This is a genomic window from Pseudomonas sp. FG13 (assembly GCF_057809755.1).
Window position 1 is genome coordinate 1 of sequence record NZ_JBMDKO010000004.1, and the last position, 115,343, is coordinate 115,343.

Sequence of the window (115,343 nt, forward strand, 5' to 3'; positions counted from 1 at the left end):
ACGGCAGCAGTCCAGATGCGCCGGCCTTGACCCAAAGCGGCACCTTCACCGTGACCGCGCTGGATGGCGTGCAGACCTTGAGCGTCGGCGGCATCACTGTCGTCAGCGGCGGGGTGGCGGCAGGTTTTCCACAGTCCATCACCACGGCGCTGGGCAACACCCTGACCATCACCGGCTTCAACGCGGCCACCGGAGTGGTCAGCTACAGCTACACCCTGCTGGACAACGAAGCCCACCCGAACGCCAACGGCGCCAACAGCCTCAGCGAGCAATTCACCGTCGTCGCCACGGATGACAACGGCACTACGGCAACCGGTAATCTCGATGTGAACATCGTCGACGACCTGCCCACCGCCCACGCCGATTCCGCCTCGGTGAATGAAGGCGGGACGGTCAGCGGCAATGTCCTGGACAACGACGTGGGCGGTGCCGATGGGCCTGCTGCCAGTGGCGCGGTGATCGGCGTACGCGCCGGTGATGACACCTCGACCCCGGCGATTGGCGGCCTCAACACACAGATCAACGGTACCTACGGTTACCTGACCCTGGATGCCAATGGCAATGCGGTCTACCACAGCAATCCGGACACCGTCAGCGCACCCGGCGCCACGGACGTGTTCACCTATACCGTGCGTGATTCCGATGGCGATGAAAGTACGACCACCATCACCATCGACGTGCACGACGTCTGCCTGGTCGCCACACCTGATCAGGACATCAGCGTCCACGAAAAAGCCCTCGACCTGAATCAGGACGGCCAGGACCTGGCCCCTGGCACCGTCACTGGCAGTGACCCGAGCGCCACCGGCGAAACCGCCACTGGCAGTCTCGTGGGGGCGGTGATCGGTGCCGTAGGCGCAGTGACCTTCGCTCTGGTAAGCGACGCCACTGGTGCCCACGGGCAGTTGTTGCTCAACCCGGACGGTTCCTACACCTACACGCTGACTTCGCCCGCCACGACAGCGCCCAATGCCAACGACGGTCCGAACGTGACGAGTGAAAGTTTCACCTATCAGGCCACGGACTCCCTGGGCAACACTGTCACCAGCACCATCGTCATCAACATCGTCGACGATGTGCCCAAGGCTTATTGCGACACCGCCGCAGTAGTGGAGGGCGGGACGGTCAGCGGCAACGTGCTGGACAATGACGTGCTCGGCGCCGACGGCGGTACTGTCATCGGTGTACGGGGTGGCAGCGACACATCCACGCCGGCGGTTGGCGGTCTCAACACCCAGATCAACGGCACCTACGGCTACCTGACTCTGGATGCCAATGGCAACGCGGTCTACCACAGCAACCCGGACAGCGTCGGCGCAGCGGGCGCCACGGACGTGTTTACCTACACCGTGCGCGATGGTGATGGTGATGAGAGCACCACCACCATCACCATCGATGTGCACAACAGCTGCCTTGTCGCCGAAACCGACCACGACGTGACCGTCTACGAAAAAGCCCTCGACCTGAACCAGGATGGCCAGGACCTGGCCCCCGGCGCTGTTACCGGCAGCGACCCGAGCGGCACCGGCGAAACGGCCAGCGGCAGCCTTGTCGGTTCGGTGTCGGGTGCCACTGGCGCGGTGACCTTCACCTTGGTGGGCAACGCCACGGGGGCTTATGGTCAACTGCTGCTCCATCCTGACGGCTCCTACACCTACACGCTGACCTCGCCCGCCACGACGACACCCCACGCCAATGACGGCCCGAACATCTTGAGCGAAAGCTTCACCTACCAGGCCACGGACTCTTTGGGCAACACCGTTGCCGGTAGCCTGGTGGTGAGCATCGTCGACGATGTGCCCACCGCTGTTGCATCCGAACGTTCGGTGACGGCGGTGGAGATCGATTCGAACCTGCTGATCGTGCTCGATGTGTCCGGCAGCATGGCCGATGACTCCGGCGTACCGGGGCTGTCGCGGCTGGACCTGGCGAAGCAGGCCATCAGCGCCTTGCTCGATAAATACGATGACCTGGGAGACGTGAAGGTCCAGCTGGTGACCTTCAGTAGCAATGCCACCGACCAGACTTCAGTGTGGGTCGATGTGGCCACCGCCAAGACACTGCTCACCAGCCTGACGGCTGGCGGAGGGACCAACTACGATGCGGCAGTGGCGGCGGCCAAGACCGCGTTCGTCACCTCCGGACAACTGACCGGGGCGCAGAACATCGGTTATTTCTTTTCCGACGGCAAGCCGACGTCGGGGCAGGAAACCGGTGCGGCCGATGAAGCCGCCTGGAAGGCCTTCCTCGACGCCAACGGCATCAAGAACTACGCCATCGGTCTGGGCAGCGGCGTCAGCAATGCCAACCTCGACCCGCTGGCCTACGACGGCAGCACCCATACCAACACCGACGCCGTGGTGGTGACCGATCTCAACCAGCTCAATTCGGTCCTTTCCGGCACTGTGCAAGGTGTGCCGGTCACCGGCAGCCTGTTGGGCGAGGGCGGTACATTCGGTGCCGACGGCGGGTATGTCAAAAGCCTGGTGGTCGACGGCACCACGTACAGCTATGACCCGGCCGCCAACGGTGGCCAGGGTGCATTGACGGCCAGTGGCGGGGCCGACCATGGCACGTTCAACAGCCTGAACAACACCGTGAGCATCGCCACTGCCCACAACGGTACGCTGGTGATCAACCTCGACAGCGGCGAGTACAGCTACACCTCCCAGACCACCACCAGCACGGTGATCAGCGAAAACATCGTCTACACCGTCAGCGACAATGATGGTGACCTGGCAAGCTCCAGCCTGGTGATCAACGTAGTGCCCAACAGTCCACCCGTGGCGATGGACGACAACGTCATCACCAACGTGCTGTCGGGCAATATCGTGGTACCGGGGGAACTGTTGCTGGGCAATGACAGCGACGCCAATGGCGATCCGCTGACCGCGTCACCCACCAGCTTCAACACCGGTTGGGTCGGCAAAGGCGCGGACTTCACCGGCAGCACCGGCACGGTCAGCTTCACCGGCAACAACGTGCAGTCGATCAACCTCGACCGCAGTACCTTTGTCGCCAACGCTGCCGCCATGACCGCGGTGCTGGTGGTCAGCGGTGCACTGGGGATGGTGTCCAACAACAATACCAACGATGAGGACCGCCTCAACATCAGTCTCAAACAGGGCGAAACCCTGACGCTGGACCATAATCTGTCGGCCGGCCATATCGCCATGGAATACTCCCTCAATGGCGGACCGTTCATCGCGATCAACGATGGGGCTTCGTTCACCGCAGCGGCGGACGGCAACTACCAGATCCACGTCACCAATATCCCCAACCCTGGTGGCGGCAACGCCAACGCCGCGGAAAACTACCAACTGACCCTGACCGTCAACTATGCCGGCGCCCAGGACAGCACGCCGGATTACCACGGCAGCTACACCGCCAGCGATAACCACGGCGGCAGCGACAGTGCGGCAGTGAGCATCAGCTACCAGTCCGGCCATACCCTGACCGGCACTACGGGAGACGACGTGTTGTTGGCCGGCAATGGCGACAACCTCCTCAACGGCGGAGACGGCAACGACATCCTCAGTGCCGGCTCGGGTAACAACACCTTGCACGGCGGAGCGGGCAATGACTTGCTCTACAGCGGCGCCGGCAATGACCTGCTCGATGGCGGCACCGGCAACGACACCGCCAGCTACGCCCATGCCGCCGCCGGTGTCACGGTGAACCTGGGCCTGCTCGCCGCGCAAAACACGCTAGGCGCCGGTACCGACACCCTGGGCGGTATCGAAAACCTCGTCGGTTCGAACTTCAACGACACCCTCACCGGCGACGGGGCCAACAACCGCATCGACGGCGGACTGGGTCATGACGTGCTCAATGGCGGTGGCGGCGATGACATCCTGATCGGCGGCTTGGGCAACAACACCCTCACTGGCGGCAGCGGCGCCGATACCTTCCAGTGGATGGCAGGTAATAGCGGCCATGACGTGATCACCGACTTCACCCCCGGCCTCGACAAACTTGACCTGTCACAACTGCTGCTGGGAGAGAACGGCACCAGCGCCTCCCTGGACGACTATCTGCACTTCACCGTCACCGGCAGCGGCGCATCGGTCATCACCAGCATCGACGTCAGCGCCACCGCCGGGGCGACGCCGAACCAGACCATCGACCTGGCCGGCGTCGATCTCGCCAACCACTACGGCGTGACACCGGGCGCAGGGGGGATGATTGCGGGCGGGGCGGACACGGCGACCATCATCAATGGGATGTTGAATGATCATTCGTTGAAGGTGGATATGGTATGAGCTGAGTTGAAACGGCAAACCCCGTCGTTTCCGGGTTTCGATCGTTCCCACGCTCCGCGTGGGAATGCAGCCTGGGACGCTCTGCGTCTCCAAGAGCCGAACGCAGAGCGTCCGTTGATCGTTCCCACGCAGAGCGTGGGAACGATCAAGGGCGGAGTGGCTAGCGATGTTCGACGTTGTCCAGTGCCCGGTTCGCGAGCAATGCGCCCAGTTCAATCAATTGCTGGATACCCAACGCCACATGCCGCCGGGAACCGTTCAGCTCGAAGGCCAGATCACTGACCATGGCATTGGCCGAGGCCAGGGTTTCGCTGAGGTTGGCGAGCAGGACTTCAGTCTCGATACCATTGACGATGGTAAAAAGCTGATCGGGAGGCGGATCGATCTCGGACCCGCTCGGTTTTGGTTTCAGGTAAAAGTCGAGGGCGCGGTCAGCGGCTTTGTCGTAAGAGGATGTGGGGTCGGTATCCGGGGTGTTGGGCATAAGGTTGAGCTCCATGCATGACCACCATTGAACAGATGCCAAGAAAGCCATCGTCAAGGTGATGCTATATGTCATGTGGCATACGGGCTACCAAACCCGATCACTGATTTGTCAGCGATGGACAAACGATAGAGCCTGTCCTCCTGGCACACAAGCCGGCGGATTCTGGCGTAGTTGTGGGCAATGGCGCAAGGCGGTGTAGCCCGCTCCAGCAGCGTCCCACAGCTCAATAAACACAGTTGATTGATCGTTCCCACGCTCTGCGTGGGAATGCAGCCTGGGACGCTCTGCGTCTCCAAGAGCCGAACGCAGAGCGTCCGTTGAGGCATTCCCACGCAGAGCGTGTGAACGATCAAGGGCGGAGTGGCTAGCGCTGTTCGACGTTATCCAGTGCCCGACCCGCTGCCTTCAGGGCTTGCGCAGTGTTTTCTGCCTGAGGATATAAACCGTCACCAACACCGCACTCGTCAACATGAACCCCCGTGCCCACGGCAAGGGCACCAGGTAGCACGACAGCAGAATGCTCGCCCACATCAACCCGATGGCGTAGACCTTGCCCTTGAGCGGGATGCCGTTGCCGCTGAGGTAATCCTTGATCCACGGCCCGAGTCGTGGGTGCTCCACCAGCCATTGGTAGAAACGCGGCGAGCTGCGGGCGAAGCAGGCCGCCGCCAGCAGCAGGAAGGGGGTGGTGGGCAGTACCGGCAGGAAAATTCCGATCACCCCCAATGCAACGCTCAGCCAGCCGATGGCCAGCAGCACGTAGCGCAACATCAGGGGGCGGTTGCCTATGGGGTTGTCCATAGGCCGCGTCTTAGTGGTGACGAGGCTTGAGGATCGCCGGCTTCTCGTCCGGAGCGTTGCACAGCAGGTACAACGCGGTGAGGGCTTCCGGGATCTGTACGATCATGTCGTCCATCAGGTTGGCATCGGCGGCGATGTCGGAGAACTCCGGTTGTTCGTCGAACAGGCCGGAACCGACCATGATCGGCAGCAGCATTTCGCTGACTTCCTCTTCGGCGGTTTCGAACCAGGCCGCTTCGCGCAGGAACACCCCTTCCATGAAACCGATGCACCAGCCGCGCAGTTCCGAGTCGTCCGGGTCATCGCCCAGGTCCAGCTCGCAGGGCAGCTCGAATTCTTCGTCGGAGGCCAGCTGACGGGCAATGTGCGCCTTGAGCCCGACCAGCGTGGCTTCGATTTCGATGCGTTGGGCTTCGTCGGTGTAATGCGGCTCTTCGGCGAAGAGGGCGTCGATCCACTCGCGGTCCGGCACCTGCTCGGAGCAGATCGACAGGGCGGTCAGGTAGCCGTGAGCGGCCACGTAGTCCAGTGCTTCGTCGTGCAGCTCATCGGCGTCGAGGAAGACTTGCAGGCGGGTCAGTTGCTCAGCGAAGGACATTACGGGCTACCTTGGGGGAATAAACAATGCGGGAATTCTAGGCCTTCTTGAGCGCCCAGGCCAGCCGCTTGGCTGATTTGCCTGTGGCGAGGGGATTTATCCCCGCTGGGCTGCGAAGCGGCCCCAGAACATGCAACTCAATCTACCTGACACACCGGAGCGTATGGCTTCAGGGCCGCTTCGCAGCCCAGCGGGGATAAATCCCCTCGCCACAGAGTGCAATGTCAGGCCTTACAGATCTTGAACACCTCCTGTCAGCAACACCCTCTGCACAGAAGGCCTCGGGTATACTGCGGCGCTTTGTGATGCCCTGCGGTGTCCCACCGGTTCGAAATGCGCACTTACGATTTGCCGGTGCAGCATGTTCGGTTCTGAACCAGCCTTGCAGGGATGTTTCGGTGATTTTTGGAGTTTCTATGCTCGAACAGGCTCAACGCGTCCTCAAGGACATCTTCGGCTACGACAGTTTTCGTGGCCGTCAGGGTGCCATTATTGAGCGCGTGGCCAGCGGTGGCGATGCCCTGGTATTGATGCCCACCGGCGGCGGCAAGTCCTTGTGCTTCCAGGTCCCGGCGTTGTTGCGCAACGGTCTGGCGGTGGTGGTTTCGCCGCTGATCGCCTTGATGGACGATCAGGTCGCGACGCTCGAGGAACTGGGCGTCGCCGCGGCTTCGCTGAACTCCACCCTGAGTGCCGAGCAGCAGCGGGACTTGGCGGCGCGGATCCGGCGCGGTGAGCTGAAAATGCTCTACCTCGCCCCGGAGCGCCTGGTACAGCCGCGCATGCTGGCTTTCCTGCAGAGCCTGGAAATCGCCCTGTTTGCCATTGACGAAGCTCACTGTGTGTCCCAGTGGGGTCACGATTTCCGTCGCGAATACCTGCAACTGGGGCAACTGGCGGAGCTGTTCCCCGATGTACCGCGCATCGCCCTGACCGCCACCGCCGACAAACGGACCCGGGAAGAAATCGTCGAGCGCCTGCATTTGCAAGACGCCGAGCGGTTCCTTTCCAGCTTTGACCGCCCCAACATCTTCTACCGCATCGTGCCCAAGGAGCAGCCACGCAAGCAGTTGCTGGCGTTCCTCGCCGAACGGCGCAGCGATGCGGGCATCGTCTATTGCCTGTCACGGAAAAAAGTCGACGAAGTCTCGGCGTTTCTCTGTGAACAGGGGTTTCCGGCGTTGCCCTATCACGCAGGGCTGCCCAACGAACTGCGGGCCTATCACCAGAAGCGCTTTCTCAACGAGGAAGGCTTGATCATGGTGGCCACCGTGGCGTTCGGCATGGGCATCGACAAGCCCAACGTGCGTTTCGTGGCGCACCTGGACCTGCCTAAGTCCCTTGAGGCCTATTACCAGGAAACCGGTCGTGCCGGCCGGGATGGCTTGCCGGCCGACGCCTGGATGGCCTACGGCCTGCAAGACGTGGTGATGCTCAAGCAGATGTTGCAGAACTCCGAAGGTGACGAACGCCACAAGCGCCTGGAGCAGCACAAGCTCGATGCCATGCTCTCGCTGTGCGAAGAAACCCGCTGCCGCCGGCAGACCTTGCTGGCCTATTTCGACGAAGACATGCCCCAGCCGTGCGGGCACTGCGACAACTGTGTCGACGGCGTCGAGACTTGGGACGCCACCGAACCGGCGCGCCAGGCGTTGTCGACCATTTTTCGAACCGGCCAGCGCTATGGCGTGGGGCATCTGGTGGATGTCTTGCTGGGCAAGGACAACGAGAAGGTCCGCAGTTTCGGCCATCAGCACCTATCGGTTTACGGTGTCGGCAAGGCCCGCTCCGAAAGTGAATGGCGTTCCCTGTTCCGGCAGCTCGTGGCCCGTGGCCTGGTGGACATCGACCTGGAGGGCTACGGCGGCCTGCGGCTGAGCGAAACCTGCCGGCCGTTGCTCAAAGGCGAGGTGAGTCTCGAACTGCGCCGTGATCTCAAGCCGGCGACTGCGGTCAAGAGCAGCAAGAGCCAGGCCAGCCAACTGGTCCGTGGCGAAGAGCGCGATCAGTGGGAAGCCTTGCGTGCCTTGCGGCGCAAGCTGGCCGAGGAACATGCCGTACCGCCGTACGTTATCTTTCCCGACTCGACGCTACTGGAAATGCTGCGCAGCCAACCCACCTCCCTGGCGGAGATGGCCCGGGTCAGCGGCGTCGGCGCGCGTAAGCTGGAGCGCTATGGCGAGGCCTTCCTCCAGGTGCTGGGTGGCGAGGCCGAGGCGCCGAAGGCGGTGGCCGATGTACGCCATGAGCTCATCACCCTGGCCCGGGCCGGCATGACACCGTTGCAGATCGCCGCACAGCTCCAGTGCTCGGAAAAAAACGTCTACACGATGCTTGCCGAAGCCATTGGCCAGCAGCAATTGTCGCTGGAACAGGCCTTGGATCTGCCCGAGGACCTGATGGGCGAGGTCCAGGATGCGTTTCTGGATGGCGAAGGCGAGTTGCCAGCGGTGGCGGAAGTGGCAGCGCTGTTCGCCGGTCGGGTGCCGGAAGGTGTCTTGTATTGCGTCAGGGCTGCGTTGCAGTCGGAATTTGAAGTCTGATCAGTAAGTTGCATGCCTTTAACGATTCAGTACGGGGCGGACCTTGCTTGAATCCAAAGTGCATGCTTAGCTGACTAATAATTAGTATTTCTCCTATTTCAGATCTGATGAGTTTTTTATGTCGTTAACCGATCAACACCGTTTTGGCATGCAACTGGCGCAGATGTCCCGGGGCTGGCGTGCCGAACTGGACCGGCGCCTGGCCGGGCTGGGCCTGTCCCAGGCGCGCTGGCTGGTGCTGTTGCACCTGGCCCGCTTCGAACACGCACCGACCCAGCGTGAACTGGCCCAGAGCGTTGCCGTCGAAGGGCCGACCCTGGCCCGTTTACTCGACAGCCTGGAAACCCAGGGGCTGGTGCAGCGCCAAGCCGTGGCCGAGGACCGCAGGGCCAAGAAAATCGTGCTTTGCGCACCGGCCCGGCCGTTGATCGAACAAATTGAAACCATTGCCACGCAGCTGCGCCGGGAGCTGTTCGAAGGCATCGACGAAGAGGACATGCGGGTGTGCATGCGGGTCCACGGCAGGATCCTGGCCAATCTGGAAAAATCCTGAGGTATATGGGCGATACCCCGACTTTTGAGATTCGGCGATTAGCGAACTATAACCAGTACTAGGTGATCGTATTGGAAGCGCTCGAATCGAAAGGGATACCCATGCTTGAAAGTTTGCAGTCCACGTTGCGCAGTTGGGTCAACGTGTCAGTTGTCTTGGGTGCATTGGGGTATCCGGTTTTGGCGTCTGCGCTGGGACTGGGAGAGATCACGCTTCATTCCGCCCTGAACCAGCCGTTGCGCGCCGATATCGCCCTGGTCGATGCGGCCGGGCTCAGCGAGGGTGACCTGTCGGCCAGCCTGGCAAGCCCGGACGACTTCAATCGTGCCGGCGTGGAGCGGGTGTTCTTCCTCACTAACCTGCGCTTTACCCCGGTGATGCGCGGCGAGCGCAGTTTCATTCGGGTCACGTCCAGCAAACCGGTGGAAGAACCCTTTCTCAATTTCCTGGTGCAACTCAATCAGCCCAACGGGCGTCTCTTGCACGAATACACCGTGCTGATCGATCCGCCGGGTACACCGGGTGTCGTGCCCGCTTCCGACGAGCCTGCCGCCGTTTCCCGGTCTTCGATGGCGCCCCCCTCTGCGCCGGCCATCAAGCCACCCCCGGCGACCCAGGGCAAGCGCTACACCGTTGTGCAGGGAGACAACCCCTGGGTTATCGCCAAACGCCTGCACGATGCCGGCAGTGGCGCGTCGATCCATGAGCTCATGCAAGGGATCCAGGCGCTGAACCCAGGCAGTGACCGACTCTCTATCGGCCAGCGCCTGCTGCTGCCCGATTCGGCCGTGTTGCCATCCCCGGCGGAAACCGCCGCCACACCAGCCGCCGTTGCCGGCGACGAGCAACTGGCCGCCAGCGTGCTGCAAAACCAGCAGCAACAGAAAACCATCGACGAGTTGCAGGCCCGGCTTCAGGCCCAGGACGAAGAAATCGCCGGTCAGCGTAAGCAGATCAGTGAATTGCAGGCGCAACTGGCTGAGGTCGCGCCAGCCCCGGTTACGTCGGCGGTGCCGCCATCGCCGCCACCGATGGCTGAGCCACAGCCAGTGACGCCGCCACAACCGGCGGCAGATCAGCCGGAGCCCGAAGGCATCAATTGGCTGTGGGTGGCGGGGCTGGTGGGGCTGTTGGGATTGCTTGCGTTGCTGCTGTTCATCCGTCGTCGGCAGGAGCAGGCCGGCGCACAGCCGATTCCGGAACGCCCTGAACCGATGCCCGAAGACAGCGCTGAAACCTATGTATCGACCACCAATACGGAGCAGCCCGAGGTCGCTTCGTCGTTCAATAACGGTGATGCGCCGTTGGGAGACGTGCTGGAAGGGGTTGGGATCTACCTGACCTATGGCCGCTTCACCGAAGCGGCGGGGTTGTTGCGCGCGGCATTGCTGGCGGAGCCGGAGCGCACCGACCTGGGCCTCAAGTTGCTGGAGGTGCTGGGCAAGCAGGGCGACACCATCGGTTTTCAGGCCCAGGAACATCATTTAGCGGCGCAGGGTATCGACGCCGGGACGCTGGAGGACATCCGCGGGCGCTATCCGAAGATCGCGATGGTGACCGCGCCCGCAGTGGCGCCGCCAGAGCCTCAAGCCCTCGAAGTCCCTGTTCCGGTGCCTGCGCCTGTACAGGTGCCCGGCGACGAATTCGAGCTGGATCTGGATGCCCTGTCCATGGAGAGCAACTGGGACCTGGCCGATGTACAGGACAGTGCCGAGGGGAAAGCCGCCGTTGCGACGCCTGTCGTTGAAGTCTCCGAGGCGTTGTCTCTCTCGGGCTTCGACGAGCCGGAGTTGCAGTGGAGCGCGCCACAGGAAACCGAATCGTTGGACGATGCCTTTCTTGACGGTTTCGCCGATGAAGAGCAGTCGCTGGAACTGGAGGCGCTGCCGCCCCTCGAGCCTGAATCTGGTTCACTGTCCCTGGACGCCATATCCTTTGAGCCCGAAACACCGGAGCACGCCGAAAAACTGGAACAGGCGCAGAACTGCATCGATGATGGCGACTTGAAGACGGCGATCACCCTGCTTGAAGAATTGCTCCAGGAAGGCGACGAACCCCTCAAACAGACCGCCCGAGTGCTACTGGCCGGGATTCGCTGAAGGCACGGCTTCCCGTGTGGGAGCGAGCCTGCTCGCGATGGCGGCAGCACATTCGACACCAATGCCAGCAGACCCACCGCCATCGCGAGCAGGCTCGCTCCCACAGGTATTGAGCATCGTCTATCTCGGAGGCGAAGGGTCAAAGGCGAGTATCATGGCGGCGCCTTCGAAGCCACGAGTCGACCTGCTATGACCGAGCAAAAACCGGAAGTCATCATTACCTATTGCACCCAGTGCCAATGGTTGCTGCGTGCTGCCTGGCTGGCCCAGGAACTGCTCAGTACCTTTGGTGACGATTTGGGCAAGGTGTCCCTGGTGCCGGGCACCGGCGGGGTGTTCCACATCAGTTGCGACGGTGAGCAAATCTGGGAGCGCAAGGCTGACGGCGGTTTCCCCGAGGCCAAGGTGCTCAAGCAACGGGTCCGCGACCGGATCGACCCGGAGCGGGACCTGGGCCACAACGACCGGGTTCAGTGAGAGGGGGCTTCGCTGCCTGTCACCGGTTTCTTCGCGCCGCTTAGCTGGCTCGACACGACGATGGCGGCGATGATCAGCACGCCTCCCAGCAGCATGCGCAGGGTCGGGGTCTCGCCGAACAGCAGCCAGGCCACGCTGATGCCGTAGACCGGCTCCATGGCGAACACCACCGCCGCTGTGCGGGCCTTGATCACGCTCAGGCTGGCGACGAAGAGGCTATGGGCCAGGCCGGTGCAGAACACCCCGAGCAGGCCGATCCACAGCCAGTCGAGCGGGCGTACCGCGCTCAGTTGTGGCGCGGCGATCGGCAACAGGCATGCCCCGACGACCAGGTTCTGACACAGCGCCGCCTGCACGGGGGGTACAGCGCCTGCGCCGGCGCGGTTGGTCAGCGACAGCAGGGAAAACAGCAACCCCGACGCCACAGCCCACAGCAGGCCGGTGGTGGCGCCGCTGGCCAGGTCGAAGTCCGGGGTGACCAGCACCAGGCCAATGCTTACCAACACCACCAGCAGGATTTCATTGGCCCGAATCCGCTCGCGAAACATCAGCCCTTCGAGTAGCACCGTGAAGGCCGGAAAACTGGCAAACCCCAGTGTGGCGATCGCCACTCCGGCGATTTTTACCGCGATGAAAAAGCTCACCCAGTGGCCGGCCAGTAGCAGCCCGCTGAGCAGCAGTCGCCAGCCGTCCCGTATCTGGAGTTTCTGCCATGGGGTGCTGCTGGCGAAGCGGGCGAAGGCCGCCAGGGCCAGCACGGCAAACAGGGCGCGGCCAAATACGATGATCGCCGGCGAGGCGGCGGCGAGTTTGCCGAACACACCGGTCAGGCCAAACATCAGTGCGCCAATGTGCAGGGCGCCCAGGGCGGTACGGGGAGTCATTGCAGTCCTTAGATCAGCCATCACTATTCCCTGTGGGAGCGAGCCTGCTCGCGAAAGCGGCCGATCAGTCAGCATTTCTATCAACTGACACACCGCATTCGCCAGCAGGCTCGCTCCCACAGGGATCAATATTTAAACCCTTTGGATGAGTGGGTGTCTGTCGCGATCCTGGCGTTTTTTAGCGTCAGGCTAGCGCTGGCGTCGCAGTTTGCCTGGCGACGTGCCGAATTCGCGCAGTATCGCCGCGGCGAAGGCGCTCTGGGAGCTGTAGCCGACCCGGTGGGCGATTTCACCGATGGGCAGGTCCGAGTCGCGCAGCAGCGCTACGGCCTTGTGCAAGCGGCGGCTGCGGATGTAATCCATAGGGGTTTGCCCGCATTCGGCGACGAAACGTGCATGCAGGCGAGCACCGGAAAGTCCCGCGATCCGAGCCAGGTCCGCCACTTGCAGCGGGTAGGCGGCGTATTGGTCGATGTGTGCGTCAAGGGCGGCGTAAGGCAAGCGCCGGCGGCCGGTGGTTTCCTGGCGGGCGCCGTTGAGGCTGGCCAGGAGCAGTACCGCACCTTGCTGGGCGATCAGCGGGTCATTCACCGGACTGCCTGCGAGCCAGTTGACCAATTGGCTTTGTCCCGCATCCAGGGGCAGGCGGGCGGTGTTGTCCAGCAAGCGACGGCTGGCGTCGGCGTGATCCCCGAGGCATTGGCCGACCCACTCATCGCCCGGGACGTCCAGCACCAGGCAATGGCTGCCGAGAGGGCTGCCGCAAGCATGATGGGCACCGGCCGGCACCACCACGAAACTCTGTTGCACCACCTGACTGCCACGTCCCTCCACCTCGAAGTCCAGCGTGCCGGACAGTCCGAAGACCAACTGGGCGTGGTTATGGCTGTGGACGATCAGGTCGTGGCTGTAGTGGCGCAGCGTGAGGATCGGTCTCATCGCGGTCTCCCGGGGCAGGCCATCAGCATACACCGAAGGCGTGTCGCGTTGCCTTGTCACGTAATGGACATATGTTTGTCATGGGCCATTAACCGCCGGTGTGCACAGTGGTGAAAACGATCAGAGGGTTGCTTATGACCAGCGCCGAGCTCGCCAGACCCAGCCGCAAGCAGCGTGTCCGCACCCTGTGGATATCCGATGTGCACCTCGGTACCCGGGATTGCCAGGCCGAGCATTTGTCGCAGTTCCTCAAGAGCTATCACGCCGACAAGATTTATCTGGTCGGCGACATCATCGATGGCTGGAAACTGCGCGGTGGCATGTATTGGCCCCAAGCCCACACCAACGTCATCCGCCGTTTGCTGACCATGAGCAAGCGCGGCACCGAGGTGATCTACGTCACCGGCAATCACGACGAATTCCTGCGCCGCTATTCGAAGCTGATCCTGGGCAATATCCAACTGGTGGACGAGGCGGTGCACGTCACCGCCGACGGCCGGCACCTGCTGGTGATTCACGGCGACCAGTTCGATGTCATCACCCGTTACCACCGTTGGCTGGCGTTTCTCGGGGATTCAGCCTACGAGTTCACCCTCACGCTGAACCGCTGGCTCAACCACTGGCGGGCCCGCTATGGCTACGGCTACTGGTCGTTGTCGGCGTACCTCAAGCACAAGGTCAAGACCGCCGTCAGCTTCATCAGCGACTTCGAAGAAGCCATCGCCCATGAATGCGTGAAGCGCGAATTGCATGGTGTGGTGTGTGGCCACATCCACCACGCCGAGATGCGCAAGGTGGGTGAGGTCGAATACCTCAACTGCGGCGACTGGGTCGAATCCTGTACGGCGCTGATCGAACACTGGGACGGCTCGATCGAGTTGTACCGGTTGGCGGATGCCCAGGCGCGCGAAGCCCAGTTGAAGGCCCTCAAACTCGCCGAACCGGCCTGAGCCTGTGGCGAGGGGATGGCTCTTTCCTAAAACGGAACCTTTCCCCGCAGCATGTCGCGGTACATGACGAAATCGCCAAGCAGGCTGTAGAGCGGGTGTTTGAAGGTGGCCGGTCGGTTCTTTTCGAAGAAGAAGTGCCCGACCCAGGCAAAGCCGTAGCCGGCCACCGGCAAGGCAATCAACCACCACCAGGCGGTTGCGACAAGCGCCAGGGTGAGAATCAGAATGACCAGCGAGGTGCCGATGAAGTGCAGTCGTCGGCAGGTGCTATTGCTGTGTTCTCCCAGGTAGTACGGGTAGAAGTCAGCAAAGCTCTTGAATTGTCGGGTGTTTTCCAAGACTGCAGGCTCTTTGGTGATTGTCCTGTCTTCAAGTCTAGAGCGATCATCCGCAACGGCCAGTGACAATGAGCGCCACTTTAGTATCCTTCGCAAATCCGGCCGTACTCTGCGGCTTGTCATGCAAGTGATACCTCATGGGTGAACGAACGACTTCTTCAAGCTGGGCGTTGGGGATTGTCAAGGCGCTGGAAATGGACGGCCTGGATTGTCGTGCGCTGTTCCAGCAATTGGGATTGGATTTTTCGGCACTGGACGATCCGGACGCCCGCTTCCCCCAGGATTCGATGACGCGCCTTTGGCAACTGGCGGTGGAGCTGTCCGGGAACCCGGCCATTGGTCTGAACATGGGCAAGGTGGTGCGCCCGGCGTCGTTCCATGTAGTCGGCTACGCCCTGATGTCCAGCCGGACGTTGATCGAAGGTTTCCAGCGGCTGGTGCGTTACCAGCGGATCATTGCCGAAAGTGCCGATGTGAGCATCCGCCAGCTGGAAGGCAACTACGCCCTGGTTCTGACGGTGCATGGCGATCATCTCCCAACCACCCGGCAAAGTACCGAGGCGTCCCTGGCCTGTGCGCTGAGCCTGTGCAACTGGCTGACCGGACGCACCCTGCATCCGGTCAAAGTGCTATTCCAGGGGGCCGAACCGGTGGATCGTGGACCTTACCAACAGGCATTCTGCGCGCCGCTGGTGTTCGGTGCACCCTATGACGCGCTGGTCTTCAAGCGGGCCGACATGGAGGCTCCGCTGCCCACGGCCAACGAGGCCATGGCACAGCTCCACGACCGGTTTGCCGGTGAGTACCTGGCGCGTTTTTCGGAAAGCCGGGTGACCCACAAGGCGCGCCAGGTGCTGTGTCGGTTGTTGCCCCAGGGCGAACCCAAGCGTGATGTGGTGGCGCAGGCGCTGCATCTGTCCCAGCGCACCTTGCAACGGCGCCTTCAGGAAGAGGGCACCAGTTTCCAGGCCTTGCTCGACGATACCCGTCGCGAGCTGGCCGAGCAGTACCTGGCGCAGCCGGCCACGACCTTGCTGCAGATCGCCTATCTGCTGGGGTTTGCCGACCCGAGCAATTTTTTTCGCGCCTTTCGCCGCTGGTTCGATGTCACGCCCGGCGAATACCGGGCAGCGAGGCTGGCCAAACCGGTCAGTGACGCCAGAACGCCGGGATGCACAACACGAACACCGTGATGATCTCCAATCGGCCCAACAGCATGCCGCCGGACAGAATCCACTTGGCTGCATCCGGCAGCGGCGCGAAGTTGCCGGCCGGGCCAATGGTCTCCCCCAGCCCCGGGCCGACGCCGGACACCGTGCTGGCCGCGCCGGTCAGCGCCGTCATCCATTCCACTCCCAGCAGCGACAGCAACAGGGCGATCACGCAGATGGTGATGGCGAAAAAGAACGAGAACGTCAGGATCGAACGCACGATTTCTTCATCGAGGCGGTGACCGTTGTATTTCTGCTTGATCACCGCCCGCGGGTGAATCAGTTGCATGAGGTTGGCCCGGAGCAGGATGTAGGCGACCTGGAAGCGAAAGATCTTGATCCCACCGGCCGTCGACCCCGAGCAGCCGCCGACGAACCCCAGATAGAAGAACAGCATCAGCGAGAAGTTGCCCCACAGGCTGTAGTCCCCCAAGGCAAAACCGGTGGTGGTGACGATCGAGGTCACGTTCAGGGCCACGTGCCGCAGCGCGTCCAGCCAATGCAGGTCGGTGGTCGCCCAGTACCAGGTACCGAGCACCAGCCAGGTCACCAGCAGCACGCCGATCAGGCCCTGGACCTGCTGGTCCTTGATCAGCGCCCGGCGATTGCCGCGCAGCATCGAGACGTACAAGGCGAACGGCAGGCTGCCGAGAATCATGATGACGATGGCGACCCAGTGCACCGCCGGCTCGGTCCATTTGGCCAGGGACAGGTCCGAGGTGGAGAAGCCGCCGGTGGAGATCGCCGACATCGAATGGTTGACGGCATCGAACGGGCTCATCCCGGCCCACCAGAGCGCCAGGGTGCCGAGAATGGTGATGCCGACGTAGGACGCCACGATCAGTCGCGCAACCATGTGGGAGCGGGGCATGACCTTTTCCGAGCGGTCCGAGGATTCGGTCTGGAACAGGCGCATGCCACCAATGCGCAATAACGGCAGGATCGCCACCGCCATGCCGATGAAGCCAATCCCGCCGAGCCAGTGCAGCAGCGAGCGCCACATCAGGATACCCGGGGACATGGTGTCGAGGCCGCTCAGGACCGTGGCGCCGGTGGCCGTGATTCCCGACATGCTTTCAAAGAACGAGTCGGTGTAGCTGATGTGCTGGGTCAGCAGGAACGGCAACGCGGCAAAGACGCACACCACCAGCCAACTGCTGACCGTCAGCAGGTACATGTCTCGCGGGCGCAGGTGTACGTGCTCGGGGCGCCCGGGAAGCACCAGGGCCAGGCCGGCGACGAAGGTGATCATGCTCGACCAGAGGAACGAAGGCATGTCCCCGGTGCGCTCGAAGATCAGCAGGGTGGCCATGGGCACGACCATGAAGATCGCCAGGGTGATCAGGAAGATGCCGATGATGAAGCCAATGATCCGCAGGGTCGGCAACGCCATGAAGTCCGCTCGGGCTGGAAGGGAAGGGCGCCATTCTACCGACGGCTCGCGGCATGTAAACCGCGCCCGGTGCGACTGGCGTGTGCATCGGCGGCCAATTTGCGCTAACTAACTCGCCGTACAGGACACTAGAATAGCCAGACATTTTTTCAGGGAGGTGGCCCGATGCAGGCTCTCGATGCTTTGCTCAACCGTGTTTCCGTTCCACGCCTGGTGGAACCGGCGCCCACGCCTGAACAACGGGAGGTCATGTTCGCCGCGGCGATGCGCGCTCCTGACCACGGCCAATTGCGGCCATGGCGTTTTCTGACGGTCGAAGGGCAGGCGCGTTATCGCATGGGCGAACTGCTGGCGGACGCGGCGCGATTCAATGATCCACTGGTGTCCGAGGCGGTTGTGGAAAAGGCCCTCAATGGCCCGCTGCGTGCGCCATTGGTCGTGGTGGTGATCGCTCGTTTACAGGACCATTTCAAAGTCCCGAAAGCCGAGCAATTGCTGGCCGCCGGCTGCGCCGCCCACGGGATCCTGCTCGCGGCGTATGCCCAGGGCGTTGGTGGCGTGTGGCGCACGGGTGAACTGGCGTACTCGCCGCACGTGGCCAAGGGGCTGGGTCTTGACGTGGGGGAGGAGGTGATCGGGTTCCTGTACCTGGGCACACCGCAGAAAGAAGCGCGGACGGCACCGAAGGAAGACATTGCTGAATTCGTTCGCGAGTGGACTGGGTTGCAGTGATGGAATGACGAGCTTTTGTGGCGAGGGGATTTATCCCCGCTGGGCTGCACAGCAGCCCCCAAACTGCCTACATCAGAAGTAATCTGACACACCGCAGTGACTGATTTTGAGGCTGCTTCGCAGCCCAACGGGGATAAATCCCCTCGCCACAGATAAAGCCTTCCCCACAGGGTTATGCAGGTACAGCAGTTATTTGCAAACGTCCGCAATCGCCTCGGCCAGCCGGTCCAGGCGTGTCGCATCGATGCCAGCCACGTTGGCCCGCCCCGTGCCGACCATGTATACGCTGTGCCGCTCACGCAATTGCTTGACCTGCTCGGGCGCCAGGCCGGTGTAGGAGAACATGCCGCGTTGCACCCCGATATGGGCGAAGCGCTCCCGCAGGCCGTGGGGTTCGAGGGCGTCCAGCAGGCCACTGCGTAGCTGGGCGATGCGCAGGCGCATGGCTTCCACTTCGTCGGCCCACAGACGCTTGAGTTCCGGAGTGCCCAGGATCGTCGCCACCACCGCTGCGCCATGATCCGGCGGTGTCGACCACAGGTTGCGGGCGATGTTGGCCAGTTGGCTGCGGATGTCCACCAGCTTGTCGGCGTCGCGGGCGCAGACGATCAACGCACCGGTGCGATCGCAGTACAAGCCGAAGTTCTTCGAGCAGGAACTGGTGATCAACACCTCGGGCAATGCCTGGGCGAACAACCGGACTGCCCAGGCATCCTGTTCCAGGCCTTCGCCGAAGCCCTGGTAGGCGAAGTCGATCAGCGGCAACAGCTCACGACTGCGCACCACCTCCAGTACCTGGCGCCATTGATCCTGGGACAGATCGAAACCGGTAGGGTTGTGACAGCACGCGTGCAGCAGGACCACATCACCCTTCGGTGCCTGGTTGAGGGTTGCCAGCATCGCCTCGAAATCCAGGCGATTGTCGCTGCCCACGTAGGGGTAGTGGCTGGCCTTGACGCCCGCGGTGGCGAAAATGGTTTCGTGGATCGGCCAGGTCGGGTTGCTCAGCCATACGCCACGGCCTGGCAGACACTGTGCAATGAAGTCGGCACTCAGGCGCAGGGCGCCGGTGCCGCCCGGGGTCTGGGTGGCACCGGCGCGTTGTTCGGCGATCTGCCGGGCGTCGGCACCCAAGACGAGCGCAGTGATCAACCGCCCGAAAGCGGCGTCGCCATGACCGCCGATGTAGGTCTTGGTGGTCTGATGATCCACCAGCCGTCGCTCGGCCTGTTTCACCGATTCGAGAATCGGCGTCAGGCCCTGGGCGTCTTTATAGACGCCCACGCCCAGGTCGAACTTGTTCGGATTGCTGTCCGCGCCGTAGGCCTCCATCAGGCCGAGGATCGGGTCGCCGGGCACCCGGCCGATGGCGTCGAAATGCATTACTTGCGGCCCTCGGCGGTCTTGGCCACGTCATCGGTGCGGGCGGCCATGATGAAGTCGTTGCGGTGCAGGCCCTTGATGGAGTGGCTCCACCAGGTCACGGTGACTTTGCCCCACTCAGTGAGCAGGCCTGGGTGATGGCCTTCGGCCTCGGAGATTTCAGCGACGGCGTTGGTGAATGCCAGGGCGTGCTTGAAATTCTTGAACAGGAAAACCTTTTCCAACTGCATCACGCCGTCGCGCACTTCGATGTTCCAGTCCGGGATCTGCTTGATCAGTACTGGCAGTTCTTCGTCGCTGACCTGTGGGGCGTCGGCACGGCAGGCTTCGCAATGGGCTTGGTTCAGAGTGTTCATGGTGTGTTCCTGGATCGAATAGGGGTAGAACGTCGATGCACTCACGCTAAAGCAAAGTCGCGCGGTGCAACAGACTCACTTGGGATCAAAAAACGCCATTCAGGCGGCTTTCGGCGGAAATTTCGGTGCGTGCAGGCCCAGTTCCCGACCGCGCTTGACCATGCCCATGATGTCCTCATGGGCCAGGTCGAACAGACGCTTGAGCTCTGGCAGGACGAAATACACCGGTTGCAGGATGTCGATGCGATAAGGCGTGCGCATGGCTTCCAGCGGATCGAAGGCCTGGTGCTCCGGCTCGTCCGACAGGCAGTACACGGTTTCCTTGGGCGAAGACAGGATGCCGCCACCGTAGATGCGTCGGCCCTGCGGTGTTTCCACCAGTCCGAACTCGATGGTCATCCAGTACAGGCGCGCCAGGTAGACACGCTCTTCCTTGGACGCCTGCAGGCCGAGCTTGCCATAGGTGTGGGTGAATTCGGCGAACCAGGGGTTGGTCAGCAGCGGGCAATGGCCGAAGATCTCGTGGAAAATGTCCGGCTCTTGCAAGTAGTCCAGTTCTTCCCGGGTGCGAATGAAGGTCGCCACCGGAAACTGTTTGCTGGCGAGCAATTCGAAGAAGGTCTGGAAGGGGATCAGCGCCGGTACCCGGGCCACTTGCCAGCCCGTGGTCGCGCCCAGCACTTTGTTGATTTCGCCCAACTGCGGGATGCGGTCGTGGGGCAGGCCAAGCTTGTCGATACCGTCCAGGTATTCCTGGCACGCACGGCCTTCAATGACTTTCAGCTGGCGGGTGATCAGCGTGTTCCACACCGCATGTTCTTCGGCGGGGTAGTGGATAAAACCTTGCGCATCGGGCTCGCGAGCCACGTACTGCGTCTGCTTCATGCTGCTCTCCTGCTGATTCCCTCAAGGGGAAGACTGTTTGTTGTTATGTCCAGCGATGCGTTAGAGATAGCGCGAAGCAGGTGAATGTGCAGCGGGGGCAGCGGCGAGATGTTCGAGTTGCATGGGCAGATTTCGTAAAGTTTTCGTTACGTATGGAGCGGCGATCCGGCGCTGGTTGGATTCTAAGCTAGGAAATGGCCTACAACTGTCACATAATCTTGACGGTTATTTGCACTCAGCCTCAGAAAAAACTCCTTACAACGAGCTCCCAGGCCTCCATATGCGCATCAAAGTCCATTGCCAGAACCGCATCGGCATCCTGCGGGACATTCTCAACCTGCTGGTGGAGTACGGCATCAACGTCGCCCGGGGCGAAGTCGGCGGTGAGCATGGCAATGCGATCTACCTGCACTGCCCGAACCTGATCAACATTCAATTCCAGGCGTTGCGTCCGAAATTCGAAGGCATTGCCGGTGTGTTCGGCGTCAAGCGGGTAGGGCTGATGCCCAGCGAGCGTCGACACATGGAGCTCAATGCGTTGCTCGGCGCCCTGGAGTTTCCGGTGTTGTCCATCGACATGGGCGGCTCCATCGTCGCGGCGAACCGGGCGGCGGCGCAGTTGCTCGGGGTGCGGGTGGACGAGGTGCCGGGGATTCCGCTATCTCGCTACGCCGAGGATTTCGACCTGCCGGAGCTGGTGCGTGCCAACCAGTCGCGCATCAATGGGCTGCGGGTCAAGGTCAAGGGCGATGTGTTCCTGGCGGATATTGCCCCGCTGCAATCGGAGCATGACGACAGCGAGGCCATGGCCGGTGCGGTATTGACGCTGCATCGGGCCGACCGGGTTGGTGAGCGTATCTATAACGTGCGCAAGCAGGAACTGCGTGGCTTCGACAGCATCTTCCAGAGCTCGAAAGTGATGGCCGCGGTGGTCCGCGAAGCCCGGCGCATGGCCCCGCTGGACGCGCCGCTATTGATCGAAGGCGAAACCGGCACGGGCAAGGAGTTGCTGGCCCGGGCCTGTCACCTGGCGAGCCCGCGCGGGCAGTCGCCGCTGATGGCGCTCAACTGTGCCGGGCTGCCGGAGTCCATGGCCGAGACGGAACTGTTCGGCTACGGTCCTGGCGCCTTCGAAGGCGCCCGTGCCGAAGGCAAGCTGGGTCTGCTGGAGTTGACGGCTGGCGGCACCTTGTTTCTCGACGGGGTGGGGGAAATGAGCCCGCGCCTGCAGGTGAAACTGCTGCGTTTTTTGCAGGACGGTTGCTTCCGTCGGGTGGGCAGCGATGAAGAGGTGTACCTGGATGTCCGGGTGATCTGCGCGACCCAGGTGGATTTGTCTGAGCTCTGTGCTCGAGGGGAATTTCGCCAGGACCTGTATCACCGCTTGAATGTCCTGTCCCTGCACATCCCGCCGTTGCGTGAATGCCTCGATGGCCTGGCGCCGCTGGTGGAGCACTTTCTCGACCAGGCCAGTCGCCAGATCGGCTGTGCGCTGCCGAAGCTGGCCCCGGCGGCGATGGATCGCCTCAGTCATTACCATTGGCCCGGCAATGTCCGGCAACTGGAAAACGTGCTGTTCCAGGCCGTCTCCCTGTGCGATGGGGGGACGGTGAAGGCCGAGCATATTCGCCTGCCGGACTACGGCGTGCGCCAGCCCCTGGGCGACTTCTCCCTGGATGGCGGGTTGGACGAGATTGTCGGGCGATTCGAGAAGGCGGTACTGGAACGGCTCTACTCCGAACATCCCAGCAGCCGGCAACTGGGCAAACGACTGGGGGTTTCCCATACCACCATTGCCAATAAGTTGCGCGAGTATGAGGTGGGTAAAGAGCCTGGAATGTAATCCGTTACTTGTGGCGAGGGGATTTATCCCCGCTGGGCTGCGCAGCAGCCCTAAATCAGGCGACTCGGTTTACTAGTCTTATCGAGTCGACAGGTCTGGTCTGGGGGCGCTTCGCACCCCAGCGGGGATAAATCCCCTCGCCACAAGGGTTAGTGAGTCTGTCCATCCCGGTAATCCTTTGCCTTTCAGCGGCATGATACCGCCGGTTTTTCGTCTCCGGGACATTCCCTCTTTCCCCACAAACCCCCGCAAGTCCTTTGTTTGCCGGGCCGCGAGCCGCCAGAAAAAAGTTGGTCTGCAAATTGCTTATGGCTGAGCAGTACAGCAGTGGGCGGCAAACGTCCGGCACGCAGAGGAACGAGAGTGGACAAGTACCTTTATGTGGCAATGACCGGCGCCAGCCAGAACGCGCTGGCCCAACGGGCCCATGCCAACAACCTGGCGAACATCTCCACCAATGGTTTTCAGAAAGACCTGGAGCAGGCGCGTTCGATGCCGGTATTCGGCGACAGCTTTCCGGCGCGGGCATTTGCCATGTCCGAGCGGCCAGCCACTGACTTCACCCCGGGTGCGTTGGTTGAAACCGGCCGCGACCTCGATGTGGCGGTGAGCGGGCCGGGCTGGATGGCCGTGCAGAACCCCGATGGCGGTGAAAGCTACGTGCGCACCGGCAGCCTCAACGTCGACGCCCTGGGCGTGCTGCGGGCCGGCAACGGCATGCCGGTGATGGGCAACGGCGGTCCTATCGCCGTGCCACCGGAGCAGAAAATCGAAATCGGCCAGGACGGCACCATCAGTATCCGCGCCATGGGCGAAGGCCCGCGCGTGATGGCGGAAGTGGACCGCATCAAGCTGGTCAACCCGGACCTCAAGAACATGACCAAGGGCCTGGACGGTTCCATCCGTACCAAGGACGGCCAGCCGGCACCGGTCGACGCCAACGTGCAACTGGTGTCGGGGTTCCAGGAAGCGAGCAACGTCAATGCTGTGGACGAGATGACTTCGGTGCTGGCCCTGGCCAAGCAATTCGAGCTTCACGTGAAGATGATGAACACCGCCAAAGAAGGCGACGAGGCCATGGCTCGGGTCTTGCAGATCTAACCATTAATTAAAGCGTCGCGCCGAAAATCAGGCGTACGAGGAGAATCGAATGCTTCCGGCTCTATGGGTTGCCAAAACAGGTCTGTCCGCCCAGGACACCAACCTGACCACCATTTCCAACAACCTGGCGAACGTCTCGACCACGGGCTTCAAACGTGACCGTGCCGAATTCCAGGACCTGCTGTACCAGGTCAAGCGTCAGCCAGGTGCCCAGTCGACCCAGGACAGCGAACTGCCGTCGGGTCTGCAAGTCGGTACCGGTGTGCGCATTGTCGGCACGCAGAAAAACTTCACCGCCGGCAGCCTGCAAACCACCGAGCAGCCGCTGGACATGGCCATCGACGGTCGCGGTTTCTTTCAGATTCTGCAGCCGGACGGCACCACGTCCTACACCCGCGACGGTACGTTCCACCTCGACTCCAATGGCCAGATCGTCAATGCCAGCGGTTTTGCCCTGGAGCCCGCCATTGTCGTGCCGAACAATGCCCAGACCTTCACCGTGGGTCGCGACGGCACCGTGTCCATCACCGTGGCGGGCAACCCGGCCGCGCAAGTGATCGGCAACCTGCAGACCGCCGACTTCATCAACCCGGCCGGCCTGCAAGCGGTAGGCAACAACCTGTTCCTGGAAACCGCTGCCAGTGGTGCGCCGCAAATCGGCACCCCGGGTTTGAATGGTTTCGGTACCACGCTGCAGAACACCCTGGAAACGTCCAACGTGAGCACCGTTGAGGAGATGGTCAACATGATCACCACCCAGCGTGCCTACGAAATGAACTCCAAGGTGATCTCCACCGCCGACCAGATGCTTTCGTTCGTCACGCAGAATCTGTAATCACTTCTATAGGGCGGCCTCAAGGTCGCCTGTAACACCGAGAGGTAGGGTCATGAAACGCTTTGTATCTGTACTGGCACTGAGTGGGATCACCGCGCTCGCGGGGTGTGTCGCGCCAACGCCCAGGCCCAATGACCCGTACTACGCTCCGGTGTTGCCGCGCACGCCGTTGCCGGCCGCTGCCAACAATGGCTCGATCTACCAGGCCGGTTTCGAACAGAACCTGTACAGCGACCGCAAGGCATTCCGGGTGGGTGACATCATCACCATCACCCTGAACGAGCGGACCCAGGCGAGCAAGAACGCCAACTCCCAGGTGGACAAGACCAGCAACACCAGTGTCGGCCTCACCTCGTTGTTCGGCTCCAGCCTGACCACCAACAACCCGATCGGCGGTAACGACCTGAGCCTCAACGCCGGTTACGGCTCCGACCGGGCCACCAAGGGCGACAGCAAGTCCGGCCAGAGCAACAGCCTCACCGGTTCCATCACCGTGACCGTCGCCGATGTGTTGCCCAACGGCATCATCGTCGTGCGCGGCGAGAAGTGGCTGACGCTCAATACGGGTGACGAACTGGTGCGCATCGCCGGCATGGTTCGCGCCGACGACATCGCCACCGATAACACCGTTTCCTCCACCCGTGTGGCGGATGCGCGCATCACGTATTCGGGTACCGGTGCCTTTGCCGATGCGAGTCAGCCGGGCTGGTTCGACCGTTTCTTCCTCAGCCCGAAGTTCCCTTTCTAGGTGGCCCAGTTGAATCTTAAGCGGTTGAACCTCAAACAGCTGTTGATGGGTGCGTTGGTGATGTCGGCAGCCTTCACTGCTCATGCCGAGCGCCTGAAGGACATCGCCAGCATTTCCGGCGTGCGTTCGAACCAGTTGATCGGTTACGGCCTGGTTGTAGGTCTCAATGGTACCGGTGACCAGACCACCCAGACCCCGTTCACCCTGCAGACCTTCAACAACATGTTGTCTCAGTTCGGCATCAAGGTGCCGCCAGGCTCGGGCAACGTCCAGTTGAAAAACGTCGCGGCGGTATCGATCAGTGCCGATCTTCCGGCGTTCGCCAAGCCCGGTCAGCAGGTGGATATCACCGTGTCGTCCATCGGTAACTCCAAGAGCCTGCGAGGCGGCACCTTGCTGCTGACGCCGCTCAAGGGTATCGACGGCAACGTCTACGCCGTCGCTCAGGGCAACCTGGTGGTGGGCGGTTTCGACGCCGAAGGGCGCGATGGCTCGAAGATCACCGTCAACGTTCCGTCGGCCGGTCGCATCCCTGGCGGTGCGTCGGTGGAGCGTGCGGTGCCGAGCGGTTTCAACCAGGGCAACAGCCTGACGCTGAACCTCAATCGGTCCGACTTCACCACCGCCAAACGCATCGTCGACAAGATCAACGACATGCTCGGCCCAGGCGTGGCCCAGGCCATCGACGGCGGCTCGATCCGTGTCACCGCGCCCCTGGATCCGAGCCAGCGGGTCGACTATCTGTCGATCCTGGAAAACCTCGAGGTCGATCCGGGCCAGGCCGTGGCGAAAGTCATCATCAACTCGCGCACCGGCACCATCGTGATTGGCCAGAACGTCAAGGTTTCGCCGGCGGCCGTGACCCATGGCAGCCTGACCGTGACCATCACCGAAGATCCGATCGTGAGCCAGCCGGGCCCGTTGTCCAATGGGCAGACTGCCGTCGTGCCCCGTTCGCGGGTCAATGCCGAACAGGAAGCCAAGCCGATGTTCAAGTTCGGCCCGGGCACTACCCTGGATGAAATCGTCCGGGCGGTGAACCAGGTCGGCGCGGCACCGGGCGACCTGATGGCGATTCTCGAAGCCTTGAAGCAGGCCGGCGCGTTGCAAGCCGACCTGATCGTGATTTGAGGAACGGGCCATGGATATGCGCAAGGGCGCTTTGATCAGTGGAGATTCGGGTTCCTACTCGGACCTGAATCGCTTGAACCAGCTCAAGGTTGGCGACAAGAACAGCGACGGCAACCTGCGCAAAGTGGCCCAGGAATTCGAGTCGCTGTTCCTTGGCGAAATGCTCAAGTCCATGCGCTCTGCCACCGAGGCATTGGGCAAGGACAACCCCATGAATACGCCTGAGGCCAAGCAGTATCAGGAAATGTACGACCAGCAGTTGGCCGTTTCCATGTCTCGCGAGGGTGGCGGTATCGGCCTGGCCGATGTCCTGCTGCGCCAGATGTCCAAGAACAAACCGCTGGCGCCGGGCGAAGCGGCCGCTGCGTCGGCTGCCAAGCAGCAAGAGGCGCTGGACAAGGTCAAGGCAGTGCCCACCCCGGTGGCTGCCGGAACATTGCCCACCAATGGACCTTTGTCGCGCCAGAGCGGCCAGCGTCCGCTCTGGGCTTCGCGGGCCGTCAACGCACCGCAAGGGGCGGGCGAGGGTGGTCATCGTAACGACATGGAACTGCTCAACCAGCGTCGCCTGGCCTTGCCGCCGAAACTGGCCGACCGTCTGCTGGCCGGGCTGGTGCCTTCGGCATCGACCAATGCCAATACCGATGCACCGGCGCAGAATATCCGCTCGGATCGCGCCGTCACCGCCACCAGGTCCGCCTCCGGCGAAATGGCTAATGGCGACTGGCTGGCCGCGCTCAAGGCCTCCGAGTCGAGCGGGGACATGCAGGTCTATGGTCGCGCCGTGGCACAGCCACCGCTGGCGCCGGCCCGCAAAGCGTTCCGCGACGCCGACGAATTCGTCAACGCTATGCTGCCCATGGCCAAGGAAGCGGCGGCCCGCATCGGTGTCGACCCGCGTTACCTGGTGGCCCAGGCCGCCCTGGAAACCGGCTGGGGCAAATCGGTCATGCGCCAACCCGATGGCAGCAGCAGCCACAACCTGTTCGGTATCAAGGCCAGCCAGAACTGGAAGGGCGATTCGGCGCGGGCAATCACCAGTGAGTTCCGCAATGGCGAGATGGTCAAGGAGACGGCCGAGTTCCGTTCCTACGCCTCGTACCGCGACAGTTTCCATGACCTGGTCAATCTGCTGCAAAGCAACAGTCGCTATCAAGCTGTGCTGAAGTCGGCCGATAACCCGGAACAGTTTGTACGCGAGTTGCAAAAGGCCGGTTACGCCACCGACCCGCACTACGCCAGCAAGATTTCGCATATAGCCCGGCAGATGACCAGTTCCCAGAACTACGCATCCGCAGGCGCCACCACGACTTTATAAGGTCTGAACCATGAGTTTGCTCAATATAGGGATGTCGGGTCTGTCAGCCAGCCAGACCGCGTTGGTGACCACGGGTAACAACATTGCCAACGTCGATACCGCCGGATATTCGCGTCAGCAGACCGTGCAGACCACCAAGGCCTCCAATCAATACGGCAACGTGTTCATCGGCTCCGGCACGACCCTGGCCGATGTTCGTCGGGTCTACAACTCCTACCTTGAAGCACAGCTGAAGACCACCACCTCGCTCAACAGCGATGCGGCGGCTTATCAGGGGCAGATCACGCCTCTGGATTCGCTGCTCTCGGACAGCGGCACCGGCCTCAACGGCGCGCTGACCAAGTTTTTCGCGTCGGTGCAGAACGTCAACGCCAAGCCCGGTGACGATGCGTCCCGCCAGTTGCTGCTCAGCGATGCCCAGGCCCTGAGCAATCGGTTCAACTCTATTTCCAGTCAGTTGACGGAGCAGAGTTCGAACATCAATAACAACTTGTCGAACATGGTCAGCCAGGTCAACGACCTGGCTACCACCATTGCCCAACTGAACAAGAAAATCGCCGAAGTCTCCAACACCGGCGGCGCGCCCAATGATCTGCTGGATTCCCGTGGCGAAGCCATTCGCCAGCTGTCGACGTTCACCGGCACCCAAGTCGTGGAGAACGGCAGCAGCCTGGACATCTACCTGGGTTCCGGCCAGCCGCTGGTGATGGGCACTATCGTCAATACCCTGCAAGCGGTGCCGGACAAGAACGATCCGGGGCGCATGGGTATCCAGCTCAACAGCGGTTCCAGCTCCATGGACCTCACCTCGGTGCTCACCGGTGGTGAGATCGGTGGCCTGATGCGCTACCGCAGCACCGTGCTCGACCCGGCCATGAACGAACTGGGCCGCGTCGCCCTGGTGGTCGCCGACCAGATGAACACCGTGCAGGCGTCGGGCATCGACATGAACGGTGCCTTTGGTTCCAACCTGTTCAACGACATCAACAGTGCCGCGCAGATCAGTCAGCGCAGCGTTGCCGCGCTGGGCAACAGTGCAGGTTCCGGCAATTTCAACGTGGCCATCACAGACGCCGGCCAGTTGACCACCAACGACTACAAGGTGACCTTCACCAGCGGGACCAACTACACCGTCCAGCGCCTGCCCGATGGCTCGTCGATGGGCGCGTTCAGCACCGCGACCACGCCACCACCGGTGATCGACGGCTTCTCGATGACCTTCGCCAACGGCACCGCGGCGGCTGGTGACTCGTTCAAGATCACGCCGACCCGCAATGCGGCGGGCAACATCAAGACCGAGATGACCGACTCCAAGCGGCTGGCGATTGCCGCGCCACTGGGCGCAGCCATCGCGGCGGGCGGCAGTGGCACGTTGACCATTCCGGCCAGTGGCCAGCCGACACTGACGACCAGTCTGGACATCTACGACGCGGCCACGACGACCGTCATCCAGAACGGCATCAAGACCTCCATGCCGGTCAAGGTGTTGTTCGGGGCGACCTCCGCCGACGGCACCAGCCAGGCGTACCAACTGCTCGATGCCCAGGGTAACGAACTCAGTAATGGCACGATCACTCCTGGTCAAAGCAACACGTTGAACCTGAGCGTTCCGCTGAAGGACGCCAGTGGCAACCCGATCATGGATTCGTCGGCGCCACCGGTGCAGCGCACTGTCAGCTTCGCCATGTCCATCGCTGGAGCACCGTCCAACGGTGCCGCCATCAACGTCAGCGTCAGCAAGGCGGGTAGCCTGGACAACCGTAACGGCACCATCCTGGCCGGTCTGCAGACCGCCAAGAGCGTCGACACCGGTTCCTCCAGCGGCGGTATTTCCCTGAGTGATGCCTACGGCAAACTGGTGGAAGGCGTGGGCTCCAAGGCGGCCCAGGGCAAGCTCGACAGCGCTGCCACCGGCGCGATCCTGAACAACGCCAAGAACGCCCGTGACTCGCTGTCAGGCGTGGACCTGGACGAAGAAACCGGCAACCTGGTCAAGTTCCAGCAGTACTACACCGCGTCTTCGCAGATCATCAAGGCGGCGCAGCAAATCTTCAGCACATTGATCAACAGTCTTTAAGGAGCCGTAGCCCATGCGTATCTCTACTTCCCAGTTCTACGAAAGCACGGCTGCGAACTACCAGAAGAACTTCGCCAATGTGGTCAAGACCAGCGAAGAAGCCAGTAGTCTGGTACGTATCAACACCGCCGCCGACGATCCGGTCGGTGCGTCGCGTCTGCTGCAACTGGGCAACCAGGCTTCCATGCTGTCCCAGTACGAAACCAACGTCAGCACGATCAAGGCGACCCTGGGCACGACTGAAGCGGTGATGACCAGCATCAATAACGTGCTGCAGCGCGCCAAGGAACTGGCTGTAAGCGCCGGTAACGCCGGTTATACCGACTCAGACCGTAAATCCGTCGCTTCGGAGCTGGGGTCGATCGAAGACCAGTTGCTGAGCCTGATGAACACCAAGGATGAAAACGGCAAGTACATTTTCGCCGGCTCCAAGGGCGATGTCGTGCCGTTCACCCGCAACGGCGATGGTAGCTACAGCTACAACGGCGATCAGATGACCCTGGACCTTCCAGTGGGCGACACCATGTCGATGGCCACCAACAGCACCGGCTGGGAAGTGTTCCAGCAGGCCATCAACACCAGCCGCACCCAGGTCACCATGACCGCTCCGGCGGTGGACGATGGCCGTGTGGTACTGACCAACGGCCAGGTATCTTCCGCCGTTACCTACAACAGCCAGTTCCGCAGCGGTGAGCCGTATACCGTAGAGTTCGCCAGCGGCACCCAGTTGAAAATCACTGATTCAAGCGGTAACGACGTGACCGCCGAAGCCAGCCAGGGCGGCGTCATCACGCCCAATACCCAGGCCGGGCAGAACGTGAGCTTTCGCGGCGTCGACCTGACCCTGAACGTCAACCTGAAATCCGGCGACGTCGCCGGCACCGTATTGCCCGGTCACACATTCACCCTGGCTGCCAAACCCGACACATTCGCCGTGGCGCGTAGCCCGGGCAACTCCACTGCGACGCAGATCACCGGCAGTCAAATCACCGATCCGGTTGCCTACCACGCCAGTTTCCCGACGGGTTCGGCGGTGCTGAAGTTCACCAGTGCCACGGACTTCGAACTGTACGCCGCGCCGCTGACCAGCAGTAGCCAGGTGATTTCCAGCGGAACCCTGGCGGGCAACGTCGCCACCGCTTCAGGGGTGAGTTTTACGCTCAATGGCGCACCGGCCGCCAACGATCAATTCAGCATTGCGGTCAATACCCACGAAACCCAGAACATCCTGGATACCGTGAACCAGCTGAAGGCTGCGTTGAGCACACCGATCGAGGGCGACGCGATTGCCGGTCAGAAAATGCTCGCGGCACTGGCTTCCGGCATCGGCAACCTGGCCAGCGGTACAGATCAGTTGACCAGTGGGTTGAGTTCGGTCGGTGGTCGTGGCCAAGCGCTCGATAACCAGTCCGACACCAATCAGAGCTTTGTCCTGGCCAACTCCCAGACCCAGTCGGCGATCCGCGATTCCGACCCGGCCGAGGTGATGACGCGCCTGACGTTGCAACAGACCATGCTGCAGGCATCGCAACTGGCGTTCAGCAAGATCACGCAACTGGGGTTGTTCAACAAGATCTGATGAGCAGGTAACGCCGCTCGTTTGAAGTATTGACTGTACCTGTGGCGAGGGGATTCATCCCCGTGGGGCTGCGTAGCAGCTCCACGACACGTGGTGCAGGATTGAGGGCCGCTTTGCAGCCCAACGGGGATGAATCCCCTCGCCACAAGGGTCGGAACACCGGCCGGCCGAGAGTCTTTCGCGTGAAACCAACACCTCTTGTCAGCATCGTCATCCCCGCATTCAACCCTCGCTTTTTTCGCGAGTCACTCAAGAGCGCTCTGGACCAGGACTACGAAAACCTCGAAATCATCGTGTGCGATGATTGCCCCGGTGACGACATCCGCCAGATCGTCGACGCTTTGCAGGACGCTTCCAGCGTCGCGGTGCGTTATCTGCGCAATCCCCAGCGGCTGGGTTTCCAGCAGAATCTGTTGCGGTGCCTGGAAGAGGCGAGCGGGGAGTACATCAAGTTTCTCTGCGATGACGATCAGTTGCTCGGAGCCTGCGTGCGTCAACAGGCGCAGGCCCTGGACGAGCATGCCGATGCCCGGTTGGTCATCAGTAAGCGCCACTTCATCGATGCGGAAGGCTACGTCTTGCCGATTCGCCTGGAGAACGTCGGCATCGCCCTCTTCGAAGGGTTGTACAAGGGCGACGACCTGTTGGCCTACATCGAGTCCACGCCACGCAATATCTTCGGTGGCTTCTCCGGCGCCATGATGCGCCGGGTCGATATCGAGTCCTTATTGCCAGCATTGGCCCAGGCCGGTCAGGGTTTTGTCGCATTGCTCGACCTGGCGCTGTTCATCTGCCTGCTCCGACGCGGCAACCTGGTGGAGCGGTGCAGTCTCGACAGTCTCGAACGGTTGTATCCGCAACGGCTGTCCCGCCGTCCTGACATGGTTGATGCCGCACCCGTCGAATGGACTTGGCTGGCCCAGATGTTGGCTGAACGCAGTGGTGAGTCCGCGCCAGCGTCGGGCTGGATCCGCTATCAGACCCTCGATCAGGTCAAGCCAGGCCAGCCTCACGACTGGGAAGAGTTGAACCTGAATTCGTTGATGGCCAGTCGACAAGCCGTCGTCGGTTATCAGGTCGGCACCGACACTGAGAGTTACGATGAGCTTTATGCCCAGTGGCTGGACTGTCGGCGGTTTGACGCGGCGCGCCAACGGGTGGTTCTCCATCAGGTTGAACTCTGGCCCCGGCGCCCGGGTATCGTGCCGGTGGTGTTCGATTTCGAGGAAGACGCCGAGGCGGTGGCGCTGACCCTCGAGAGCATCGCCGGGCAACATTATGCCAGCGAGCCGGTGCTGCTGTTTTCCAACGGTCGCGGCGCGATCGAAGGCAATGTGCTGCGCATGGCGCTGCCCACCGACTGGGTGCGTGGCCTCAATGACATGCTGCCGCGACTGGACGGCGCCGACTGGTTCTATCTGCTGCACGCCGGTGACCGACTGCGGGAATCGGCCTTGCTGGTGCTGGCCGAGCGGATCAATGCCATGCCCGGTATCGCTTGTGTCTACAGCGACGAAGGCGCGCTGGAGGACGGCAAGTCTTCGGAGCCGGTCTTCAAGCCGGATTTCAATCTCGACCTGATGCGAGCCTACCCCTATGTGGGCAGGGCCTTGGCCTTCGCTCGTGAGCGGGTACAGTTGCTGGGTGGCTTCGATGCGGATCTGGGTGAATTGGCGCCCCATGACCTGGTCTGGCGCCTGGTGGAAACCCAGGGGCCGCAGACCATCGAACACCTGGCGGAAGTCCAGGTGGAGTCGACGCTGGCCTTCGCCCAATGGCTTTCGCAGCCGCAGGTGATCGAGCAGAGCCCCAGGCTGGTGGCGGCGCATCTGCAACGCCTGGGCGTCGAACATCGTTTGCATCCAGGGCCGATGCCGTTGATCCCGAGGATCGAATACCTGCACCCCGAACGCCCGCTGGTGTCGATCATTATCAGCGTCAAGGATCAACTGGCGGCGCTGGAAAATTGCATCAGTAATCTGCTGACCGCTACTGCCTACGAGCATTACGAAGTCATCGTCGTCGACAACGGCAGCGAAACCGCCGAGATGCGCAACTGGCTGACGGCCATGGCAGAGCTGGGCAGCGACAAGTTGCGGATTCTTACCCCGGACGAATTGGGCAACGAAGCGCAGGTGCGCAATTTTGCCGTCGCGCAAGCGCGCGGCGATTACCTGCTGTTGCTCAGTCCGTTCTGTGTGACCCATGACGCGGCCTGGCTGGACGAACTGCTGAACCATGCCCAGCGCCCGGAAGTCGGAATCGTCGGCCCACGGACCCTGAATCTACAGGGGCAGGTTATTGACTCGGGCCTGGTGTTGGGCCTCGATGGCTTGGCCGGCCGGCCGTTTGCGAACGAGCCGGTCACCGCCGGCGGTTACATGCAACGTTTGCAGGTGGTGCAGAACTGGAGTGCCGTGAGCGGTCATTGCCTGTTGGTGCGCAGGGCGGTATTCGATACCGTCGGGGGGCTGTCGCCTGCCATTGAAACGCCAGGCATCAACTTCCTCGAGTTATGCCTGGAGGTCGGCAAGCAAGGTTACCTAGTGGTGACCACGCCTTATGCCAACGTGGTCCTGACACCCTCTGCCGGGAGCGCGCGTGAAGCGTCCTGGAAGCAACGCGTGGAACAAGAGCAGGAGTCGTTCTATCAGCGCTGGTTGCCCTGGATCGCCAACGATCCGGCCTACAACCGTAACCTGAGCCTGGCCGGCAACAGTTTTGGCCTGGCACCGGGCCAACGCACCGGCTGGAATCCTTTATACAGCCGTCCGCTGCCTTCGGTCCTGGGTCTGGCCCTCAACAGTTCCGCCATCGGCCATTACCGCGTGAGCCAGCCGCTGATCGAACTGCGGGCAACCGGACGGATCGTCGGGCGTGTGTCCTATGAAATGCCTTCGATCATCGAGATCGAGCGCCAGTCACCGGATGTAATCGTGCTCCAGGGCCGCTACAACAGTGGCAAGTTCAACGACATCATCCAGGTGAAAACCTATTCCAACGCCATGCGCATCTACGAACTCGATGACTATGTGGCGAACATTCCTGAAAAGAACGATCACACCCGCAACATGCCCGACGACATCGTCAACCTGCTGGAGCGCGGCATTGCCCTGTGTGATCGGGTGGTGGTGTCGACGTTCGCCCTGGCGGATGCACTGTCCGGCCTTCATCACGATATCCGCGTGGTGCCGAACATGCTGGCGCCGCATTTGTGGCATGGGATTTCCAGCCGGCGTCGTACGTCGATCAAGCCCCGGGTGGGTTGGGGCGGCGGTACCAGCCACCGGGGTGACCTGGAGATCATTGCCGAGGTGGTACGCGAGCTGGCCGATGAAGTCGAATGGGTCTTTTTTGGCATGTGTCCGGATTCCCTCAGGCCTTATGTGCATGAATACCATGGCGGGGTCCCGCTGTTGGAGTATCCGGCCAAACTGGCGAGCCTGAACCTGGATCTGGCCCTGGCCCCGCTGGAACAGCACATTTTCAACGACTGCAAGAGCAACCTCCGGCTGCTGGAGTATGGGGTTTGTGGGTACCCGGTCATCTGTACCGACACCGAAGCCTATCGAGGTCATCTACCCTGTACCAGGGTAAAGACCAACAGCACGCAGGAATGGCTGGATGCGATCCGCATGCACCTGTCCGACCCGCAGGCCAGTTATCGGATGGGGGACCAGCTGCGCGAAGTGGTACTGCGTGATTTCATGTTGCGCGGCGACAACCTGCGCTATTGGGCCGATGGCTGGTTGCCGGATTGACGATCCGGCAAGTGCCGCAACGTGTCACGAACATAATGCCGCCGATTGGGCGACTCGCTCGTTAAGGAATTCATATGCAACGCAGTATTGCCAATGATTCATCCGCTCTGTTGAACGAGCGTTTTACCCTGGTCCTGTTATCACACGAGCAACCGCAGGCGTTGCGCCGGGCGTTGCGTTACTACGCTGATTACCCCTGTTCCCAACTCGTCCTCGATTCGTCCGCCGAGCCGGATGCCGACAGCGTCGCGGCATTTTCCGGTGTGCGTTATATGCATCGAGCCGACGCCGGTCACTTCGCCAACAAGCTGCGGCAAGGGCTCGAACATGTGCAGACGCCCTACCTGGCGATGATTGACGTGGACGCTTTCCTGCTGCCGGAGGCCCTCGACCAGTCACTGGAATTCCTGGCCGGTCATGACGATTATTCGGCGTGCCAGGGTTATGCCCTGACATTCGAAGCCCATGCTTCCCATGTCGACTATTACCGCAGGGATCGCAAGGGCGTCGAGGACTTCGCCGACCCGTCCGCCCAGGAGCGCCTGGCCGCGTATGCCGGGCATTGCCCTTCATTGATCAATGCCGTCACCCGGACCGAGGTGATTCAACGCTGGTATGCCGCATTGCCGGCGGATTTCGATCCGGCCTGGCAGGAACTTGGTCATGGCTGTGCGCTGATGGCAGCGGCCAAGGTCCGTGTTCTGCCGATCCCTTATGGGGTGCACGCTCTGGAAAGTCCTTCGACGCTGGAAGCCAGTCAGTTGGCCGCTGTGCTGAGCTATCGTGATGGGGCCACCGTAGCGTTACGTGAACGCTTGGTGACGGTCCTGGATTCGACGTTCGGGTTGGGTCAGGGGGCGCCGTCGCAAGCGGTGGAAAGCCTGGAGGAAATTGGCAACTACCTGAGTCAGCGTGCAGCTTTTGCCCTGGCCAAGCTCTTCGAGGCGGCTTGGCACTCGCAGTTGCAAGGGCCCATCTGCCGTTTCGAGCCGACGCAGTTCGTCGAGCTGCCGTTCTACAACCAGCCGTTTTTCGAATCCCTGTCCAAGCTTGAATTCCTGATGCACGCGATACCTGCCGGGCGCGTGCAGTTGAAGGAGCTGGAAGCGGTCCTGCTCAAGCAGAAAGGGCTGGCACGGCCGCAGCGCAACACCAGTGCCGAGCCACTCAACGAACGGCTGCTCAAAGCGTTCATGCTCAATGCCTTCAATTGCGATGTCGTGAACCAGTTGGCTGTCCTGCTCGAGGAAGGTGGTGCTCAGGTCGAGGCCGAGCGGTTGAGCGAGTGGGCGCAGCGCCTGGAGAACGTGATGCTGCAGGACCACTTCAGTCTTTTCGAAACCATGCGGTCCGGCCGTTTGTTGCGCTGGCTCGATGGGCGTGAGCCGAGCACCGGACAGGTCCAGCAGATCAGCCAGTACCTGGCGCGCCACAAGGGCGGGCCGACTTTCGGCATCCTGCTCCTGGACCTGGAGGCGGATTTCTCCCGGTTGCAGGCCACCTTCGACAGCGTGATCAACGGTGCCTGCCGGGCATTCAAAATCGTTGTGTTCACCACCGGCGACCTGCCGGCCGAAACCACCGTTCAGAACACCCTGCATTTCGTCAAAGTCACCGGAAGCAACTACGTCGACAAGATCAATCAGGTCGTTGGCCAGATCGATTGCGACTGGGTGGTCCTGGCCGAAGCGGGGGATGAGCTGACGTCGTCCGGTCTGCTGCATGCGAGTCTGGAGCTGCTCGACGCACCACAATGCCGGGCGGTGGCGATGGATGAATGCCAACGCCAACCCGACGAAACCCTGGTCGATGTGTTCCGCCCCGGCTTCAACCTCGATCTGTTGTTGAGCGTGCCGTCATTGATGGCGCGGCATTGGCTGGTTCGCCGTGAAGTGCTGGTGCAGGCCGGTGGCTACTCGCGCGATTTCAAGGAGGCGCTGGAGTTCGAACTGCTCCTGCGCTTGATCGAGCAGGGCGGCATGGGGGGATTGGCGCATCTGGACGAAGCGCTCTTGGTTTGCCAGGCAGTACCGGAGGGCGACAATGCCGACGAGCGCAAGGCCTTGCTGCGCCACCTTGCTGCGCGAGGCTATAAGGCTGATGTCGGTTCCGTGGTGCCGGGTATCTACAAGATCGACTATCGCTTTATCGAGCGCCCGCTGGTATCGATCATTCTCCATGGCGAGGGCGAACTGGTGACGCTGCAACGTTGCATCGTCAATGTTCTTCAACGTACTCGCTACCAACGTTTCGAGTTGCTGGTGGCCGAGCATCCGGTCCATGGCGCGGCGCTGAAAGACTGGCTCCGCAGCCAGGGGCACCAGGCCAGTCGCGTACGCTTCATCGAGGTGGAGCCTGGGCTTGCCACGGCGACGCTGATCAACCAGGTCAGCCAGCAGGCCAAGGGCGATTACCTGCTCACCCTGGCGGTGGACAGCGAAGTCGTGAACGTCAACTGGATCGAGCTGTTGCTCAATCATGCCCAGCGTCCGGAGGTCGGTGTGGTCGGTGCCAGGCTGATCGACCGGCAGGGGCAAATTACGCAGGCAGGCCTGGTCCTGGGCCTCAACGGTGTGGTGGGTTCGGCTTTCGTCGGCGAACCTGCGGATGCCCGGGGCTATATGAACCGCCTGGTGGCGGAACAGAACTGCTCGGCAGTGTCCTTCACCTGCCTGATGATTTCCACGCAGCTGTTCCAGGCACTCGACGGTGTAGACGATACAGTGTTCGCCGAGGGGCTGGGGGATGTGGATCTTTGCCTGCGAGCCGCGCAAGCCGGTTACCTCACGGTGTGGACGCCTTACGTCCAGGTCGTCAACCCGGGCAGCTTGTCGTCCTCGCCCGAGGCTTGCCAGGCACTGCGCGGCAAGTGGCAGGAAGCCTTGGCGCATGACCCCAACTACAACGGCAACCTGGACTTGACCGGTTCCGGCTACACCCTCGGTCCGGTGACCCAGGTGCCGTGGTCGGCGCTCATCGGACAGGCCGGCGCGTAAGGCATCGGTTCTACGGCCGGCTGAATCACCGCCATCGCGAGCAGGCTCGCTCCCACAGGGTTCTACTGTGCCCCTGTGGGAGCGAGCCTGCTCGTGAAAGCAGTCAATCTTCTTTTTTTCTTCCCTCCCTGAATTCCCTTTCTTGCCTCAAGGCCCCGTAATATTGGGCCTCCAGCCAGTGGCACCATAATTGCTTTCTCAGTTATCAGCGCCTGTATTACCGGCAGGGACGCCGAATAATTGGCGTCTCTTGTGAGTAGTGGAGCGTCTTTGACGCTGATGAGAGAGAGACATATGAAGGCAGTAATTCTGGCTGGAGGACTGGGCACTCGCATCAGCGAGGAGTCGCATCTCAAGCCCAAGCCGATGATTGAGATTGGTGGCAAGCCAATCATCTGGCACATCATGAAAATCTACTCTCACTACGGCATCAACGACTTCGTGGTCTGCCTGGGCTACAAGGGTTACGTCATCAAGGAGTATTTCGCCAACTACTTCCTGCACATGTCGGACGTGACGTTCGACATGGCCAAGAACAGCATGCACATCCATCAGGGCAAGGCTGAACCCTGGCGTGTCACCCTGGTGGATACCGGCGAGGTTACGGGTACTGGCGGCCGTCTCAAGCGCGTGCGCGACTATCTGGGCGACGAGACGTTCTGCTTCACTTATGGCGACGGCGTTTCCGACGTCAACATCCGCGAGCTGATCGAGTTCCACCAACAGCACGGCAAACTGGCTACGGTCACCACCGTCCAGCCACCGGGCCGCTTTGGCGCGATGGAGCTCGAAGGTGCATGCGTCAGGGGATTCCAGGAAAAGCCCCAAGGCGATGGTGGCTGGATCAATGGCGGCTTTTTCGTGCTGGAGCCTGCTGCGCTCGATGGCATTGAAGACGACACCACCACCTGGGAATACGAGCCGATGCGCAACCTCGCGCGACAGGGGCAGTTGATGAGTCATCTGCACCGTGGTTTCTGGCAGCCGATGGACACGTTGCGCGACCGCGTCTTCCTTGAGGAACGCTGGAACAGCGGCCAGGCCGAATGGAAACTCTGGACTTGAACGCATTCTGGATGGGTAAAAAGGTCTTCCTGACCGGCCATACGGGCTTCAAGGGGGGCTGGCTGGCACTGTGGCTGCGCCAGTTGGGGGCTGAGGTCCGCGGCTATGCGTTGCCCGCTGAAACCACACCTGCCTTATGGTCCGTCGCAGGCGTGGATGCGGTGATCCCCGGTGATCTGGCCGACATCTGCGACGGCGCCGCGCTGTCCTCGGCACTTGGGGCATTCCAGCCGGACGTGGTCATGCATCTCGCTGCGCAACCCCTGGTTCGCGAGGCCTATCGCAATCCCGTCCAGACCTATGCCACCAACGTCATGGGCACAGTCAATCTGCTTGAAGCCGTTCGTCATTGCCCAAGTGTACGGGCGGTGGTCGTGGTCACCACTGATAAATGCTACGAAAACCGCGAGTGGGTCTTGCCCTATCGCGAATACGACGCCTTGGGCGGCTTCGACCCCTACAGCAACAGCAAGGCGTGCGTTGAATTGCTATGTGCCTCTTATCGCAATTCGTTCCTGCAGGATGCCGGCATCGCGCTGGCGACGGCTCGGGCCGGCAATGTCATCGGCGGTGGTGACTGGTCGCCGGAGCGGCTGGTGCCGGATATTTTTCGCGCCTGGCAGAACGATGAGGAAGTGGTGCTGCGTTATCCACAGGCAACTCGTCCCTGGCAACACGCCCTCGAGCCGCTGATGGGTTACCTGATGCTGGCCAGGGCGCTGGTGGAGGACGCTGAGCGTCACGTCGGCGCCTGGAACTTCGGTCCGCAGAGCGACAACGTCGCGACAGTCGAAACCATCGTCGGCCTGCTCGCCGGGCAATGGCCGACGCCGGTGCGCTGGACAGTCGATCCATTGGCACAACCCCACGAGGCCGGCTTGCTGGCTCTCGATTCCAGCAAGGCACGCGAAGAGCTCGGCTGGATGCCGCGCTGGTCCCTGGCGACCAGTCTCGAGCGCACGCTGGCCTGGCACTTGGCCTGGCAGAACGGCCAGGACATGCACTCCTTTACCCGCAAGCAGATCGCGGACTACCAAGGCGATACCCATGAGTGAAAGTACTACGCAGTTGCGCCAACAAATTGTCGAGCTGGTGGGGCGCTATGCGCAGTCGGCGCTCGCCCCGCAGGTGTTCGTGGCTGGGCAGAGCAGCGTGCCGCCGGCCGGCAAGGTCATTGGTGCCGCGGAATTGCAGTCGATGACCGAGGCGGTGCTGGACGGTTGGTTGACCACCGGCCGGTTCAACGAGGCCTTCGAAAAACGCCTGGCCCAATACCTGGGACGTCGTTGCGTGCTGACCACCAATTCGGGCTCATCGGCCAATCTGCTGGCCTTTTCCGCCTTGACCTCCCCACGCCTGGGAGACCGCGCGATCAAGCCCGGCGATGAAGTGATTGGTGTTGCTGCCGGCTTTCCGACCACCGTCAACCCGATCCTGCAGTTTGGCGCGGTACCGGTGTTCGTCGATGTCGAACTGGGTACGTACAATATCGACCCGGCCAAGATCGAAGCGGCCATCGGACCGAAGACCAAGGCCATCATGCTGGCCCATACGTTGGGCAACCCCTATGACCTGGGTGTGGTGCGGGCGCTTTGCGACAAATACAAACTGTGGCTGATCGAAGATTGCTGCGATGCCCTGGGTTCGACCTACAAGGGGCGGATGGTCGGTACCTTCGGCGACATCGGTACCTTGAGCTTTTACCCGGCGCACCATATCACCATGGGCGAGGGCGGCGCGGTGTTCACCGACAGCCCGCTGCTCAAGCGCATCATGGAATCGTTTCGCGACTGGGGCCGCGACTGCTATTGCGAGCCCGGCCAGGACAACACCTGCAAGCAGCGCTTCTGCAAGCAGATGGGCGAGCTGCCGGAAGGCTATGACCACAAGTACACCTATTCGCACCTGGGCTATAACCTGAAGATCACCGATATGCAGGCCGCCTGTGCCCTGGCACAGATGGACCGTGTGGAGGATTTCACGGCCGCGCGCAAGCGTAATTTCCGCTGGCTCAGCGAGCGGCTGGCCAATTGCAGCGATTTCCTCATCCTGCCCGAGGCAACTCCGGACAGCGACCCTTCGTGGTTTGGCTTTCCCGTGACCCTGCGCGACGGCTGCGGCATCAAGCGCGTCGAGCTGTTGCGCTATCTGGACAGCCAGAACGTCGGCACGCGGTTGTTGTTCGCCGGCAACCTGGTGCGCCAGCCTTACATGCTGGGCCGTAACTTCCGTATCAGCGGAGAGTTGACGGTGACCGACAAAATCATGAACGACACCTTCTGGATCGGCGTCTGGCCGGGACTTGGCGAAGAGCACCTGGGTCATGCGGCCCGCTGCCTGGAACATTTCTTCGGGCTGGATCGCTGATGCGCGCCTACGTCCTGTGTGGTGGTTTCGGCACTCGCCTGAGTGCCGTGCTCCAGGGCTCGCAGAAAGCCGTGGTGGATATCCACGGCCGGCCGTTCCTGGCATTGGTGCTGGCGGAGCTGAAGCAGGCCGGCATGACCCAGGCCGTATTGTGTGCGCACTACCGGGCCGATCAATTGGCCGAACTGCTGCCGTCCCTGATGGCCGAAACCGGCCTGGATCTGCAGATAGTGGTCGAGGAACAGCCCATGGGCACAGGCGGGGCCATCCTGCATGCCTTGCGGCAGATGCCTCCCGAAGGGCGCTTCATGGTGCTCAATGCCGACACCTGGCTCGACCGTGGAGCCTATCGACTGGCCATGACCGCCCCGGGCGATGTGCTGGTGGGGGTGGAGGTTGACGACCGCTCTCGCTACGGCAGCCTGGAATGTGCCGAAGACCTGCAACTGCTGGCGCTCAAGGAAAAGGGCTTATCCGGACCGGGTATGGTCAATGCCGGCGTCTATGCATTCACGGCCGACGCCTTGCAACACTGCGTCGTCCAGCCCTGCTCGATGGAACAGGACATCCTGCCGATGCTGATTCGGCGCCGCTCGCTCAAGGTCTGCGCCTATAGCGGACCCTTCATCGATATCGGAACACCCGACGCCTTGAGTGCCTTCAAGTCGGGGTTCGAGGAGGCCATCCAGCCATGAACCAACTGGCCAGAACACAAACCGTCTACATGAACCAGACCATTCTCGACGCTGTGGAGTGCATCGAGACAGGCGATCTGCAAATCGTCTTCGTGGTCAACGAGCATTGGCACCTGGAAGGCGTGTTGACCAACGGTGACCTGCGTCGTTATCTGCTCCAGGGCGGTGAGACGAGCGTGCCGGTCACCGAGTGCATGAACACCGCATACCGTTCGGTCAAGGTCGGTGCTTCGCGCGAAGAAATGCTCAAGATCTTCGACCTGAGCTACAACGCGATTCCGGTGGTGGACGAGGCCGGTTGCCTGGTGGACGTCGTCACCCCCGCACGGCTGGCCGCCAACCAGGAAGTGCCGGTGCTGGCCCGGGCAAGGGCGCCAGTGCGGATGAGTTTCAGCGGTGGTGGTTCGGACCTGACCTATTATTTCGTGGAAAACCCGGCGGCGGTGCTCAGTTGCACCGTCGGGCTGTACTCCCACGCCACGTTGATTCCGCGGACCGACAGCGTCATTCGGATCTTTTCCGAGGACCTGGGAACCCGCGAATCCTATGATTCCCTGGATGAGTTGCTGGAGCATGCCGACAAGGGCCTGCTGGCAACCATCGTGTCGGTGATCCAACCCAACTATGGGCTGGACCTGTACATGCGTTCCGATTTCCCGGTGGGCTCGGGCCTGGGCGGCTCATCGGCGGTCGCCACGGCGGTGATCGCAGCGTTCAACGAATTGCGTCGCGATCGTTGGACCACCTATGAAGTGGCAGAACTGGCCTTCCAGGCCGAGCGCCTGTGCTTCGGCATCGCCGGTGGCTGGCAGGACCAGTACGCTTCGGCGTTCGGTGGCTTCAACCTGATCGAGTTTCGCGAGGGGCGCAACCTGGTTCACCCGATCCGTCTCGAGGATTCGATCTGCAACGAGCTGGAAGAATGCCTGGTGCTTTGCGATACCCGCATTTCCCACGACTCCGGCAAGCTCCATGTGCAACAGCGCGCGGAAATGAGCAGCAAGGGTGAGCAAAGCCTTTTGCTGACCGAAAGCGTGTCGCTGTGCCGACGCATGCACCATCACCTGATTCGTGGCGAGCTGCATGATTTCGGCCGTTGCCTGCATGAGGGCTGGATGCTCAAGAAACAGTTCTCCCAGGCGGTCAGCGACAGTGTGCTTGACCAGATCTACGAGTGCGCCGTGGAAGCGGGCGCCTTGGGGGGCAAGTTGCTGGGCGCCGGTGGCGGCGGTTTCTTCCTGTTCTTCGTCCAACCCCAGCACCGCCAGGCCGTGACCGAGAAGGTCAGAGCGCTTGGCTGCCGAACCACCGATTTCCGTTTCGAATCCAGCGGTGTCACCTCCTGGCGGACCAAAATTCAATGAGCAAGCCGATCTTCAGCATCGATGGCGTGACCATCGGTGAGCAACATACATTTGTCATCGCGGAAGTGGGCAACAACCACAACGGCTCGGTGGAGCTGGCCCGGCAACTGGTGGATGCGTCCATCGAGGCGGGTGCCGACTGCGTGAAGTTCCAGCTGCGCAATCGCGAGGCGCTGTACCGTACCAAGGCCGACGGCTCCCGGGCCGAAGACCTGGGCGTGGAATATATCCAGGACCTGCTGGATAAAGTCGAGCTGAGTGTGGATGAGCATCGGCTGATCCGCGAGTACTGCGCGCAGAAGGGCATCAGCTACATCTGCACGCCCTGGGACGAGCCGAGTGTCGATGTGCTGGCCGGCTTTGACGTTCCGGCGCTGAAAATCGCCTCCGCCGACCTGTGCAACCCGTACCTGATCGCCAAAGCCGCTTCGCTGGGCAAACCGTTGGTCCTGTCCACCGGCATGTCGCTGGAACACGAGATTGTCCGGGCCATCGAACAACTCAAGGGCCTGGGTGTTCCTTTCGCGCTGCTGCACTGCAACAGTACCTACCCGGCTCCGGAAACCGATATTCAGCTCGGTTACCTGGCGCGTTTGCGCCAGTTGCATGACCTGGTGGGATATTCGGGCCATGAGCGTGGCACGGCCATCAGCATCGCCGCCGTGGCATTGGGCGCCAAGCTGATCGAGCGTCACATCACCCTGGATCGTAGTATGGAAGGACCTGACCATCTGGCGAGCCTTGAGCCCGAAGAGTTTCGGCAACTGGTAGAGGGTATCCGCCAGGTCGAGAAAGCCCTGCCGTGGACCGGGCCGGGGCGCCATGCCAGCCAGGGGGAATTGCTCAATCGCGAGAACCTGGGCAAGAGCGTGATTGCGGCCCGGGCTATCGAACCTGGCGAAACGTTCTCCCAAGACATGCTGCGCGTTGCGAGTCCCGGCCAGGGCCTGCCGCCGTATCGGTTGGCTGACTTGTTGGGTAAGCCGGCCGGACGCGCCATTGCCCAGGGCGATTTCCTGTTCGACAGCGACCTGGTCGCACAGCAGGACGTTCGCCGTGAATACGCCATGCCGATTCTCTGGGGCGTGCCGGTGCGTTACCACGACTTTCTGCAATACGACCAGTGGATCAAGCCCGACCTGTTCGAATTCCATCTGTCCTACCGCGACCTGAGCGTGGCGCCGCAGGCCTACCTGCGTACCGTCGAATGCTCGCGTCTGGTAGTCCACGCGCCTGAACTGTTCGAGAACAGTGAATTGCTGGACCTGGCGGCGGACGACCTGGACTACCGCCAGCGCTCCATCGCCAACCTGCAGCGGGTGGTGGATGCGACGTTGCAGATCGCCGAGTTCTTCCCCAAGGCCGATTCGTTGCTGATCGTGGCAAACGTCGGCGGCTTCTCGGCCGACGAACCTTTCCCCCTCAGCCACCGGGCCGAACTGTATCGGCGTTTCCGTGAGTCCTGCGCCCAGATCGACTTCGGTCGCACCGAGTTGATCCCGCAGAACATGGCACCGTTCCCTTGGCATTTCGGCGGGCAGCGTCACCAGAACATTTTCATGATGCCCCAGGAGCTGGCCGAACAGGCCAAGGCGATGAACATGCGCCTGTGCCTGGATCTCTCGCACCTGCAAATGGCCTGCTTCCATTTCGGCCTCGACTTCCAGGCTGCCCTGGCCCTGCTGCTGCCGCATTCGGCACACCTGCACGTGGCCGATGCCAAGGGCAGCAACGGCGAAGGCGTGCTGATGGGGACCGGGGACGTGGACTGGCCGGCGACCTGGGCGCAGCTCAAGCAGTATCCGCAGGTGAGTTTTATTCCCGAAGTGTGGCAGGGCCACAAGGATCATGGTGCCGGGTTCTGGTCGGCGCTTGAGTTTCTGAACGAATTGAATTGAGCCGAGCGCTCGGCGAACTGGGGTTTTGAGAGATGAGTACCAAAATGCGTGTAGCTGACTACATCATGAACCGACTGGCGGAACTGGGCATCAAGCAGGTGTACTTCCTGCCAGGTGGCGGCGCCATGCATTTGAACGACGCCTTGGGACGTCATCCCGACCTCGAGCCGATCCTGTGTCTGCATGAACAAGCGGCCGGCATTGCTGCCGAAGCGGCCGGTAAGCTCACCGGCGGACCAAGCGCCTGCATGACCACCTGCGGGCCGGGGGCTACCAACGCCGTGACGGCGACCTTGGGCGCCTGGCTTGATTCCACTCCGGTGTTCTTTATTTCCGGGCAGGTGAAAACGGCTGACCTCAAGGCCGGCACCGGCTTGCGGATGCTCGGCGTGCAAGAGGCCGACATCGTCTCCATCGTGTCGTCGATCACCAAGAAAGCGGTGACCCTGACCGATCCGCTGGCGGTCGCCGAGGTATTCGATGAGTTGGAACATGCCGCTCTGACCGGGCGTCGTGGCCCGGTGTGGCTGGATGTACCGCTGGATGTCCAAGCGGTACAGATCGATCCAACGCAGCTGCGCCGTGCCCAGTTGCCGCCGGTGGCCGCAGCCGTCGATGTCAGCGAGTCGGTAAACCGCACCCTGGAATTGCTCAAGGCCGCCAAGCGTCCGGGCATTATTGCCGGTAGCGGTATTCGCATGGCCGGTGCTGTCGAAGCTTTCAATGCACTGATGGAATCGGCGGGCGTCCCCGTCATGCCGACGTGGCTGTCCATGGACCTGATTGAAGACGAGCATCCGCTGTTTGGCGGTCGCCCAGGTTCGATCGCGCCGCGTTGGGCCAACTTCACCCTGCAGAATTGCGACCTGCTGATTGTGTTGGGCTCACGCCTGGACATGGCGCTCACGGCCTACAACCATGCGCATTTCGCACCGTATGCCAAGAAAGTCGTGGTCGACATCGATCCGGCGGAAATCGCCAAGCTGCAGATGCCGGTCGAGGTCAAGGTGGTGGCTGACGTCAAGCCGTTCATCGAAGGCCTCGCTACGGCGGTCAAGGCCGCCGGGCTGCCTGATTACTCCGCCTGGCGGGCGCAGATCGCTGCCTGGCGCGAGCGTTATCCACTGCTGCAACCCGAGCACGCCGATGACAGCGAAGGCGTGAGCATGTATCACTTTACCGATCGCCTGTCGGACCTGTTGAGCGAAGGCGATGTGATTGCCCCTGGCAGCTCCGGGTTCGCGTCCGAATTGTTCCTGCTCAACCTGCGCCTGAAGAAGGATCAGCGCTGCTTCCACAACCGCGGCACTGGCTCGATGGGCTTCGGCGTGCCGTCGGCCATCGGTGCCTGCCTGGCATCCGGACGTAAGCAGACGATCTGTGTCGAAGGTGACGGCGGTGTGCAACTGAACATCCAGGAGCTGGCCACCCTGGCCGCGCAGAACCTGCCGATCAAGTGCTTTGTGATCAACAACCAGGGCTACGCCTCGATCCGCACCTCGCAGAACATGCACTTCAAATTGCTGGTGGGGGCTGACGATACCAGCGGCCTGAAACTGCCTGATTTGCAGCAGTTGTCCGCAGCCTATGGTGTCGGCTATGCCCGCATCGAGTCCCACGAGGGACTGGATGCGGCGCTGACCGATGTACTCGAGCGCAGCGGCCCGGTGATCTGCGAAGTGCTGGTGCAAATCGAAGAAGCGCGGGTGCCGCGGGTCATGACCCGTATCAATGAACAGGGCAAACCGGAAACCGGCGCGTTGGAAGATCTCTATCCGTTCCTGCCGCGTGACGAATTCCACGCACAGATGGCAATCTCGGAGCGCAACTGACATGGCCTGGTTGAAGAGAAAACTGACCGGCCTGAGCTATCGCTATTTGCGCGGTACGGTTTCCTGGGCACATGCCAAGTCGCCGGAAATCCGCCATGAGCGGCTGTTGCCATATTCGAGCTATGCGCCGTGGTGCCAGGACCACGCGTTCGAGCAGGCTCTGGGTTTGGTCGAGCGCAACACCCTGGTGGACAAGTACCGATTGTTCGAACTCTGGTCCCTGGCCCGCCAACTCGATGACCTGGAAGGCGACTTCCTGGAAGTGGGGGTCTGGCGAGGCGGTTCGGGTTGTTTGTTGGCGTTGGCAAGCCAGCGGCCGGGTCGAAAGGTGTTTCTGGCCGATACGTTCACCGGTGTGGTGAAGGCCAGTCACCTGGATACCGGCTACAGCGGGGGTGAACACAGTGACACTGATATCCAGCGTGTCCAGGCACTGGCGGCACGCTGCGGTGTGACCGAGCGTGTGCAGATCCTCGAAGGCATGTTCCCGGAGCACAATGCCGAGCATGTCAGCCAGCGGCTGGCCTTCCTGCACATCGACGTGGATGTCTATGAGTCGGCTCGCAGTGTCTTGGAATGGGCATTGCCGCGCCTGGCTCCCGGTGCTGTGGTGGTGTTCGACGATTACGGTTTCTATGGCTGCGAAGGTGTGACCCGGCTGGTCAACGAGTTCATGCAGGGTAATCGCGACTTCCGCTTTATCCACAACCTCAACGGTCATGCCGTGCTTATCCGGGTGGCGTCGGGAGAGCACCATGTTTGAAAGCCAACGCTTCGAACATGTGCTGGTCTACGGTGCCCGTCTGGCTGGACAGCGGGTCCAGGCTTATCTGGCAGAGCAGGGCATCGGAATCAGCGCGTTTCTGGATCGTGATGCGTCCCTGGAACAAGTCGATGGCATCCCTGTTGCCAATGCCCGGGATTGGGCTCTCGGGCACGACCCAGCCAGTGCCTGTGTGATTATCGGTCTGTTCAATAATTACGTGGATGTCGGCGAAGTGGTCAGCCAGCTGCAAGCGCTGGGCTACGGCCGGGTGGTCAGTCTTGTGGAGTTCGTGCGGCACTTCCCTGAAAGACAGCCGTTTCGTTACTGGTTGGTAGACCCGCGTTATTACGAAGCTCACGCTGAACGGATCGCCAATCTGCGCGAGCATCTGGCTGACGAGACCAGCCGGCAATTGCTGGACCGAATCGTCGAGTTCCGCATCTCGGGTGACTATTCGCGGTTACCTTCGCCCTCGCCCCGGCAGTATTTTCCCGAGGATCTTCCGAACTGGCCACAGCCGCTGCGTTTTGTCGATTGCGGGGCTTATACCGGCGACACCGTTCAGGAAATGCGCAGTGCGGGGCTGGTCTTTGAAGCTGTTGCCAGTTTCGAGCCGAACCTTGAGAACTATGCAGTGCTGGTGCCGAACCTGAGTGACCTGCACGCGGTGAATTTTCCTTGTGGCGTTTCTGACGGCAACCGGCGTATCGGCTTCGACGGCGCCCTGGGAGCAGGTGGGCATCTGGTTGAGTCGGGTGGGGAAACGGTGACATGTGTGCGCCTGGACGATGCGTTGCCAGGCTTTGCTCCGAACCTGATCAAAATGGACATCGAAGGCGAAGAGCCCGCGGCGTTGGAAGGCGCCAGGAACATGCTGAACCAATACCGGCCGAACCTGGCCATCAGCATTTATCACCGGGCGGAGCATCTATGGAGCATCTTCGAGCAATTGCAGGGCTATGGCTTGCCATACCGTTATTATCTGCGTTGCCATGCCCACAGCAGCTTTGACACCGTGTTGTACGCCGTAAACAGTCTTGAGGTTGCGCAATGAGCCAAGTAGAAAAATCGAGCTATTGGGATTCGTTCTACAGTAGTCGCAAAAGAGGTGCGCCGGCTTACCCGTCGCAATTCGCGGCGTTCGCCGTCAATGAATTGACCGATGTCGACGGTGTGATCGAGTTCGGTTGCGGCAATGGCCGCGACAGCGAGTTTTTCGCCGCCTGTGGCTTCGATCTGCTTGGGCTCGATGCGTCTGTGGAGGCCATTGAGCTATGTCGTTCGCGCAGCGCTCACGAACATACACGTTACGTGCAGTGCCTGGCCGGCGCCGCCAGGGACGAGATCAAAGGATTTCTGGAGAACAAGCGCAAGGTGGCGGTGTACGCGCGGTTTTTCCTTCATGCGATCGATGAGAACGAGGCCGGCGCATTCCTGGATCTGCTCAGCGTACTACTGCCTGCGCAAAGCCAGGTGTTTTTCGAATACCGCACGACCGACGATGCCGAACAGGAAAAGATCTTTGGCACCGACCACTACCGGCGTTACGTTGATCATCGGGTCATGGTGGCGGACATCGAGCGCGCCGGCTTTCATGTGACGTACCAGATCGAAGGCCGCGGCCTGGCGAAGTTTCGTGACGAAGATGCCAAGGTCGGCCGCTGCGTCGCACTGAAAAAATAGCATCGTTGAGGCGCATGGGCGCATCCGGGGAAGGCATCATGGATCTGCAAGGTAAGAAACTCATTCTGTTCGGTGCGGGCAAGAGTGGCGGGCTGTTCATCGAACAGAACCGCGATCTGGATATTCTGGCAATCGTCGACAATGATCCACAGAAGCAGGGGCAGGCATTTTTCGGTTATCCGGTGATTGCGGCCGATCAGATTGCCGCCAGTGGTTGCGATGCGATCGTCATCACCAGTGTCTGGTCGCAAAGCATCCTGGGCCAGCTCGAAACCCTGGGGCTGGGTGACATACCCACGGTCATTCCCGGCAAGCGCGAGATGAAGGGCATGCGCGATGTGCATCCGTTTTCCCATCCGCCGACCAAATCCATCGCCGAAGAATTGGTGGTGACCCTCGGCGCACTGACTGACGCCGCCGGCATCGATTTGTATCTGGATTTCGGCACGCTGTTGGGGGCGTTGCGCGAGGGTGATTTCATCGCCTGGGACGACGACATCGACTTTTCGGTCAACGATGTTCAGTTCGAGGCGCTGGTGACACTGGTGCGTGGCAATAAGCAGCGTCTGCCGCAGCGTGATGGCGTGGTATGGAACATCGAATTGATCGCCACCCACGGTTTTGATTTCGCCATCCGGATTACCTGTGACAATGCCGAAGGGGCCGACGAGATTATCCCGTTCGAAACCGACATTGCCCGGCGCGTGCGCCGCGACGGTTCGGCGGTAGTGATCGGTGCCATGCCCGAATGGTTCTGCCCGCAAGTGCATTTCGACGGCTTCGATGCCATCCAACTGTTCGGTGCTTCGTTGAAGGCCCCCAACGATGCCTTCGGTTACCTGGACTTTGTCTATGGTGACTGGCGCGTGCCGAAAAAGGACATGTCGTTTGCCGATTACAACCATTCCGGTGAAGTGGTGTTCGAGCATTACGATAATTCGATCAGACAACTCTGATCGGAACCGCTTCGCGACCCATTGGTAATAACTCCCCTCGCCACAAAGGGGAAATCACCTATCCAGATAATGACTTGTGGTTTCCATGTGGCTTCAGAACGTCAGGAGTGTTTGATGCATCGTTCGTTATTTGCCGAAAGGCCGAGCCCCTATTACATCCTGGCGCCCGATTACCGGCGCAACTCGGCTGGTATTCGTGTGCTGCACATGCTCTGCGATGCGTTGGTTCGTTCCGGCTATGAGGCCTACATTTCTGCGGCGGTCGGCAACCCCCGCCTGATGACGCCACGCCTGACCAATGATGTCACCGCTTTGCACAAAGCGCAGAAAATCGAGCCGATCATCATCTATCCTGAAGTCGTGGACGGCAATCCCATGGGCGGTAACGTAGTCGTACGCTACCTGCTCAACCAGCCCGGTTTTCTTCGGGCCGTCAGCCCCTACGACGACAACGACATCCTGTTTTCCTACACGCGTGAGTTGCTGCAACCGGGTATGGCACAGGATCGTGTGTTGTACATGCCGGCTGTCAACATCAGCATCTTCTGTCCACCGACGGACCCGGCCCAGCGTATTCCAGGCAAGATCTGCTACTACCAGGGCCGGCAGGGCACGGCACTCATCGACCCAGCATTGCTGGGCCCGGATTCGATAGAAATCACTCCGGGAAGCCCGGCCTCCTGGGAGGCGTTGGCGGCGGTTTTCCAGCAATGCGAATTTTTCTATTGTTCGGAACCCTCGGGGTTGGCCGCTGAAGCGGCGTTGTGCGGCTGTGTGGCAGTGGTGATCCCTAGCCAATACGCCCCCCGGCCGCTGTCCAATCATGAAAACAACAGCTACGGCGTAGCCTGGGGCAATACACCGCAGGCCATCGAAACGGCGCGCCAGACCCTGCCGCTGTTGCGACAGAGTCTGTTGCGACACCAGGAAAACTTTTGGGCTTCGCTCGATCACTTCATCGAGGTCACCCAGGACGCCGTGGTGGCCTATGCGCAGCGTCCCGACAAGAACCAGGACGCTCATTGGCTGGCAGCCCGCCAGCCAAACGCCGTGCAGCGACTGTTGATCGATGAATACCTGAAACGTAGCCAGGTGCCTGTTCTCGGAGTGGTCATCCTGGATCCGGACGGTGAGCTCCAGCGTCTGAACGATACCCTCGAAAGCCTGGCGCAACATGAAGGCCTGCCCGCCATATTGCAGCCGGCAGTATTGACCGCTGCCGACATTCCCTGCGACGACAAGCGGGTTTTCCGGCTCGACTCGCTCGACACGGTCGCCACCTTGAACCGAGTGATCAACGAACAGGCCTTTGATGTGTTCATCATTGTCCGGGCCGGTGAAACCTTCACGGCCGGTGGCCTGCTCAGTGCGGTGCTGGAGTTGACCGCTACGCCCGATTGCCGGGCGATCTGCGCCGACGAGGTCATGCGCTTCGAGGATGGCAACCTGAAGCTGGCGCTGCGTCCGGATATCAACCTTGACCTGCTGCTCAGTTTCCCAGCCTGCATGGCGAGGCATTGGCTGTTGCGTCGCGATGTCTGGCAGGCAATGGGAGGCTTTGCGACCGAGTTTCCTGCGGCCTTCGAGCTCGAATACATTCTGCGCATGATCGAGACGGCCGGGTTTGAAGGCTTGGGGCACATGAGCGAGCCGCTGGTCGTCGGCGACGTGCTGTTGCTTGAGGACAATCCTCAGGAGCGGGCAGTCATCGAGCGCCATTTACGTACTCGTGGATTTACGGCGCCCCAGGTCAACTCCAGGCTACCAGGGCGCTATGAGGTGGATTACGGCCATGCGGTCGCACCTGCGGTCAGCATTCTGATCCTGGCGGACGGACAACTGACGTATGTGCAGCGTTGCGTGGATAGCCTGCTGGAGAACACCGGCTACGGCAATTATGAGTTGCTGTTGCTGGACCGTGGCAATGAAGACGCGGCGATGTGCAGCTGGTTGTCAGGCATCGAACAGTTGGGGGTCGGCCATCTGCGGGTGCTGCGATTCCCTGCCGGGCTTTCACCCGAAGTGATTCGGAACCAGGCCGTGGAGGAAGCGCGTGGTGAGTTCCTGCTGTTCCTGGATGCCGGCATCGGCGTGCTTACCGGTGGCTGGCTGGAGCAGTTGCTCAACCATGCCATGCGTCCTGAAGTGGGTAGCGTCGGCGCCAAGCTGATCGCTGGCGATGGCACCGTTCGCCATGCCGGGCTGGTGCTGGGCTCAGGCGGGACGGTGGCCAGTCCTTTTGCCCGGATGCCCGGTGACGGGGATGGCTACATGCAACGTTTGCAAGTCGACCAGAACTACTCGGCGCTAAGCGGACAATGCCTGATGGTGCGACAGGAATTGTTTGCCGCCGTGGGCGGTTTCGACGAGGAGCTGGCACCCTGGGCGGATGTGGACCTGTGTCTGAAGCTTCAGCAGGCGGGTTATCTGAACGTGTGGACGCCGCGGGTAAAACTGTTGATCGGCGAATCCCCGGCAGTGGAGACGACCCCGGTGCAACTGGACCGTCTCTACCAGCGCTGGCTGCCGACGCTGGCCCTGGATCGTGCCTACAACCCGAATTTTTCATTGGCGCCCGAGCGAGCGTTCCATGTCGTCGAGTCGTCGTTGTCCTGGCGTCCGTTATCGAGCTTTGCCTCGCTGCCTACGGTTCTAGCCCATGCAGCAGGCGAACCGGACAGCGCCCGGCAGCGGATTGTCCAACCGTTCAATGCCTTGCGTGAGGCGGGGATGCTGGATGGGGCGCTGTCCAGCCAGGCGCTGTCAGTGGTGGATATCGCGCGGTACAACCCGGACGTGCTCTTGGTTCAACAGTATGTAAATACCGAGCAGTTGGAAACCCTGCGCCAGGTAAAGGCATTTGCTCGTTGCTTCAAAGTCTTTGACCTGGATCTGTACCTGCCCAACTTGTCGCCCAAGAGTCCGCATTATCGACTGCTGCCGACGGACGTACTCGGGGCTCTGCGCCAAGGCCTTTCCCACATGGATCGGTTAGTGGTTTCCACCGATTTCATGGCCCAGGTTTTTGACGGTTTCAATGCGGACATCAGGATTGTGCCGACCCGGCTCGATCCCCGCGACTGGGAAGGTCTGCAAGGAGGGCGTCGTTGCGCGGATAAGCCACGAGTCGGTTGGGTCGGCAGTCTGCACAATATCGGTGAGCTGGAAATGCTTGCCAATGTCATCAAGGAACTGGCCGACGAAGTCGACTGGGTGATACTGGGAACCTGTCCAGCCCATCTGCGTCCTTTCATTCGTGAGCACCACGATGCGGTCGCGGTGGATGCATACCCGTCCAAGCTGGCTTCGCTGAACCTCGATCTGGCCTTGGCGCCGCTTGAGGATACCTTGTTCAATCGTTGCAAGGGCAACGGTCGGTTGCTGGAGTTCGGGGCGTGTGGCGTGCCAGTCATCTGCTCCGATATCGAAGCCTATCGCGGTGACTTGCCCGCCAAACGCGTGGAGAACCGCTTCGATACATGGGTCGATGCTATCCGCGCCCACGTCCAGGACCTCGATGCCGCAGCGGCGCTTGGTGATGCGCTACAGACTTGTATACGCCAGGATTGGATGCTCAATGGCGTCGCACTGGCGGCGTGGCGCGACAGCTGGCTGGGCCATTGATCATGCGGGTGAGTCTCGAATCGTCCGTCGTCGCTGCGGATATCCAGCGAGTCGCCCGTTATCTTGAACCTCGGGAGCTGCTGGTTGGTCAGCGCATTTTACTTACCGGCTGCACGGGGTTCTTCGGTAAATGGTTGCTCGCCACGCTTGCCCATCTGAATCAGGGCGGCGCGAGCATTGAAGTAACAGCGGTGTCCCGCTCGCCGCAGGCGTTTCTGTCCGAATATCCCGAGTATGTCGGTTCGGGTTGGATCAAATGGTTGCAGCATGACGTCCAGGCACCCCTGGATATCGCGCCGGGGGCACGGTTCGATCTGGTGATACATGCCGCCACCGATACCTTGGCCGGTGCCCATGCCGACCCTCTACGCATTTACGACACCATCCTGGGCGGCGCCCGTCATATCCTCGATCTGGCGGTACGAACGGGGACCCGGCGCATTCTTTTTACCGGGACCGGGGCGCAATACGGGCCTCTTGAATTTGGTCATCCGGTGACAGAAAGCAGCCCGTCGTCCTGCCCCAGCCATCTGGCCGGCAGCGCCTATGCCGAGGCCAAGCGCGCCCAGGAGACTCTGGCCGCCATCTATGCCCAAAAGCACGGGCTGGAGATCGTCCTGGCCCGTTGTTTTGCTTTTTCCGGGCCGGGAATAGCGCTGGATGCGCATTTCGCCATCGGTAACTTCGTTAGAGATGCCCTGTGGAAGGACGAGCTGCTGCTTCACTCCAGTGGGCGCGCCGTGCGAAGTTACCTTCATGGTGCTGATCTGGCGGTCTGGTTGCTGACGTTGCTGGTCCGAGGCGCCGCCTCTAATGCTTATAACGTAGGCTCTGACAAAGGACTGACAATCGCCGAGTTGGCCTGCAAGGTCGTCGACCGTATCTCACCGGGCAAACAGGTGAAGGTTCTGGGTGTCGACGAGGCGACGCAGGCACGTTCCTACTACGTACCCGACATTGAAAAAGCCAGGGGACTGGGTCTTGATGACTGGACCTCGCTGGATCAGTCCATCGACAGCATGGCCAGATGGATTCGGGAAAATCACTGAAATTCGCAGGTTTGTCTCTCGTCGAAATCCGGGCTCATGAGGCCAGATAAATCATTTCATGAGTAAAACGGCGTGACGCATAGGTCACAAAGTGCATCTTCAATGTATTGTGTTCCTCGGACTGAAGGCGCGTTCAGCTCATCGAGTGTCGTGTTCAGCTCCGCGGTTCAATCGTTATGACGCACCCCCGCCGCGTTTTTGGGGTACATATTCAGTAGCTATTTATGATCGGGAAGCCATGATGATTGGCATAAAAAGCATAGCGAGTTACGTGCCGACCGCTGGTGTGGATAACTACGCTCAGGGTGCCAAGTTCGAGAAGGATGAAGAATTCATCCTCGGAAAGATCGGTTCGGCGTTCCTGCCGCGCAAAAGCGCCGAGCAGGAAACCTCGGACCTGTGTGTTGAAGCGGTGAATGCGTTGTTCGCCAGCAATCCCGAGCTCAAGCGCGAATCGATCGATGCGCTGATCGTCGTCACTCAGAACGGTGACGAGGAAGGGTTGCCTCATACCGCCGCCATTGTGCAGGACAAGCTGGGCCTGCCGACCCATGTCGCGGCGTTCGACATCTCCCTGGGTTGCTCGGGCTATGTGTACGGCATTTATGCCTTGAAAGGCTTCATGGAGGCGGTAGGGCTGAAGAATGGCCTGCTGGTGACGGCCGATCCCTATTCGAAGATCGTCGACCCGGAAGATCGCAACACCACCATGTTGTTCGGTGACGCTGCCACTGCGACCTGGATGGGTGAGGAGGCACTCTGGCAACTGGGCAAGGCCAAGTTTGGCACCGACGGTTCCGGTGCGCCGCACCTGAAGGTCAGTGACGGTGTGTTTTTCATGAACGGACGCCAGGTGTTCAACTTTGCCTTGTTGAAAGTGCCGGCCCACTTGCATGAGTTGTTGAGCGAATCGTCACTGCAGCCCGATGACATCGACGCGTTCTGCATTCACCAGGGCAGCGCGGCGATTGTCGATGCCGTGGCGCGACGTTTTGAAGACAAGCCCGAGAAATTCATCAAGGACATGGTGGAGACCGGAAATACCGTGTCCTCGAGCATTCCACTGCTGTTGGAAAAACACGCCCTGGATGCCAGCTGGAAACGTGTGGCAATCAGTGGTTTCGGTGTCGGCCTGTCATGGGGCTCTGCGATTCTCTATCGCGACTGAATCACCTGAGATGTGATGTGGGAGCGGGCTTGCCCGCGAAGGCGTTGGTACATTCAGCACAGATACAAGCTGATCCACCGCTTTCGTGAGCAAACCCGCTCCCACTTTTTTTTGCCTGAAATTTGCCAATGCAGATTTCTGGCGCCATTTTTTGAGCCTTTTCCCTGCGTTAAGCCCTTGTTTTTCAAGGGGTGGCCACCTGCTAGTAAATTTTTTAAAAAAAGCCCTCAAGCAAGTTCCCAAGCCGACGATAACTATTACGAAGGTTCTCTAGGCCAACCCGGCGGTTGCCAAGGCCGGAAGCCGCAGTACCCAACCAACGAGGAATTCGTCATGGCTTTAACAGTAAACACCAACGTCACATCCTTGGGCGTACAGAAGAACCTGAACAAGGCTTCCGATGCTCTGTCCACCTCGATGACCCGTCTGTCTTCCGGCCTGAAAATCAACAGCGCCAAAGACGACGCCGCCGGCCTGCAGATCGCTACCCGCATCAACTCGCAGATCCGTGGTCAGACCATGGCGATCAAAAACGCCAACGACGGTATCTCCATCGCTCAGACCGCTGAAGGCGCGATGCAGGAACAAACCAACATTCTGCAACGTATGCGTGAACTGGCTGTTCAGTCCCGCAACGACAGCAACAGCTCGACTGACCGTGACGCTCTGAACAAAGAGTTCACCCAGATGAGCGCTGAGCTGACCCGTATCGCCAACAGCACCAACCTGAACGGCAAGAACCTGCTCGACGGCACCGCCAGCACCATGACCTTCCAGGTCGGCTCCAACACTGGCGCCTCGAACCAGATCACTCTGACCCTGAGCGCCAGCTTCGACGCCAACACCCTGGGTGTCGGTTCGGCAATCACCATCGCCGGTTCGACCAGCGCTGCTGCTGAAACCGCTTTCTCGGCTGCTGTTGTTGCAATCGACGCTGCACTGGCAACGATCAACTCCTCGCGTGCTGATCTCGGTGCTGCACAAAACCGTTTCACCAGCACCATCGCCAACTTGAACAACATCAACGAAAACGCCAGTGCTGCACTGGGTCGTGTACAAGACACCGACTTCGCTGCTGAAACTGCCCAGCTGACCAAGCAGCAGACTCTGCAACAGGCTTCCACTTCGGTTCTGGCCCAGGCCAACCAACTGCCATCCGCTGTACTGAAGCTGCTTCAGTAATAGCTGGATGAGTTTTAGCGGGGGAGTGCGCTTGCGTACTCTCTCGCTTTTTCCGTTCAAGAGGTGATGGACATGGATATGAGCGTGAAGCTGAACTTGTCTTATCCAGCGGCGAAGCCGGCACCCACTGTGGTCGACAAGCCAGTGGAGAAGCCTCGAGCCGACGCTTTGGTTGTGGCGCCGGTCAAGGAAACCCCTAAAGACGCTGCTGCCGAGCAGGAAAAGCTCAAGAAAGCTGTCCAGGAGATCGAGAAGTTCGTTCAATCGGTCAAGCGTAACCTGGAGTTTTCCATTGATGAGCCTTCAGGCAAAGTAGTGGTCAAAGTGATTGCCAGCGGTTCCGGTGAAGTGATTCGCCAGATCCCGAACGAAGAAGTTCTGAAACTGGCCAACAGTTTGAATGATGCAAACAGCCTGTTGTTCAGCGCAGAAGCCTGACAACTGGCACGAATTTTGTTGCGATGTTCTTTTGGGCGTTGTAGTGGTCAAAAGGCCGGCGACATACTGAAGGGAGTTTCACATGGCAAGTCCAATTCTACCTGGCTTGGGTCTCGGTTCCGGCCTGGATACAACAGCCATCGTCAAAGTCCTGGTGGACTCTGACAAGGCGGCCAAGCAAGGCCAGATTACTCGCGCGACGACGGCCAACACCAACAGCATTTCCGGGGTAGGCACCCTGAAGTCCCTGCTGGCATCCTTCAAGGCCGCCATGACGTCTCTGTCCAGCACAACCACGCCGCAATTTGCCGGTTTTGCTGCGACATCTTCCGCAACCAGTTATGTTACCGCCACGGCCAGCAATACGGCTGTCGCCGGCAACTACACCGTCAAAGTCGATAACATCGCCACGTCGTCCAAGGTCACCAGTGCGGCTTTCGCCGGCGGTACCACCAGTGCCATTCCCACCGGCACGTTGACCATCGCGCAGAACGGCGTTAACTACAATCTCGATGTGGCGAGCGGAGCGACCCTGCAATCGGTTCGCGACTCGATCAACGCCGATACATCACTGAAATCCGCCGGCATCAGCGCCAACATCGTCACTGACTCTTTCGGTTCGCGCCTGGTACTGGGTTCGAGCACGACCGGTGCAGGCTCCGATATCTCGGTCAGCGGCATTGCCGGGCTGGAGATTGATGGGACCAACGTCGTGGGGGCGGGCGGTGCTGCGTTGACGGCGACTTCGGCCGGTGCCATCGGTGCCATCGCGACCGATGCGAAGTTCTCCATTGATGGCATGGCGTTGACCAGCAAGAGCAATACGGTCGACAAGGCGATCTCGGGGTTGACGTTGAACCTGGTTGCCGGTGGAACGAATGCCATTTCAACCGTGACCGTTGCGCCCAACAACGATGGTCTGAAAGCTTCGATCCAGAAATTCGTGGACGCCTATAACGCAATCGCGACCAACATCACTGCGCTGACCAAGCCGTCGCTCGACGCGGATGGCAACCCTACCGTTGCGGCAAAAATGACCGGCGACGCATTGCCTCGTTCGATCCTGGCGACGATTCGGGGTCCGTTGTCGGAAACCGGGGCGGGGGACAAGCTTACGGTACTGGCCCAGTTGGGTATCACCACCAACCAGACGACCGGTGCCCTGGACTTCAACACCACCAAGTTCAACACGGCGATGAACGACAAAAAGCTCAGTGGTGAAGTCCAGACGATGTTTACCGGCACCAATGGTTTGCTGGAACGCATGACCAATGCCATCGACCCTTATACGAAGACGGGTGGAATCCTTGATCAGCGGACCACGGCGCTGAACAAGACCCAGACTCGACTGACGAACGATCAGGCCGCGCTTGACCGCCGGGTAGAGACCCTGACCGCCGTATTGACCAAGAAATATAACGACATGGATGCCTTGGTGGGCAAGCTGAAAGCTACCGCCAGCAACATTACCTCCATGTTCGAAGCCATCTCGGCGCAGCAGAAGAACAGCTGATTCCGAGTGATACAAGAAAGCCCGGTTGCGTCAATTGACGCTCCGGGCTTTCGGCTTTTTCGATCTAAAGTTTTTTGACGCGGCGTCGATAAACTGTTTATACGAACCGAAGATTTTTTGATGAGGTAGAACATGAATCCGATGTTAGCCCTTCGCCAATACCAGAAAATTGGCGCCCAGGCGCAAACCTCCGAAGCAAGTCCCCATCGTCTGGTGCAAATGCTGATGGAGGGCGGTCTTGATCGTATCGCTCAGGCAAAGGGGGCGATGGAGCGCAAGGACATCGCCAACAAGGGCATCCTGATCAGCAAGGCCATCGGCATCATTGGCGGCCTGCGCGAGGGGCTGGACATGGAGAACCAGGCCGAGTCGGTGACCGAGTTGGATAACCTCTATGCCTACATGATCAAGCGTCTGACCGACGCCAATATCCAGACCGACCCGAAGATCCTCGACGAAGTCGCCGGTCTGCTGCGCACGGTCAAAGAAGGCTGGGACGGTATCGCCGCGCCTGGTCCGCAATTCTAAGGAGTGCTCCCCATGAGTCTTGTCTTGCAGCGAATAGAGCAAACCCGTGACGCCCTGGTCGATGCACTGGCCGAGCGTAACTGGGAGGCGATCGGTCAGTTGGACATGACGTGCCGTTCCTGCATGGAAGACGTTCTGAGCGAGTCAGAGCTGGACGAGGCGGCGTTGCGCAATAATCTTGAGGAGTTGCTGGGGGTCTACAAGCAGCTTCTTGAGGCGGCGACTGGGGAGCGTCAGGCGATAGTCGACGAGATGTCGCAAGTCCATCAAGCACAAAACGCTGCAAAGGTTTACCATCTGTTCGGTTAATGCTCAGTTAATCCGAACAAAGTGCGCCATAAATTTGACTGTGCACCGTTTTTTGACTTAACTAGTAGCTGTTTACAGATTTCAGGCGTCTACAGGCATGACAAGTCTGCAAGCGTCTAGCTTGCCCCCTAATTTCGGGCACTGAGTTGACTAGGGAAGTTGCTATTGCATGTGGCGTGAAACCAAAATTCTCCTGATCGATGACGACAGCGTCCGCCGCCGTGACCTGGCGGTGATTTTAAATTTTCTTGGCGAAGAAAATTTACCTTGCGGAAGCCATGACTGGCAGCAGGCCGTCGGCTCGCTGGCGTCCAGTCGTGAAGTCATTTGCGTCCTCATCGGGACCGTAAATGCCCCCGCAACGCTTTTGGGCTTGCTAAAGACACTCTCAACCTGGGATGAGTTCCTTCCGGTTTTGTTAATGGGCGAAAATTCTTCCCTTGACTTGCCTGAAGACCAGCGTCGCCGAGTGCTTTCCACGCTCGAAATGCCGCCCAGCTACAGCAAATTGCTCGATTCGCTGCATCGCGCCCAGGTTTACCGCGAGATGTACGATCAGGCCCGTGAGCGCGGCAGGCATCGCGAACCCAACCTTTTCCGCAGCCTCGTCGGCACCAGCCGGGCGATCCAGCACGTGCGCCAGATGATGCAGCAGGTTGCCGATACGGATGCCAGCGTGCTGATCCTGGGCGAATCGGGCACCGGCAAGGAAGTGGTTGCGCGCAATCTGCACTACCACTCCAAGCGTCGCGAAGCGCCATTCGTGCCGGTGAACTGCGGTGCAATTCCGGCCGAGTTGCTGGAAAGCGAGCTGTTCGGGCACGAGAAGGGTGCCTTCACCGGCGCGATCACCAGCCGGGCTGGGCGTTTCGAACTGGCCAACGGCGGCACGTTGTTTCTCGACGAGATCGGCGACATGCCGTTGCCGATGCAGGTCAAGCTGCTGCGGGTTCTGCAGGAGCGCACCTTCGAGCGGGTGGGCAGCAACAAGACCCAGAGCGTCGACGTGCGGATCATCGCTGCGACCCACAAGAACCTCGAGAGCATGATCGAGGTCGGCAGTTTCCGCGAAGACCTCTACTACCGCCTCAATGTATTCCCGATCGAAATGGCCCCGCTGCGTGAGCGCGTCGAGGACATTCCGCTGCTGATGAACGAGCTGATTTCGCGCATGGAGCACGAAAAGCGCGGTTCGATCCGCTTCAATTCGGCGGCGATCATGTCCCTGTGCCGTCATGGCTGGCCGGGCAACGTTCGCGAATTGGCCAACCTGGTGGAGCGCATGGCGATCATGCACCCCTATGGCGTGATCGGTGTGGCTGAGCTGCCGAAGAAATTCCGCTACGTCGACGACGAAGATGAACAAATGGTCGATACCCTGCGTAGCGACCTGGAAGAGCGCGTGGCGATCAACGGCCACACACCGGACTTCACCAGTAGTGCCTTGCTGCCGCCGGAAGGTCTGGACCTCAAGGATTACCTGGGTGGCCTGGAGCAGGGGCTTATCCAGCAGGCCCTGGACGACGCCAACGGTATCGTGGCCCGTGCAGCGGAGCGCCTGCGTATCCGTCGCACCACTCTGGTGGAGAAGATGCGCAAGTACGGCATGAGCCGTCGTGAGGGTGATGAGCAGGCGGATGATTGACGCCTGCATCATGACCGCCTGATTTTTTGTGGCGAGGGGATTTATCTCCGTCGGGGCGCAAAGCGGCCCTGTTTTTGGGGCCGCTACGACGTTTCGCTAAATCCCCTCACCACAAAATCCCCGCGACAGCTCGGCTCCTGTTTGCCACCTTCCGGCACGGCTATTGCTAAAGCTCTCTCAACAGACCGTTTAACTGACGGTCAGCCAAGCGAGAGAGTTCGATGAGCCAAGCCGCCCACGTCCAGATGTCTCCTGTCCCTGAGTCGGGGCTCATGCCGTCCGCCGAGCAGGCAAGCCGCGCTGGACTTGAGCAGGCGTTTTCGCTGTTCAACCAGATGTCCAGCCAGTTGACCGATTCCTACAGCCTGCTCGAAGCTCGGGTCACCGAACTCAAGGGCGAATTGGCGGTGGTCAGCGCCCAGCGCATGCAGGAGCTGGCGGAAAAAGAGCGCCTGGCCAACCGGCTGCAGAACCTGCTCGACCTGTTGCCTGGCGGCGTCATCGTCATCGATGCCCATGGTTTCGTCCGCGAAGCCAACCCGGCGGCCTGCGAGCTGCTTGGGTTGCCGCTCGAAGGTGAGCTGTGGCGACACGTCATCGCGCGTTGTTTTGCTCCCCGCGAGGACGATGGTCACGAAGTATCCCTCAAGGACGGCAGGCGCCTGTCCATTTCGACGCGTTCTCTGGATGCCGAACCCGGTCAGTTGGTGCTGCTCAACGACCTGACTGAAACCCGTCACTTGCAGGACCAGTTGGCTCGCCACGAACGCCTGTCCTCCCTGGGGCGCATGGTGGCATCCCTGGCTCACCAGATTCGCACGCCGCTATCCGCCGCGCTGCTGTACGCCAGTCATCTGACCGAGCAGCAGTTGCCGATGGACACCCAGCAGCGCTTCGCCGGACGCCTGAAGGAGCGCCTGCACGAACTCGAGCATCAAGTGCGGGACATGCTGGTGTTCGCCCGTGGCGAGCTGCCATTGACTGACCGCGTCACCCCGAAAGCTCTTTTGCAGTCCCTGCAGGCCGCGGCATCGACCCATGTGCAGGGGCTGCCGATCCGCTGGCAGTGCGACAGCCATGCCGGGGAAATCCTCTGCAACCGCGACACCTTGGTGGGCGCGGTATTGAACCTTATCGAGAATGCCATCCAGGCCAGCGGCGAGGATGTGCGGTTGAAGGTCCATCTGTACAGCCGCGACAACAGCTTGCGCTTGTGTGTCAGCGACAATGGTGGCGGTATCGAGCCGGCAGTGCTGGTGCGTCTCGGCGAGCCGTTCTTCACGACCAAGACCACCGGGACCGGTCTCGGCCTGACCGTGGTCAAGGCTGTGGCCCGTGCCCATCAGGGAGAATTGCAACTACGTTCGCGGCTGGGGCGTGGCACTTGCGCGTTGGTGCTCTTGCCGCTGTTTTCCGGCGCGCCGGAGGTGGAGTGAAGTCGATGGCGATCAAGGTGTTGCTGGTTGAGGATGACCGCGCCCTGCGCGAAGCGTTGGCCGACACGCTGGTGCTGGCCGGGCACGATTACGCTGCGGTCGGCTCGGCGGAGGATGCGTTGCTGGCCGTGGGCCGGGAAACCTTCAGCCTGGTGGTCAGCGATGTGAATATGCCGGGCATGGACGGCCATCAACTGCTTGGACTGTTGCGTGCGCGTCAACCTCAGTTGCCGGTCTTGCTGATGACGGCCCACGGGGCGGTCGAGCGAGCGGTGGATGCCATGCGCCAGGGCGCTGCGGACTACCTGGTCAAACCGTTCGAGCCCAAGGCGTTGCTTGATCTGGTGGCCCGTCATGCGCTGGGCGTTCCTGCGGTCGAGGGGGAGGGGCCGGTGGCGCTCGAACCGGCTAGCGCACAGTTGCTCGAATTGGCCGCGCGGGTGGCACGCAGCGATTCCACGGTGTTGATTTCCGGTGAGTCAGGTACCGGCAAGGAAGTGCTGGCGCGCTACATCCACCAGCAATCCCGTCGCGCCAACCAACCGTTCATTGCAATCAACTGTGCGGCGATTCCCGACAACATGCTCGAGGCGACGCTGTTCGGTCACGAAAAAGGCTCGTTTACCGGCGCCATTGCGGCCCAGGCCGGCAAGTTCGAGCAGGCCGACGGCGGCACCATTCTGCTCGATGAGATTTCCGAAATGCCTCTGGGTCTGCAAGCCAAGCTGCTGAGGGTGTTGCAGGAGCGGGAAGTGGAACGGGTCGGGGGACGTAAGCCCATCAGCCTGGATATTCGCGTGGTGGCGACCACCAACCGGGATCTGGCCGGTGAGGTGGCGGCAGGACGTTTTCGGGAGGACCTTTACTACCGTCTGTCGGTATTCCCCCTCGCCTGGCGTCCATTACGCGAGCGCACTGCCGATATCCTGCCGCTGGCCGAGCGTCTGCTGGCCCGGCACGTCAATAAAATGAAGCATGCGGCGGCAAGACTTTCGCCCCAGGCACAAGCCTGTCTGATTGCCTATCCCTGGCCCGGAAACGTGCGGGAGTTGGACAACGCCATTCAGCGTGCGTTGATCCTGCAACAGGGTGGTTTGATTCAGCCGGAGGATTTCTGTCTCGCAGGGCCCGTGGCGTGCGCGCCATTGCCGACGCTGGCACCAGTCCCGCTGAGGGTGGAGGTGGAAAGCGAGTCGGCTGGAGCGCTGGAAGACGACCTGCGTCGGCGCGAATTCCAGATGATCATCGATACCCTGCGCGCCGAACGCGGCCGTCGCAAGGAGGCGGCCGAGCGGCTGGGGATCAGTCCACGCACCCTGCGCTACAAACTGGCGCAGATGCGTGACGCGGGGATGGATGTCGAGGCGTATCTGTTCGCCAGTTGAGTTGTGTAAATCAGGAATGCTCCTGTGGGAGCATTTGTTTCATGTCGCCATGGAGCTGGCACCCTTGTTGCTAACACCTATGTACCCATCGAGTCAGCGTCAAAAAAACGCGGGCCGCCAGAGAGAGTAGACCATGAGCCAAGGTATTGAATTTAATCGGTTGATGCTGGATATGCGGGCCATGCAGATGGACGCGATGTCGCAGCCTAAATCGGTCGCGGTCCCCCAGGTGGGCGGCAGCAGTTTTTCCGACATGCTTGGTCAGGCCGTCAATAAAGTGAACGATACCCAGCAGGCGTCGAACCAATTAGCCAGTGCTTTTGAAATTGGCAAAAGTGGCGTCGACCTGACCGACGTAATGATCTCTTCGCAGAAAGCCACTGTCTCGTTCCAGGCGCTGACCCAGGTTCGCAACAAACTGGTCCAGGCCTACCAAGACATCATGCAGATGCCGGTCTAAGGAAACTATTGAGTCATGGCAGAAGCAGCCGTAGATAACGTTCCAGCCAAGGCCACCCCACCAGACGGCAAACCGCCGCTGTTCGGGCTGTCTTTCCTGGAAAACCTCTCCGAGATGACCATGTTGCGTCAGGTGGGCCTGTTGGTCGGCCTGGCTGCCAGCGTGGCGATTGGTTTCGCCGTGGTGCTGTGGTCCCAGCAGCCAGACTACCGTCCCCTGTACGGCAGCCTGGCGGGCATGGACGCCAAGCAAGTCATGGAAACCCTGGCTTCCGCCGACATTCCCTATACCGTCGAGCCGAACTCCGGCGCGTTGCTGGTCAAGGCCGACGACGTGTCGCGTGCGCGCCTGAAGTTGGCCGCCGCCGGCGTGACGCCGACCGATGGCAACATCGGTTTCGAAATCCTCGACAAGGACCAGGGCCTGGGCACCAGCCAGTTCATGGAAGCGACCCGTTATCGTCGCGGCCTGGAAGGCGAGCTGGCACGTACGATCTCCAGCCTGAACAACGTCAAGGGCGCCCGTGTGCACCTGGCGATTCCGAAAAGCTCGGTGTTCGTGCGCGACGAGCGCAAGCCAAGCGCGTCGGTCCTGGTTGAACTGTACCCAGGCCGCTCCCTGGAGCCAGGCCAGGTCCTCGCCATCGTCAATCTGGTGGCGACCAGCGTTCCCGAGTTGAGCAAGTCCCAGATCACCGTGGTCGACCAGAAGGGCACCTTGCTGTCTGACCAGGCGGAAAACTCCGAACTGACGATGGCCGGCAAGCAGTTCGATTACAGCCGTCGCATGGAAGGCATGCTGACCCAACGGGTGCACAACATCCTGCAACCGATCCTGGGTAACGACCGCTACAAGGCTGAAGTTTCGGCAGACGTGGATTTCAGCGCGGTCGAGTCGACGTCCGAGCAGTTCAACCCCGATCAACCGGCGTTGCGCAGCGAGCAGTCGGTGAACGAGCAGCGCACCGCCAGCAACGGCCCGCAAGGCGTGCCCGGCGCCCTGAGCAACCAGCCGCCGTCGCCGGCCAGCGCGCCGCAAACCACCGGTGGTTCCACTGCTGCCGCCGGCATGATACAGCCAGGCCAGCCGCTGGTGGACGCCAACGGCCAGCAGATCATGGACCCGGCCACCGGCCAACCGATGCTGGCGCCGTACCCGGCCGACAAGCGTCAACAATCGACCAAGAACTTCGAGCTCGACCGCTCCATCAGCCACACCAAGCAACAGCAGGGCCGTTTGACACGCCTGTCGGTTGCGGTGGTGGTGGACGACCAGGTCAAGGTCAACCCGGCCAACGGCGAAACCAGTCGTGCGCCATGGAGCGCCGACGAATTGGCGCGCTTCACTCGCCTGGTCCAGGACGCTGTCGGTTTCGACGCCAGCCGTGGCGACAGCGTCAGTGTGATCAACGTGCCGTTCTCCTCGGAGCGTGGTGAAGTCATCGCCGATATTCCGTTTTATTCGCAACCCTGGTTCTGGGATGTGGTCAAGCAGGTATTGGGCGTAGTGTTCATCCTGGTGCTGGTATTCGGCGTGCTGCGTCCGGTGCTCAACAACATTACCAATGGCGGCAAGAACAGGCAGTTGGCCGGCTTGGGCGATGTTGAGTTGGGAGGCATGGGCGGCCTGGATGGCGAATTGGCTAACGATCGCGTCAGCCTCGGCGGGCCGCAGAGCATTCTGCTGCCAAGCCCGAGCGAAGGCTATGACGCTCAGTTGAACGCCATCAAGAGTCTGGTGGCAGAAGACCCGGGTCGTGTGGCCCAGGTCGTGAAAGAGTGGATCAACGCAGATGAGTGATAATCGAGCCGCTGTTGCCAAATTGTCCCGGGTCGACAAAGCCGCGATTCTGCTGCTGTCCCTGGGCTCGACCGACGCTGCCCAGGTGTTGCGCCACATGGGGCCCAAGGAGGTCCAGCGTGTGGGCGTGGCCATGGCCCAGATGGGGAACGTGCACCGCGAGCAGGTCGAGCAGGTGATGAGCGAGTTCGTCGACATCGTTGGCGATCAGACCAGCCTGGGCGTGGGTTCCGACGATTACGTGCGCAAGATGCTCACCCAGGCCCTGGGCGAGGACAAGGCCAACGGCCTGATCGATCGGATCCTGTTGGGTGGCAACACCAGCGGCCTGGACAGCCTCAAGTGGATGGAGCCGCGGGCAGTAGCCGACGTGATCCGTTACGAGCACCCGCAGATCCAGGCAATCGTGGTGGCTTACCTCGACCCGGACCAGGCCGGTGAAGTGCTGGGCAACTTCGACCACAAGGTGCGCTTGGACATCATCTTGCGGGTGTCTTCGCTCAACACCGTGCAGCCGGCGGCCCTGAAAGAATTGAACCAGATTCTCGAGAAGCAGTTCTCGGGCAACTCCAACGCCTCGCGTACCACCCTGGGTGGCATCAAGCGCGCGGCGGACATCATGAACTTCCTCGACAGTTCGATCGAAGGTCAATTGATGGACTCGATCCGCGAGTTCGACGAAGACCTGTCCGGTCAGATCGAAGACCTCATGTTCGTGTTCAACAACCTGGCCGATGTCGACGACCGTGGCATCCAGGCGCTGTTGCGCGAAGTGTCCTCCGACGTACTGGTCCTGGCACTCAAGGGATCGGACGAAGGCGTCAAGGAGAAGATCTTCAAGAACATGTCCAAACGGGCGGCCGAACTGTTGCGCGACGACCTCGAGGCCAAGGGCCCGGTGCGCGTCAGCGACGTGGAAACCGCGCAGAAGGAAATCCTCACCATCGCCCGCCGCATGGCCGAAGCCGGAGAGATCGTGCTCGGTGGCAAGGGCGGCGAAGAGATGATCTAAGGTCGTTATGTCTGCCAAGAGTGATGATTCACCCAGCGACCTGATCCGCGCCCGGGATGTCGGTGGCTTCGACGTCTGGTCGCTGCCCAGTTTCGATCCCCACGTGCCCGAGCCTGAGCCGGAGCCCGTGGAAGAACTGCCGGAGATGGAAGAGGTGCCGCTGGAGGAAGTCCAGCCACTGACCCTCGAGGAAGTCGAAGGTATTCGCCAGGAGGCCTACAACGAAGGCTTTGCCATCGGCGAAAAGGAAGGCTTCCATAGCACCATGCTCAAGGTCCGTCAGGAAGCTGACGTGGCCTTGACGGCCAAGTTGCGAGCATTGGAATCGCTGATGCTCAACCTGTTCGATCCCATCGCCGAACAGGACACCCAGATTGAAAAATCCCTGGTGGGGCTGGTGCAACACATCGCCAGGCAGGTCATCCAGCGTGAGCTGGCCATCGATTCGAGCCAGATCGAACACGTCATGCGTGAGGCCCTCAAGCTCTTGCCGTTGGGCGTGGGCAATGTGCGGCTGTACATCAATCCCCAGGATTTCGAGCTGGTCAAAGCCCTGCGCGAGCGCCATGAGGAAACCTGGCGCATCGTCGAAGACGAAGCCTTGTTGCCGGGCGGTTGCCGTGTGGAAACCGAACACAGCCGCATCGATGCGACCGTCGAAACCCGCATCAGCCAGATCATGGCCAAGCTGTTCGACCAACTGCATGAGCAGGCCCTGCACCCGGCCGTTGCCGATATGAGCCTGGAGTTGCCGGACGAACCCCCAGCCGTTTCGCCCATCGACCCGGATGGTGCCGAGTTGATTGCTGCTGAGCCGGACGGCCGCGATGCGTCTTGAACGGACCAGCTTCGGCAAGCGCCTGGGCAGCTACGCCGAGGCCACCGAGCTGGCCGGCCAGCCGATTCTCGAAGGGCGCCTGTTGCGCATGGTCGGCCTGACCCTCGAAGCCGAGGGCCTGCGCGCCGCCATGGGCAGTCGCTGCCTGGTGATCAACGATGACAGTTACCACCCGGTGCAGGTCGAGGCCGAGGTCATGGGCTTCTCCGGTAGCAAGGTATTCCTGATGCCGGTGGGCAGTGTGGCTGGCATCGCCCCTGGCGCACGGGTGGTCCCACTGGCCGATACCGGTCGCTTGCCCATGGGCATGAGCATGCTCGGGCGGGTGCTGGACGGGGCCGGGCGGGCCCTGGATGGCAAGGGCGGGATGAAGGCCGAAGACTGGGTGCCGATGGATGGCCCGACCATCAACCCCCTCAAGCGCGACCCCATCAGCGTACCGCTGGATGTGGGCATTCGCTGCATCAACGGTTTGTTGACGGTCGGACGCGGCCAGCGCCTGGGCCTGTTCGCCGGTACTGGTGTGGGTAAGAGTGTGTTGTTGGGCATGATGACCCGCTTCACCGAAGCCGACATCATCGTGGTGGGGCTGATTGGCGAACGGGGTCGCGAGGTGAAGGAGTTCATCGAGCACATCCTCGGTGAAGAAGGCCTCAAGCGTTCTGTCGTGGTGGCATCGCCGGCGGATGATGCGCCATTGATGCGCTTGCGGGCCGCCATGTACTGCACCCGCATCGCTGAGTATTTCCGCGACAAGGGCAAGAATGTCCTGTTGTTGATGGACTCTCTGACCCGTTTTGCCCAGGCCCAGCGGGAGATCGCCCTGGCGATCGGTGAGCCGCCTGCGACCAAGGGCTATCCGCCTTCCGTGTTTGCCAAGCTGCCGAAGCTGGTGGAGCGCGCCGGCAACGCCGAGAAGGGCGGCGGGTCGATCACGGCGTTCTACACCGTGCTGTCCGAAGGCGACGATCAGCAAGACCCCATCGCCGACTCGGCGCGGGGCGTGCTCGATGGTCATATCGTGCTATCGCGGCGGCTGGCCGAAGAAGGTCATTACCCGGCCATCGACATCGAAGCGTCCATCAGCCGGGTCATGCCATCGGTCATCAGTGCCGAGCACATGAAGCGTGCCCAGCAGTTCAAGCAATACTGGTCGCGCTACCAGCAAAGCCGCGATCTGATCAGCGTCGGCGCCTATGTTCCTGGCGGCGACCGTGAAACCGATACCGCGATCAATCTCTATCCGGCGATGGCCGTCTACCTGCGCCAGAGCCTGAACGACAATATCGGCATGGGCGCCAGCGAAGCGCACCTGCAAACCATCTTCGCCCCGGTCGCCGGCGGGTAATCGGCCGTGGCCACGAGTCGTGCGGCACGCCTGGCGCCGGTGGTGGACATGGCCGAAAAGGCCGAAAAAACCGCTGTCCAGCGCCTGGCCTATTTCCAGGGGCAGGTGGCCGTCGCTGAAAGCAAGCTGGCGGACCTCGAGAATTTCCGCCTCGAATACCAGGAACAATGGATCGCTCGCGGCAGCCATGGCGTTTCCGGCCAGTGGCTGTTGGGTTACCAGGGCTTCCTTGCGCAGTTGGGTACCGCCATCGACCAGCAGCGCCAGAGCCTGGTCTGGCACCAGAACAATCTGGAGAAGGCGCGTCAGAGCTGGCAAGAAGCCTTTGCCCGGGTAGAGGGACTGCGTAAACTGGTGCAGCGCTATATCGATGAGGCGAGGCAACTGGAGGATAAGCGCGAGCAAAAACTGCTGGATGAATTATCCCAGCGCCTGCCACGCCAGGATTCGTTCTGAGGTGAAGTCGGGATTTTGTCGGTTGGATGAGCCAAAACCTTGCTCAGTCCTTTACCAGATGCTAAACCTTGTACACGTATGTCCATGACAGGGAAGCCAACTATGTCAGTCGTTACCGAAGTATCCGATGATGGGAAGAAGCTGACGATTTCGATCAAGGGTCGATTCGATTTCGGACGGCATCAGGAATTTCGCGAGTCCTACGAAAAGCTCAACCGCAAGCCTGAAACCTACGTCGTGGACCTGAAGGACACCACCTACCTCGACAGCTCTGCGCTGGGCATGCTGCTCTTGCTCCGTGATCATGCCGGTGGCGAAGACGCCGACGTGAATGTCACCAACTGCGGCGCGGACGTGCGCAAGATTCTCGCGATATCCAATTTCGACAAGCTGTTCGATATCGACGGCCCGAAAGACGACAGGTCGGAGAAAGACAAGTCGCATGCAGGACACGCCCATCAAGACAAGTTCCATCCGGGCAAAGCCTGATCGACAGCCATGTTGTCCGATCTGGAATCGCTGACGATCCTGATTGCCGAAGACAGTGCCGCTGACCGACTGCTGTTGTCGACCATTGTCCGCCGTCAGGGCCATCACGTGCTCACCGCAGCCGATGGTGCCGAGGCGGTCGAAATCTATACGGAGCAACATCCGCACCTGGTGCTGATGGATGCAATGATGCCGATCATGGACGGATTCGAGGCAGCGCAAAAGATCAAGCAGTTGGCCGGCGACCAGCTGGTGCCGATCATTTTCCTCACGTCGTTGACTGAAAGCGAAGGCTTGGCCCGTTGCCTGGAGGCCGGCGGTGACGATTTCCTGGCCAAACCCTACAACCAGGTGATCCTGGCCGCCAAGATCAAGGCCATGGACCGCTTGCGTCGGTTGCAGGCCACGGTTGTGGAGCAACGCGACCAGATTTCCCGCCATCACGATTACCTGCTCAACGAGCAGCGGGTCGCCAAGGCCGTGTTCGACAAGATCGCCCATTCCGGCTGCCTGAGCGCGCCGAATATCCGTTACCTGCAATCGCCCTATGCCCTGTTCAACGGCGATCTGCTGCTCGCCGCGTTCAATCCGGCCGGTGACATGCACGTCCTGCTGGGGGATTTCACCGGACACGGTCTGCCGGCGGCGGTCGGTGCGATGCCGCTGGCGGAAGTGTTCTACGGGATGACCGCCAAAGGCTATGGCCTGGCGCAGATCCTGCGCGAAATGAACGCCAAGCTCAAACGTATCCTGCCGGTGGACATGTTCTGTTGCGCGACACTGCTCTGCCTGGGCTTCCAGCGTTGCACGGTGGAAATCTGGAATGGCGGCATGCCCGACGGGTACTTGCATGACGGTCTCACGGGCGTGCGCACGCCGCTGCCAGCAAGACACTTGCCCTTGGGTGTGCTCACGCCTCAACTATTCGATGATCGTACCGAAGTGCATCCCATGGCGGTGGGTGACCGGGTGTTCCTGTTGTCCGACGGTGTGATCGACACCAGCAATGACGATGACCAGTTGTTCGGTGTGGAGCGCTTGCAGCAGGTGTTTGCCGCCAACCGCGAGCCCGATTGTCTTTTCGAAGATATCCAGCAGGCCCTGCGGGACTTTCGCGGGGAGGCCCGCGACGATTTCAGCATGGTCGAAGTGCGGATGGTCGCGCCGACGCAACTCAACCCGCCGCCACCTGTCTATTCCGATAGCGGCCAGTCCAGCCCGCTGGACTGGTCGGTGAGTTTCGAGTTTCGGGCCCAGACGCTCAAGCGCTTCAACCCGATGCCGTACCTGCTGCAATTGCTGCTTGAAGTGCATGGGCTCAGGGCTCAGAGTGGCGCGCTTTACAGCGTACTTTCGGAGCTCTATTCCAATGCCCTGGAGCATGGGGTACTGGGGCTCGATTCGAGCATCAAGCGCGACGCGTCGGGCTTTGCGCGCTATTACATGGAGCGCAGTACCCGGCTGGATGAACTGGATGCCGGTCACATTCGGGTACACTTGCATGTCACGCCTCACGGCGATGGTGGTCGCCTGGTGATCGAGGTCGAAGACAGCGGTGAGGGCTTCGATGTCGCCCGTGTCATGGCTCGGCCGCTGGACCGTGATCGGTTGTCGGGACGTGGTGTTAGCCTGGTGCGTCAGTTGAGTCACCAGGCCTGTTGGTCAGACGATGGTCGTAGTGTCCGCGTGGAGTTTTTCTGGGAGGCTCTGGCATAATCCGCGCCACTCTTGATCAGGGAGCGAACAAGTGAACGAGATTCATCTGGACCGCGACGTGCTCAGCACGTTGAAAGAAGTCATGGAGGAGGGGTATCTGGAGCTGCTGGATACGTTTCTCAACGACTCCGAAGCGCGCCTGCGTGTGCTGCATGAGGCCCGCGACGCCGAAAAACTGAGCGCCACCGCCCACAGCTTCAAAGGCAGCAGCAGCAACATGGGGGCCATCCGCCTGGCCGAACTGTGCGGTGAGCTGGAACAGCGTGCCAAACAGCCCTCCCTGGGTGGCATCGAGAAACTGGTCAGCGAAATCGACAGCGAATTTGCCCATGTCCGAAATCTTTGCAGGGAAGAGCGCGAAGGCTTTCACTGCTGAGTGTTGACCTGCCAGGCATCGCCTCTTTCCAGACGTTGGCCCGCCCCTTGCATTGTCCAGTCTCGACTGTACCTATGATTTCAGTGCAGCGGAGACCTTTTTATGCCCGTTACGCCCAATACACTGCTTCAGGCCACTACCCAGGCCAAGCCGCAGACCGCCGTCAATCCGCCGGCAGCGGCTCCGGACCTTGGTAATAGAGCCTCCAGCTTCGCGCAGGTCTTCGCCCAGCAAGCCCCTGTCAAATCCTCGTCGGCCCCTGAGCCTGCGATGAAGCCGGTGCGCGACAAGACGCCCGACAGCAGCGTCAAAAAGGACGCCAGCGATGAAACGGCTGCCGCCCCGGAGCCGACCGTTGCCGATAGCGGCAAACCCTTGCCCGCCGACAAGCCGGTCAAGGCCGATGACACGGCAGACAATGACGCCGATGCCGACAGCGAAACCGAGACCCCGGTAGCGGACGCGACCCCTGCCGATCCTGTCGTCGACCCGATGGTGCCGCCGGACGCGGCTGTGCCTGCGGTTCAAGTCGATGTGGCGCCCACCCCTGTGGTGGACCCCGCGACTGTTCCGCAAGTAGTCGCTGCGGTGGCGACCCCGGTCGTGCCACTGGCACCGGTAGCCCAGGCCGCGCCGCCGGCGGATCCGAAGTTCGACCCCGAGGCCGATCCGCTCGACGCCATGCCGGCGTTGCGACTGGCGATGGAGCAGGGCGGCCACGTTTCCGCCACCAGCCAGGCCAAGACCACTGCCCCGGTTCCGCTCGACGGTGAGCCGACCTCGGCCCAGACGTTCGCCGCCGGCATGGCGAGCATGCTCACCGTGCAAGCCGACCAGAACAGTACCGGCCCTGGCAGCCAGGGTGGGGAAAAGGCATTCAGTGGTCTGATCGGCGAGGGGCTCAAGGATCTGGGCGCGGCTTCCAGTGACACCCGCGTGGATGATTTCGCCAACCGCCTGGCGGCCCTCACCCAGGCCGCTACGCCCAAGACCGCCAATGCGGTGCCGGTCAACCAACCCATCGCCATGAATCAGAATGGCTGGACCGAAGAAGTGGTCAACCGGGTGATGTACCTGTCGAGCGCCAATCTCAAGGCGGCCGACATCCAGTTGCAGCCCGCCGAACTCGGGCGGCTGGACATCCGGGTAAACATGATGCCGGATCAACAGACCCAGGTGACCTTCATGAGTGCCCACTCCGGCGTTCGCGAAGCCCTCGAAGGCCAGTTGCATCGCCTGCGGGACAGTTTCGCCCAGCAGGGCATGGGGCAGGTCGATGTCAACGTGTCCGATCAGTCCCGTGGCTCACAGAACCAGAACCAGCAGGCGCAGCAGCAGGCCCAGACCGGACGGACGTCTTCTTCCGGCGGGCGAGTGGATTCGGCAGACGAGCATCTGCCGGCCAGTGTCGCTGAGGTGGCGGCCACCACCACCAGCGTCATCGGTACCAGCGCGGTCGATTACTACGCCTGACCGGGCACATCACACACCTTGTGGGAGCGAGCCTGCTCGCGAAGGCGGTGGATCAGTTGAACATGAGTCGACTGACACACCGCCATCGCGAGCAGGCTCGCTCCCACAGTTGTTTTCGGGTGTCGCAAATTATTTCTGGCATAACACTTGCTCCTGCCTTGCCATGCAACCGTAAACCCCCCGATTAGTGACGGATTATTGGCATGGCGAAGAGCGAAGCAGCAGCTGTAAAAGACCCCGCAACCAAAGGCAAGCTCAAGATGATCATCCTGATCGTTGTGGGTTTGCTCCTGGCGATCGGTGTGTCCGTGGGGGCGACCTGGTATTTCATGCACAGCGCTCAAAGCAAGCCTGCGGCGGCGGTCGAAGCTACGCCGGTGGGCAAGCAGCCGGCGATTTTCGAGCCCATGGCACCGGCCTTCGTCGCCAACTACACCCAAAATGGCCGTCAACGCTACATGCAGGTCAGCATCACCTTGCTGGGGCGCAACCAGGCTGATCTGGAAGCGCTGCGGGTGCACATGCCGCTGATCCGCAACAATCTGGTGATGCTGTTCTCCGGACAGAATTTCGACACCCTCGCCACTCCCGTCGGCCAGGAAATGCTCCGTCAGAAAGCCACGGCCAGCGTGCAGGAAGTGGCGCAGAAGGAGCTCGGCAAAGTGGTGATCGAACAGTTGCTCTTCACTAACTTCGTATTGCAGTAGGAACCCGCCATGGCCGTGCAGGACCTGTTGTCCCAGGACGAAATCGACGCGTTGTTGCATGGTGTCGACGACGGCCTGGTGCAGACCGAAAACGCTGCTGAACCGGGCAGCGTCAAAAGCTACGACCTGACCAGCCAGGATCGCATCGTTCGCGGACGCATGCCGACCCTGGAAATGATCAACGAACGTTTCGCCCGTTACACCCGCATCAGCATGTTCAACATGCTGCGTCGTTCGGCCGATGTGGCGGTCGGTGGTGTGCAGGTGATGAAGTTCGGGGAATACGTGCACTCGCTGTATGTGCCCACCAGCCTCAACCTGGTGAAGATCAAGCCGTTGCGCGGCACCGCGTTGTTCATCCTCGATGCCAAGCTGGTATTCAAGCTGGTGGACAACTTCTTCGGCGGTGACGGTCGTCACGCCAAGATCGAGGGTCGAGAGTTCACCCCGACCGAGCTGCGGGTCGTGCGCATGGTGCTGGAGCAGGCTTTCGTCGACCTGAAGGAAGCCTGGCAGGCGATCATGGAAGTGAACTTCGAGTACATCAACTCGGAAGTGAACCCGGCCATGGCCAACATCGTCGGTCCGAGCGAAGCCATCGTGGTATCGACCTTCCACATCGAGCTCGATGGCGGCGGCGGGGACCTGCACGTGACCATGCCGTACTCGATGATCGAGCCGGTGCGCGAAATGCTCGACGCCGGTTTCCAATCCGATCTCGACGATCAGGACGAGCGCTGGATCAACGCCTTGCGCCAGGACGTGCTGGATGTCGACGTGCCGATCGGTGCGACGGTTGCCCGGCGCCAATTGCGCCTGCGGGACATCCTGCACATGCAGCCGGGGGACATCATTCCGGTCGAAATGCCGGAAGACATGATCATGCGTGCCAATGGCGTACCGGCCTTCAAGGTCAAGATGGGCTCTCACAAAGGCAACCTGGCGTTGCAGGTGATCGAGCCGATCGAACGACGTTGAGCAAGGTCGAACGCTGTAGTTTGTAGCTGAATTTACGTTTTCAACTGATTTTTGCCCGCCGAGGACAAATGATGGCTAATGATATGAACAACCAGGACGACCAGTCGCTGGCTGACGAATGGGCTGCCGCCCTGGAAGAAGCCGGTGAAACCGGACAGGACGACATCGACGCCTTGCTGGCTGCGGACACCGGTGCTCATGCGTCCAATCGCCTGCAAATGGAAGAGTTTGGCAGCGTGCCGAAAAGCAATGAGCAGGTAACGCTGGACGGGCCGAACCTGGACGTGATTCTCGACATCCCCGTGTCGATTTCCATGGAAGTGGGGAGCACCGACATCAACATCCGCAACCTGCTGCAACTCAACCAGGGTTCGGTGATCGAGCTGGATCGCCTGGCGGGTGAACCGCTGGACGTACTGGTCAACGGCACCCTGATCGCCCATGGCGAAGTGGTGGTGGTCAACGAGAAGTTCGGCATTCGCCTGACGGACGTGATCAGCCCGAGCGAACGCATCAAGAAGCTGCGCTGAGTGAAAGGTCTTTTCGCTACCGCCCTGATGTTGCCATTCAGTGTCATGGCGGCCGAGCCCGCGAGCACCGCGGCCGCTGTGTCGACGGCCGGCAGTGGCCTGGCCGGTCAATTGGCGCAGTTGGTGCTCGGCCTGTTGCTGGTGCTAGGGGTGATCTTCCTGCTGGCCTGGCTGCTGCGGCGCGTGCAGCAGGCGGGCCCTACTGGCAAGGGCCAGGTCATCGACATCGTTGGCTCCCGTGCGCTCGGCCCGCGGGATCGGCTGGTGCTGGTGCAGGTCGGTAACGAGCAGATCCTGCTGGGCCTGAGTCCGGGCACCATTACTGCCTTGCATGTCCTCAAGGAGCCGGTGCAGGTGCCTGCCACCGACCAGGCGACCCCCGAGTTTGCCCAGCGCCTCATGGAACTGCTGGGTAAAGACCAGAAGGATAAGAAGTAATGCCGTTGCGCATTCTGTTGGCGTTGGCCTTGATGGTGGCCGCGCCGTTGGCGTTCGCCGCCGATCCGCTGTCGATTCCGGCCATCACCCTCGGTACCAATGCCCAAGGGGCCCAGGAATATTCGGTCAGCCTGCAGATTCTGCTGATCATGACCGCGCTGAGTTTCATCCCGGCGTTCGTCATGTTGATGACCAGTTTCACCCGGATCATCATCGTCTTTTCGATCCTGCGCCAGGCCCTGGGCTTGCAGCAGACGCCGTCGAACCAGATCCTCACCGGCATGGCGCTGTTCCTGACCATGTTCATCATGGCGCCGGTGTTCGACCGGGTGAACCAGGATGCGCTGCAACCTTACCTGGCGGAAAAGATCACCGCCCAGGACGCCGTGGCCAAGGCTGAAGTGCCGATCAAGGACTTCATGCTGGCCCAGACCCGCAGCAGCGACCTGGAGCTGTTCATGCGCCTGTCCAAGCGCACCGACATCCCCAGTGCCGATCAGGCACCGCTGACCATCCTGGTGCCGGCGTTCGTGACCTCCGAACTGAAAACTGCATTCCAGATCGGTTTCATGATTTTCATCCCGTTCCTGATCATCGACCTGGTGGTCGCCAGCGTGCTCATGGCGATGGGTATGATGATGCTGTCGCCGCTGATCATTTCGCTGCCGTTCAAGATCATGCTGTTCGTCCTGGTGGATGGCTGGGCGTTGATCATCGGCACCCTGGCGGGCAGTTTTGGCGGTGTTTAGACCATTTGCAGGTAGGGCGATATGACTCCTGAAGTAGCGGTAGACCTGTTCCGCGAGGCGCTCTGGTTGACGACCGTGATGGTCGCCATCCTGGTGATTCCCAGCCTGCTGGTGGGCCTGCTGGTGGCAATGTTCCAGGCCGCCACCCAGATCAACGAACAAACCCTGAGCTTCCTGCCGCGCCTGCTGGTCATGCTGGTCACGCTGATCGTCTCCGGGCCCTGGCTGGTGCAGACCTTCATGGAATACATCCTGCGGCTGTACGGCAGTATTCCGCAGTTGATCGGCTGACCCGATGTCGATGCTCGCGCTGACAGACACCCAGATCGGCTCCTGGGTAGCGGCTTTCGTCTTGCCGTTGTTTCGCGTCACTGCCGTGTTGATGAGCATGCCGGTCTTCGGTACGACCCTGGTGCCGAGGCGGGTGCGCCTGTATTTCGCCCTGGCAATCACGGTGGTCATCGCACCCGGGTTGCCACCGATGCCGCCGGTTCATGCCCTGGACCTCAGTGCATTGATGCTGGTGGCCGAGCAGATCCTCATCGGCACCTTGATGGGATTTTAGCTGCAACTGTTCTTCCAGGCGTTCGTGGTGGCCGGGCAAATCATTTCGATCCAGATGGGCATGGCTTTCGCGTCCATGATCGACCCCACGAACGGCGTGAACACGGCGGTGATCGGTCAGTTCCTGACAATGCTGGTGACGCTGCTGTTTCTCGCCATGAACGGACACCTGGTGGTATTCGAGGTGCTGACCGAGAGTTTCACCACGATGCCGGTGGGCAGTGCGCTGCTGGTCAATCATTTCTGGGAGGTTGCCGGCAAGCTGGGCTGGGTCCTGGGGGCGGCGATGGTGTTGGTGCTGCCTGCGATCACGGCATTGCTGGTGGTCAACATTGCATTTGGCGTGATGACCCGGGCGGCGCCGCAGCTGAACATTTTTTCCATCGGCTTTCCGCTGACCCTTGTGCTGGGCATGGTGATTTTCTGGGTCAGCCTGGGGGATATCCTCAATCAGTACCAGCCGCTGGCTACCCAGGCCTTGCAGCTGCTACGCGACATGGCACAGGCGCGCTGAACCATGGCCGAGAGCGAGAGTGGCCAGGACAAGACAGAAGACCCCACGGACAAGCGCAGGCGCGAATCCCGGGAGAAGGGCGAGATCGCGCGCTCCAAGGAGCTCAATACCCTTGTGGTGATGCTGGCGGGCGCTGGCGGGCTGCTGATCTATGGCGGTGGATTGGCCCTGGACCTGCTGGAAATCATGCGCCTGAATTTCTCCCTGCCCCGTGAGGTGCTGCTCAGTCCGGGCGCCATGGCGCAGTACCTGTTGCACTCGGGCAAGATCGCGATCATGGCGGTACAGCCGGTCCTGATCTTTTTGCTGCTGGCGGCTTTCCTTGGCCCGATTTCCCTGGGGGGATGGTTGTTCGCAGCGGGCAGTCTGGCCCCCAAGTTCAGTCGGATGAATCCGTTGGCGGGCCTCAAGCGCATGTTTTCCCCTTCGGCCCTGATGGAGCTGCTCAAGGCCTTCGGGAAATTTTTGCTGGTCCTGTCCGTGGCTTTGGCGGTGTTGTATTCGGACATTGACGATGTGCTGCGCATCGCCCATGAACCGTTGGAGCAGGCCATCATGCACAGCGTGCAATTGGTGGGGTGGAGCACCTTGTGGATGGCTTGCGGGCTGATCCTGATCGCAGCCATCGATGTGCCGATCCAGCTCTATCAGAGCAAGCAGAAGCTGATGATGACCAAGCAGGAGGTTCGCGACGAGTACAAGGAGCAGGAGGGCAAGCCGGAGGTCAAGCAGCGGATTCGCCAGTTGCAACATGAGGTGTCCCAGCGGCGGATGATGGCGGCGATCCCGACGGCCGATGTGGTCATCACCAACCCGACCCACTACGCCGTGGCGCTCAAGTACGACCCGGACAAAGGCAACGCTCCGGTGTTGCTGGCCAAGGGCAGTGATTTCCTGGCGCTGAAGATCCGAGAGATTGCCGTGGCCAATGAAGTGATGCTGCTGGAGTCACCCGCCCTGGCGCGGTCGATCTATTACTCCACCGAACTCGACCAGGAGATTCCTGGAGGGCTGTATCTGGCGGTGGCCCAGGTGCTTGCCTATGTCTACCAGATCCGCCAGCACCGCGCCGGCAAGGGCAAGCGTCCCGATCCGCTCAAGGACCTGCCGATCCCGCCGGATCTGCGCCGCGATCCAGAATAAGGTGTGCGCCAGGTCCTGCTGGTGACAGAACCTGTGGGAGCGAGCCTGCTCGCGATAGCGGCCTTTCAGTCAATTCCGTCATCGCTGAACTCCCGCTATCGCGAGCAGGCTCGCTCCCACAGGGTCCTTATTTCTGCTCCCGGGCTTGTATTTCCAGGTCTGGCAAAAGTTGGAAGGCTTCTTGCAATACCCCGTCTGCGCCTGTTTCGGGCGTCAAAAGTTTGCTTCACAGGAACGGGGAATTTTGGTGGATCGCTCTCAGTTACTCAGCACCGCGCGCAGCAACGTCGTAGACCTCAGCCGGGGCAATCTGGGCGTGCCGCTGTTGCTGCTGGTCATGCTCGCCATGATGATGCTGCCGGTGCCCCCGTTCCTGCTGGACGTGTTCTTCACGTTCAACATCGCCTTGTCGATCGTGGTGCTGCTGGTGTGCGTGTATGCCCTGCGCCCGCTGGACTTCGCCGTGTTTCCGACCATTTTGCTGGTGGCTACGCTCCTGCGTCTGGCGCTGAACGTGGCGTCCACCCGCGTGGTCATGCTCCACGGCCAGGAAGGCCACGCCGCCGCCGGTAAGGTGATCCAGGCCTTCGGTGAGGTGGTGATCGGCGGCAACTACGTGGTCGGTATCGTGGTCTTCGCCATTTTGATGATCATCAACTTCGTGGTGGTCACCAAGGGTGCCGGGCGTATTTCCGAGGTGAGCGCGCGTTTCACCCTCGACGCCATGCCCGGTAAGCAAATGGCAATCGACGCCGACCTCAATGCCGGCCTGATCGATCAGAGCCAGGCCAAGCTCCGTCGTCTGGAAGTGGCCCAGGAGGCCGAGTTCTACGGCTCCATGGACGGTGCGAGCAAGTTCGTGCGAGGTGACGCCATCGCCGGCCTGCTGATCCTGTTCATCAACCTGATCGGCGGCATTGCCGTCGGTATCCTCCAGCATCAGATGAGTTTCGGTGACGCAGGCAAGGTTTACGCCTTGCTGACCATCGGTGACGGTTTGGTGGCGCAATTGCCATCACTGTTGTTATCCACAGCTGCGGCAATCATGGTGACCCGTGCTTCGGGCTCCGAAGACATGGGCAAGCAGATCGGCCGGCAGATGTTCGCATCGCCCAAGGCCCTCGCCGTGGCTGCTGGGCTGATGGCGGTGATGGGCCTGGTCCCGGGGATGCCGCACATTTCCTTCCTGAGCATGGCGGCGGTAGCGGCAGGCGGCGCCTATCTGTTCTGGAAGAAGCAGAACGCGCAGAAGGTCCAGGCATTGCAAGAGGTCAAGCGCCAGCAGGAACTGCTGCCATCGCCGGCCCGTGCCCTGGAGACCAAAGAGCTGGGCTGGGACGACGTGACTCCTATCGACATGATTGGCCTGGAAGTCGGCTATCGTCTGATTCCGTTGGTGGATCGTAACCAGGGCGGCCAACTGTTGGCGCGGATCAAGGGCGTGCGCAAGAAGCTGTCCCAGGACCTGGGCTTCCTGATGCCCACCGTGCATATCCGCGACAACCTCGACCTGGCGCCTAGCGCCTATCGCCTGACGCTGATGGGGGTGATCCTGGCCGAAGCCGAGATCTATCCGGATCGCGAACTGGCGATCAACCCGGGTCAGGTCTATGGTTCGCTCAACGGCATTACCGCCAAGGATCCAGCTTTTGGCCTGGAAGCGGTGTGGATTGAAATCAGTCAGCGGGCCCAGGCCCAGTCCCTCGGTTACACCGTGGTGGACGCCAGTACGGTAGTTGCGACCCATTTGAACCAGATTTTGTACAAGCACTCCAGCGAGCTGATCGGCCACGAAGAAGTCCAGCAACTGCTGCAGGTGCTGGCCAAGGGCTCGCCGAAACTGGCCGAAGAGCTGGTGCCGGGCGTGGTTTCGTTGTCGCAGTTGCTCAAGATTTTGCAAGCGCTGCTGGCCGAACAGGTGCCGGTACGCGACATCCGCAGTATTGCCGAAGCCATCGCCAACAACGCTTCCAAGAGTCAAGATACCGCCGCCATGGTGGCCGCGGTGCGGGTCGGCGTATCCCGTGCAATCGTCCAAAGCATTGTAGGCACTGAGTCGGAGCTGCCTGTGATCACGCTGGAGCCAAGGTTGGAACAGATATTGCTCAATAGTCTTCAGAAGGCAGGACAAGGCTCGGAAGAGGGTGTTCTGCTGGAGCCGAGCATGGCCGAGAAGCTGCAACGTTCGTTGATCGAGGCAGCCCAGCGGCAAGAGATGCAAGGCCAACCGGTGATCTTACTGGTGGCGGGTCCGATTCGTGCGATGCTTTCGCGATTCGGTCGCCTCGCGGTCCCGGGGCTGCATGTGCTGGCGTACCAGGAAATACCGGACAACAAGCAAGTGACCATTGTTGCGACAGTAGGGCCCAACGGCTGAGGTAGTGGGTTATGCAAGTGAAGCGTTTTTTCGCCGCCGATATGCGTCAGGCCATGAAACTGGTCCGTGACGAGCTGGGCGCCGAAGCAGCCATCATCGGCAACCGCCGGATCGCCGGTGGTGTCGAGCTGACGGCGGCCCTGGACTACAAGCTGTCTGCGCTGGCCCCGCGGGTTCCGAACATGGAACTTGAGGATGAGCTGCGCAAGACCCAATCGCGCATTGCCAGCGCCCAGGCCGAATTGAGCCTGCGCAGCAGCGAAGGCGAGGCTGTCGCGGGCACCAATCGTCAATTGTTTGCCGGTCAGCCATTGACCGCAGGCCTGCCGCTGACCGCTGCCGAACCGCTGATCGAGCCGACCCCGGCCGAGCCGCGTCGTCCGGCGCCGGCTCCTGCCGCACCGGCTGCCGGTATCGACCCGCGTGCGCTGGACTCGATGCGTTTCGAACTCAACAGCCTGCGCGAACTGATGGAAGTCCAGCTCGGCTCCCTGGCCTGGAACCAACTGCAAGGCAGCCGTCCGGCCCAGGCCAATCTGTGGCGCCGTCTGCAACGCATCGGCCTGTCCGGCCCGCTGGCCCGCGACCTGCTGGCGCTGATCAACGATATCCACGAGCCTCGCCAGGCCTGGCGCATGTTGCTGGCGCATCTGGCGCGGATGATCGCCACGCCGGAAGTCGAGCCGTTGGAAGAGGGCGGGGTGATTGCCATGGTCGGCCCGGCCGGCATGGGCAAGACCACCACCCTGGCCAAGCTCGCCGCCCGCTATGTACTCAAGTACGGCGCCCAGAGCATTGCCCTGGTCAGCATGGACAGCTTCCGTATCGGCGCCCAGGAGCAACTCAAGACCCTGGGCCGGATTCTCAACGTGTCGGTGACCCATGTGGATCCGGGTCAATCCCTGGCCCAGGCGCTGGAGCCTCTGTTGCGCAAACGCGTCGTGCTGATCGATACCGCAGGCCTGCAAGCCAGCGATCCAGCCCTGCGCATGCAGCTTGAAAGCCTGGCCGGGCGTGGCATCAAGTCAAAAAATTATCTCGTGTTGGCAACCACCAGCCAGAAACAGGTTCTAACCGCCGCCTACCACAGCTACAAACGCTGCGGATTGGCCGGTTGCATCCTGACCAAGCTGGACGAAACGGCAAGCCTGGGCGAGGTCTTGAGCCTGGCGATCGGTCACGATCTGCCGGTGGCGTACCTGACGGATGGACCGCGGATCCCGGATGATTTGCATCTGCCGCGTCGCCACCAACTGGTCAGCCGTGCCGTGAGTGTGCAAATGCAGGACGAACCCAGCGAAGAAGCCATGGCTGATATGTTCGCTGATATCTACCACAGCCCGACCAAGCAGGTTGGCTGAGGTAATCATGAATATTTTTTGTACCTACATCGATGGTCTGCCAGGCAATGTTCCGTATGTGAACGCGCAGCCAGTAATGTGGCCTCCGTCTAAGTAAGACAGGTAAAGAACGAACATGGGCAGCATGCATCCCGTACAGGTGATCGCGGTGACCGGCGGCAAAGGTGGCGTCGGCAAGACTAACGTGTCAGTGAACTTGTCCCTGGCTCTGGCAGAGCTTGGCCGACGGGTCATGCTGCTGGACGCCGACCTGGGCCTGGCGAACGTGGACGTGCTGCTGGGGCTCACACCCAAACGCACGCTGGCGGACGTGATCGAAGGCCGCTGCGAACTGCGTGATGTGTTGTTGCAGGGGCCGGGCGGGATTCGTATCGTGCCGGCCGCCTCCGGCACCCAGAGCATGGTTCATCTGACCCCGGCTCAGCACGCCGGTCTCATCCAGGCATTCAGCGACATTGGCGACAACCTCGATGTGCTGGTGATCGACACGGCGGCGGGTATCGGTGATTCGGTCGTCAGCTTCGTGCGTGCCGCCCAGGAAGTGCTGCTGGTGGTCTGCGACGAGCCCACCTCCATCACCGACGCCTATGCCCTGATCAAGCTCTTGAACCGTGACTACGGCATGAACCGCTTCCGCGTCCTGGCCAACATGGCCCAGAGCCCGCAGGAAGGGCGCAACCTGTTCGCCAAATTGACCAAGGTCACCGATCGCTTCCTGGACGTTGCCCTGCAATACGTCGGCGCCGTGCCGTACGACGAGAGCGTGCGCAAGGCTGTCCAGAAGCAACGTGCCGTCTATGAAGCTTTCCCCCGTTCCAAATGCGCGCTGGCATTCAAGGCGATCGCCCAGAAGGTCGATACCTGGCCATTGCCGGCCAACCCTCGTGGGCATCTGGAGTTTTTCGTCGAGCGTCTCGTGCAACAAACAGCAGGGCCCGTGTTATGACAGCCAGCGGTTACAACCACCTCTACAAAAAATCGGCACGGGACGCCCAGTACGAGTTGATCGAGCGTTACGCGCCCCTGGTCAAGCGCATCGCCTATCACTTGCTGGCGCGGTTGCCGGCCAGTGTCCAGGTTGAAGACCTGATCCAGGCGGGCATGATCGGCCTGCTCGAAGTGGCGAACAAATACGACGCGAGCAAGGGCGCCAGTTTCGAGACGTACGCCGGCATTCGCATTCGTGGCGCGATGCTCGACGAAGTCCGCAAGGGCGACTGGGCACCCCGTTCGGTGCACCGTAATACCCGCATGGTCAGTGACGCCATTCGCGCTATCGAAGCGAAAACCGGGCGAGACGCTAAAGATCATGAGGTTGCGGCCGAACTCCAGTTGAGTCTCGATGATTATTACGGGATTTTGAACGATACCTTGGGCAGCCGCCTGTTCAGTTTCGACGACCTGTTACAGGACGGCGATCATGAAGGGCTGCACGAGGATGGCGCGAGTACTCACATGGAGCCTGCGCGTGATCTGGAAGACGAACGTTTCCAGAGCGCGCTGGCCGATGCGATTGCCAATTTGCCGGAGCGTGAGCGACTGGTCTTGGCGCTGTACTACGACGAAGAGCTGAACCTCAAGGAAATCGGTGAAGTCCTGGGGGTCAGCGAATCGCGGGTCAGTCAGTTACACAGCCAGTGCGCCGCCCGTTTGCGGGGGCGTTTGGGGGAGTGGCGAGCGCGCTGACAATCGGTGCGGGGAGGTTGCGAGCAGGGTTTGCGTGGCACGTGTTGCGCAGTCTCGATCCGTTGTGTCCCGGGCCGTTGTCGAATGCTGTACCGGATTGATTGAAATGGCGCGTTCAGGTGCTGCACGCGTTTAAGACTGCTTGGAGGTCGAATTGGACAAGAACATGAAAATCCTCATTGTTGATGACTTTTCAACGATGCGGCGGATCATAAAAAACCTGTTGCGTGACCTTGGGTTCACCAACACGGTCGAGGCCGACGATGGCACTACTGCCATCCCGGTTCTCAACAGCGGGAGCATCGACTTTCTGGTGACTGACTGGAACATGCCTGGCATGACCGGTATCGATTTGCTGCGCCATGTGCGCGCCGATGAAAAACTCAAGCACCTCCCGGTGCTGATGGTCACCGCCGAAGCCAAGCGCGAGCAGATCATCGAAGCGGCCCAAGCCGGCGTGAACGGCTATGTGGTCAAACCCTTCACGGCCCAGGCGTTGAAAGAAAAGATCGAAAAGATCTTCGAACGCATCGGTTAACGGCGCCACGGGGGAGCTATGGAGAATAACGAAGCTTCAATGGGCGATTTCGAATCGACCCTTAAAAAACATGCCCGCGAACTGGTCGAAAGCCTTGAAAAAGGTCGTTTCGGCGATGCAGTCCAGATGATCCACGAGCTCAATCAGACCCGGGATCGTGGTCTGTACCAGGAAGTCGGCAAGCTCACCCGTGAATTGCACAGCGCGATCGTCAATTTCCAGATCGATCCGAACATGCCTCAGGCCGAAGAGGTCTCGCAGATTACTGATGCGACCGAGCGGCTGTCTTACGTGGTCAAGCTGACCGAGGCCGCCGCCAATCGCACCATGGATCTGGTGGAAAGCGCGACGCCGCTGGTCAATGGCCTGGGCGACGAAGCCCAGGCCTTGAGCGCCGACTGGGGCCGTTTCATGCGTCGTGAGGTCGGGGCGGAAGAATTCCGGGACCTGGCTCGTCGGGTTGACGGTTTTCTGACACGCAGCAGCGCCGATAACCGCGCGGTCGCAAGCAACCTCAACGATATTCTGCTGGCTCAGGACTATCAGGACCTGACCGGGCAGGTGATCAAGCGCGTCACCCAATTGGTTACCGAAGTCGAAAGCAATCTGCTCAAACTGGTGTTGATGGCCAGCCAGGTCGACCGCTTTGCGGGCATCGAACACGACCGTGAGGCGATGCTTGCTGAAAAAGATCCACAAAAACATCTCTCTCAGGGTGAAGGTCCGCAAATTCATGCCGATAAAAGAGAAGACGTTATGTCCGGTCAGGACGATGTGGACGATTTGCTGTCCAGCCTTGGATTTTAGCCCTGTTTTAGGAGCACCCCATTAATGAGCTTCGGCGCCGATGAAGAGATCCTTCAGGATTTCCTGGTTGAGGCCGGCGAGATTCTAGAGCAACTCTCCGAGCAATTGGTCGAGCTGGAAAGCCGACCGGATGATGCGGATCTGCTCAATGCAATCTTTCGCGGTTTCCACACTGTAAAAGGAGGCGCCGGCTTCCTTCAGCTCAACGAGCTGGTGGAGTGCTGCCACATTGCCGAGAACGTGTTCGACATCCTGCGTAAGGGTGAGCGTCGCGTGGATTCGGAATTGATGGACGTGGTGCTTGAAGCGCTGGATGCGGTCAACAGCATGTTCAGCGAGGTGCGTGATCGTTCGCCGATTACCGCTGCTACTCCAGAGTTGCTCGCCGCGCTGTCGCGCCTGGCCGAGCCGCAATCGGCAGACGAAGCCGCTCCGGTCGAAACCGTGGTTGAAGAACCCGTTGTCGAGGAGCCAGTCGCCGAGGAATCGGGCGATATTACCGATAACGAATTCGAACAGTTGCTGGACTCCCTGAGTGCCGTCAAGGCCGAAGCTCAGGCCCAGGCTCCTGTAGCTGCCGCGCCCGCCGATGCGGGTGCGGCCAGCGATGAAATCACCGATGCGGAGTTCGAGTCGCTGCTCGATCAACTCCATGGCAAGGGCCAGTTCGCCGTCGATGCGGTCGTCCCGCCGACAGCTCCTGCTGCGCCGAAAGCCGCGGGCGACAGCTCAGATATTACCGACGATGAATTCGAAGCCTTGCTCGACCAGTTGCATGGCAAGGGTACTTTTGCCGTTGACGCCCTGGAGTCGGCCATTGCCTCTTCGCCGGCTCCGAGCAAGCCTGCTGCGGCCGCGGCCGGTAGCGACCTGATCACCGATCAGGAGTTCGAGTCCCTGCTCGACGATCTGCACGGCAAAGGCAAGTTCAGCGAAGTCGGCGCGGCCTCTGCTGCGCCAACTGCCGCGCCGGCCGCCAAGGCCGCGCCAAAACCCGCCGCCAAGGCGCCGGAGTCCAAGGCCGAGACACCTGCTCCCGCACCCAAGCCAGCAGCTGCCGCCGCGCCTGCACCTGCCCGTGCACCGGCCGCGTCGGCGTCTGCACCGGCGGAAAAACCGACCAGTGAAGCCGAGACCACCGTTCGGGTCGACACCGCGCGCCTGGACGAGATCATGAACATGGTCGGTGAACTGGTGCTGGTGCGTAACCGTCTGGTGCGCCTGGGCCTCAATAGCCAGGACGAAGCCATGTCCAAGGCCGTGTCGAACCTCGACGTGGTCACGGCCGATCTGCAGACCGCGGTCATGAAGACCCGGATGCAACCGATCAAGAAAGTCTTCGGGCGCTTCCCGCGTCTGGTACGTGACCTGGCTCGCCAGCTCAAGAAAGAAATCAACCTGGAACTGGTGGGTGAAGAAACCGACCTCGACAAGAACCTTGTCGAGGCCCTGGCAGACCCGCTGGTCCACTTGGTGCGCAACGCGGTCGACCATGGTATCGAGTCGCCGGAAGAGCGCGAAGCCGCAGGCAAGGTTCGTAGCGGCAAGGTGATCCTGGCCGCCGAGCAGGAGGGCGACCACATCCTGCTGTCGATCTCCGACGACGGCAAAGGCATGGACCCCGAGGTGCTGCGCGCCATCGCCGTCAAACGCGGCGTGATGGACAAGGACGCCGCCGACCGCCTGAGCGACACCGAGTGCTACAACCTGATCTTCGCCCCCGGCTTCTCGACCAAGACCGAGATTTCCGACGTGTCGGGTCGTGGCGTGGGGATGGACGTGGTGAAAACCAAGATTTCCCAGCTCAACGGTTCCATTAACATCCACTCGGTCAAAGGCTCGGGCTCGAAGATCCTCATCAAGGTCCCGCTGACCCTGGCGATCATGCCGACCCTGATGGTGATGCTGGGCAACCAGGCGTTCGCTTTCCCGCTGGTCAACGTCAACGAGATCTTCCACCTCGACCTGTCGCGCACCAATGTGGTCGACGGCCAGGAAGTGGTGATCGTGCGGGACAAGGCACTGCCGTTGTTCTACCTCAAGCGCTGGCTGGTCAGCTCCGCGGCGCATGTGGAGCAGGGCGAGGGCCACGTGGTGATCCTTTCGGTGGGCACCCAGCGGATCGGCTTCGTTGTCGACCAGCTCGTGGGCCAGGAAGAAGTGGTCATCAAGCCGTTGGGCAAGATGCTCCAGGGCACCCCGGGCATGTCCGGCGCCACCATCACCGGCGACGGCCGCATCGCGCTGATCCTCGATGTACCGAGCATGCTCAAGCGTTACGCCGCGCGGCGTATTTGATTCTGGAGGGGCGTGGCCCAGCGCCACGCCTCGTCTAACGGAGTGTTTATGGTAGTTAAAGTCCTGGTGGTGGACGATTCGGGGTTCTTCCGCCGCCGCGTCTCGGAAATTCTCTCGGCGGACACGACGATTCAGGTCGTCGGTACCGCGACCAATGGCAAAGAGGCAATCGATCAGGCCCTGGCACTCAAGCCGGATGTGATCACCATGGACTATGAGATGCCAATGATGGATGGCATCACGGCTGTGCGGCATATCATGCAGCGCTGCCCGACTCCGGTATTGATGTTCTCGTCCCTGACCCACGAAGGCGCCCGTGTCACCCTCGACGCGCTGGATGCCGGGGCGGTGGATTTCCTGCCGAAGAACTTCGAAGACATCTCGCGCAACCCCGACAAGGTCCGGCAGTTGCTGTGCGAGAAGGTCCACAGCATTTCCCGCAGCAACCGCCGCGTGAGTGCCTACACGCCACCGGCTCCTGTGGCTGCGCCTGTGGCTGCGCCGAGCCCTGCGCCATCGTCCGCCAGTTTCAACCCGCCCCCGGTACGCAGTGCCCCGGCCCCTGCGCCTGCACGTTCGGCACCGGCCAGTGCGTCGTCGCCGGCCCCCAAGCGCAAGGCCTACAAGCTGGTTGCCATCGGCACATCCACGGGTGGTCCGGTGGCGCTGCAACGGGTGCTGACCCAGTTGCCGGCCAACTTCCCGGCTCCAATCGTGTTGATCCAGCACATGCCGGCAGCCTTTACCAAGGCCTTCGCCGAACGCCTGGACAAGCTGTGCCGCATCAGCGTCAAGGAAGCCGAGGATGGCGATATCCTGCGTCCGGGTCTGGCGCTGCTCGCTCCGGGTGGCAAGCAGATGATGGTCGACGGTCGTGGCGCGGTGAAAATCCTGCCGGGCGACGAGCGCCTGAACTACAAGCCCTGTGTGGACATTACCTTCGGTTCCGCAGCCAAGTCCTACGGTGACAAAGTTCTGGCGGTGGTGTTGACCGGCATGGGCGCCGACGGTCGCGAAGGCGCCCGCCTGCTCAAGCAGGGCGGCAGTGCGATCTGGGCCCAGGACGAAGCCAGTTGCGTGATCTATGGCATGCCGATGGCGATTGTCAAAGCGGACCTGGCCGACGCGGTGTACGGGCTGGACGACATTGGTAAGTACCTGGTCGAGGCGTGCCTGTAATGGATGTCCTCAGCCTGATCGGTATCATCATGGCGTTCGTCGCCATCATTGGTGGCAACTATCTGGAAGGCGGTCATCTCGGAGCCTTGGCCAATGGCCCTGCGGCGCTGATCGTGCTCGGTGGCACCATTGGCGCAGCGCTGTTGCAATCGCCCATGAGTGCGTTCAAACGCGCCATACAGGTACTGGTCTGGATTCTGTTTCCACCGCGGGTCGACCTGGCCGGCGGTATCGATCGCGTGGTGAACTGGAGCCTGACCGCCCGCAAGGAAGGCTTGCTCGGTCTGGAAGGGGTGGCCGATGCCGAACCTGACAACTACTCGCGAAAAGGCCTGCAATTGCTGGTGGACGGCGCCGAGCCGGAAGCCATCCGCAGCATCCTGGAAGTGGATTTCTACACTCAGGAAAGCCGCGACATCGAAGCGGCCAAGGTCTTCGAAAGCATGGGTGGTTATGCACCTACCATCGGCATCATCGGTGCGGTAATGGGCCTGATCCACGTGATGGGCAACCTGGCCGACCCTTCGCAACTGGGGAGCGGCATCGCCGTGGCGTTCGTCGCCACCATCTATGGCGTGGCCAGTGCCAACCTGGTGTTGTTGCCGATTGCCGCCAAACTCAAGTCCATCGCCTTGCGCCAGTCGCGTTATCGCGAAATGTTGCTGGAAGGAATCCTGTCGATCGCCGAAGGTGAAAACCCGCGCTCCATTGAATTGAAGCTCCAGGGCTTCATGGACTAATGGGAGTAATGGACCATGGCGCGTCGCAGGCATCATGAAGAGCATGTCAACCATGAACGTTGGCTGGTGTCCTACGCCGACTTCATCACATTGCTGTTCGCTTTTTTCGTGGTCATGTATTCGATCTCCTCGGTCAACGAGGGCAAATACAAGGTTATCTCCGAGGCGTTGATCGGGGTCTTTACCGACTCGGATCGCGCCCTCAAGCCGATTCCCATCGGCGACGAGCGGCCCAAGACGACCACGCCGGCCAAGCCGCTGGTCCGGGACGCCGAGCAGGTCGATGCCGGCATTGCTGGCGGTAGCGACCCGTTGAAAAGCATCGCCGACGACATCAGCGCGGCCTTCGGCGACCTGATCAGCTCCAACCAGATGACCGTGCGCGGCAACGAGTTGTGGGTGGAGATCGAACTCAACTCCAGCCTCTTGTTTGGCAGTGGCGACGCCATGCCCAGCGACATGGCGTTCCACATCATCGATAAGGTGGCGACGATCCTGAAACCGTTCGACAACCCGATCCATGTGGAAGGTTTCACGGATGACCAGCCGATCCGCACCGCGCAGTATCCGACCAACTGGGAGCTGTCTTCGGCGCGTTCGGCGAGCATCGTCCGCATGCTTGCCATGCAAGGTGTGAACCCCGGTCGCCTGGCATCGGTGGGGTATGGCGAGTTCCAGCCGGTGGCCAACAACGCCACTGTCGAAGGCCGGGCGAAGAATCGGCGCGTGGTGCTGGTGGTGTCGCGCAACCTTGATGTACGCCGCAGCCTGACCGGTACCGGCACGGCCAATGCAACGCCGGATGCAGCATTGAAGCGGGCTGGCACACAAACTGCACCGACCCCGGTCAAGACACCGGGAAGACAGAGCGCCGTCAATTCTCCGTCACCCGCTTTATAACCGAGCTATTTCTCGGCCGTGCCTGTTTCGGCCGGGAGGAACGATCCGAATGAGAGTCTGGGCAGTTGCCAATCAAAAAGGTGGGGTGGGTAAGACCACTTCTTCCATCGCTTTAGCCGGATTACTGGCCGAGGCGGGCAAGCGTGTGGTCATTGTCGACCTGGACCCCCATGGCTCGATGACCAGCTATTTTGGCTACGATCCCGATAGCCTGGAGCACAGCAACTACGACTTGTTCCTGCACCGGGGCAGTGTGCCTGAGGGCTTGCCGGGACAACTGTTGCTGTCCACCAGTGACGAGCGGATTTCCCTGTTGCCGTCGAGCACCGCGCTGGCCACCCTGGAGCGGCAGTCTCCGGGACAGGGCGGGTTGGGCCTGGTGATCGCCAAGAGTCTGGCGCAGCTGTGGCAGGATTTCGATTACGCGATCATTGACAGCCCACCCCTGCTGGGTCTGTTGATGGTCAATGCCTTGGCGGCCAGCCAGCAACTGGTGATCCCGGTGCAGACCGAGCATCTGGCGGTCAAGGGGCTGGAGCGAATGGTCAATACCCTGGCGATGGTCAATCGCTCACGCAAACAGTCGCTGGCATTCAATATCGTGCCGACCTTGTTCGATCGCCGTACCCAGGCGTCCATGGGAACCCTGCGGGTGTTGCGGGACATGTACCCGGATGACATCTGGCAAGGCTACATCCCGGTCGACACGCGCCTGCGCGATGCCAGCCGCGCCGGTGTGACCCCTTCCCAGTTCGATGGCAAAAGCCGTGGCGTGCTGGCCTACCGGGCCTTGCTCAAGCACCTGCTGGCCCAGCAGCTCGTTCCTCAGCAGGTGGCCTGATTGAACGCGTCTAAAAGCTCTGCAGGCTCAAGTCTGATGGCACTCATGCCGATAACGTTCATATGCGGTGCACTGCTTTCATGAACCGCCCGATCAAGACGACCTCGCGTCCGCAAATGGCCTTGCAGTCCTACCTGGACGGGCTGTTGCAGGAAGCGACCGAAGAATTACCACCGGAGCCGAGCGTGCCCGAGGCTTTGCCCGCGCCCGTCGAAGCCGAAGGTGTGCTGGATGAGTTTCAGGCGGCCGTGCTCGAGGAGCAGGCCCGTGATGCACGCAAACCCGTGGTTGTCGCACCGGTCGAGACACCGGTCGCCAAGCCATCGGTGAGAGTCATGGAGGCGCCTGCGCCGGTGCTGGCGGCGGTTTCCACCGTTGCACCGTTGTTGCAGGGCCTGGTGACGCCGGTGGTGGAAGTCCATCTGCCACCGCCGAGCAACACGCCGCCGCCGGTTGAGACTGACGATCGTCCGGCCTGGGCCGCCGAGCCGTTTGAGTGCCTGTTGTTCGATGTGGCCGGGTTGACCCTGGCGGTGCCGCTGGTGTGCCTGGGATCGATTTATTCCCTGGCCGGGCACGAATTGACGCCGTTGTTTGGCCAGCCGGATTGGTTCCTTGGGATCCTGCCGAGCCAGGCCGGCAACCTGAAGGTACTGGATACCGCGCGTTGGGTGATGCCGGACCGTTATCGCGATGATTTTCGCCAGGGCCTGCAATACGTGATTTCGGTACAGGGTTACGAGTGGGGGTTGGCGGTGCACCAGGTCAGCCGTTCGCTGCGCCTGGACCCGAACGAGATCAAATGGCGTAGCCATCGAGGGCAACGGCCATGGCTGGCGGGTACGGTGATCGAGCACATGTGCGCCTTGCTGGACGTTTCCGAGCTGGCCGAACTGATCGCCAGCGGCGGGGCAAAACACCTGGGCGGCTCCAAGCCGGTCCAGAAACCGAAATAACACAGTCGGTGGCGCGCAGCGTCACGGCGCAGAACACACCGCCACAGGCGGTTTTTCGAGGGGTCAGGGTATGAATGATAAGGCGTCGTCTCTCAAGGGTTCCGAAGATCCGATCCTGCAATGGGTCACCTTCAAACTCGATAACGAAACCTACGGCATCAACGTGATGCGCGTGCAGGAAGTGCTGCGCTATACCGAGATCGCTCCGGTACCGGGTGCGCCAAGCTACGTGCTGGGGATCATCAACCTGCGTGGCAACGTGGTCACGGTGATCGACACCCGCCAGCGTTTTGGCCTGAATTCCACCGAGGTCAACGACAACACCCGTATCGTGATCATCGAGGCCGACAAGCAAGTGGTCGGTATCCTGGTCGACAGCGTTGCCGAAGTGGTTTACTTGCGTCAGTCGGAAATCGAAACCGCGCCTAACGTCGGTAACGAAGAATCGGCCAAGTTCATCCAGGGTGTCTGCAACAAGAACAACGAGTTGCTGATCCTGGTCGAGCTGGAAAAAATGATGAGCGAAGAAGAGTGGTCGGAACTGGAGAGTATCTGATTGATTCTTGAGGTAGCAGTCATTGTCCTGTTCCTTTTCTGGGCAGGCACGTTGGCAATGTTCTTGGCGTACATACGCGGCCAGCGGCAGATCGCCGCTCAACAGGCCCAGGGCGATGCGTTGCGCGATCAGCGCATCAAGGACCTGGCCAAGCGTGTCGACGATTACCAGAACGGTACCGTGCGCATGGGTGAAGCCATCCATGAGCTGCGCGCCGTGGTCGGCCCGTTACCGGACAAACTGGCCCAATTGGAACAGCGCGACCCCTCGAGCTTGTCCTTTGCCCAAGCCGCGCGGCTGGTGGGTATGGGCGCCAGTGTCGACGAACTGACCCAGGCCTGTGGCTTGACCCAGGCCGAGGCGGAGTTGATGAGTAAATTGCACAGGGGCTGAGGATCGCTTCCAGTCAAGGATCAAACGCCCTGTAACCTGTGGGAGCAACGCTTGCTCGCGATAGCGGTAGGAGAGTCAATGGCATTCTCGACTGGCGGTGCCCCAATCGCGAGCAAGCTTTGCTCCCACAGGCTTCTTCGCTGCCGCCATGTGGCGTGGAATCAGTAATCATCCCCGCGCTCCGTCACATCCTTCTCCACATTCGGTGCATGCGGGTCGAAGCCCTTGGGAAACTTGCCCTTGAGGTTCCAGGCAAACGCGATGATCTCGGCGATGGTGAGATACAACTCCTGCGGAATACTCTCCCCCAGTTCCAGTCGGGCCAGGAGCTTCACCAGCTCGGCATTTTCATAGATCGGCACTTCACTGTCCCGTGCGATCCGCAGGATTTCCTCGGCCAGGGCTTCGTCGCCCTTGGCGGTGAGGGTCGGGGCGCGGTGGCCGTCGTATTTGAGGGCGATGGCCTGGCGCGGTTCGGTGTGGGTTGTCATGCGGTTTCGTCCACCCAGCGTTGTTCGAGTCGGGTCTTGGGACCTTGGGGCGGGGTGCCGACGTGGCAGTCCAGGTCTGCGACGTTCAGGCCGCAGGTCACCAGGCGCTCACGCAGTGCCGCCAGGTTGCGTTCGATCAGGTCCGCCGTGTAGGGCCGTTCAGCCCACAATTGGCTGGACAGGCTGCCGCTGAGCAATTGCGCCTGGACCTGCAACGGCCCCAGCGGCTCTACGTCGAACGCCAGCTCGACCCGCCAGAGCTGCTGCTTGGCCTCACGTTCTTCCCGACGCTCGCTGGGTTGTTCCCGAGGCGGGGTTTCTTCCCGTTGGAATTTGACCTGCAAGGGCACGATGTCCTGCAGGTTGCGCATCGGGATTTCCAGTTGCCAGGTGCTCATCAACCGGCCATCGTCGGTCAGGCCGGTCTGCTCCAGGCTCGACAGTTGATGGCTTTGCAGACGTGACACGGCGGCAGCGGCGAGGCGCAGCAGGTGTTCGAGGTCGCCTTCGTCGTCCTGGCCCTTCAGCAACCGGGAGGGCAGGGGGAAACCGGTGGGTTGCGGCTTTGCGCTGACCTGGCCGAGCGTGCCCAAGGCGTTGCGTACAAAACTGGGTAACGCCTGGGCCAGGGTGTTGGCGGCAATGATCGCGCCGAGATTGGTGGAGGCGGGCAGCGTCGTGGTCAGTTGGGCGATCAGTTTCAGCAGATCGCCCTTGAAGTCCGTTGCCAGGCTCGGTGGTTGTCCGGCCAGCAGTTTGCTTTCCAGGAATACCCCGCTGGCGGCCAAGGCCTGGGCCAGTCCCTTGGGCGTGCTCAATTGCTGCACATCCGGCAGGCCGGCCAGCAGACGCGTCACCGCGGCACGCAGCTCGACGCCGGTCTCATCCGTGGCGGGCAGCTCCTGCAGGACGCTGATCAGACTGTCCAGCGAACCCTGACGACTCACCTGGGTCACCAGTTGCTGGCTCACCGCCAGTTGTTCCTGGCGGTTGCTCAGCGGAATGAATTTCAACGTCTGGGCATCCTGCACCTGGGCGCTCAACAGCGTGCCGATACGCAGCGGCTGGGGGCTGTCGATGTCCAGGGTGCTGCCGGCCTGGGCGGTATTGAGCAAGCTCACCAGTGACCGATACATCGCCGGTTGCCCTGGCACCTGAGGCAACGCCTGGCTGGTGACCACCTTACCCTGCAACAGGGTGCCGACCGGCAGCTGCGCGGTGTCGATACGGGTCAGGGTCGCAATGCTGGAGGCAACGACCTGTTGTACGGTGATCGCCAGGTTACTGGCGGACGGTTGGGTCACCGCCAGGCTGGTGCCCTGGGGCAACGGCTGGCTGCTGGTGGCCTGCACGGTAGTCTGGCGGCCGCTTTCCAGGGTGACCTTGAGCAATAGCTGGAAAGTCTGGTCCGCCTGCTTGAGCGACAACACCTCGGCACTGGCCGTCTGGCCGGCACCGATCAAGCCTTCGACCGGCGTCAGCAATTTGAGCAGCTCGCCGCTGACCGCCGGCGTACGCGTCGTTGCCGTGGGCTGGGGCAGCGGCTGGATGTTCATGTCGCCTGTCATCTGCGGTCTTACCCTGGAAACTAATTGAGAACGCCCCCTGGGGGCATGGCATGTATAATGCCGCCCGTCTTTCAGGGAGTGGCGAAAACCTTGCAATAGTTTGACGCAGCTCTGTGGAACGGGCCGTCAATGCATCTATGCTGCATCTCTTTAACGGCCGCTGCACCGCCGACTTAAACCGTATAAGGCTCGCGATCCCTTGACCAGTCCTCTCTTGCAAACCGTCGGCCTCGCCTGTGAGCGAGACCTGCGGCTGCTTTTCGAACACCTCGAATTGAGACTCTCGCCTGGCGATATGGTGCAAGTCAGTGGTCCCAATGGCAGTGGCAAGACCAGCCTCTTGCGCCTGCTGGCCGGGTTGATGCAACCGACGGCCGGGCAGGTGCTGCTCAACGGCCAACCCCTGCAGAGCCAACGCAGCGAACTGGCCCGCAACCTGCTCTGGATCGGCCACGCCGCAGGGATCAAGGATTTGCTGACCCCCGAAGAAAACCTTAGCTGGCTCTGTGCGCTGCATCGGCCCGCCGGCCATGAAGCGATCTGGCAGGCGTTGGCCATGGTGGGATTGCGCGGCTTCGAAGACGTGCCATGCCATACCTTGTCCGCCGGTCAGCAGCGCCGCGTGGCCCTGGCCCGGTTGTACCTTGACACCCCGCCGCTGTGGATTCTCGACGAACCGTTCACCGCCCTGGACAAGCAGGGCGTGGCGCAGCTCGAGGAACATCTGGCCCGGCATTGCGAGGGTGGTGGCATGGTGCTGTTGACCACTCACCATACACTGGCCCGGATGCCGTCCGGTTATCGCAACATTGATCTGGGGAACTGGGCCGTATGAGTGTGTTTGGCCTGTTGCTTGCCCGCGAAGCGCGCCTGTTGTTCCGCCGCCCGGCCGAACTGGCCAACCCGCTGGTGTTTTTCGCGATTGTCATTGCGCTGTTCCCGTTGGCGGTCGGGCCGGAGACTCAATTGTTGCAAACCTTGTCGCCAGGACTGGTCTGGGTGGCAGCGCTTTTGTCGGTCCTGCTCTCGCTGGACGGGCTTTTCCGCAGTGATTTCGAAGACGGTTCCTTGGAACAGTGGGTCCTTTCGTCGCACCCCCTGGCCCTTCTGGTTTTGGCCAAGGTACTGGCACACTGGGTTTTTTCCGGCCTGGCGCTGGTGTTGCTCTCGCCGCTGCTGGCGATGATGCTGGGGTTGCCCGCCGCGTGCATGCCGGTGCTGCTGGTTTCGTTGTTGCTGGGCACACCGGTGCTGAGCCTGCTCGGTGCGGTGGGGGCGGCATTGACGGTGGGCTTGAAGCGCGGCGGCCTATTGCTGGCATTGTTGATCCTGCCGCTGTATATCCCGGTGTTGATCCTTGGCAGTGGCGCCTTGCAAGCCGCCTTGCAAGGTATGCCGGCGACCGGTTATCTGCTCTGGCTTGGGAGCCTGACCGCCCTGGCGATAACCCTGACACCCTTTGCAATAGCCGCTGGCCTGAAGATCAGCGTCGGCGAATAATAATGAGGCCTGGTCAAAAAATGACCACTTCCTATGAAGTTAAGGCAGACCCGGCGGCGCGTGACAGCGCGCCGCAACCGTGATGGAAACAGCAATGAACTGGACCTGGTTTCATAAGCTCGGCTCACCCAAGTGGTTCTACGGCATCAGCGGCAAGTTGCTGCCCTGGCTGAGTATCGCCGCACTGCTGCTGATAGGGATCGGCGTGGTCTGGGGCCTGGCGTTCGCGCCGCCGGATTATCAACAGGGCAACAGCTTCCGCATCATCTACATCCATGTACCGACTGCGATGCTGGCCCAGTCGGTCTACGTCATGCTGGCGGTGTGCGGCGTGGTCGGGCTGGTCTGGAAGATGAAGCTGGCCGACGTTGCCTTGCAATGCGCCGCGCCTGTCGGGGCCTGGATGACCGCCGTGGCGCTGGTCACCGGAGCCATCTGGGGCAAACCGACCTGGGGGTCGTGGTGGGTCTGGGATGCCCGACTGACGTCGATGCTGATCCTGCTGTTCCTGTACTTCGGTCTTATTGCGCTGGGCAACGCCATCAGCAATCGTGAGAGTGCCGCCAAAGCCTGCGCGGTGCTGGCGATTGTCGGTGTGATCAATATCCCGATCATCAAGTATTCGGTGGAGTGGTGGAACACCTTGCATCAGGGCGCGACGTTCACCCTCACGGAAAAACCGGCGATGCCCGTGGAAATGTGGCTACCGTTGCTGCTGACCGTCCTGGGTTTCTACTGTTTCTTCGGCGCGGTGCTGTTGCTGCGCATGCGCCTGGAAGTGCTCAAGCGCGAAGCCCGGGCCAGTTGGGTGAAGGCCGAAGTACAGAACAGCCTGGAGGCCGCTCGATGAGTTTCGCTTCATTCGGCGATTTCCTCGCCATGGGCCATCATGGCCTGTATGTCTGGTCCGCCTATGGCATCTGCCTGGCGGTACTGGCCCTCAACGTGGCGGTGCCGCTCCTGGCCCGCAAGCGGTATCTGCAACAAGAGGCGCGTCGTCTGCGCCGGGAGAACGGTCAGTGAATCCGCTGCGCAAAAAACGTCTTGTCATCATCCTGGCGATCCTGGTGGGTGTCGGTGCCGCGGTTGGCCTGGCCTTGAGCGCCCTGCAGCAGAACATCAATCTGTTCTACACCCCGACCCAGATCGCCAATGGCGAAGCGCCCAAGGACACGCGTATCCGGGCTGGCGGCATGGTGGAGAAGGGCTCGCTCGTACGTTCCGGGGATTCGCTGGACGTGAAATTCAACGTCACCGACTTCAACAAGACCGTGACCATCACCTATCGCGGCATCCTCCCGGACCTGTTCCGTGAAGGGCAGGGCATCGTCGCCCTGGGCAAGCTCAACGCCGATGGCGTGGTGGTGGCCGACGAAGTGCTGGCCAAGCACGACGAAAAATACATGCCGCCGGAAGTGACCAAGGCTCTTAAAGACAGTGGTCAGTCGGCACCTGCTCCCATGAAGGAGGGCTGATCGATGAGCACTGGCATTTTTATCCCCGAGTTGGGCCACCTGGCGATGATCCTGGCCCTGTGCCTGGCCCTGGTGCAGGCCGTGGTGCCGCTGCTCGGTGCCTGGCGCGGCGACCGTCTGTGGATGAGCCTGGCCCAGCCGGCGGCTTGGGGCCAGTTCGCCTTCATGGTGTTCGCCTTCGGTTGCCTGACCTATGCCTTCATGACCGATGATTTTTCCGTGGCCTACGTCGCGAGCAACTCCAACAGTGCCTTGCCCTGGTATTACAAGTTCAGTGCGGTGTGGGGCGCCCATGAAGGGTCGCTGCTGCTCTGGGCCCTGATTCTCGCTGGCTGGACCTTCGCCGTCTCGGTGTTCTCCCGGCAATTGCCCCAGGTGATGCTGGCCCGGGTGCTGGCGGTGATGGGCATGATCAGCACCGGTTTCCTGCTGTTCCTGATCGTCACGTCCAATCCGTTCGCGCGGATCCTGCCGCAGATGCCGATGGATGGTCGCGACCTCAATCCGCTACTGCAGGACATCGGCCTGATCGTTCACCCGCCGATGCTCTACATGGGCTACGTCGGCTTTTCCGTGGCCTTCGCCTTCGCCATCGCCGCGTTGCTGGGCGGTCGCCTCGATGCCGCCTGGGCCCGCTGGTCGCGCCCATGGACCATCGTCGCCTGGGCCTTCCTCGGCATCGGCATCACCCTCGGCTCGTGGTGGGCCTACTACGAACTGGGCTGGGGCGGCTGGTGGTTCTGGGATCCGGTGGAAAACGCCTCGTTCATGCCTTGGCTGGTGGGCACGGCACTGATTCACTCACTGGCGGTCACGGAAAAGCGTGGCGTGTTCAAGAGCTGGACCGTGCTGCTGGCGATCGCCGCATTCTCCCTGAGCCTGTTGGGGACCTTCCTGGTGCGTTCCGGCGTCCTGACCTCGGTGCATGCCTTCGCCTCGGACCCCGAGCGCGGTGTGTTCATCCTGATGTTCCTGCTGTTCGTGGTCGGCGGCTCGCTGACGTTGTTCGCCCTGCGGGCGCCAGTGGTCAAGAGCCAGGTTGGCTTCAACCTCTGGTCCCGGGAGACGTTGCTGCTGGGCAACAACCTGGTGCTGGTGGTGGCCGCGTCGATGATCCTGTTGGGAACGTTGTACCCGCTGGTGCTCGATGCGCTGTCCGGGGCCAAGTTGTCGGTCGGGCCGCCGTACTTCAATGCCCTGTTCATTCCACTGATGGCGATCCTGATGGTGGTGATGGCGGTCGGTGTGTTGGTGCGCTGGAAAGACACACCGGTCAAATGGCTGCTGGGCATGTTGACGCCAGTGCTGCTGGGCACTGCTGCCCTGGCCGTGGTAGCCGGGATCGCTTATGGCGATTTCAACTGGGCCGTGCTGGCGACCTTCATGCTGGCGGCCTGGGTATTGCTGGCCGGTGTACGGGACATCTTCGACAAAACCCGTCACAAGGGACTGGTCAAGGGCCTGCCGACCCTGACCCGCAGCTACTGGGGCATGCAGGTTGCTCACCTGGGCATCGCCGTCTGCGCCCTGGGCGTGGTGCTGTCCAGCCAGAACAGCGCCGAGCGCGACCTGCGCCTGGCACCGGGAGAGTCCATGGAACTGGCCGGTTACCAATTCATGTTCGAAGGCGCCAAACATTTCGAAGGCCCGAACTTCACGTCCGATAAAGGCACGGTGCGGGTCACTCGTGACGGCCAGGAAGTGGCGGTGCTGCATCCCGAGAAGCGCCTGTACACCGTACAGAACTCGGTGATGACCGAGGCCGGAATCGACGCTGGTTTCACTCGCGATCTTTATGTGGCACTGGGCGAGTCCCTGGGCGACGGCGCCTGGGCGGTGCGGGTGCACGTCAAGCCGTTCGTGCGTTGGATCTGGTTTGGCGGCCTGCTGACCGGCCTGGGCGGGGCACTGGCGGCGTTGGATCGGCGTTATCGAGTCAAGGTGAAAACCCGGGTGCGCGAAGCTCTGGGCGTGACGGGGGCCACTGCATGAAACGTTGGTTGATGGTATTGCCGCTGGCGTTGTTCCTGGTGGTGGCGGTCTTTCTGTACCGGGGGCTTTTCCTGGACCCGTCCGCATTGCCTTCGGCAATGATCGGCAAGCCGTTCCCGGAATTCACCCTGCCTTCGGTGCAGGGCGACAAGACGCTGACCCGCGCCGATCTGCTGGGCAAGCCGGCACTGGTCAACGTATGGGGCACCTGGTGCATTTCCTGCCGGGTCGAGCACCCGGTGCTGAACAAGCTGGCCCAGAATGGCGTGGTGATCTATGGCGTGAATTACAAGGACGTCAACGTCGATGCCTTGAAATGGCTCGCCGAGTTCCACAACCCGTATCAACTGGACATTCGGGATGAAGACGGCACCCTGGGCCTGAACCTTGGGGTCTATGGGGCCCCGGAAACCTTCTTCATCGACGCCAAGGGCGTCATCCGTGACAAGTTCGTCGGTGTGATCGACGAACAGGTTTGGCGCGAGAAACTGGCGACCAAGTACCAGGCACTGGTGGACGAGGCCAAGCCATGAAGCGTTGGCTAGCCGCTGTCGTCCTGGGGGTGAGTCTCGCTGGCGCGGCCCACGCCGCGATCGATACCTACGAATTCGCCAATGAAGGCGAGCGCGAGCGGTTTCGCGAACTGACCAAGGAGCTGCGCTGCCCCAAGTGCCAGAACCAGGACATCGCCGACTCCAACGCACCGATTGCCGCTGACCTGCGCAAGGAAATCTTCCGCATGCTCGGCGAGGGCAAGGACAACCAGCAGATCATCGACTTCATGGTGGACCGCTACGGTGAGTTCGTGCGTTACAACCCGGCCCTGTCCTCCAAGACCGCGCTGTTGTGGTTCGGCCCCGCCGGCTTGTTGCTCGGCGGCTTCGTCGTCATCGCGCTGATCGTGCGCCGCCGCCGGGTGCAGCGCAGCGCCGCCCCGGACACGCTTTCCGTCGAAGAGCGCCAGCGCCTCGACCAACTGTTGGATAACACCAAGCATGATTGATTTCTGGCTCGCCGCAGGTCTGCTTCTCCTGGTTGCCCTGAGTTTCCTGTTGATCCCCGTGCTAAGGGGCCGTCGCGCACAGCGGGAGGAGGACCGCACCGCGCTCAATGTGGCGCTGTATCAGGAGCGTGTCGCCGAGTTGCAGGCCGAGCAGGCGGAGGGCGTGCTCAATACCGCGCAGCTGGATACCGGGCGCGCTGAAGCCGCTCGGGAACTGCTTGCCGATACCGAGGGCGCCGAGGCACCACGCGAATCGCGCATGGGCAAGCCGCTGCCGTTGCTCGCCGCCGTGCTGGTGCCGGTGCTGGGCCTGGGCTTGTACCTGCATTTCGGCGCGAGCGACAAGGTCGAGCTGACCCGCGAATTCGCCCAGGCGCCGCAGTCGATGGAAGAAATGACCCAGCGCCTGGAAAGGGCGGTGGCGGCACAACCGAGTTCCGCCGAGGGCTTGTATTTCCTGGGGCGTACCTACATGGCGCAGGATCGGCCAGCGGATGCGGCGAAGATCTTCGAGCGCACCGTAGCGGTGGCGGGGCGGCAGCCCGAGTTGCTGGGGCAGTGGGCCCAGGCGCAGTATTTTGCCGATGGCAAGAAATGGTCGGACAAGGTCCAGGCCTTGACCGACGAGGCACTGAAGCTCGATCCCAAGGAAGTCACCAGCCTGGGCCTGTTGGGTATCGCCGCGTTTGAAGGCGAGCGCTATCAGGATGCGATCGATTACTGGGGGCGCCTGCTGGCGCAACTGCCGGAGGACGACAAATCCCGCGAGGCGCTGCAAGGCGGTATTGCCCGCGCCACCGAGAGGCTGCAAGCCAGTGGCGGCAAGGTGGCTCAGGCTCCGGTCGTCAAGACCGGTGCGCTGCTCAAGGTCCATGTCGACCTGGCGCCGGCACTCAAGGCCAAGGTGCAACCGGGCGACAGCGTATTCATCTTTGCCCGCGCCGTTTCCGGCCCGCCTGCGCCGCTGGCGGCCAAGCGCCTGACGGTCGCCGACCTGCCCGTCAACGTCGAGCTGGGGGACGCGGACGCGATGATGCCGCAACTGAAACTGTCGAACTTCCCTGAAGTCCAACTGGTGGCGCGTATCTCCCGCGCCGGTCAACCGACTGCCGGCGAATGGATTGGCCGCAGCCAGCCCCTGGCGAGCAGCACCACCACGCCGCAACAACTGACCATCGACAGCCCGGACCAATGACAGGAATTTGCACCATGACCGCCATCGCTCGTATCACTCTGTTGACGCTCGTCCTGGGCCTGAGCGCTTGTGCGGTCCATCGTCCGCCGGAGCCCTCGACGCCGCTGCCCCCCATTCCGCCTTCGACGCCGACCACCAAACCCGCGCCGTCCACCGCGCCGGGCAAGCCGGTCACCCCGAACAAACCGGCCAAGCCGTTGCCGCGCACCTCCGCCAGTTTCGCCCCGCCACCTGGGGGTAACAGCCACTGGGACGCCAAGCTTGGGGTCTATGTGCTGGATAACCAGCCCAACACCTTCTATCGCCAGCGCACCTACTACCGCTGGAACAATGGCTGGAGCCGCTCCGTCAGCCCGAACGGGCCTTGGGAAGACACCACCATCGAAGGCGTACCGGGGGGATTGGGGCGCCAGTTCCACTGAAAAGTGCTTGCTCCTCAGACCTGTAGGAGCTGCCGAAGGCTGTAATCTTCTCGCTGCAGACTCAATTGTCTGGGCAAAGATCGCAGCCTCGCTTCGCTCGGCAGCTCCTACATCGCTCCTGCAAGGTTCGACCTGTCATCCCCATCGTCGTAGAATGCGCGCCTTTGTGAGCTATCGGAGTACCTGACCATGACGACCACCCCGGCCGGCGACTACCTGGAAACCCTCTACGAAGGCTACGGCCAACGTTTCCGGATGGACAAGCTGCTGCACGAAGTGCGTACCGAGCACCAGCACCTGGTGATCTTCGAGAACCCGCGCATGGGGCGGGTGATGGCACTCGATGGCGTGATCCAGACCACCGAAGCCGATGAGTTCATCTATCACGAGATGCTCACCCACGTGCCCATCCTGGCCCACGGCAAGGCCAAGCGCGTGCTGATCATCGGTGGCGGTGATGGCGGCATGCTGCGTGAGGTGACCAAACACCTGGGCGTCGAGCACATCACCATGGTGGAAATCGACGGCACCGTGGTGGACATGTGCAAGGAATTCCTGCCCAACCACTCCAAGGGCGCCTACGACGACCCGCGACTGAACCTGGTGATCGACGACGGCATGCGCTTCGTCTCCACCACCCAGGAGAAGTTCGACGTCATCATTTCCGACTCCACCGACCCGATCGGCCCGGGTGAAGTGCTGTTCTCGGAGAATTTCTACCAGGCTTGCCATCGCTGCCTGAACGACGGCGGCATCCTGGTGACCCAGAACGGCACGCCATTCATGCAGTTGGGCGAAGTGCAGACCACCGCCGGCCGCCTGCGAGGCCTGTTTGCCGACTGGCACTTCTACCAGGCTGCCGTGCCGACTTACATCGGTGGTGCCATGACTTTCGCCTGGGGCTCGACCGACAGCGCTTACCGCAAGCTCTCCCGTGAAACCCTGCATGAGCGGTTCATCGGCAGTGGCATCGTCACCCGCTACTACAACCCTGAGATTCATCTCGGTGCGTTTGCCATGCCTCAGTACGTATTGCAGGCGATCAACAAGCCGAGTAACGACTGATTTGGTTGAGGGGCTTTTTGTGGCGAGGGATTTATCCCCTCTCCACAATATGGGCCGCCTGATATTGAGGTGGGTTCGGGCATTTTGTGTTTCCAGATATTCATTGGACGAAATTTTCACAAAATCTTGCGGACAATCCTCCGCGCTTTTATTGCCGTCGGTTATTTAATGGCAATGCCTTAACCGTTCGTGCAACATCTGCGCTCTTGCGCAAACCCCGGGCCAGGCTTTGGTTGGCAGAGGGCGCGCCTTTGTATTTTCTGTTACTCCAACTCCAATAGGGTCCTCAAACGACATGGCAATCCCGGACGCCCTGAGTCAGCAGCGAAGCACGCATCGCCTGCTGCAACCGACCGTCAAATCGCACCTGGCCTACACATTGCTCTGCGCCCTGGTGATGATGGTGATGTTCAGCCTGCTGCGCGTGGCGCTGCTGGTCTATAACCGCCAAATGATCCTCGACACTCCAGCCTCGACCTTCGTCGAAGCCTTCGCCAATGGCCTGCGTTTTGACCTGCGCCTGGTGGTCTACCTCAGCGTTCCGCTGCTGCTGGCGCTGTTCAGCGCCCGCGCCATGGCGGCCCGAGGTTTCTTTCGTTTCTGGCTGACCGTCACCTCCAGCGTTGCGCTGTTCCTGGGCCTGATGGAGATGGACTTCTACCGTGAGTTCCACCAGCGCCTCAACGGCCTGGTCTTCCAGTACGTGAAGGAAGATCCGAAAACCGTGATGAGCATGCTCTGGTACGGTTTCCCGGTGGTGCGCTACCTGCTGGCCTGGGCCGGTGGCACTATCATCCTGAGCTTGGCCTTCAAGGGCGCGGACCGTGCAACCCGTCCGCGCGGCCCGTTCAGCGGCGGCAGCATCGGCACCCGCCAGATAGCCCCGTGGTACGGTCGGGTGGCGGTGTTCGTCGTCTGCCTGTTGGTGGCTGTGGTCGCGGCCCGTGGCACCTTGCGTCAAGGCCCGCCGTTGCGCTGGGGCGATGTCTATACCACCGATTCGAACTTCGCCAACCAGCTGGGCCTCAACGGCACGCTGTCACTGGTGGCGGCGGCCAAGAGCCGCATGTCCGAAGACCGTGACAACATCTGGAAAGCCACCCTCGAGCAGCCACTGGCACAACAGACCGTGCGCGACATGCTGGTGTTGCCCGACGACAAGCTGGTGGATACCGCCACCGCTGCCGTGCGCCGCGACTACATGCCGCCAGCCGACAAGACCCTGCCGATCAAGAACGTGGTCGTGATCCTCATGGAAAGCATGGCCGGTCACTCGGTAGGCGCCCTGGGTGCTCCGGGCAACATCACGCCTTACCTGGACAAGCTGTCCAAGGAAGGCTTGCTGTTCGACCGCTTCTTCTCCAACGGCACCCATACCCACCAGGGCATGTTCGCCACCATGGCGTGCTTCCCGAACTTGCCCGGCTTCGAATACCTGATGCAGACGCCAGAAGGCAGCCACAAGCTGTCGGGCCTGCCGCAACTGCTCAGTGCCCGTGACTTCGATGACGTGTATGTCTACAACGGTGATTTTGCCTGGGACAACCAGTCGGGTTTCTTCAGCAACCAGGGCATGACCAACTTCATCGGGCGTAACGATTTCGTCAACCCAGTGTTTTCCGATCCGACCTGGGGCGTGTCCGACCAGGACATGTTCGACCGTGGTCTGATCGAGCTCAAGGCGCGGGAAAACGGCAAGCCGTTCTATGCCCTGCTGCAAACCCTGTCCAACCACACGCCATATGCGCTGCCGACGCCATTACCGGTGGAGCGGGTCACCGATCGCGGCAGCCTGAACGAACACCTGACTGCCATGCGCTACTCGGACTGGGCGTTGGGCCAGTTCTTCGAGAAGGCACGCAAGGAGCCTTACTTCAAGGAGACGCTGTTCATCGTGGTGGGCGACCATGGTTTCGGTAACGAACGCCAGATCACCGAGATGGACCTGGGCCGTTTCAACGTGCCCATGTTGATGATCGGTCCTGGTATCCAGGAAAAGTTCGGCCAGCGTAACCACACCGTGGGTACCCAGGTCGACATCGTTCCTACCATCATGGGGCGGATCGGTGGACAGGTGCGCAACCAGTGCTGGGGCCGCGACCTGCTGAACCTGCCGCAAGGCGATACCGGTTTTGGTGTAATCAAGCCGTCGGGCAGTGATCAGACTACGGCGATCATCCAGGGCGACCGGATCCTGGTACTGCCAAAGGAAAAAGAAATGGGGCCGAAGATGTTCCGCTATGAACTGGGGGCCAACCCGCGTGCAGAAGTCATTCCGGATGCACCCGATAGCGCCCAGATGAAGCTCAAGCTCGAGTCTTTCCTGCAAACCGCCACCAAGAGTCTGCTGGATAACACCGCCGGCGTGGTGGATGGAAAGCCGGACTGATGATCGGCAAATAAAAAAGAGGCCTTGAAGAAGGCCTCTTTTTTTTTGCCATTGATTTATATCTTGCCCAGTAACAGCAGTATCAACAGCACTACCAACACTACGCCGATGATGCCGGACGGGCCGTAACCCCAACTTCTGGAGTGCGGGAAGACCGGCAGACCGCCGATCAGCAAAAGGATCAGGATAATGATGAGTATTGTGCCCATTGTTGATTTCCTTATTGGTCAGTTTTGGAGTGATACAACTTTCAACTGCCAGCGCGCTGCATTAAATCCGGGCGGCTTAATAAGTCCGACCGTAACGTCCTGTAAAAAATTCAAAGTTTTTTAGTGCCTGTCGGGCGGCCGGGAAACCTATGGCGAGGTCTTCACAACCTATTACGGTTTGCCCCCGCCATTCAGCAATCTGATGGAGCGTGGGTCTCGCCGGCTCCTTCGCTACACTCGGCCCATCTCTCCCGGAACAACAAGGCTGTTTCCTATGCAAAATCGCATGATGATCACCGGTGCCGGCTCGGGCCTGGGCCGCGAAATCGCACTGCGCTGGGCCCGCGAAGGCTGGCGCCTGGCCTTGTCGGACGTCAGTGAGCCAGGCCTTCAGGAAACTCTCAGGCAGGTGCGCGATGTCGGCGGCGACGGTTTTGTCCAACGCTGCGATGTGCGTGATTACAGTCAGCTGACGGCGTTCGCCCAGGCCTGCGAAGAAAAGCTCGGCGGCATCGACATCATCGTCAACAACGCTGGCGTGGCTTCGGGCGGGTTCTTTAGTGAATTGTCCTTGGAGGATTGGGACTGGCAGATTGCGATCAACCTGATGGGGGTGGTCAAGGGCTGCAAGGCGTTCCTGCCGTTGCTGGAAAAAAGCCGCGGCAAGATCATCAACATTGCCTCCATGGCGGCGCTGATGCAGGGGCCGGCCATGAGTAACTACAACGTGGCCAAGGCTGGCGTGGTGGCATTGTCGGAAAGCCTGTTGGTCGAACTGGCGCAGCAGGAAATCGGTGTCCACGTAGTCTGTCCGTCGTTCTTCCAGACCAACCTGCTTGACTCCTTCCGTGGCCCGACCCCGGCCATGAAGGCCCAGGTGGGCAAGTTGCTGGAAAGCTCGCCGATCACTGCTGCCGATATCGCTGACTACATCTTCCAGCAGGTCGACCAGGGCGAGTTCATGATTCTGCCCCACGAACAGGGACGCATGGCCTGGGCGATGAAGCAGAAGAATCCGCAGTTGCTGTACGACGAAATGACCGTCATGGCCGACAAAATGCGCGCCAAGGCTAGGCAGAACCCAACTTGACCTTGCCATGCAGTGTCCTCAGGATGGCGCCATTCCGGCCTTCCTGATGGACATCTGCATGCTCAACTATCTGTGGTTCTTTCTCGCCGCGCTGTTCGAAATCGCCGGCTGCTACGGGTTCTGGATGTGGTTGCGCCAGGGCAAGAGCGCCTGGTGGATCGCACCGGCGTTGCTCAGCCTCGCGGTGTTCGCCCTGTTGCTGACCCGCGTTGAAGCGACCTATGCCGGCCGTGCCTACGCCGCCTATGGCGGCATTTACATCATCGCCTCCATCGTCTGGCTGGCCGTGGTGGAGCGGGTGCGCCCGCTGGGTTCCGACTGGATCGGCGTGGCGCTCTGCATGCTGGGTGCCAGTGTCATCCTCTTCGGTCCTCGCTTCTCGGGACCTTGAAAACGGCGCGGTTCGAGCCGTTTTTGCAGGAAGTTTCCGTCAGTTCCCAGAGTCTTGTTTGTAGGGGGTTACTGAATTCTCGCCCGTGTCTTGTGAACAGGAAACAGGCCGGGCATGGTCAAGGTCCAGACCTTCTTAAGGACAAGAACCATGCTCGTACTAAGCCGTGCCGTGGGTGAACTGATTTCCATCGGTGATGATATTTCCGTTCGTGTGCTGTCGGTCAGCGGCACAACCGTGCGGTTTGGCGTGGAGGCGCCGCGGCACATCGATGTTCATCGCTTCGAGATATACGAAAAGATCCAGAGAAAGAAGAGTCAGGTCGCCCGCAAGGCGTGTTCAGTCAAATAGGTGCTTGGGCACGTCGTGCTTGAGCATCAACTGACACTGCTCGCTCTCCGGGTCGAAAACGATCATCGCCTGCCCCTTGGTCAAGGCCTGCCTGACGCGTAGCACACGAGTTTCCAGGGGCGTGTCGTCGCCGTTGTCGGTGCCGTCGCGGGTCACGAAGTCCTCGATCAGGCGGGTGAGCGTGTCGACTTCGAGTTGGTCGTGGGGGATCAGCATGGGGTACCTCGGCTGGACAGTGTCGCAAATGCTACGGGCTATGAGCCCTTGCGGCTAGCCTTGGATTTGCGGCCTCTGTTTTGGCCACATCGCGAGCGGGATCGCTCCCACAATGGATCTGCGTACGCGCGCCCTGTGGGAGCGAGCCTGCTCGCGATGACAATCTCCGGACAGTGAGAATCCTCCGTCAATTATCCGAACGCTGCCCCACCAGGCTATCCACCGAAGGCACCCGGGTATCGCTTTCCATCTGCGCATCGTGTTCGAGTTGGTGACTGAAGCGGTCCAGGGAGCCCTGGGCTGGTTGCGCATCGCTGGCGAACACCGGCGGGCTGAGGATATAGGCACCGAGCAGGCGGCTGAGGGCGGCCAGGCTATCGATATGGGTGCGTTCGTAGCCATGGGTGGCATCGCAGCCGAAAGCGAGCAGGGCAGTGCGGATATCATGGCCGGCAGTGACGGCCGAGTGGGCGTCGCTGAAGTAGTAACGGAACAGGTCGCGGCGTGCCGGCAGCTCGTTCTCCTTGGCCAGTTTCAACAAATGGCGTGACAGGTGATAGTCGTAGGGCCCGCCGGAGTCCTGCATCGCCACGCTCACGGCGTGTTCGCTGGAGTGCTGGCCGGGTGCGACCGGGGCGATGTCGATGCCAACGAACTCGCTGACATCCCAGGGCAGCGCGGCGGCCGCGCCACTGCCGGTTTCCTCGGTGATGGTGAACAAGGGGTGACAGTCGATCAGCAGCTCTTCACCGCTGTCGACAATCGCCTTGAGCGCCGCCAGCAACGCCGCGACCCCGGCCTTGTCGTCCAGGTGGCGAGCGCTGATGTGGCCGCTCTCGGTGAATTCCGGCAAGGGGTCGAAGGCGACGTAATCGCCGACGCCCACCCCCAGGGTTTCGCAATCGGCGCGGGTGGCGCAATACGCATCCAGCCGCAGCTCAATGTGATCCCAACTGATGGGCATTTCATCCACGGCGGTGTTGAAGGCGTGCCCGGACGCCATCAAGGGCAACACGCTGCCGCGGATCACTCCGGTGTCGGTGAACAGGCTGACCCGGCTGCCTTCGGCAAACCGGCTGGACCAGCAGCCTACCGGCGCGAGGGTCAGGCGACCGTTGTCCTTGATGGCCCGCACCGTGGCGCCGATGGTATCCAGGTGGGCCGACACGGCCCGGTCGGGACTGTTCTTGCGACCCTTGAGGGTGGCGCGGATCGTGCCGCGGCGGGTCATTTCGAAAGGGATACCCAATTCTTCGAGGCGTTCGGCGACATAGCGCACGATGGTGTCGGTGAAGCCGGTCGGGCTGGGGATGGCGAGCATTTCCAGCAGGACTTTTTGCAGGTATTCGAGATTCGGTTCGGGGATTTTGCTGATCATGGAAACTCCTGAACGGTTGAGTATCCGATCGCTCCCACGCTCTGTGTGGGAATGCAGCCGGTGACGCTCTGCGTCATCTGGACGCGGAGCGTCCCTTGAGGCATTCCCACGCGAAGCGTGGGAACGATCAGTCCACTACTGAGGGGTGTCAGATCACTCCCTGGCTATGGGGAAACAACAGGTCCACAAAGCGTTCGGCAGTGGGTTGTGGTTCGTGGTTGGCCAGGCCGGCGCGTTCGTTGGCTTCGATGAACACGTACTCGGGTTGATCGGCGGCCGGCACCAGCAGGTCCAGGCCGACCATGGGGATGTCCAGGGCGCGCGCCGCGCGTACCGCCGCATCGGCCAGGGTGGGATGAAGAATACCGGTGACATCTTCCAGGACGCCGCCCGTATGAAGGTTCGCGGTGCGTCGTACGAACAGATGCTCGCCGGCCGGCAGCACGCTGTCGTAGTCATACCCTGCGGTACTCAGTGTGCGCTGGGTTTCGGCGTCCATCGGAATCTTGCTTTCCCCTCCGGTGGCTGCCTGCCGTCGACGGCTCTGGGCCTCGATCAGGGCTCTGATGGTGTGCTGGCCGTCGCCGATGACTTCCGCGGGACGCCTGATCGCCGCGGCCACTACTTCAAAGTTGATCACCAGGATGCGCAGGTCGAGCCCTTCGTGAAAGCTTTCCAGCAACACTCGGCTATCGAAGTGCCGGGCCGTTTCGATGGCGCTCTGCACCTCTTCGATGGTGCGCAGGTCCACCGCCACACCCTGGCCCTGTTCACCGTCCAGCGGCTTGACCACCACCCGCTCGTGTTCATCGAGAAACGCCAGGTTGTCGTCGGCATTGCCTGCCAATTGTTGCGCTGGCAGGTTCAGGCCGGCGTTCTTCAGCACTTTATGGGTCAGGCTCTTGTTCTGGCACAAGGTCATGCTGATGGCGCTGGTCAGGTCGCTCAGGGATTCTCTACACCGTACCCGGCGGCTGCCGTGGATCAGGGTGAATAAACCGCCTTCGGCGTCGTCCACCTGCACTTCGATGCCCCGGCGATGCGCTTCCTCCACAATGATCCGCGCATAAGGGTTGAACTGTGCTTCCGGTCCAGGCCCCAGGAACAGCGGCTGATTGATGCCGTTCTTGCGCTTGATGGCGAAGGTCGAGAGGTTGCGAAAACCGAGCTTGGCGTAAAGGTTCTTGGCCAGGCGATTGTCATGCAGCACCGACAAGTCGAGGTAACTCAAGCCTCGGCTCATGAAATGCTCGATAAGGTGACGTACCAGCACTTCTCCGACACCGGGCCGTGCACACTGTGGGTCCACCGCCAGGCACCAGAGGCTGCTGCCATTTTCCGGATCGTTGAAAGCTTTCTGGTGATTGAGACCCATGACACTGCCGATGATCGCGCCGCTGTCATCGTCTTCGGCCAGCCAGTAGACCGGCCCGCCCTGATGGCGCGGCGTCAAGCGCTGGGGATCGACCGGCAGCATGCCTCGGGCCTGGTAGAGCTGGTTGATGGCTTGCCAATCGGTGTCGTTCTGCGCCCGCCGAATCCGGAAGCCGCGAAACACGCGCGTGGCTTGCCGATAGTCGCTGAACCAAAGGCGCAGCGTGTCGGAAGGGTCGAGGAACAATTGCGCCGGCTCCAGCCCCAGCACTTGCTGGGGGGCCGCGACGTAAAGGGCAATGTCACGCTCGCCGGGTTGTTCGTTGAGCAGCTCCCGACCCAGCGTCGCCGGGTCCGGAAAGGTATGGCCGATCAGCAGTCGGCCCCAGCCGCAATGCACCGCAATGGGCGCGGCACCCAGTTCGCTGCCGTCTACGGCCAGGCGCGCCTGCAAGCGTTCATATGAAGGCGCCTGGCCGCGCAGCAGCCGCTGGTTGTGAAGTGTCGTGTGGGGTTTCATCGATCAGATTCCTTGCTCGCTGAGCCACAGGTTCAGCGCCGCCAGTTGCCACAGCCGGGAGCCGCGTAGCGGGGTCAACTGACCGTTGGGGTCGGTGAGCAGGCGGTCGAGCATGGCCGGCTTGAACAGCCCGCGATCCTGACTCGGGTCCAGCAGCAATTCGCGGACCCAGGCCAAGGTGTTGCCCTCCAGGTGCTTGAGTCCCGGCACCGGGAAATAGCCTTTCTTGCGATCGATCACCTCGCCGGGAATCACCCGCCGGGCGGCTTCCTTGAGGACTTGCTTGCCGCCATCGGGCAGTTTGAATTTCGCCGGGACCCGCGCCGAGAGCTCAACCAGCCGGTAATCCAGAAACGGTGTGCGCGCTTCCAGGCCCCAGGCCATGGTCATGTTGTCGACACGCTTGACCGGGTCGTCCACCAGCATCACGGTGCTGTCCAGGCGCAGGGCCTTGTCGACGGCGGCATCGGCACCCGGTTGAGCGAAGTGCTCCTTGACGAAATCACCGGCGGCGTCGTTGGCGGTCAGCCATTTCGGCTGCACGGTGGCGGCGTATTCCTCGTAGCTGCGGTCGAAGAACGCGGCGCGGTAGGCCGCGTAGGGATCGCTTGCACCATCCACTTGGGGATACCAGTGATAACCGGCGAACAATTCGTCGGCACCCTGGCCGCTTTGCACCACTTTGCAGTGCTTGGCCACTTCCCGCGACAGCAGGTAAAAAGCGATGCAGTCGTGGCTGACCATCGGCTCGCTCATGGCACGGAAAGCCGCCGGCAGTTGCTTGATGATTTCTTTTTCGTCGATGCGCAGTTGGTGATGGCGGGTGCCGTAGTGTTTGGCGATCAGGTCCGAATACTGGAACTCGTCACCCCGTTCGCCGCCGGCATCCTGGAAACCGATGGAGAACGTGGATAGGTCTTCCACGCCGACTTCACGCAGCAAACCCACCAGCATGCTTGAGTCCACGCCACCGGAAAGTAGCACCCCCACATCCACGGCGGCCCGCTGGCGAATGGCAACGGCTTCTCGGGTGCTGTCGAGCACGCGGTCGATCCAGTCTTCCAGGTTCAGGTCCTGCTCATCGGCCCGTGGGCCGTAGGGCAAGGTCCACCAGGTTTTCTGCTCGACACTGCCATCGGCTTCAACTCGCATCCACGTGGCTGGCGGCAGTTTTTCAATACCGGCCAGCAGGGTACGGGGCGCCGGGACCACAGCATGGAAATTCAAGTAGTGGTTGAGAGCGACGGGGTCGAGCACCGGGCTGATGTCGCCGCCCTTGAGCAGTGCCGGCAGCGCTGAGGCAAAGCG

Annotated in this window: 102 protein-coding genes and 2 pseudogenes (1 of these 104 running past the window's edge); 87 read left to right on the forward strand and 17 right to left on the reverse strand. The window is 61.2% G+C overall.

Annotated elements, in window-relative coordinates; translation table 11 throughout:
- Positions 1–4,262: beta strand repeat-containing protein (locus ACODTO_RS05240; protein WP_489106060.1), on the forward strand; the 4,262-nt coding region annotated here is incomplete at its 5' end.
- A gap of 160 nt (positions 4,263–4,422) precedes the next feature.
- Here ACODTO_RS05240 and ACODTO_RS05245 read toward each other — a convergent pair.
- From ACODTO_RS05245 to ACODTO_RS05255, 3 genes are all read right to left on the reverse strand, one after another.
- Positions 4,423–4,761 carry a DUF6124 family protein gene (locus ACODTO_RS05245; RefSeq protein ID WP_489106061.1) on the reverse strand — a complete coding sequence of 113 codons (339 nt, stop codon included), beginning with the start codon at positions 4,759–4,761 and terminating at the stop codon, positions 4,423–4,425.
- A gap of 393 nt (positions 4,762–5,154) precedes the next feature.
- Positions 5,155–5,550 carry a YbaN family protein gene (locus ACODTO_RS05250; protein WP_139647304.1) on the reverse strand — a complete coding sequence of 132 codons (396 nt, stop codon included), beginning with the start codon at positions 5,548–5,550 and terminating at the stop codon, positions 5,155–5,157.
- Between the two features lie 10 nt (positions 5,551–5,560).
- Entirely contained in the window at positions 5,561–6,148 is a 588-nt protein-coding gene (locus tag ACODTO_RS05255; RefSeq protein ID WP_139647302.1) for a UPF0149 family protein, read from the reverse strand.
- 416 nt (positions 6,149–6,564) lie between these two features.
- On the opposite strand from ACODTO_RS05255, the gene recQ reads away from it, so the two are divergent.
- From recQ to ACODTO_RS05275, 4 genes are all read left to right on the forward strand, one after another.
- Positions 6,565–8,691, forward strand: coding sequence for a DNA helicase RecQ (gene recQ, locus ACODTO_RS05260; protein WP_139647300.1), 2,127 nt, complete (start codon positions 6,565–6,567; stop codon positions 8,689–8,691).
- A gap of 118 nt (positions 8,692–8,809) precedes the next feature.
- Positions 8,810–9,244: a MarR family transcriptional regulator gene (locus ACODTO_RS05265; protein ID WP_041023344.1), complete on the forward strand. Its 435-nt coding sequence runs from the start codon at positions 8,810–8,812 to the stop codon at positions 9,242–9,244.
- Between the two features lie 101 nt (positions 9,245–9,345).
- Complete coding sequence (locus ACODTO_RS05270; RefSeq protein ID WP_489106062.1) at positions 9,346–11,343, forward strand: motility hub landmark protein FimV; 1,998 nt, start codon at positions 9,346–9,348, stop codon at positions 11,341–11,343.
- A gap of 189 nt (positions 11,344–11,532) precedes the next feature.
- Positions 11,533–11,820, forward strand: coding sequence for an Rdx family protein (locus ACODTO_RS05275; protein WP_024778616.1), 288 nt, complete (start codon positions 11,533–11,535; stop codon positions 11,818–11,820).
- On the opposite strand, the gene ACODTO_RS05280 is transcribed toward ACODTO_RS05275, so the two are convergent.
- Positions 11,814–12,704: a DMT family transporter gene (locus ACODTO_RS05280; protein WP_175362463.1), complete on the reverse strand. Its 891-nt coding sequence runs from the start codon at positions 12,702–12,704 to the stop codon at positions 11,814–11,816. The two genes, ACODTO_RS05275 and ACODTO_RS05280, sit on opposite strands and share 7 nt — an antisense overlap.
- Positions 12,705–12,893: 189 nt before the next feature.
- Positions 12,894–13,643: a helix-turn-helix transcriptional regulator gene (locus ACODTO_RS05285; RefSeq protein ID WP_139647297.1), complete on the reverse strand. Its 750-nt coding sequence runs from the start codon at positions 13,641–13,643 to the stop codon at positions 12,894–12,896.
- 134 nt (positions 13,644–13,777) lie between these two features.
- Here ACODTO_RS05285 and ACODTO_RS05290 point away from each other — a divergent pair, with 134 nt between their 5' ends.
- A complete protein-coding gene (locus ACODTO_RS05290; protein WP_489106063.1) occupies positions 13,778–14,593 on the forward strand; it encodes a UDP-2,3-diacylglucosamine diphosphatase in 816 nt (271 codons plus the stop codon).
- A gap of 26 nt (positions 14,594–14,619) precedes the next feature.
- On the opposite strand, the gene ACODTO_RS05295 is transcribed toward ACODTO_RS05290, so the two are convergent.
- On the reverse strand, positions 14,620–14,931 hold the full coding sequence (locus ACODTO_RS05295; RefSeq protein WP_139647293.1) for an Mpo1-like protein: 312 nt from the start codon (positions 14,929–14,931) through the stop codon (positions 14,620–14,622).
- Positions 14,932–15,068: 137 nt separating this feature from the next.
- On the opposite strand from ACODTO_RS05295, the gene ACODTO_RS05300 reads away from it, so the two are divergent.
- Entirely contained in the window at positions 15,069–16,124 is a 1,056-nt protein-coding gene (locus ACODTO_RS05300; protein WP_139647291.1) for an AraC family transcriptional regulator, read from the forward strand.
- On the opposite strand, the gene ACODTO_RS05305 is transcribed toward ACODTO_RS05300, so the two are convergent.
- Positions 16,081–17,535: a TrkH family potassium uptake protein gene (locus ACODTO_RS05305; RefSeq protein ID WP_139647289.1), complete on the reverse strand. Its 1,455-nt coding sequence runs from the start codon at positions 17,533–17,535 to the stop codon at positions 16,081–16,083. The genes ACODTO_RS05300 and ACODTO_RS05305 overlap by 44 nt on opposite strands.
- 165 nt (positions 17,536–17,700) lie before the next feature.
- Here ACODTO_RS05305 and ACODTO_RS05310 point away from each other — a divergent pair, with 165 nt between their 5' ends.
- Positions 17,701–18,267, forward strand: coding sequence for an NAD(P)H nitroreductase (locus ACODTO_RS05310; RefSeq protein WP_139647287.1), 567 nt, complete (start codon positions 17,701–17,703; stop codon positions 18,265–18,267).
- Positions 18,268–18,456: 189 nt separating this feature from the next.
- Here the strand turns inward: ACODTO_RS05310 and ACODTO_RS05315 are convergent, their stop codons facing one another.
- The 3 genes from ACODTO_RS05315 to phhA all read right to left on the reverse strand — a co-directional run bounded on the left by ACODTO_RS05315 (position 18,457) and on the right by phhA (position 20,891).
- Entirely contained in the window at positions 18,457–19,650 is a 1,194-nt protein-coding gene (locus ACODTO_RS05315; RefSeq protein ID WP_489106064.1) for an amino acid aminotransferase, read from the reverse strand.
- Positions 19,650–20,006, reverse strand: coding sequence for a 4a-hydroxytetrahydrobiopterin dehydratase (locus tag ACODTO_RS05320; RefSeq protein ID WP_489106065.1), 357 nt, complete (start codon positions 20,004–20,006; stop codon positions 19,650–19,652). The genes ACODTO_RS05315 and ACODTO_RS05320 overlap by 1 nt, the downstream gene beginning before the upstream one ends.
- 99 nt (positions 20,007–20,105) lie before the next feature.
- Positions 20,106–20,891 carry a phenylalanine 4-monooxygenase gene (gene phhA, locus ACODTO_RS05325; RefSeq protein WP_139647283.1) on the reverse strand — a complete coding sequence of 262 codons (786 nt, stop codon included), beginning with the start codon at positions 20,889–20,891 and terminating at the stop codon, positions 20,106–20,108.
- A 280-nt stretch (positions 20,892–21,171) separates the two neighbouring features.
- Here phhA and ACODTO_RS05330 point away from each other — a divergent pair, with 280 nt between their 5' ends.
- The 64 genes and pseudogenes from ACODTO_RS05330 (at position 21,172) to ACODTO_RS05645 (ending at position 95,406) form a co-directional block, all read left to right on the forward strand.
- Entirely contained in the window at positions 21,172–22,734 is a 1,563-nt protein-coding gene (locus tag ACODTO_RS05330; protein WP_139647281.1) for a sigma-54-dependent transcriptional regulator, read from the forward strand.
- Positions 22,735–23,097: 363 nt separating this feature from the next.
- A complete protein-coding gene (locus tag ACODTO_RS05335; protein ID WP_041023356.1) occupies positions 23,098–23,835 on the forward strand; it encodes a flagellar basal body rod protein FlgF in 738 nt (245 codons plus the stop codon).
- A 49-nt stretch (positions 23,836–23,884) separates the two neighbouring features.
- Entirely contained in the window at positions 23,885–24,670 is a 786-nt protein-coding gene (gene flgG, locus ACODTO_RS05340) for a flagellar basal-body rod protein FlgG (protein ID WP_041023357.1), read from the forward strand.
- 52 nt (positions 24,671–24,722) lie between these two features.
- Complete coding sequence (gene flgH, locus ACODTO_RS05345; RefSeq protein ID WP_139647279.1) at positions 24,723–25,418, forward strand: flagellar basal body L-ring protein FlgH; 696 nt, start codon at positions 24,723–24,725, stop codon at positions 25,416–25,418.
- A gap of 45 nt (positions 25,419–25,463) precedes the next feature.
- Complete coding sequence (locus ACODTO_RS05350; RefSeq protein ID WP_175362517.1) at positions 25,464–26,549, forward strand: flagellar basal body P-ring protein FlgI; 1,086 nt, start codon at positions 25,464–25,466, stop codon at positions 26,547–26,549.
- A 10-nt stretch (positions 26,550–26,559) separates the two neighbouring features.
- The gene (gene flgJ, locus ACODTO_RS05355) at positions 26,560–27,867 is read left to right on the forward strand and encodes a flagellar assembly peptidoglycan hydrolase FlgJ (protein WP_041023359.1); all 1,308 of its coding nucleotides are present in this window, start codon (positions 26,560–26,562) and stop codon (positions 27,865–27,867) included.
- Positions 27,868–27,877: 10 nt separating this feature from the next.
- A complete protein-coding gene (gene flgK / locus ACODTO_RS05360; RefSeq protein ID WP_175362458.1) occupies positions 27,878–29,944 on the forward strand; it encodes a flagellar hook-associated protein FlgK in 2,067 nt (688 codons plus the stop codon).
- A 13-nt stretch (positions 29,945–29,957) separates the two neighbouring features.
- A complete protein-coding gene (locus tag ACODTO_RS05365) occupies positions 29,958–31,523 on the forward strand; it encodes a flagellar hook-associated protein 3 (RefSeq protein WP_139647273.1) in 1,566 nt (521 codons plus the stop codon).
- A gap of 182 nt (positions 31,524–31,705) precedes the next feature.
- Entirely contained in the window at positions 31,706–35,284 is a 3,579-nt protein-coding gene (locus ACODTO_RS05370; protein WP_489106066.1) for a glycosyltransferase, read from the forward strand.
- A gap of 74 nt (positions 35,285–35,358) precedes the next feature.
- Positions 35,359–38,280, forward strand: coding sequence for a glycosyltransferase family 2 protein (locus tag ACODTO_RS05375; protein WP_489106067.1), 2,922 nt, complete (start codon positions 35,359–35,361; stop codon positions 38,278–38,280).
- 294 nt (positions 38,281–38,574) lie between these two features.
- Positions 38,575–39,345: a glucose-1-phosphate cytidylyltransferase gene (gene rfbF, locus ACODTO_RS05380; protein ID WP_139647267.1), complete on the forward strand. Its 771-nt coding sequence runs from the start codon at positions 38,575–38,577 to the stop codon at positions 39,343–39,345.
- On the forward strand, positions 39,327–40,400 hold the full coding sequence (gene rfbG / locus ACODTO_RS05385) for a CDP-glucose 4,6-dehydratase (protein WP_139647265.1): 1,074 nt from the start codon (positions 39,327–39,329) through the stop codon (positions 40,398–40,400). The genes rfbF and rfbG overlap by 19 nt, the downstream gene beginning before the upstream one ends.
- Entirely contained in the window at positions 40,393–41,712 is a 1,320-nt protein-coding gene (gene rfbH / locus ACODTO_RS05390; RefSeq protein ID WP_041023366.1) for a lipopolysaccharide biosynthesis protein RfbH, read from the forward strand. Before rfbG ends, rfbH begins: the two co-directional genes overlap by 8 nt.
- Positions 41,712–42,407 carry a sugar phosphate nucleotidyltransferase gene (locus ACODTO_RS05395; RefSeq protein WP_175362454.1) on the forward strand — a complete coding sequence of 232 codons (696 nt, stop codon included), beginning with the start codon at positions 41,712–41,714 and terminating at the stop codon, positions 42,405–42,407. Before rfbH ends, ACODTO_RS05395 begins: the two co-directional genes overlap by 1 nt.
- Positions 42,404–43,771: a GHMP family kinase ATP-binding protein gene (locus ACODTO_RS05400; protein ID WP_139647261.1), complete on the forward strand. Its 1,368-nt coding sequence runs from the start codon at positions 42,404–42,406 to the stop codon at positions 43,769–43,771. The genes ACODTO_RS05395 and ACODTO_RS05400 overlap by 4 nt, the downstream gene beginning before the upstream one ends.
- Positions 43,768–45,669, forward strand: coding sequence for an N-acetylneuraminate synthase family protein (locus ACODTO_RS05405; RefSeq protein WP_489106068.1), 1,902 nt, complete (start codon positions 43,768–43,770; stop codon positions 45,667–45,669). Before ACODTO_RS05400 ends, ACODTO_RS05405 begins: the two co-directional genes overlap by 4 nt.
- A gap of 44 nt (positions 45,670–45,713) precedes the next feature.
- On the forward strand, positions 45,714–47,501 hold the full coding sequence (locus ACODTO_RS05410) for a thiamine pyrophosphate-binding protein (protein ID WP_139647257.1): 1,788 nt from the start codon (positions 45,714–45,716) through the stop codon (positions 47,499–47,501).
- Position 47,502: 1 nt separating this feature from the next.
- Entirely contained in the window at positions 47,503–48,264 is a 762-nt protein-coding gene (locus ACODTO_RS05415) for a TylF/MycF/NovP-related O-methyltransferase (protein ID WP_139647255.1), read from the forward strand.
- Positions 48,257–49,321, forward strand: a complete 1,065-nt coding sequence (locus ACODTO_RS05420; protein ID WP_139647253.1) for an FkbM family methyltransferase — start codon at positions 48,257–48,259, stop codon at positions 49,319–49,321. Before ACODTO_RS05415 ends, ACODTO_RS05420 begins: the two co-directional genes overlap by 8 nt.
- Positions 49,318–49,950, forward strand: a complete 633-nt coding sequence (locus ACODTO_RS05425; RefSeq protein WP_139647251.1) for a class I SAM-dependent methyltransferase — start codon at positions 49,318–49,320, stop codon at positions 49,948–49,950. The genes ACODTO_RS05420 and ACODTO_RS05425 overlap by 4 nt, the downstream gene beginning before the upstream one ends.
- A 38-nt stretch (positions 49,951–49,988) precedes the next feature.
- Positions 49,989–50,906: a nucleoside-diphosphate sugar epimerase/dehydratase gene (locus tag ACODTO_RS05430; RefSeq protein WP_175362452.1), complete on the forward strand. Its 918-nt coding sequence runs from the start codon at positions 49,989–49,991 to the stop codon at positions 50,904–50,906.
- 114 nt (positions 50,907–51,020) lie between these two features.
- Positions 51,021–54,530 (forward strand): glycosyltransferase, encoded by a 3,510-nt coding sequence (locus tag ACODTO_RS05435; RefSeq protein WP_175386406.1) that lies wholly within the window; start codon positions 51,021–51,023, stop codon positions 54,528–54,530.
- An 8-nt stretch (positions 54,531–54,538) separates the two neighbouring features.
- Positions 54,539–55,579 (forward strand): NAD-dependent epimerase/dehydratase family protein, encoded by a 1,041-nt coding sequence (locus ACODTO_RS05440; protein WP_241801615.1) that lies wholly within the window; start codon positions 54,539–54,541, stop codon positions 55,577–55,579.
- A 241-nt stretch (positions 55,580–55,820) separates the two neighbouring features.
- Positions 55,821–56,747 (forward strand): ketoacyl-ACP synthase III, encoded by a 927-nt coding sequence (locus tag ACODTO_RS05445; protein WP_489106107.1) that lies wholly within the window; start codon positions 55,821–55,823, stop codon positions 56,745–56,747.
- Positions 56,748–57,080: 333 nt separating this feature from the next.
- The gene (locus tag ACODTO_RS05450; protein WP_139647239.1) at positions 57,081–57,929 is read left to right on the forward strand and encodes a flagellin domain-containing protein; all 849 of its coding nucleotides are present in this window, start codon (positions 57,081–57,083) and stop codon (positions 57,927–57,929) included.
- 72 nt (positions 57,930–58,001) lie between these two features.
- On the forward strand, positions 58,002–58,367 hold the full coding sequence (locus tag ACODTO_RS05455; protein WP_139647237.1) for a flagellar protein FlaG: 366 nt from the start codon (positions 58,002–58,004) through the stop codon (positions 58,365–58,367).
- Positions 58,368–58,449: 82 nt separating this feature from the next.
- Positions 58,450–59,880: a flagellar filament capping protein FliD gene (gene fliD / locus ACODTO_RS05460; RefSeq protein ID WP_139647235.1), complete on the forward strand. Its 1,431-nt coding sequence runs from the start codon at positions 58,450–58,452 to the stop codon at positions 59,878–59,880.
- A 132-nt stretch (positions 59,881–60,012) separates the two neighbouring features.
- Positions 60,013–60,408 carry a flagellar export chaperone FliS gene (gene fliS / locus ACODTO_RS05465; RefSeq protein ID WP_041020338.1) on the forward strand — a complete coding sequence of 132 codons (396 nt, stop codon included), beginning with the start codon at positions 60,013–60,015 and terminating at the stop codon, positions 60,406–60,408.
- Positions 60,409–60,420: 12 nt separating this feature from the next.
- Complete coding sequence (fliT, locus tag ACODTO_RS05470) at positions 60,421–60,717, forward strand: flagellar protein FliT (RefSeq protein WP_041020339.1); 297 nt, start codon at positions 60,421–60,423, stop codon at positions 60,715–60,717.
- Between the two features lie 169 nt (positions 60,718–60,886).
- Entirely contained in the window at positions 60,887–62,362 is a 1,476-nt protein-coding gene (locus ACODTO_RS05475; protein ID WP_047701651.1) for a sigma-54 dependent transcriptional regulator, read from the forward strand.
- 245 nt (positions 62,363–62,607) lie between these two features.
- Complete coding sequence (locus ACODTO_RS05480) at positions 62,608–63,798, forward strand: sensor histidine kinase (protein ID WP_175362516.1); 1,191 nt, start codon at positions 62,608–62,610, stop codon at positions 63,796–63,798.
- Between the two features lie 5 nt (positions 63,799–63,803).
- The gene (locus tag ACODTO_RS05485) at positions 63,804–65,183 is read left to right on the forward strand and encodes a sigma-54-dependent transcriptional regulator (protein ID WP_139647231.1); all 1,380 of its coding nucleotides are present in this window, start codon (positions 63,804–63,806) and stop codon (positions 65,181–65,183) included.
- 133 nt (positions 65,184–65,316) lie between these two features.
- Positions 65,317–65,643, forward strand: a complete 327-nt coding sequence (gene fliE, locus ACODTO_RS05490) for a flagellar hook-basal body complex protein FliE (RefSeq protein WP_041020343.1) — start codon at positions 65,317–65,319, stop codon at positions 65,641–65,643.
- 15 nt (positions 65,644–65,658) lie between these two features.
- Positions 65,659–67,443, forward strand: a complete 1,785-nt coding sequence (fliF, locus tag ACODTO_RS05495) for a flagellar basal-body MS-ring/collar protein FliF (protein ID WP_139647229.1) — start codon at positions 65,659–65,661, stop codon at positions 67,441–67,443.
- On the forward strand, positions 67,436–68,455 hold the full coding sequence (fliG, locus tag ACODTO_RS05500) for a flagellar motor switch protein FliG (protein WP_024778656.1): 1,020 nt from the start codon (positions 67,436–67,438) through the stop codon (positions 68,453–68,455). Before fliF ends, fliG begins: the two co-directional genes overlap by 8 nt.
- A 7-nt stretch (positions 68,456–68,462) precedes the next feature.
- Entirely contained in the window at positions 68,463–69,293 is an 831-nt protein-coding gene (gene fliH / locus ACODTO_RS05505) for a flagellar assembly protein FliH (RefSeq protein ID WP_139647226.1), read from the forward strand.
- On the forward strand, positions 69,283–70,641 hold the full coding sequence (gene fliI / locus ACODTO_RS05510) for a flagellar protein export ATPase FliI (RefSeq protein ID WP_041020346.1): 1,359 nt from the start codon (positions 69,283–69,285) through the stop codon (positions 70,639–70,641). The genes fliH and fliI overlap by 11 nt, the downstream gene beginning before the upstream one ends.
- A 6-nt stretch (positions 70,642–70,647) precedes the next feature.
- Positions 70,648–71,097: a flagellar export protein FliJ gene (gene fliJ / locus ACODTO_RS05515; protein WP_041020347.1), complete on the forward strand. Its 450-nt coding sequence runs from the start codon at positions 70,648–70,650 to the stop codon at positions 71,095–71,097.
- Between the two features lie 102 nt (positions 71,098–71,199).
- Positions 71,200–71,499: pseudogene (locus ACODTO_RS05520) on the forward strand (STAS domain-containing protein); the annotation flags it as partial.
- Between the two features lie 96 nt (positions 71,500–71,595).
- A complete protein-coding gene (locus ACODTO_RS05525; protein WP_489106069.1) occupies positions 71,596–73,302 on the forward strand; it encodes an ATP-binding SpoIIE family protein phosphatase in 1,707 nt (568 codons plus the stop codon).
- A 31-nt stretch (positions 73,303–73,333) separates the two neighbouring features.
- On the forward strand, positions 73,334–73,678 hold the full coding sequence (locus tag ACODTO_RS05530; RefSeq protein WP_139647220.1) for an Hpt domain-containing protein: 345 nt from the start codon (positions 73,334–73,336) through the stop codon (positions 73,676–73,678).
- Between the two features lie 102 nt (positions 73,679–73,780).
- Positions 73,781–75,151 (forward strand): flagellar hook-length control protein FliK, encoded by a 1,371-nt coding sequence (locus tag ACODTO_RS05535; protein WP_489106070.1) that lies wholly within the window; start codon positions 73,781–73,783, stop codon positions 75,149–75,151.
- A 203-nt stretch (positions 75,152–75,354) separates the two neighbouring features.
- Complete coding sequence (gene fliL, locus ACODTO_RS05540; RefSeq protein ID WP_139647216.1) at positions 75,355–75,858, forward strand: flagellar basal body-associated protein FliL; 504 nt, start codon at positions 75,355–75,357, stop codon at positions 75,856–75,858.
- 9 nt (positions 75,859–75,867) lie between these two features.
- Positions 75,868–76,836 (forward strand): flagellar motor switch protein FliM, encoded by a 969-nt coding sequence (gene fliM / locus ACODTO_RS05545; RefSeq protein ID WP_003184019.1) that lies wholly within the window; start codon positions 75,868–75,870, stop codon positions 76,834–76,836.
- 71 nt (positions 76,837–76,907) lie between these two features.
- Positions 76,908–77,366, forward strand: a complete 459-nt coding sequence (gene fliN, locus ACODTO_RS05550) for a flagellar motor switch protein FliN (protein ID WP_041020352.1) — start codon at positions 76,908–76,910, stop codon at positions 77,364–77,366.
- A gap of 27 nt (positions 77,367–77,393) precedes the next feature.
- Positions 77,394–77,804: a flagellar biosynthetic protein FliO gene (fliO, locus tag ACODTO_RS05555; protein WP_139647316.1), complete on the forward strand. Its 411-nt coding sequence runs from the start codon at positions 77,394–77,396 to the stop codon at positions 77,802–77,804.
- Positions 77,804–78,553 carry a flagellar type III secretion system pore protein FliP gene (gene fliP, locus ACODTO_RS05560; RefSeq protein ID WP_139647214.1) on the forward strand — a complete coding sequence of 250 codons (750 nt, stop codon included), beginning with the start codon at positions 77,804–77,806 and terminating at the stop codon, positions 78,551–78,553. Before fliO ends, fliP begins: the two co-directional genes overlap by 1 nt.
- 21 nt (positions 78,554–78,574) lie before the next feature.
- Entirely contained in the window at positions 78,575–78,844 is a 270-nt protein-coding gene (gene fliQ / locus ACODTO_RS05565; RefSeq protein WP_139647212.1) for a flagellar biosynthesis protein FliQ, read from the forward strand.
- Positions 78,845–78,848: 4 nt separating this feature from the next.
- A pseudogene (fliR, locus tag ACODTO_RS05570) lies at positions 78,849–79,631 on the forward strand (flagellar biosynthetic protein FliR).
- Positions 79,632–79,634: 3 nt separating this feature from the next.
- Entirely contained in the window at positions 79,635–80,774 is a 1,140-nt protein-coding gene (gene flhB, locus ACODTO_RS05575; RefSeq protein WP_139647208.1) for a flagellar biosynthesis protein FlhB, read from the forward strand.
- 247 nt (positions 80,775–81,021) lie between these two features.
- Positions 81,022–83,151 (forward strand): flagellar biosynthesis protein FlhA, encoded by a 2,130-nt coding sequence (gene flhA, locus ACODTO_RS05580; RefSeq protein WP_139647206.1) that lies wholly within the window; start codon positions 81,022–81,024, stop codon positions 83,149–83,151.
- 11 nt (positions 83,152–83,162) lie between these two features.
- Positions 83,163–84,512 (forward strand): flagellar biosynthesis GTPase FlhF, encoded by a 1,350-nt coding sequence (gene flhF, locus ACODTO_RS05585; RefSeq protein WP_139647204.1) that lies wholly within the window; start codon positions 83,163–83,165, stop codon positions 84,510–84,512.
- A gap of 115 nt (positions 84,513–84,627) precedes the next feature.
- Positions 84,628–85,458, forward strand: coding sequence for a flagellar synthesis regulator FleN (gene fleN, locus ACODTO_RS05590; RefSeq protein WP_003184001.1), 831 nt, complete (start codon positions 84,628–84,630; stop codon positions 85,456–85,458).
- On the forward strand, positions 85,455–86,198 hold the full coding sequence (gene fliA, locus ACODTO_RS05595; RefSeq protein ID WP_024778673.1) for an RNA polymerase sigma factor FliA: 744 nt from the start codon (positions 85,455–85,457) through the stop codon (positions 86,196–86,198). Before fleN ends, fliA begins: the two co-directional genes overlap by 4 nt.
- A gap of 166 nt (positions 86,199–86,364) precedes the next feature.
- Complete coding sequence (locus tag ACODTO_RS05600) at positions 86,365–86,736, forward strand: chemotaxis response regulator CheY (RefSeq protein WP_003183998.1); 372 nt, start codon at positions 86,365–86,367, stop codon at positions 86,734–86,736.
- Positions 86,737–86,754: 18 nt separating this feature from the next.
- Positions 86,755–87,543 (forward strand): protein phosphatase CheZ, encoded by a 789-nt coding sequence (locus ACODTO_RS05605; RefSeq protein ID WP_139647203.1) that lies wholly within the window; start codon positions 86,755–86,757, stop codon positions 87,541–87,543.
- Positions 87,544–87,567: 24 nt separating this feature from the next.
- The gene (locus ACODTO_RS05610; RefSeq protein WP_175362439.1) at positions 87,568–89,841 is read left to right on the forward strand and encodes a chemotaxis protein CheA; all 2,274 of its coding nucleotides are present in this window, start codon (positions 87,568–87,570) and stop codon (positions 89,839–89,841) included.
- Positions 89,842–89,889: 48 nt separating this feature from the next.
- Positions 89,890–91,020, forward strand: coding sequence for a protein-glutamate methylesterase/protein-glutamine glutaminase (locus ACODTO_RS05615; protein WP_489106071.1), 1,131 nt, complete (start codon positions 89,890–89,892; stop codon positions 91,018–91,020).
- Positions 91,020–91,760, forward strand: a complete 741-nt coding sequence (locus ACODTO_RS05620; RefSeq protein WP_024778677.1) for a flagellar motor protein — start codon at positions 91,020–91,022, stop codon at positions 91,758–91,760. Before ACODTO_RS05615 ends, ACODTO_RS05620 begins: the two co-directional genes overlap by 1 nt.
- A 15-nt stretch (positions 91,761–91,775) precedes the next feature.
- On the forward strand, positions 91,776–92,660 hold the full coding sequence (motD, locus tag ACODTO_RS05625; protein WP_139647197.1) for a flagellar motor protein MotD: 885 nt from the start codon (positions 91,776–91,778) through the stop codon (positions 92,658–92,660).
- Between the two features lie 49 nt (positions 92,661–92,709).
- Positions 92,710–93,501 (forward strand): ParA family protein, encoded by a 792-nt coding sequence (locus ACODTO_RS05630; protein WP_041022220.1) that lies wholly within the window; start codon positions 92,710–92,712, stop codon positions 93,499–93,501.
- Positions 93,502–93,581: 80 nt separating this feature from the next.
- Positions 93,582–94,457, forward strand: a complete 876-nt coding sequence (locus ACODTO_RS05635) for a CheW domain-containing protein (RefSeq protein ID WP_489106072.1) — start codon at positions 93,582–93,584, stop codon at positions 94,455–94,457.
- 70 nt (positions 94,458–94,527) lie between these two features.
- Positions 94,528–95,013 carry a chemotaxis protein CheW gene (locus ACODTO_RS05640; RefSeq protein WP_024778681.1) on the forward strand — a complete coding sequence of 162 codons (486 nt, stop codon included), beginning with the start codon at positions 94,528–94,530 and terminating at the stop codon, positions 95,011–95,013.
- A complete protein-coding gene (locus ACODTO_RS05645; RefSeq protein ID WP_175385930.1) occupies positions 95,014–95,406 on the forward strand; it encodes a DUF2802 domain-containing protein in 393 nt (130 codons plus the stop codon).
- 161 nt (positions 95,407–95,567) lie between these two features.
- On the opposite strand, the gene ACODTO_RS05650 is transcribed toward ACODTO_RS05645, so the two are convergent.
- Together ACODTO_RS05650 and fliK are read right to left on the reverse strand one after the other, a co-directional pair.
- Positions 95,568–95,897 (reverse strand): EscU/YscU/HrcU family type III secretion system export apparatus switch protein, encoded by a 330-nt coding sequence (locus tag ACODTO_RS05650; protein WP_175385931.1) that lies wholly within the window; start codon positions 95,895–95,897, stop codon positions 95,568–95,570.
- Positions 95,894–97,465 carry a flagellar hook-length control protein FliK gene (gene fliK, locus ACODTO_RS05655; RefSeq protein WP_175385932.1) on the reverse strand — a complete coding sequence of 524 codons (1,572 nt, stop codon included), beginning with the start codon at positions 97,463–97,465 and terminating at the stop codon, positions 95,894–95,896. Before fliK ends, ACODTO_RS05650 begins: the two co-directional genes overlap by 4 nt.
- A 199-nt stretch (positions 97,466–97,664) precedes the next feature.
- Here fliK and ccmA point away from each other — a divergent pair, with 199 nt between their 5' ends.
- From ccmA to ACODTO_RS05715, 12 genes are all read left to right on the forward strand, one after another.
- Positions 97,665–98,300 carry a cytochrome c biogenesis heme-transporting ATPase CcmA gene (gene ccmA / locus ACODTO_RS05660; RefSeq protein ID WP_139647175.1) on the forward strand — a complete coding sequence of 212 codons (636 nt, stop codon included), beginning with the start codon at positions 97,665–97,667 and terminating at the stop codon, positions 98,298–98,300.
- Positions 98,297–98,965 carry a heme exporter protein CcmB gene (ccmB, locus tag ACODTO_RS05665; RefSeq protein ID WP_003183957.1) on the forward strand — a complete coding sequence of 223 codons (669 nt, stop codon included), beginning with the start codon at positions 98,297–98,299 and terminating at the stop codon, positions 98,963–98,965. The genes ccmA and ccmB overlap by 4 nt, the downstream gene beginning before the upstream one ends.
- Before the next feature lie 94 nt (positions 98,966–99,059).
- Positions 99,060–99,815 carry a heme ABC transporter permease gene (locus ACODTO_RS05670; protein WP_139647172.1) on the forward strand — a complete coding sequence of 252 codons (756 nt, stop codon included), beginning with the start codon at positions 99,060–99,062 and terminating at the stop codon, positions 99,813–99,815.
- Positions 99,812–99,988: a heme exporter protein CcmD gene (ccmD, locus tag ACODTO_RS05675; RefSeq protein WP_041022228.1), complete on the forward strand. Its 177-nt coding sequence runs from the start codon at positions 99,812–99,814 to the stop codon at positions 99,986–99,988. Before ACODTO_RS05670 ends, ccmD begins: the two co-directional genes overlap by 4 nt.
- A complete protein-coding gene (gene ccmE, locus ACODTO_RS05680; RefSeq protein ID WP_139647168.1) occupies positions 99,985–100,440 on the forward strand; it encodes a cytochrome c maturation protein CcmE in 456 nt (151 codons plus the stop codon). Before ccmD ends, ccmE begins: the two co-directional genes overlap by 4 nt.
- Before the next feature lie 3 nt (positions 100,441–100,443).
- Positions 100,444–102,432, forward strand: a complete 1,989-nt coding sequence (locus ACODTO_RS05685; protein ID WP_175362435.1) for a heme lyase CcmF/NrfE family subunit — start codon at positions 100,444–100,446, stop codon at positions 102,430–102,432.
- Positions 102,429–102,965, forward strand: coding sequence for a DsbE family thiol:disulfide interchange protein (locus tag ACODTO_RS05690; protein WP_139647165.1), 537 nt, complete (start codon positions 102,429–102,431; stop codon positions 102,963–102,965). The genes ACODTO_RS05685 and ACODTO_RS05690 overlap by 4 nt, the downstream gene beginning before the upstream one ends.
- A complete protein-coding gene (locus ACODTO_RS05695; RefSeq protein WP_489106073.1) occupies positions 102,962–103,435 on the forward strand; it encodes a cytochrome c-type biogenesis protein in 474 nt (157 codons plus the stop codon). Before ACODTO_RS05690 ends, ACODTO_RS05695 begins: the two co-directional genes overlap by 4 nt.
- Positions 103,428–104,630 carry a c-type cytochrome biogenesis protein CcmI gene (ccmI, locus tag ACODTO_RS05700; RefSeq protein WP_139647161.1) on the forward strand — a complete coding sequence of 401 codons (1,203 nt, stop codon included), beginning with the start codon at positions 103,428–103,430 and terminating at the stop codon, positions 104,628–104,630. Before ACODTO_RS05695 ends, ccmI begins: the two co-directional genes overlap by 8 nt.
- A 14-nt stretch (positions 104,631–104,644) precedes the next feature.
- The gene (locus ACODTO_RS05705; RefSeq protein ID WP_139647160.1) at positions 104,645–105,052 is read left to right on the forward strand and encodes a hypothetical protein; all 408 of its coding nucleotides are present in this window, start codon (positions 104,645–104,647) and stop codon (positions 105,050–105,052) included.
- 189 nt (positions 105,053–105,241) lie between these two features.
- A complete protein-coding gene (gene speE / locus ACODTO_RS05710) occupies positions 105,242–106,117 on the forward strand; it encodes a polyamine aminopropyltransferase (RefSeq protein ID WP_041022234.1) in 876 nt (291 codons plus the stop codon).
- A 295-nt stretch (positions 106,118–106,412) separates the two neighbouring features.
- Positions 106,413–108,506 (forward strand): LTA synthase family protein, encoded by a 2,094-nt coding sequence (locus ACODTO_RS05715; protein ID WP_139647158.1) that lies wholly within the window; start codon positions 106,413–106,415, stop codon positions 108,504–108,506.
- Positions 108,507–108,562: 56 nt separating this feature from the next.
- Here ACODTO_RS05715 and ACODTO_RS05720 read toward each other — a convergent pair whose 3' ends face one another.
- The gene (locus tag ACODTO_RS05720) at positions 108,563–108,715 is read right to left on the reverse strand and encodes a DUF3309 family protein (RefSeq protein WP_018606531.1); all 153 of its coding nucleotides are present in this window, start codon (positions 108,713–108,715) and stop codon (positions 108,563–108,565) included.
- A 274-nt stretch (positions 108,716–108,989) separates the two neighbouring features.
- Between ACODTO_RS05720 and ACODTO_RS05725 the strand changes: the two genes are divergently transcribed.
- The 3 genes from ACODTO_RS05725 (at position 108,990) to csrA (ending at position 110,547) form a co-directional block, all read left to right on the forward strand.
- Positions 108,990–109,805: an SDR family oxidoreductase gene (locus tag ACODTO_RS05725; protein WP_139647156.1), complete on the forward strand. Its 816-nt coding sequence runs from the start codon at positions 108,990–108,992 to the stop codon at positions 109,803–109,805.
- Between the two features lie 58 nt (positions 109,806–109,863).
- Entirely contained in the window at positions 109,864–110,196 is a 333-nt protein-coding gene (locus tag ACODTO_RS05730) for a YnfA family protein (RefSeq protein WP_175385969.1), read from the forward strand.
- A gap of 150 nt (positions 110,197–110,346) precedes the next feature.
- Complete coding sequence (csrA, locus tag ACODTO_RS05735; RefSeq protein ID WP_139647152.1) at positions 110,347–110,547, forward strand: carbon storage regulator CsrA; 201 nt, start codon at positions 110,347–110,349, stop codon at positions 110,545–110,547.
- On the opposite strand, the gene ACODTO_RS05740 is transcribed toward csrA, so the two are convergent.
- The 4 genes from ACODTO_RS05740 to ACODTO_RS05755 all read right to left on the reverse strand — a co-directional run.
- The gene (locus ACODTO_RS05740; RefSeq protein WP_024778700.1) at positions 110,536–110,763 is read right to left on the reverse strand and encodes a YheU family protein; all 228 of its coding nucleotides are present in this window, start codon (positions 110,761–110,763) and stop codon (positions 110,536–110,538) included. The genes csrA and ACODTO_RS05740 overlap by 12 nt on opposite strands.
- 187 nt (positions 110,764–110,950) lie before the next feature.
- Positions 110,951–112,141, reverse strand: a complete 1,191-nt coding sequence (locus tag ACODTO_RS05745) for an osmoprotectant NAGGN system M42 family peptidase (RefSeq protein ID WP_139647149.1) — start codon at positions 112,139–112,141, stop codon at positions 110,951–110,953.
- Positions 112,142–112,289: 148 nt separating this feature from the next.
- Positions 112,290–114,035: an N-acetylglutaminylglutamine synthetase gene (gene ngg, locus ACODTO_RS05750; RefSeq protein WP_175385934.1), complete on the reverse strand. Its 1,746-nt coding sequence runs from the start codon at positions 114,033–114,035 to the stop codon at positions 112,290–112,292.
- A gap of 3 nt (positions 114,036–114,038) precedes the next feature.
- A protein-coding gene (locus tag ACODTO_RS05755; RefSeq protein WP_175385935.1) for an N-acetylglutaminylglutamine amidotransferase crosses the window boundary here: on the reverse strand, positions 114,039–115,343 show its 3' portion. The gene runs 468 nt beyond the window's last position; 1,305 of the gene's 1,773 nt are visible here — the last part of the coding sequence; its start codon lies off the right edge, out of view — the gene reads right to left on this strand; the stop codon is at positions 114,039–114,041.

Coding starts and splice junctions, on each gene's coding strand:
- ACODTO_RS05245 (WP_489106061.1), bottom strand. CDS start 4,761: ATGGAGCTCAACCTTATGCCCAACACCCCGGATACCGACCCCACATCC.
- ACODTO_RS05250 (WP_139647304.1), bottom strand. CDS start 5,550: ATGGACAACCCCATAGGCAACCGCCCCCTGATGTTGCGCTACGTGCTG.
- ACODTO_RS05255 (WP_139647302.1), bottom strand. CDS start 6,148: ATGTCCTTCGCTGAGCAACTGACCCGCCTGCAAGTCTTCCTCGACGCC.
- recQ (WP_139647300.1), top strand. CDS start 6,565: ATGCTCGAACAGGCTCAACGCGTCCTCAAGGACATCTTCGGCTACGAC.
- ACODTO_RS05265 (WP_041023344.1), top strand. CDS start 8,810: ATGTCGTTAACCGATCAACACCGTTTTGGCATGCAACTGGCGCAGATG.
- ACODTO_RS05270 (WP_489106062.1), top strand. CDS start 9,346: ATGCTTGAAAGTTTGCAGTCCACGTTGCGCAGTTGGGTCAACGTGTCA.
- ACODTO_RS05275 (WP_024778616.1), top strand. CDS start 11,533: ATGACCGAGCAAAAACCGGAAGTCATCATTACCTATTGCACCCAGTGC.
- ACODTO_RS05280 (WP_175362463.1), bottom strand. CDS start 12,704: ATGACTCCCCGTACCGCCCTGGGCGCCCTGCACATTGGCGCACTGATG.
- ACODTO_RS05285 (WP_139647297.1), bottom strand. CDS start 13,643: ATGAGACCGATCCTCACGCTGCGCCACTACAGCCACGACCTGATCGTC.
- ACODTO_RS05290 (WP_489106063.1), top strand. CDS start 13,778: ATGACCAGCGCCGAGCTCGCCAGACCCAGCCGCAAGCAGCGTGTCCGC.
- ACODTO_RS05300 (WP_139647291.1), top strand. CDS start 15,069: ATGGGTGAACGAACGACTTCTTCAAGCTGGGCGTTGGGGATTGTCAAG.
- ACODTO_RS05305 (WP_139647289.1), bottom strand. CDS start 17,535: ATGGCGTTGCCGACCCTGCGGATCATTGGCTTCATCATCGGCATCTTC.
- ACODTO_RS05310 (WP_139647287.1), top strand. CDS start 17,701: ATGCAGGCTCTCGATGCTTTGCTCAACCGTGTTTCCGTTCCACGCCTG.
- ACODTO_RS05315 (WP_489106064.1), bottom strand. CDS start 19,650: ATGCATTTCGACGCCATCGGCCGGGTGCCCGGCGACCCGATCCTCGGC.
- ACODTO_RS05320 (WP_489106065.1), bottom strand. CDS start 20,006: ATGAACACTCTGAACCAAGCCCATTGCGAAGCCTGCCGTGCCGACGCC.
- phhA (WP_139647283.1), bottom strand. CDS start 20,891: ATGAAGCAGACGCAGTACGTGGCTCGCGAGCCCGATGCGCAAGGTTTT.
- ACODTO_RS05330 (WP_139647281.1), top strand. CDS start 21,172: ATGCGCATCAAAGTCCATTGCCAGAACCGCATCGGCATCCTGCGGGAC.
- flgG (WP_041023357.1), top strand. CDS start 23,885: ATGCTTCCGGCTCTATGGGTTGCCAAAACAGGTCTGTCCGCCCAGGAC.
- flgH (WP_139647279.1), top strand. CDS start 24,723: ATGAAACGCTTTGTATCTGTACTGGCACTGAGTGGGATCACCGCGCTC.
- ACODTO_RS05350 (WP_175362517.1), top strand. CDS start 25,464: ATGGGTGCGTTGGTGATGTCGGCAGCCTTCACTGCTCATGCCGAGCGC.
- flgJ (WP_041023359.1), top strand. CDS start 26,560: ATGGATATGCGCAAGGGCGCTTTGATCAGTGGAGATTCGGGTTCCTAC.
- flgK (WP_175362458.1), top strand. CDS start 27,878: ATGAGTTTGCTCAATATAGGGATGTCGGGTCTGTCAGCCAGCCAGACC.
- ACODTO_RS05365 (WP_139647273.1), top strand. CDS start 29,958: ATGCGTATCTCTACTTCCCAGTTCTACGAAAGCACGGCTGCGAACTAC.
- ACODTO_RS05375 (WP_489106067.1), top strand. CDS start 35,359: ATGCAACGCAGTATTGCCAATGATTCATCCGCTCTGTTGAACGAGCGT.
- rfbF (WP_139647267.1), top strand. CDS start 38,575: ATGAAGGCAGTAATTCTGGCTGGAGGACTGGGCACTCGCATCAGCGAG.
- rfbG (WP_139647265.1), top strand. CDS start 39,327: ATGGAAACTCTGGACTTGAACGCATTCTGGATGGGTAAAAAGGTCTTC.
- rfbH (WP_041023366.1), top strand. CDS start 40,393: ATGAGTGAAAGTACTACGCAGTTGCGCCAACAAATTGTCGAGCTGGTG.
- ACODTO_RS05395 (WP_175362454.1), top strand. CDS start 41,712: ATGCGCGCCTACGTCCTGTGTGGTGGTTTCGGCACTCGCCTGAGTGCC.
- ACODTO_RS05400 (WP_139647261.1), top strand. CDS start 42,404: ATGAACCAACTGGCCAGAACACAAACCGTCTACATGAACCAGACCATT.
- ACODTO_RS05405 (WP_489106068.1), top strand. CDS start 43,768: ATGAGCAAGCCGATCTTCAGCATCGATGGCGTGACCATCGGTGAGCAA.
- ACODTO_RS05410 (WP_139647257.1), top strand. CDS start 45,714: ATGCGTGTAGCTGACTACATCATGAACCGACTGGCGGAACTGGGCATC.
- ACODTO_RS05415 (WP_139647255.1), top strand. CDS start 47,503: ATGGCCTGGTTGAAGAGAAAACTGACCGGCCTGAGCTATCGCTATTTG.
- ACODTO_RS05420 (WP_139647253.1), top strand. CDS start 48,257: ATGTTTGAAAGCCAACGCTTCGAACATGTGCTGGTCTACGGTGCCCGT.
- ACODTO_RS05425 (WP_139647251.1), top strand. CDS start 49,318: ATGAGCCAAGTAGAAAAATCGAGCTATTGGGATTCGTTCTACAGTAGT.
- ACODTO_RS05430 (WP_175362452.1), top strand. CDS start 49,989: ATGGATCTGCAAGGTAAGAAACTCATTCTGTTCGGTGCGGGCAAGAGT.
- ACODTO_RS05435 (WP_175386406.1), top strand. CDS start 51,021: ATGCATCGTTCGTTATTTGCCGAAAGGCCGAGCCCCTATTACATCCTG.
- ACODTO_RS05445 (WP_489106107.1), top strand. CDS start 55,821: ATGATTGGCATAAAAAGCATAGCGAGTTACGTGCCGACCGCTGGTGTG.
- ACODTO_RS05450 (WP_139647239.1), top strand. CDS start 57,081: ATGGCTTTAACAGTAAACACCAACGTCACATCCTTGGGCGTACAGAAG.
- ACODTO_RS05455 (WP_139647237.1), top strand. CDS start 58,002: ATGGATATGAGCGTGAAGCTGAACTTGTCTTATCCAGCGGCGAAGCCG.
- fliD (WP_139647235.1), top strand. CDS start 58,450: ATGGCAAGTCCAATTCTACCTGGCTTGGGTCTCGGTTCCGGCCTGGAT.
- fliS (WP_041020338.1), top strand. CDS start 60,013: ATGAATCCGATGTTAGCCCTTCGCCAATACCAGAAAATTGGCGCCCAG.
- fliT (WP_041020339.1), top strand. CDS start 60,421: ATGAGTCTTGTCTTGCAGCGAATAGAGCAAACCCGTGACGCCCTGGTC.
- ACODTO_RS05475 (WP_047701651.1), top strand. CDS start 60,887: ATGTGGCGTGAAACCAAAATTCTCCTGATCGATGACGACAGCGTCCGC.
- ACODTO_RS05480 (WP_175362516.1), top strand. CDS start 62,608: ATGTCTCCTGTCCCTGAGTCGGGGCTCATGCCGTCCGCCGAGCAGGCA.
- ACODTO_RS05485 (WP_139647231.1), top strand. CDS start 63,804: ATGGCGATCAAGGTGTTGCTGGTTGAGGATGACCGCGCCCTGCGCGAA.
- fliE (WP_041020343.1), top strand. CDS start 65,317: ATGAGCCAAGGTATTGAATTTAATCGGTTGATGCTGGATATGCGGGCC.
- fliF (WP_139647229.1), top strand. CDS start 65,659: ATGGCAGAAGCAGCCGTAGATAACGTTCCAGCCAAGGCCACCCCACCA.
- fliG (WP_024778656.1), top strand. CDS start 67,436: ATGAGTGATAATCGAGCCGCTGTTGCCAAATTGTCCCGGGTCGACAAA.
- fliH (WP_139647226.1), top strand. CDS start 68,463: ATGTCTGCCAAGAGTGATGATTCACCCAGCGACCTGATCCGCGCCCGG.
- fliI (WP_041020346.1), top strand. CDS start 69,283: ATGCGTCTTGAACGGACCAGCTTCGGCAAGCGCCTGGGCAGCTACGCC.
- ACODTO_RS05525 (WP_489106069.1), top strand. CDS start 71,596: ATGTTGTCCGATCTGGAATCGCTGACGATCCTGATTGCCGAAGACAGT.
- ACODTO_RS05535 (WP_489106070.1), top strand. CDS start 73,781: ATGCCCGTTACGCCCAATACACTGCTTCAGGCCACTACCCAGGCCAAG.
- fliL (WP_139647216.1), top strand. CDS start 75,355: ATGGCGAAGAGCGAAGCAGCAGCTGTAAAAGACCCCGCAACCAAAGGC.
- fliM (WP_003184019.1), top strand. CDS start 75,868: ATGGCCGTGCAGGACCTGTTGTCCCAGGACGAAATCGACGCGTTGTTG.
- fliN (WP_041020352.1), top strand. CDS start 76,908: ATGGCTAATGATATGAACAACCAGGACGACCAGTCGCTGGCTGACGAA.
- fliO (WP_139647316.1), top strand. CDS start 77,394: ATGTTGCCATTCAGTGTCATGGCGGCCGAGCCCGCGAGCACCGCGGCC.
- fliP (WP_139647214.1), top strand. CDS start 77,804: ATGCCGTTGCGCATTCTGTTGGCGTTGGCCTTGATGGTGGCCGCGCCG.
- fliQ (WP_139647212.1), top strand. CDS start 78,575: ATGACTCCTGAAGTAGCGGTAGACCTGTTCCGCGAGGCGCTCTGGTTG.
- flhB (WP_139647208.1), top strand. CDS start 79,635: ATGGCCGAGAGCGAGAGTGGCCAGGACAAGACAGAAGACCCCACGGAC.
- flhF (WP_139647204.1), top strand. CDS start 83,163: ATGCAAGTGAAGCGTTTTTTCGCCGCCGATATGCGTCAGGCCATGAAA.
- fleN (WP_003184001.1), top strand. CDS start 84,628: ATGGGCAGCATGCATCCCGTACAGGTGATCGCGGTGACCGGCGGCAAA.
- fliA (WP_024778673.1), top strand. CDS start 85,455: ATGACAGCCAGCGGTTACAACCACCTCTACAAAAAATCGGCACGGGAC.
- ACODTO_RS05600 (WP_003183998.1), top strand. CDS start 86,365: ATGAAAATCCTCATTGTTGATGACTTTTCAACGATGCGGCGGATCATA.
- ACODTO_RS05605 (WP_139647203.1), top strand. CDS start 86,755: ATGGAGAATAACGAAGCTTCAATGGGCGATTTCGAATCGACCCTTAAA.
- ACODTO_RS05610 (WP_175362439.1), top strand. CDS start 87,568: ATGAGCTTCGGCGCCGATGAAGAGATCCTTCAGGATTTCCTGGTTGAG.
- ACODTO_RS05615 (WP_489106071.1), top strand. CDS start 89,890: ATGGTAGTTAAAGTCCTGGTGGTGGACGATTCGGGGTTCTTCCGCCGC.
- ACODTO_RS05620 (WP_024778677.1), top strand. CDS start 91,020: ATGGATGTCCTCAGCCTGATCGGTATCATCATGGCGTTCGTCGCCATC.
- motD (WP_139647197.1), top strand. CDS start 91,776: ATGGCGCGTCGCAGGCATCATGAAGAGCATGTCAACCATGAACGTTGG.
- ACODTO_RS05630 (WP_041022220.1), top strand. CDS start 92,710: ATGAGAGTCTGGGCAGTTGCCAATCAAAAAGGTGGGGTGGGTAAGACC.
- ACODTO_RS05635 (WP_489106072.1), top strand. CDS start 93,582: ATGAACCGCCCGATCAAGACGACCTCGCGTCCGCAAATGGCCTTGCAG.
- ACODTO_RS05640 (WP_024778681.1), top strand. CDS start 94,528: ATGAATGATAAGGCGTCGTCTCTCAAGGGTTCCGAAGATCCGATCCTG.
- ACODTO_RS05650 (WP_175385931.1), bottom strand. CDS start 95,897: ATGACAACCCACACCGAACCGCGCCAGGCCATCGCCCTCAAATACGAC.
- fliK (WP_175385932.1), bottom strand. CDS start 97,465: ATGACAGGCGACATGAACATCCAGCCGCTGCCCCAGCCCACGGCAACG.
- ccmB (WP_003183957.1), top strand. CDS start 98,297: ATGAGTGTGTTTGGCCTGTTGCTTGCCCGCGAAGCGCGCCTGTTGTTC.
- ACODTO_RS05670 (WP_139647172.1), top strand. CDS start 99,060: ATGAACTGGACCTGGTTTCATAAGCTCGGCTCACCCAAGTGGTTCTAC.
- ccmD (WP_041022228.1), top strand. CDS start 99,812: ATGAGTTTCGCTTCATTCGGCGATTTCCTCGCCATGGGCCATCATGGC.
- ACODTO_RS05685 (WP_175362435.1), top strand. CDS start 100,444: ATGAGCACTGGCATTTTTATCCCCGAGTTGGGCCACCTGGCGATGATC.
- ACODTO_RS05690 (WP_139647165.1), top strand. CDS start 102,429: ATGAAACGTTGGTTGATGGTATTGCCGCTGGCGTTGTTCCTGGTGGTG.
- ACODTO_RS05695 (WP_489106073.1), top strand. CDS start 102,962: ATGAAGCGTTGGCTAGCCGCTGTCGTCCTGGGGGTGAGTCTCGCTGGC.
- ccmI (WP_139647161.1), top strand. CDS start 103,428: ATGATTGATTTCTGGCTCGCCGCAGGTCTGCTTCTCCTGGTTGCCCTG.
- ACODTO_RS05705 (WP_139647160.1), top strand. CDS start 104,645: ATGACCGCCATCGCTCGTATCACTCTGTTGACGCTCGTCCTGGGCCTG.
- speE (WP_041022234.1), top strand. CDS start 105,242: ATGACGACCACCCCGGCCGGCGACTACCTGGAAACCCTCTACGAAGGC.
- ACODTO_RS05715 (WP_139647158.1), top strand. CDS start 106,413: ATGGCAATCCCGGACGCCCTGAGTCAGCAGCGAAGCACGCATCGCCTG.
- ACODTO_RS05720 (WP_018606531.1), bottom strand. CDS start 108,715: ATGGGCACAATACTCATCATTATCCTGATCCTTTTGCTGATCGGCGGT.
- ACODTO_RS05725 (WP_139647156.1), top strand. CDS start 108,990: ATGCAAAATCGCATGATGATCACCGGTGCCGGCTCGGGCCTGGGCCGC.
- ACODTO_RS05730 (WP_175385969.1), top strand. CDS start 109,864: ATGCTCAACTATCTGTGGTTCTTTCTCGCCGCGCTGTTCGAAATCGCC.
- csrA (WP_139647152.1), top strand. CDS start 110,347: ATGCTCGTACTAAGCCGTGCCGTGGGTGAACTGATTTCCATCGGTGAT.
- ACODTO_RS05740 (WP_024778700.1), bottom strand. CDS start 110,763: ATGCTGATCCCCCACGACCAACTCGAAGTCGACACGCTCACCCGCCTG.
- ACODTO_RS05745 (WP_139647149.1), bottom strand. CDS start 112,141: ATGATCAGCAAAATCCCCGAACCGAATCTCGAATACCTGCAAAAAGTC.
- ngg (WP_175385934.1), bottom strand. CDS start 114,035: ATGAAACCCCACACGACACTTCACAACCAGCGGCTGCTGCGCGGCCAG.